Source organism: Parabacteroides leei (genome assembly GCF_023369805.1).
GTDB classification, from domain to species: domain Bacteria; phylum Bacteroidota; class Bacteroidia; order Bacteroidales; family Tannerellaceae; genus Parabacteroides; species Parabacteroides leei.
This window is the reverse complement of sequence record NZ_JAMBQG010000015.1, coordinates 1-115343: the sequence shown is the minus strand read 5'-3', so window position 1 is coordinate 115343 and position 115343 is coordinate 1. Positions and strand designations below refer to the sequence as shown.

The window sequence follows — 115343 nt, the reverse complement described above, 5'->3', positions numbered from 1 at the left end:
TCGAAAATTTCGAGACTGTAATGACCGGGAGCACTGTTGGCCACATAGAGTGTATTTTGATACAAGTGAACGGCTTTAGGTTGAAATGTTTCGACTGTCGCTCCCGGAACATCCAGTACGGAAATGGTGAAAGAAAGTGGAGAGCCTTCATTGCCTGCTTTATCTGTTTCTGTAAAAGGAATACTAAGTCCGCCATCTATGGCATCCAGCTCCGGATCTTCAATGATATAAGCAGAAGCGGTATAGATATTTTTATTTTCTATCAAGTTCTTGTTTCGCCTTGTATGCAAGAAACGGCGTGAATAAACCGGTAATTTCTTTTCCCTGGATAGTTGCGAATACACTTTCATACAAACAGTCGGGAATCCCCCTTCCGCCGGATAATAAGTCATATTGCCACTGTGTCCGTAGCCGAAACAATGTGCCATTTCGTGATAGGGGGTATCACTCCCGTTAGCATCGTCGGCATAATGGGTCAGATAAACATATTCACCTAATCCGTAGGTATTTCCTCCTCCCAGTCCTACCACATTCACGACACGTCCGAAACAAAACCCTGAATGATTAGTGATTTGTTTTTTCAAAATGTTGATGTCAACAATATTTCCATTATTAATCAGTTTTCCCTTCCATTTATCTAACTCTTGTTCAAACAAAGAAGTGGAGAACATTGCTGCCATATTCAGGGACAGGGCTACCGCTTCACGGGCAAGATGTGGGCCAAAACTCCCCCAGTTGGAACCGGAATATTTGCCAAACCAGATGTTCCATTTAGGTTTGACATTGATCATGCCTTGATAAACCGGATCGACAGACTCGATCCTGAATTTAAAATCTTCAGCACTGATATCGGGAGTTGCCGATACAATCACTTCTTCACCCTCTCGGGTAGAATAGATTTTATCGTTATTGATAAAAGGTATCTTTATCCGGAATTCCTGAAAAGGATGTATATGTGTAAATTCCGCGAATCGCAATTCCTTTTCATATCCTTCTACGGTCGCCCATATGATTACATTTTTGATTCCTCTCGGGCAATAAAAGCGGAAAAGAAATTCTTGGTTTTCGGTTACAGAAATTTGTAAAGGTGTGTTTACACGAAAACTGCGTTGATTGCGGTTGAAAAGTAAACTGTCTGGTTCGCCATCCTGCAAAATATAAGCTGTATTGTCAGAATTATAATCACTTTCTGACATTTGGATAAGGCCGTATTTACTTTCTGTCGGCTCATCATTGTCATTATTATTTGTACATCCGGAAATGAGAATAAAACCAATAATCACCCCTAATACCCTGGTGATATCATCCCTTAATTTGATACTCATAACTATAAAACCCTATTTGTATTTTCGACCCGCAAAATTACAAATTTATTACAGGTAATTAGCGTGTTCTATAATACAGCGAGGGCAAACGCTGCAAAATTCACTACTACTCAACTAATTACAGGAGTCCCTTCTAAATAAAATTACAGGGAGATTACGGGATGAATATCTTTGTCCGTGCAATTCCTCCCCACAACCCAATAATTTGTTATCTTTGCCTCACATTTAAAATAATTAGTATTTATGTCACAATTATTTCCAACTAATCTGCCTTATAAAGTGGCAGATATGAGTTTGGCAGACTTCGGTCGTAAAGAAATCGAAATCGCCGAACACGAAATGCCGGGACTGATGGCTCTTCGTCAGAAATACGCCGATCAGAAACCTCTGAAAGGTGCCCGTATTACCGGCTCACTGCATATGACTATCCAGACTGCAGTGTTGATCGAAACATTAGTTGCGTTGGGAGCAGATGTACGCTGGGCAAGCTGTAATATCTTCTCTACACAGGATCATGCCGCCGCAGCTATTGCTGCAACAGGTGTTCCCGTTTTTGCCTGGAAAGGTGAAACACTGGAAGAATACTGGTGGTGTACCGACATGGCACTCCGTTTCCCCGACGGAAAAGGTCCGCAGATGATTGTAGACGACGGAGGCGATGCTTCTTTATTGGTTCACATGGGTTATCGTGCTGAAAACGATGCAGAAACGATCAACCGTAAAGGGGGTAACCACGAAGAGCAGGTTATCCTGGATACTTTACACCGTATCCTGGAAGAAGATAACCAGCGTTGGCATCGTACAATAGCCGAAATGAAAGGTGTTTCGGAAGAAACAACGACCGGTGTTCACCGTCTGTACCAGATGATGGAAAAAGGCGAATTGCTGGTTCCGGCTATCAATGTGAACGACTCTGTAACAAAATCCAAGTTCGATAACCTGTACGGTTGCCGCGAATCATTGGCAGACGGCATCAAACGTGCGACCGATGTAATGATTGCCGGTAAAGTAGTAGTTGTTGCCGGATATGGTGACGTGGGTAAAGGTTGCGCTCACTCTATGCGTTCGTATGGAGCTCGCGTACTGGTTACTGAAATCGACCCGATCTGTGCATTACAGGCTGCAATGGAAGGCTTCGAAGTAACTACTATGGAAGATGCCGTTAAAGAAGGAAATATATTTGTAACTACTACCGGAAACTGTGATATCATCACTATCGGACACATGTCCCAGATGAAGGATCAGGCGATCGTTTGTAACATCGGTCACTTCGACAATGAAATACAGGTAGACAACCTGGTCAACTACCCGAACATCAAACATACCAACATCAAACCTCAGGTAGATAAATATACATTCCCTACCGGAAACTCTATCTTCCTATTGGCTGAAGGCCGTTTGGTGAACCTGGGTTGTGCAACAGGCCACCCGTCATTCGTGATGAGTAATTCGTTCACCAACCAGGTACTGGCACAGATGGATTTGTGGCAGATGGCTTACGAAGTAGGTGTTTACCGCCTGCCGAAACGTCTGGACGAAGAAGTTGCCCGCCTGCACCTCGAACGCATCGGCGTGAAACTGTCTAAGTTAAGCCCTAAACAGGCCGACTATATCGGAGTTCCGGTAGAAGGTCCGTACAAGGCTGATCATTACAGATATTGATCAGACTCTTTCATAAACGTTGTTTTTGCAGTTCTTCAAAGATCCTTATAATAAGACTGCAAAAACAACGTTTTCAGTATTACATGGTATTTCCATGCAATAAATAAGATTCAATTACCTATATGTTATACCGAAGTAAAGCACCTTTCAGACTGGGAATTGCCGGAGGAGGAACAGACGTATCTCCTTACTCAGACCTCTATGGCGGTGCCATCCTCAACGTTACCGTCAACTTGTACGCCCATGCGACCATTCGTCCGCTCAATAATGGGAAGATACGGCTCGTCCACATCAACGAAAACATTACGGAAGAGTTTGACGCAGTAAGCCAGTTGCCTCTGGAAGGCCGGTTGTTATTACAACGGGGTATCTACAACTCGATCGTTGCGCGATACAACAACGGGGAACCGCTTTCCTTCGAACTGATTACCCAGATGGATGTACCTTCCGGTTCCGGGCTAGGCACCTCCTCCACCCTTGTTGTCGCTATCCTCGGAGCTTTTACCGAATGGCTGCGACTACCACTGGGTAAATATGACATCGCTCATTACGCCTACGAAATCGAACGAATCGACCTGAATATGGCCGGAGGTAAACAGGATCAATATGCAGCGACCTTCGGAGGTGTTAATTTTATGGAGTTCCTGGAAGATGACAAAGTCATTGTCAATCCGCTCCGCATCAGTGACGATATCCTGCAGGAATGGGCTATGAACACGGTTCTTTTCTATACCGAACAGCAACGTTGTTCCGGTAAGATCATCGAAGAACAGGCCGAGAACGTCAAAAACAACAAAAACGATTCGCTGGAAGCGATGCATAATGTAAAACATGAAGCCTTCCGCATGAAGAACTGTCTATTAAGGGATGAACTGATCGAACTGGGAAAAGCCCTCAACACGAGCTGGACCAACAAAAAGAAAATGGCCCGCAACATCTCGAATGAATTTATAGATCATATATATGAAACCGCCCTATCTAACGGTGCGTTAGGTGGGAAAATCTCAGGTGCCGGAGGAGGAGGATTTATGTTCTTCTATTGTCCCGGAAATAGCTGCTACAAAGTATCCGAAGCATTAAACAAGATGAATATCGGACACATACAACAATTTGAATTTTGTAAGAAAGGACTCAACACATGGACAGTAAAGGAATAATCAGAAAGCGTTTGGAGCAACATTACGACGTTATCGGCCAAATCCTGGCGGATGAGAAGTTGCAGGATATGATTGCGCAAATTACGGAGACCATTGTTACCTGCTTCAAATACGGAGGTAGGGTTTACTTTTGTGGAAACGGAGGAAGCGCCGCCGATGCACAGCACCTGGCCGCCGAGTTCTCCGGTAAGTTCTATCTCGAGCGGGATATTTTGCCGTCCGAAGCTTTACACTGTAACTCTTCATATATAACAGCTGTTTCCAACGATCTCAGTTTCGACATCATCTACGCACGGCTGATTTCGGGCATAGGCAAAGCCGGCGATGTATTGATCGGCCTGTCTACATCGGGCAATTCCACCAATATAGTGAATGCATTCAAGGTCTGCCACGAGAAAGCGATCACCACCGTAGCCTTTACAGGAGCTGACGGAGGCCATATGCGTGAACTGTCTAAGCTTCTGGTCAATGTTCCTTCCACCGATACACCACGTATCCAGGAAGCTCATATCACAATCGGACATATCATTTGTGAACTGGTAGAAGAAGAGATATTCGGTAAAAAGTAAAATATGGAGTGTATCATACTGGCAGGTGGAATGGGAACCCGGCTACAAAGTGTAGTATCGGACGTTCCTAAATGTATGGCACCGGTTGCCGGACATCCTTTCCTGTATTATCTATTTACTTCATTGACTGGGGCTGGCTTCAGGCATATTATCCTTGCCTTAGGATACAAACATGAAATCATCGAGGAATGGATCAGGACAAATCCCTTTCCAGTCAAGATATCTACGGTAATCGAAGATACTCCGCTGGGTACAGGAGGAGCCGTGAAACTGGCCTTATCAAAAGCGACAACAGACGAGGTGTTTATTTTAAACGGAGATACTTTCTTCGACGTCAACTATCCGGAAATGCAAGACCTGCATAAACAAACGCACGCCAGCGCAACAGTCGCCCTAAAAAAAATGGAGAAGTTTGACAGATATGGCGTTGTCGATATAGAACGGCAGGCCAACCGTATCCTGTGTTTCAACGAAAAACAATATTGTGAATCCGGACTTATCAACGGAGGAATCTATTTGATCAACCGCCATGAGTTAAAGAATTTCCCTGATAAATTCTCATTGGAGAAGGATTTCTTTGAAACGGCAGTCCATACCTCTACCCTTTCCGGATATATATCGGAAGGTTACTTTATTGACATCGGTATTCCCGAAGATTACGAACGTGCTCAAACAGACTTCAAAGATGAAAAGAACAAAGCCATATAGCACGCTATTCCTGGATCGCGACGGGGTTATAAACAAACAACGCCCGCATGATTATGTCAAATCACCGGACGAGTTTATATTTATCGAAGGAACATTGGAAGCCCTCAGGCTCCTCTCGCCGCTGTTCGATCATATTGTGATCGTCACCAACCAGCGTGGTGTCGGTAAAGGCGTTATGAATATGGAAACATTAGAAGAGATACATGCATCTATGCTGGCTACGATAGCCCTTCACGGAGGAAGAATTGATAATATATATGTTTGTACGGCCACCAGCGATTCCCACAAAAGCCGGAAACCGAATATAGGTATGGCCCTTCAGGCGAAGCAGGATTTTCCAGATATCGATTTCTCGCGTAGCATAATGGTTGGCGATAGTTTCAGCGATATGGAATTTGCCAGGAGAGCCTGCATTCCAAGATTTCTTATCGGAGAAAAATATGACCAGTCGAAAGATACGTTCAAAACTCAGTACAACTGGTTCCCGGATTTACTTACCTTTGCAAAACAACTTATTAAGGATATACAAGCATGAATACAGCAACTTTATCACTCATTATACCAGTATATAACCGTCCGAACGAAGTTGAAGAGTTACTGGATAGCCTAACCAAACAAACTAGAACGGACTTCGAAGTAATCATCGTTGAAGACGGTTCGAAAGAGACATGTAAACATATCGTAGACAGATATGTAGACAAGTTAGCTGTATATTATTATTTTATCCCGAATGGTGGTCCGGGAAATGCCCGCAATCACGGTGCAACCAAAGCCAACAGCGATTACCTGATCGTTCTGGATTCCGATTGCATTCTGCCACCGGGTTATATCGAGGCTGTACATAAAGAACTTCAGGGAACCGGGGCCGATGCGTTCGGCGGTCCGGATAAAGCATCGGACAGCTTTACCGATGTGCAGAAAGCCATCAATTATTCGATGACCTCTTTCTTTACCACCGGAGGTATTCGCGGCGGAAAAAAGAAAATGGACAAGTTTTATCCCCGCAGTTTTAACATGGGGATCCGGAGAAGTGCTTATGAAGCATTACAAGGCTTTTCTGCAATGCGCTTCGGAGAGGATATAGATTTTAGTATACGTCTTTACAAAAACGGTTATAAAGTATGCCTGTTCCCGTCTGCCTGGGTATTCCACAAGCGTCGGACAGACTGGAAGAAATTCTTCCGTCAGGTATATAATTCAGGTATTGCACGTATCTCTTTATTCAAGAAGTATCCGGATTCGTTGAAAATCGTGCATTTGCTACCTGCTATTTTCACATTGGGTACATTATTCTTTTTGATAGGAACTCTTTTCTGCAGATGGAGTTTGCTTCCTCTAAGTATCTACAGTTTGTTGATTTTCATAGACTCCTCTTATCAGAATAAGAGCATAAAGATCGGATTCTTATCCATCATAGCATCCTTTGTCCAGCTACTCGGTTACGGTAGTGGCTTTCTTGCTGCCGTATGGAACTTACTAATACTAAAGAAAGAGAAATATTCAGCCTTCCAAAAGAACTTTTATAAATAAAAAAAGACCGGGATTCAATAACAAACTGAATTCCGGTCTTCTTTACCTTATCTATTTATCTTATCCTGTCATTCTTCATTCTTACTATCTTTCCAATACTTCCAACCTGACCAACCTATAGCAGCAATCAGCAATAACAAAATCAGAAAAGAACTATAAGAAGAGATATTTGCTGCAAGCACATAAGTATCGGGATAGAATTCAAAAACGACCGTATGCTCTCCAGCTGGAATGATCATACCACGAAGAATCCAATCTGTACGGAAATGAGATGCTTCTTTTTCATCAATTGTAGCCTTCCAGCCCGGCTGATAATAGATTTCAGAAAAGACCGCCAATTGGTCAGAACCAGCCTTTGTCTTATATGTTAAACGGTTCGGACGATACTTCTCCAATACGATCGACGCTGTGGAATCCTTATGAGGCATAAAGCCCTCCAAATCTTTGACAAAACGTTTATCCACCACAGCAGTCTCCAATGGATTGATCGTATTCAGCGCTTCTATCTCTGCATCGGCATTTTCTACAATCTCTACCTTATCTACAAACCAGGCATTCCCAAAAGCATACGGGTTACGTATCGGGGCCTGATCCGGATTATAGATGATATAGCGGGTATTCAGCATATTCAGGGATGGTGAAGCAGCTAATACATTCATAATATCATCCACAGATTGTGCTTTCTGCAATGCTCCAACAATATTACGGTATTCAGAATCCAAGCGATGATCGATTAATTCCTGATACCTGCGCAATTTAACAGCATGATAACCACCAATAGAATGATGGAAGTAAGATACATTAGTATCCTGCCACGGATTATTCAAACCAAACACGCGGAAAGATTGATCCGTATCCTTAAAGATTTCTTTATCTGCAACAGTTTCTTTATAAGCATCCTTTGCCGTTTGCTTTACATAATGACCTTCATTCAGATAACGACGGTCTACTGTCCACAAATCAACTAATATAAGGATTGCCATACCCACACTGACAATAGTGGCTGCCGTCTCTTTATTTTTAGCCTTCCAATACCAAAGCAACAACGCTGCACCCAATAATATAAATATCAATGACCTCAGAGCATCCGCAGAAGCTAGTGAAGCACGGTCCATCAGCAAAGCAGTATAATACCATTCCGGGACCTGACTCTGGAACTGAGCATCATAAACCGAATGGAAATTCAGCAATAAAGAAGGCATTAAAGCGATGATCAGACAAAGACCACCGGTTATCCCAAGCGACCATAAAAAACTTTTCTTTAACTGTTTATCATCAAGCTGTCCGGAGAAGATCGTTTTTAACCCCCAGATAGCGACAACAGGAAAAACCAATCCCGGTATTACCAAGGCCATTTCAACCGTTCTGAACTTATTATACAGTGGTAAATAATGGAACATGACATCATTTAATATATCAAAATTCCTTCCCAAAGCTAGAAGTGTCAAAAATATAGAACCAGCAAACAACCACCATTTCATTTGATTGCGAATAACAAACATTCCCAGAACGAAGAGGTAACAAACAAGTGCTCCAAAATATACAGGTCCTGATGTAAATGGCTTATCACCCCAATAGGTATAAGTCTGAATATCGTTTCCTACCTGCGCACCGTTTTTCTTTAATTCCTTATATAATTCAGATGACGAACCTAATTTACCTCCGGAACTACCTCCATACGCATCAGGAATCATCACTGTCAGCAACTCTTTCCAACCATAACTCCATTGAAAAGCATAGTCTTTATCTAAACCGGTAGAAGCCTTTTCCACCTTTCCGGTTTCATCCGATTTCGGGGTTAATTCAGAAGCACCACGAATAGAGTGTTCCCCCAGATCCCAGTTTGAATACATATGCTTAGCATTTGGCAAAACCGCCAAAATGACACAAGCCAACATTATAAAAGAGGTTTTGAGCCAATCGGCAGTCAACTTCTCCCGTATCATTTTTATTGAGTAACCCAGATAAATAAACAAGCAAAGCAATACCAAATAATATGTAATCTGTATATGTCCGTTATAGAGAGAATAAGCGACGCCCAGAAGGAACAGAACTCCCCCCCACAGCCATTTTCGCTTGAACAGCAACACCATTCCGGCCAATGTCAAAGGCATATATCCAATCACATAAGCTTTTACTATATGCCCTGCCACAATAATAATAATATTATACGAAGCAAAAGCAAAAGCAATAGCCCCGGCAATAGCCAACCACCAATTGACTCCCATAATGCACATCAATATATAAAAACAGACGAGTCCGACAAAGACCATCGCGGCATCCCCATATCCTGGTAACTTCAGCCAACTGTCTATGATACTGTAAGATGGCAGAACAGGAGCTGGATCACCATAGGTAGCCACATATGGCATACCTCCGAACATGGCATCAGACCAAAGACTAAACTCGCCCGGTTCGGCGGTCTTTGCATATTCTTCAGCCTGACTGTTTCCCATTCCGGTCGCTTTTATATTATCCCCCTGATAAATTTCTTTGCCATCAAAGACTGCTGGCGAAAAATAAGCCACCACTAATCCTAAAAACAAAACGAGGGCAAGGATGTGTTTACCCACTTTCTTTATAAAACTTTGCATTTTATGTAAATCTAAATGTTATTCTTTTAAACAGTACGTTTCAGATATCTAGCACTATAAAATCGGATAGCAAACCAAATATGCAACAAAGATGTCGATATTTTTCCATAATACCGACACATTATTTCATATCGTTCTTTTAATGATGCTTTTCGTTGACTCGAACTTACTCCCCCATCCATGAAATTGGAAAGGATCATTCGTGTATTACAAATTTTTTTAGAATTCTTCATACAACGGATAGACCAATCAAAATCAGAAGAATAATGATACGTTAAATCAAACGGCGGAGCGACGGTACGCCTGACAACAAAAGATTGATGGCAAACCAACATACCCATACGAAAACTTTTCCAGGTCAGCTTTTTAGGAGCTTTCAGCCTACGCATTCCCAGGAAATGCCCACTCTCGTCAATGATATTTGTTTCGCCATAAATAATATCCGGTAAAACCTTTTTTTTAGTAATCAGTGAAGCGACGTGCTGCACAGTGTCGGATGTGTCTAATGTATCACCTGCATTTATAAACCAGACATAATCGCCCGTAGCCTTTTGAAGGCCTTTGTTCATGGCATCATATATTCCTTTATCCGATTCACTTGACCAGTAAGTAACTCCAGACGCATATTGTTTGATTATATCGACAGTTCCATCAAGCGATGCTCCATCGATAATAATATATTCAATATGTGGATATGATTGACTCAATATACTCAAGATTGTAGTTTCCAACCATCTCGAGGCATTATATGTAATTGTTATAATTGAAAATATAGGTGATTGCATCATTTACTCTCCTATCATTAACCGGTTATTTTTGCAATAACTCACGGTATAGTTCAACATATTGTTTAGCCACCACTTGCTCCGTATAATTCTCATGAACCTTTTTAATGCAAGCTTCCTTTAGCGATACTTGATCTTTATTATTCAGAACCCACGAAATACCGGCTGCAAGATCAGTGGGATTTTTATATTCTGCAAGATAGCCGTTTACCAGATGATCAATAATATCTGTTTGTCCGCTATAGTTAAAACTAACAGCAGGACATCCGCAAGCCATTGCTTCAATAAGTGTCTGGCCAAAAGTTTCATACAAAGAGGGTACAACAGTCACATCTGCCGCAGAGTATAAACCGGATATCTGATTATTATCAGTCAACAGCCCCAAAGAAATATAAGGGACTACTAAATCATTAAAGAAAGTTTCCATATTCTTTATCGCCCCAAATAAAACCAGAAGTATATCGGTCCTGTTCTGGAATATAGTATTCAAAGCTACTTTTAGATACTGGAAACCCTTTATGGGATCATCCAAACGCGCAGCCCCCATTAATATAATTTTTTTCTCTGTCGGCAAAGAAAAGGACTTTCGCGCATCCAATCGATTCTTTCGAGAAAAAACGGATATGTCTATTACATTAGGTATTACTTTTATATCTGAATTTTTCAGTAAAGAACTCTTTTGAGCTTGCTTCGCCAGCCAAGTACTAACCGCAACAAACTGAATATTAGAATACTCAAGAAACTGTTTCTTCTTCCATACATGATGAGATAAGTCGTTAATCTTTTTTGAATTCAGAAAAGGACACATTCCACATTCATGATGGAATCGCTCACAATCCCAAGAATAATGACAAATTGCTGTACAAGGCCACATGTCGTGCATTGTCCAAACAACAGGTTTCCCTAATTTTATAAGTCTTCCAACTTGTCCTAATGAGAGAAAGCCCTGATTAATCCAATGAAGATGAATAATATCTGCTTCTTTTACAAAAGATAACTTTCTAATATTAATTCCACAATTAGCAATTGATACCTTGAAAAGATTTTTACGATCAAACCCATTACAAATGAAAATAACAAGACGTTCCCAAAGAAAATAAAGTTTATTAACAACCAAGTTAACTACATCTGTTTTAGTCGGAATAACATCTTTTTCCTCTGTTTGCTTATTTTCAACAAGCATCAACACATGCTCTCCAGCCTTTTGTAAAGCTGATTTTAAACGCTTTGCTGCAACCGCTGCCCCACCAATACATTCAGATGTATTTATAATTAATATCTTCATCTTATTTGAAAATCATCAATACTCAATAAACAGTACTATATCAATTATGAGCATTCGCCAAAAGAAGCAGTGTTTTGGCAATATCCTCCGTCAACTTATTTAAGTTATAAAAATTCTGGGCCAAATTCTTTGCTTTTTCTCCCATTGCAACAACAACATCCGGATTGTTCTCTAAATAATTTATAGCCTGAATCCAACCATTGACATCTCCATAAGGAATTTTAATCCCAACTCCTTCTTTTTCAACATCTATTGGAAATGTAGGATTATCCGTTACGATCACAGCCTTTCCCAAAGCCCATGCTTCTACAAGAGTTGTTAATCCTATTGTATATGGATAATTCAAACAACAAATGACAACAACATCAGCTTCATTGACAAAATGCGCACATTCATTGGAAGACCAATCTCCAAAATGGATCTCAATATTAGATGAAAGTTCAACTTCTTTAAGATACTTGTTTATAGATTCCTTTTGCGATTTTCTTATATAAAACTCACAAGAGGCATTTACTTCAGGATTATTAAAAGCATTTATCAAAGTTAAGAAGTCTCTATGTTCTGCCCCCGTAGAAATAAATCGGATATTCTTTAGAACTGAATTGTGCAACATTGTATAGTACTCCAGATCTGGTCCCCAATGAACCACATCTGCATTTTCTCTCTTCACCTTTCCTGTTTTTATAGATCTCTCCATCAATTCCTCACTAAAAAAGAACATTTTATCAATTCCTTTATAAAAAAAAGAAGATAGAACTCTTTTTAATTTATTAGGAGGGATAACGATCGCAGTATGATGCCATACTGCGATCGGCTTTTTAAAAAGCCGCAAAGCACGTAAAAAAATCAGTAGTTCCAATCCTCTGAAAGTAACAGCATAGATTATATCATACTCTTTTGAGGAGAATAGCAACTTTCTCAACATATACAGCATCAACCGAAAGCGAAATTTGAAAGGATTAAAAGAAATATCATCATAGACAACCTCCAAACCACATTTATCCAAATGTGTTAATCCATACAGAAGATGTCCAGGATATTCCCCTTTTTTCCATAGACTATAAGAGTCAGAAACAGGAACCAAATGATAATAATAAACTCTATTCATAACTTTGACAAATACTCATCAGATAACGATTTTCTATGCCTCTATGATATTAATATTAGATAAAGAACAGAACATTAGCTTAGCTATTATCTAGAAATAGCTTCCAAATATTTAATCCGAAACAAGACTTTCTTCAATTTACTGGGCAATACCACAAACAGCAGAGCCTTCATCTGTTTCTTCATTGTTCCGAAATTACCAGTATTCAATAACGTGTAATACAGGAGTATGAAATAACGCGAAATAGATTTTCCTGAAATATACATGTTTTTCGATTTCAGATACTCGATATACAACCGATCTCTTTTATTAAAATAGCTTCCATACTTTTGTAACAAGATATGGATTGCTTTAAGCAAAGATTTTGAAGCATCAATTTCTTTCGTTCTGCTCACAATACCTACTCCCTGCCGATATACCGGATAATAACCATCGATAAATAATATCTTATCAGTCTTTATGAAACGATCAAAGCACCATACAAAATCGCCATGTAAACCAATGTTCTCAATAAAATCATCCGTGTTATCCAAAGATCTTCTGCTGACAAAGCCATACCGGTCGTCTATCAGCCCACGCAATCGATAACTCAACAGATTTCTATGTTCATAAGGAATATTTGTATGTTTCGTTTCTAACCCGTTACTATGCAGGCTTATAACATTCGGCACGATTATAAAACTATCTTTATCTGGATTTAACCCATTTGCTTTTACACACTTCACCACATGCTCAAAATATCCGGGTTTAATGAAATCATCCCCAGCAACGCAAGTGACCAAATTACCTGTAGTTTTTCTTGTTGTCTCATTAAAATTGCGAAAAATACCTACATTCGGATCATTTCTATAAGCCTTTATTATTTCAGGATATTCTGCTTGATAACTTTGTATAATATTCCAAGTGCCATCCTGGGAGCAATCGTCCGATATCACAATTTCATCTGGTTTAACGCTTTGTTGTAGAATGGACTCAATCGTCTGGGCTACATACATTTCCTGATTATAAGTAACAATAAAAACAGATATCCTAATCATCCTACTTCACCGTAAATTTATTAATCATTTCAATTACATAATTCTGCTCGCCCTCAGTCAACATCGGACTCATCGGCAAGCTTAGTTCCTGAGCATGAATCATTTCTGTTACAGGTAAAGATAAAAAGTTCCAACCCGCATAACATTGTTGTTTATGGGGAGGTATCGGATAATGTACCAATGTTTGTATGTCTTTACTCTTCAGATATTCCTGCAATTCATTCCTATAAACAGACATAATCGGGAAAATATGGAATACATGAGATTCCCAATTTGAAATCTGTGGCAAAATGATATCTTCATGACCGATATTCTCTATATATTTACGCGCAACCTTTTTCCGCAATTGCAGATCTTCTTCCAAATGCTTTAGCTTTACATCCAATATAGCAGCTTGAACCTCATCAAGACGGCTATTTAAACCCTGGTACTTAAATACATATTTCTTTTCAGAACCATAATTTGCCAGTGCTCGGACAGTATTGTCCAATTCCTTATCATTAGTCGTTACGGCGCCAGCATCTCCCAAAGCCCCTAAGTTTTTTCCGGGATAAAAACTGTGACCGGCAGCATCACCTATTGAACCGGTTCTTCTTCCCTGATAAAGACAGCCGTGTGCCTGAGCATTATCCTCTATCAACTTAAGGTTATATTGTTTACATATTTTTCCAATCTTATCTGTATAAGCGCATTGCCCATACAGATGAACGATCATTATTCCCTTCGTTTTAGCTGTTATGGCAGCTTCTATATAATTATCGTCTATTTGCAAAGTATTAATGGAAGGTTCCACCAAAACAGGCACCAAGTCATTATCCGTAATTGCCAGAATAGAGGCAATATAAGTATTAGCCGGAACAATAATCTCATCCCCTTTGTGCATAAATCCCAATTCTATATAAGCACGTAGAATCAAACGCAATGCATCCAAACCATTAGCAACACCGAGACAATATTGAGTTCCGATATATCGTGCATAATTCTTTTCAAAACAGGAATTAGCCTCCCCTTGAAGATACCAACCGGAATTAATTACACGGTCAACAGCCTCATGTATCTCATTAGCATACTTATCCGTTATCTTCTTTAAATCCAAGAACTTTACCATTTACACCTTTATATATTATATAATTTACCGCTTTTATCTTTCTTATTTATATCCAATAATACACCATCTTGTGTAATATATCCTTTTAGTCGTGCAGGATTACCATACCAAACCGTATAAGGAGGTATATCTTTAGTGACTACACTTCCCGCACCTACCAGAGCATAATTGCCTATAGTGATCCCCCCCACAATCGTAGAATTGGCTCCAATCGAAGCTCCCATACAGATTTTAGTATGAACCAAGATCCAGTCCTTCGAACGTGACCTCGGGAGTAAATCATTTGTAAATGTAACATTCGGCCCAATAAAAACATTATCCTCAATAACCACTCCATCCCACACTTGGACACCCGATTTAATCGTTACTCGATCACCAATACAAACGTCATTTTCAATAAAAACCTGTGTACAGATATTACAATCTTCTCCTATTCTGGCTTTCGGTAAAATTACACAAAACTGCCATATAGTTGTATTTTTCCCTATTTTTGTGGATTGGACATCAGCCAACGGATGAATCTTAGGCATATTATTTTTTTTTCAGTTTTAAAAATTTAGAATAATCCCTTATATAGTCTGATTCATCATATGTATGGGAAGCAAGAACCAGACAAACTGAACCTGACGAAAAATCATCAAGTTCACGCCAAATACCCGGAACGACCAATAATGCCTGATAAGGACGATTCAACATAAACGTACGTTTTACATTTCCATCATCCAACGTTACGTTAAAACTACCACTAGCTGCCACAATCAGTTGATATAATTCTTTATGTGCATGTCCGCCTCTCGATTCCCCCCCGGGTATATCATATAAGTAATATGTCCGCTTCACTTCGAAAGGTACTGTTATTCCATTTTCAACGACAGTGATATTCCCTTTCTCGTGATGATGTTTATCCAACTCGATAACAGTACAATCATAAACAGTGTTATTCTTCATCGGACATACTTTTTAAATTCCTCGTAATCATATATATAATCTGTTTTATCAAAGAATGTAGAAGCAACAACCAGAGCCAGTGAGTTAGTCGAAAAATTCATCATTTGCCGCCAGATACCTTCCGGCACATATAAACCATAATACGAACGATTTAAAGAAAAAGTCCGCTTATTCTCCCCATCATCCAGCAAAACATCAAAACTCCCAGATAAAGCAATAATAAACTCCCTATTCCTCTTATAGGCATGCCCCCCACGTATTTCTCCTCCCGGTACATCATAAATCCAGTAATTCCGTTTGATTTCAAACGGTATATGAGTAACTTCTTCTGCGAATGACAAATTTCCCCGACGATCTGTAATCTTAGGTAATTCAATTAATTTCACTTCCGATAGATCCATTTTCCAATTATTTAAATGTATCTTTTATAGCTTTCTGTAATGCAATTAAATAACCATGACCAAACTTAAGATCCGGTTCCATATAATTACCTTCTGCCCATTCATTCCATGATTTAAGGAAAACGACACGTTCCTCTTCAGGTTTATCTTTTACTTCTTCAAACACTGATTTCGAATGCATATAAAATAGTTCTGGTGTAGAATGATTTAATACATTTCCTACTGCCCCTGTACGTGGAGTATGATCCCAATTTGGTATAATAGTTGGGAAATAAACTGAAGGTTCTACTTTTCTACTATAAAAATACTTCATTGCTTTTTTATATTCATATACATTCCCCACTTTAAAAATAGTTCTCATAATTTTAAAGCGAACCTTATCGAAAAACGAAAAATCGTATTTCTTAAAATCAAATAAAGTATCAATATTTACATAGGAGCAAAAAGAAATAACTCTTTTTATATCCTCTGCATTGTTAGCCGAGTTTCCGACGAAACAAACACCCTCAAGACCGTTCTTTTTTGCAAGTTTTTGCCAAGTATCCACAAAAACAGGAATCTCAAGAGAAGCAAGTGGCGAATGGATATAAAACAAAGGTTTATTATTTATCCGAATATAACGTTTATCCTGAAATGCAGGTAATACATCATAAAAATGAGATGTATAATCTTCTACTCCCCCATAACGTTGTTCTATTAGAGCTTCTTTACTTTTCACTCCGCAATAAATACCCTGCCAACTATGATTTGCCCAGCCTAAACAAAAAGGGAAGTCTGGTTTTCCTGAAGCCAAAACTTCATTAAAAGGTCTTTCCAACAATCTACGACCATAACCAAACCAATAATGCCAATAAAGAAAACCTTCAACACCATATTCGCGAGCCATTTCAGCTTGTGCTTCTCTGGTCTCCGGAACTCTTAAATCATAATACCCTAAGTCCGCCGGGACTTTGGGTTGATAATGACCTTTGAACAAAGATTTCGCTTTTCCCACATTAGTCCACTCCGTAAAACCCTTTCCCCACCATTTATCATTTTCTGGTATTGGGTGATATTGAGGTAAATAAAATGCTATAACTCGTATTTTATCCATATTATTTAGAAGCTCTTATAACTGCTTTCCTTAAAGAATTATTCCAAAACAGATATCCTTCAGTAAAATATGTTGAATATCCCAAATTTCTAAGTAGACATTCTATATCTTCTTCATCTGCTTGCCGATGATATGTACAAATAGCCATGGCTATTTGTACATTTTTTGACAAAGAATGTACTCCCCTTAAAGCACTTAGTTCCGCCCCTTCAATATCCATTTTTAGAAAATAAGATGCTTCCATTTTATCTTTTAAAAAAGAATCTAGGGTAATACAAAAATCAGAATTTTTATCACTTACGTATTTATTTACAACCTGTACTTTATCCTTCCAGGGTGCAAATGTAGCACGTAAAGCATCTATCCAAAAATCCTCACATTCAAAAAGATAAACTTTTTCAGTAAAATCAATGGTATCCAATGCAAAAATACCTTCTGCAGCCCCTACATCCAGTAAGATTTTCCCTCTCAACTGACCATATGAATTAACATATCGATGAGGTGAATTTACATCTTGCTCTATTACTAAATCTCTATAAAGTGAACATATATTATCATTTGAAAAAAAGGAAGGGAAATACAAATCTTTTCCATTATGTTTTATATACTTCAATTTATTTTCTTCATTAATAAAAACTTCTGGCGAAAGCGACTTATACAATAATGAAGATGAGAACGGATAATTAGTAATACCATATTTCCCCATAAAAATATAAGCAGCCCTACGATTTTTGTCTCTACATACAAAAGGGAATAAATAAATCATTTTACTTTTTAACCAAGGTTGAAATGATCTGAAAAAGTTTAACACTTTACCCAAAAAAAGATTATAAATTTTATCTCTTAAACTTTCAGAGACAAATTTCCTATATAATAATACTAAAAAATTCATTTCTTTACTATTTCAAATTCATTATTTGATAAATAATTAGCAAGTTCTGAAAAGGAACTTTTTGAAGATGCATAAATTTTATCTGTACGCGAAAGTACATTAAGTTCAACAAAGGCATCAATTATTCCTTTTTTATTATTTCTCGAAGTAGGCTCCATTGAAGTAATAATCAAATTTCCGAACCGATTAACTAGTTCTTTCTTTACATCCAACGAATCAGAAGCAAGATAAAAACGAACATTGCCTTTATTTATCTCAACTTCCTTCTCCATCTTATAAATAAAAAGCTCCGTTGGACTTTCCTCTATGGAATATGTATTATCTGTACGACGTATATGCACACCTACCACACGATTGCTATGACTTTTACATTTTTCAATTAACTCATCAACTCGAGCATCAATCTTTGGATTTATAGTTATTACCTTCCACATGTCTGGTGTTTTATAAAAGTACCAATATGAAACCATAAAAATATGGTTAAACTTTTCTAAATTACCAAAATCATTTTTCTTATGAATCGATACAACGTCATATACCTCCGGTACATATATTCTCCTGTCAAATAAAAAACGTTGAAAGAATTTAGGAATCCAAAAATTTCTTCTACGAGGATTATCCCGTAAAATTAAATCCATTAAACTGGCATCCACCAAATTAATAGACTCTAATTCTGCATTTATCGAAAACAGATCAGAAACAGGGCAATTTAAGTTATGATCCTTAAACCATAGAATCTTCAATGATTTTTTATTTTCTTGGCAATAAGCAATAGCAGAACATATAGCATATATTCTATTCCCCAACCCTCCAAAAGGGACTAAAGTAAAATCAGCTTCCATATTCAAATAAAAACGATCTCCATACAGCACCTGCTTTATTAAGAATGCTCATATGACATAATTAAAAATTCAATTTTTCTTTCCAAAAAGTCTCATATTCCCACTTTTCCCAGGCATGACAACCAAACGGTATATTCGTCAATTTATAAAGCATAGAGGGAGCTTCTTCAAATGCAAAAAACATTGCTTCTCTGGAAAGAGGAATACGAAAATTTTTCTTTTTCTTGTATTTCAGAGTTGCAAATAATAAATCTTCATTCTCGTCTCCTTTTTCTATAAAATCTTCCAAACGGTTTTTCCATCCAAATAATCCTCTAACAATAGAAATAAGTTTTCTTAAAGGTCCACGATATCTATACCTACAAGCAAGTCCCTGATATCCCCATAACCGTCCGGTATGATTGAACAAATCAATAAATATGGGTATATGCCTTAATGAAAAGCCACCATTTCCACAATTCACTTCGTCCAACTTTCCATCCAATTTCATCCAGGGAGCACCGATATAATCGTATCCTTTCGCACACCAAGCATCCAACTCATCCCGAAAGACCCAAGCATCAAGCTGAAAAATAAGCATATACTCCCAATTTGCAAAACGAGAATAAAAACATTTACTCAGCATCAATTTATTATATCCGCTAACACTAGTAAAATAAGATGTTTCAAACATTTCAACCACCAAAGGACGTTGAAATGTTTGAAAGGTATATTGATATACCTGCAAATCAAGTTCTTCAGGAGCAATCAAACAAATATCATGTGCACCTAATATACGAAGACATTGGCGCAACGACTGCAATTCATTTTCTGTCGGCTGCTCTTTATATACAGGTATAATTACTACATTCTTCATCTTATGCGTAAAACTTTTTTTATCAGACCATTAACCTCTTCCGATATTTTAAAGAGATACAACATAATAATAGCTAATCCTCCAAGTATTACCGACCTGTAAATACAATCAAACCAAGGATTATTAATCGTTGGTAACAAATAGTTAATACCATAAAGGACAATTAAAATACCTATTTGTTTAAGTAATGCAAATGTATATGGATTACCCTTTATTTTCCAGAATATCAATAACTGCTGCACACCATACGTAAAAAATGTTGTCAACATAGTTGCAATTGCAGCTCCAACCATTCCCCAAATAGGGATCAACAAATTATTTGAGATAATTGTAATTGCTGTAATAAAAAAAGTAAAATATAATCCCCAGTAATAATAACGGGAATAACTGATCAATGTACCTCCAAAAATCAATGTCACTTCTATCAATTTGGCTATCGACATAAAGAATACAACCCACTTTCCTGCCTTATATATCTCTCCATTAGGAATTATTGAAAATATATTATCAATATTGATCCATATAAATAAGAATATCAGACTTCCCGCAACAAATTGATGCAAAGCCACCTTTTTATATAAAACATTTGCACCTGAAAAGTTCTCATTTGATAATAACTCAGATGCAACTGGCCCAGCAATAGCAGAAATCGATTGCGTAGGAATAGCAATTATAGCAACAATATAAAATGCAATACGATAAACTCCTGCATAATCAAGCCCTAACTGGGCACTTACCATAAATAAATCCAGTCGCCCAACAATGGTTCCGCCAATAGCCCCTATTATCAGATAAGCTGTATATTTAGCAACTTGCCACCGCAAAGGCTTATCTACAGCCGAGAAATCATGTTTTAATGAAACAGTTCCTATTTTTGAGATATACCAAAAGCACCATAAAGCACATATACCATAAACACTTATATAACCGATTATCAAACTGTTCAATGACAATATTTTAAAGCCATATAAGAGATACAACACTAGAAAAAAAACTCTTAATCCAATTTCTCTGATAAACTTGGGAATAGCAATCCGTAAGTGTAATTGAGCATAAGTCTCAAAAATAAACCAATAAGAAAGAAACAGAACAAGAGGAACAACCCAATTATAATAATCGACAAAAAGGGCCGAGTTCTTACTAAAATATTCACTGACCGGTGTATGAAGTATTATATATAGAGGAATAAATACCAGGCAACCAATAAAAGGGAATAGCAATAAATAGAAAAAGAAGCCATTATTCTTTTTCCCTTTTCCTTTAAAATAAGGGAAAAAACGTACTGCCGAAGAATTGGTTCCAAGCAGTGCTAAAGCTGCAACAAACATTCCTGCTTCATAAATTACACTAAGCAAACCAATCTCTTCTGCACTCAAAAAACGAGTTTGTACAAAAAAGGTAGTGAGGAATCCCAGAAATGCCCCTACATAATTGATAAATGTACCTTTAATACTTTGTCTTATAACTATTCCCATATATTCCTGTCTAATTGACAGATTACCTGTTATTCTTTTTAATAGTACCTTTTAAAATAACTCTTATACTCTCAAACACCGCTTTCTATAAAATGATAATTAATACTCACAATATATGACAATGACAGATACTAATTCCTCATTTTACTATCACGAAAAAGAAACCTCCTAATTCGATCAAATGCTCTTCAACATCCCTGAATTTAACGATATCCTCTTTCATTGCTAATCTATTTTAGTTTATAATATATTATTCTACCTCCCTATGCAATGATAAACAAACCCATTTCCCTCCATCTCCTTAATATCATAAATATTACGGCCATCAAGGACTAACGGGGTAGCCATCAACTTCTTTACAGCAGACCAGGAAGGCATACGGAATTCTTTCCATTCCGTTACAAGCATCAGGGCGTCGGCATCCACCACCGCATCATAGATATCCTTTGCATAATGGATCGAGTCGCCGATACGACGTTTTGTCTCTTCTACTGCCACCGGATCATAAGCATACACCTCACAACCTGCGCCTAGTAGTTTTTCTATTAGAACTAATGACGGAGCTTCACGCATATCATCGGTTTCCGGCTTAAATGCCAATCCCCAGAGAGCAACACGCTTACCCTTCAGATTACCATTGAAATGTTTTTCCAATTTACGGAATAAGAGTGATTTTTGCTCATCATTGACTTCTTCCACTGCCTGAAGAATACGCATTGGGTAGTTATTCAATTTTGCGGTATTGATCAATGCTTTCACATCTTTCGGGAAACAAGAACCACCATAACCGATACCTGCATATAAGAAACGATTGCCAATACGATTATCTGAACCAATACCTTTACGCACCATATTTATATCAGCACCAACAATTTCACACAGGTTGGCCACATCGTTCATAAAGCTGATACGGGTAGCCAGCATTGCGTTTGCAGCATATTTGGTCATCTCCGCAGATGGCACATCCATAAAAATCACACGGAAATTATTCAAAAGAAAAGGACGATACAAACGAGTCATCAACTCTTCTGCACGTTCCGACTCGACACCGACAACTACACGGTCCGGACTCATAAAGTCACTGATCGCAGCTCCTTCTTTCAAGAATTCCGGATTAGAAGCAACATCAAATTCAATCTGTACACCCCTCTTATCCAACTCATCCTGAATAGCCTGGCGTACCTTTTTGGCAGTACCGACAGGCACTGTACTCTTTGTCACCACCAAAATATGTTTCTTTATATTGCGACCGACAGTACGGGCAACTTCAAGCACATACTTCAAGTCAGCACTACCATCTTCATCAGGAGGTGTACCTACGGCACTGAACAAGACTTCTACCTCGTTCAGACACTCTGTCAAATCGGTTGTAAAATGTAATCTCCCGGCCAGCTGATTACGATGAACCATTTCTTCGAGGCCAGGTTCGTAGATAGGAATTATGCCTTTTTTGAGGTTCTCAATTTTTTCAGTATTTACGTCTACACAAAAAACTTCGGTACCCATCTCGGCAAAGCAGGTTCCGGTTACCAGGCCTACATAGCCTGTACCAACTATCGCTATTTTCATAATTTATAATCAAATACAAAATTAAAGACTCTTGAAATATTTAATAGTCTCTACCAAACCCTCCTCCAAACGGATATTCGGCTCCCAACCATTCAGTTTTTCTTTGGCTAAAGAAATATTCGGTTTACGCTGTTTGGGATCGTCAGCAGGAAGAGGGGTAAATATTATTTTCGATTTTGAGTTTGTCATTTTAAGTACCAACTCTGCCAGTTCTATCATGGTAAACTCTCTAGGGTTACCTAAATTAACAGGGCCGGTGAAGTCTTCCGAGGCCATCATACGGACCATACCTTCAATCAGGTCATCTACATACTGAAAACTACGGGTCTGCTTTCCATCCCCATAGATAGTAATATCTTCTCCTTTTAAAGCCTGTACGATAAAGTTGGAAACAACTCTTCCGTCATCCGGACGCATACGGGGACCATAAGTATTGAAGATACGGATAATCCTGATGTCTACTTTATTTTGTCTGTGGTAATCCATAAACAACGTTTCCGCACATCGTTTTCCTTCGTCATAACAACTCCGGACACCTATCGGATTTACATTTCCCCAGTAGCTTTCTTCCTGCGGATGAACGAACGGATCACCATATACCTCACTTGTTGAAGCCTGAAGGATACGGGCTTTTGTACGTTTAGCCAACCCTAGCATATTAATAGCACCAATAACAGATGTTTTAGTCGTACTTACCGGATCGAACTGATAATGTATAGGCGATGCCGGGCAAGCCAGATTATAGATCTCGTCAACTTCCACATAATAAGGAAACGTCACATCGTGGCGAACCAGTTCAAAATAGGGATTGTCCAATAAATGAACAACATTTTGTTTGCAACCTGTAAAATAATTATCCATACAAATCACATTGTTCCCGTCTTTCAGCAGGCGTTCACAAAGATGAGAGCCAATAAAGCCTGCTCCTCCGGTAACTAAAATCTGTTTCATGCCAGTTGTTTAATTTGAGTTTTCCTATATATCTCAACAATCTTCGAAAAATGAAGACACATCAAAGTTCGTCAGTCCCATGCAGAGAATAACAAAACTGTCACAAAGATAGGAAATTGAAAGGATTTTAGCCCCATAAAAAAGTTTATTTACAAAATGCCCATGCCCACATAATCATCGGCCTCACCTACACAATCAACGTTGTTGCTCTTTTAGTGCGTAAATGCGCTGTATCATATCCACCACCTTCATACCTTCCAGTACATTAGTGGTAATACTTTCTGAGCCGGAACCCGAAAGTACACGGACAACATTGCGAATTACGAAGTTATGGTTCTGAGCCGAACCTTTATAAGGGCCATAGTCATTACCGGGATTAGTCGGTGCCAGTTCAGGCATTTCGTAATCCTTCACATGACAATATTCCACTTCGTTCATATATTGTCCACCGATCTTCACGCTACCATTCTCGGCTACGATCAGCATACTGCTTTCCATATTCCTATTCCATACGGAGGTAGAATAGTTCAAACTCCCCATGCCACCGTTCACGAAATTAAAGTTCACAAAGCCGGAGTCTTCGAAATCCGTCAGCTTTTCGTGATTGAAATCAGCAAAACGAGCCTGTATATTACAAATATCACCAAACAGCCAATACATGATGTCGATAAAATGGGAGAACTGGGTGAAAAGCGTTCCACCATCCAACACAGCATCTCCATGCCATCCTCCCGGTTTATAATAGCGGTCGTCACGATTCCAGTAACAATTCAGCTGAACCATATAGATCTTACCCAACTTGCCCGATTCGATCATATCTTTAATCCAGACCGACGGAGGAGAATAGCGGTTCTGCATCACACAGAACACTTGCTTATGATATTTCAGGGAGGCATAGACCACCTTCTCCGCATCTGCCAATGTCAGAGCCATCGGTTTTTCTATTACCACATTGCAACCGGCCTCGACAGCCTGTACTGCCATAGAGGCATGCAACCCATTCGGCGTGCAGACATTAACTACATCTACCAAAATATCACTCTGCAGCAAATCTTGCAAACCAGAAAAGAAAGGAACATCGTAAGCATCGATTCCCAACTCTTCACGCGGCCGAATATCACACAAGGCAACCAGTTCGGCATCCGGATCACGTGTAACCATTTCGGCATGACGTTTTCCGATATGCCCACAGCCTACTACGGCAAATTTAATCTTATTCATTATACTTAAAATTGACTATAGCATCAATTATATACTCTTGTTCTTCTTTCGTCATTTCAGTATGGATAGGCAACGACAGAACACATTGGCTCAAACGGTCCGATTCATCAATGCTTCCCGGTGTACGTGCCATCCATTTATAAGCATCCTGCGCCTGTAAAGGTAACGGATAATAAACCATTGAAGGAACGCCTTTCCCTTTCAGATAATCCTGTAAAAGCTTCCGTTGCTCCGCAATAGAGGAGAAACCCGCCACAGGCTTCAACTTAACTGTATACTGATGATATACATGAGTGGAAAATGTCGATTTCTTCGGAAGAATCAACAAGTCACACGAAGACAGTGCCTCATCGTATCTTGCAGCCACTATCCTGCGGGCTTCCGTAAATTCATCGATATATTTCAGTTTCACATCCAAAACAGCAGCCTGCAAAGTATCCAACCTTGAATTACATCCGATCAGTTTATGATGATATTTAATCTCCTGCCCATGATTGGCAATCATACGTATACGTTTAGCCAGAACTTCGTCGGAGGTCATCAAGGCCCCTCCATCCCCATAACAGGCCAACGGCTTGGAAGGAAAGAAAGAAGTCGTCCCGATATGACCCATTGTGCCGGTTTTCTTTACATGGCCGTCTGCAAAAGTATATTCAGCACCAACAGACTGGGCGTTATCCTCTATCACATACAAATGATACCTATTTGCAATCTTCATGAGCGGCTCCATATCGCAGGATTGCCCGAATAAATGTACCGCTATGACAGCTTTCGTATTACGGGAAATCGCCCCCTCTATCTTCTGCGGATCGATATTGAATGTTTGCGGATCGACATCGACCAATACAGGCGTTAACCCTAGTAATGCAATCACTTCCGCAGCAGCCACATAGGTAAATGAAGGGACAATCACCTCATCACCCGGTTGCAACTCCAGAGCCATCAGTGCAATCTGCAAAGCATCCGTACCATTTCCGCATGGAATTACATAAGGAATATCCAGATACCCGGCCAAATGATCTCCAAAAGTTTTCACCTGAGGTCCGTTGATAAAGGCACTGCTTTCAATTACTGCCTGCATTGCAATATCTATCTCCTCTTTCAGGCGATGATATTGTCCATGCAAATCGACCATTTGTATCTGTTTTTCAAACATCTTTATTTTCTTGCACCCGTTTTGTTTTTCCTTGCTTTAAATAACGCAGCAACTGCTATATTATTATAAAAAAAGTGTGTCATTCATGCATAAACAAGATGACACACCTCTGAAACCTTCTACGCAAGGCTTATTTCTCTTATTTTACTTCGCTACCAGATTTCACCTCTTTCTCAGGAGTGATCACAGCCAACTTACCATCAAAGTTTTCCGCAGACAAGATCATACCTTCCGATACAATTCCTTTCAGTTTGCGGGGAGCCAGGTTAGCGATAAAGCAAACTTGTTTTCCGATCAACTCTTCCGGAGCATAATGTTGGGCGATACCGGAAACGATCGTACGTTTCTCCAACCCGTCGTCAATACGGAACTGCAATAACTTATCCGCCTTAGGCACTTTAGTACATTCCAATATCGTACCTACACGGATATCCAGTTTAGCAAAATCGTCGAATTCGATATTTTCACGAACCGGCTTTGCTTTATAACTTGCTTCCTCATTCGCTTTCTTCGTATCCAGCAACTTCTGAACCTGTGCTTCGATCACGCTATCTTCAATTTTTTCGAACAGAAGCTCTGATTTACCCAGCTGATGACCGGCATCCAGCAAGTCTGTTGAACCCAGACGGTTCCACCCCAACGGTTCTACGTTCAACATCTTGTTCAGTTTCTCCATGCTGAACGGCAGAAACGGTTCAAAAGCGATCGCCAAGTTAGCGGTGATCTGCAATGATATATTCATGATCGTTGCCACGCGCTCCATATCCGTCTTCGCCAGCTTCCAGGGTTCAGTATCCGCCAGGTATTTGTTACCGATACGGGCCAGGTTCATCGCCTCTTTCTGTGCATCACGGAAATGATATGTATCCAATAAACGTTCTACATTAGCTTTTACATCTGCGAAATCCTTCAGCGTCTGAAGGTCATAATCGGTCAGCTCACCGGCAGCAGGCACCTTACCTTCGAAATATTTCTCTGTCAGCACCAAGGCACGGTTTACAAAGTTACCCAGGATAGCGACCAGTTCATTATTATTACGAGCCTGGAAGTCTTTCCAGGTAAAGTCATTATCTTTTGTTTCCGGAGCGTTGGCCGTCAACACATAACGCAACACATCCTGTTTACCCGGCATATCCACCAGATATTCATTCAACCAAACCGCCCAGTTACGGGAAGTAGATATCTTGTCACCTTCCAGATTTAGAAACTCATTGGCTGGTACGTTCTCCGGCAAGTTAAAAGAACCTTCCGCCTTCAACATAGACGGGAATACAATGCAGTGGAACACAATATTATCCTTCCCGATAAAATGCAACATCTTTGTTTCAGGATCTTTCCACCATGTCTCCCAGCTATCCGGTAACAACTCTTTTGTATTGGAGATATAACCGATCGGCGCGTCAAACCATACATAAAGCACTTTACCTTCCGCTCCTTCTACAGGGACAGGAATACCCCAGTCCAGGTCACGACTTACCGCACGTGGTTGCAATCCCATATCCAACCAGCTCTTGCACTGTCCGTACACATTTGATTTCCATTCTTTATGGTCTTCGAGAATCCACTGACGCAGGAACGGTTCATGTTTATCCAACGGAAGATACCAGTGTTTGGTTTCCTTCATCACCGGCTCGCTACCACTGATGGCAGATTTCGGATTGATCAGATCTATCGGACTCAATGAGGTACCGCAGGCTTCACACTGGTCGCCATACGCCTTTTCATTGCCACAATGCGGGCATGTACCGGTTATATAACGGTCGGCAAGGAATTGTTTGGCTTCCTCGTCATAATATTGTTCGCTTGTCTTTTCAATAAACTCCCCTTTTTCATACAGGGTACGGAAGAAATCCGAGGCTACCTGACGATGTGTAGGCGAGGTTGTACGGGAATAAATATCGAATGTGATACCGAAGTCCTCGAAAGATTTCTTGATGATACCATGAAAACGGTCCACCACATCCTGCGGTGTAACTCCTTCTTTCTTAGCCCGGAGCGTAATAGGCACCCCATGCTCATCCGATCCCCCGATCATCAAAACATCCTCCCCCTTCAGGCGAAGGTAGCGGGCATATATATCGGCAGGCACATACACACCAGCCAGGTGACCAATATGTACCGGCCCGTTCGCATACGGCAACGCCGTAGTAATCAGCGTTCTCTTAAACTGTTTTTCCATACCTTGTGTTCTCTTTTTGAGGGGCAAAGGTACGGAAATTATTTTAGATATTATCGTATTATAATCTTCCTTGTTCCCATATCTCCCACCTTAACAAGATAGACACCGGAGGGTAATGACATTTCATATTCTCCCACTGGTATTGCTTGGTTACGGAACAAAGAGCCTTTGTAATCCCAGATGTATAGCTCTGACTTTTCAGCGACTGTGACAGATAATACCCGTCCGGTTACTGAAACCGAAACCTCATCGTCTTTGCGGATGAATTCATTATCGACAGTCGATTCTGTTCCGACGAAACAGGCTTTTACTTCCGTATCGGAGGTTACCGTATACGGATAAGGATTCAGGGTGTTGCCATCCCACCATTTGACAAACAACATGCCGGAAGCTGCCTCCGCCTTCAACTGGACTTTATCCCCATGAGTAACCTTTCCTGCCGGAACAGCAGATACCATACCACCGTTAGTCTGGCTCACTGTAACCTCGTAATTATTTAGTTTCAATCCCGATACTTTCACCGTTATACCGTCTTTTTCCACCGGCAAATTATATACATATGTCTTTGTCTCAGATGCTGCACGTAAAGAAGTTTCAGGAGTCAGCACCTTGTCATCAGCTGTCAAAACGACCTCGCTCTGGCTATAAGCAGGAAGCAAAACGACTTTCAGCTGCACAACGTCACCGCGCTTCACTGCATCCATATTTGAATTGGCTCCCGTAATACCGGCTCCGGGTGACTGCAGCAAAATCACCTTTGCATAAGCTGCATCTTCCTTGTCCGTAAACAGAGGTATGAGCTGGGCTGCATCCACAGCCGTTGCCATTCGGGGATTATCTGTCTTACCGTCCGTCCATTTACTAAAGATTTTGCCTTCGGGCGCTTTCGCCTGAAGCAGAAGCATCGTTTCTTCAAATAACCCCTGACCGGCTACGTCGGACATCGTTTCAACGACTTTCGCCGTCACATGATCCGGCAATGTCAGCTTTATGGAATCCCGGACAATACCATCGACCGAGATGCTGATGTTCTTATTTATATGGTAGATCGCATATCCTCCTTTATTCTTTGTCAACTCTTCACCATTGGCACGAACAACCAGATTTCCTTCACGGTATCCTTTAGCGAGAACCAAGTAGAACTTAAACGTTCCGTCTTTCTTCACTTCGGTAGAATAACCGGAGAACGGTTTCACGGTCACTCCTTCCATCTGCGGCAAAGTCATCATATACGATTTATAATCAGATATGAAACGGGCAGAAATAGTCGTATCCCTGCTAACCGTCAGGTTCAGCGGATTGCTTTGGCTGCCGGTATTCCATTGCAGGAACTTAAAGTCCTCATCAGCAACTGCCGTGATCGATACCGATGATCCGTATTCAACTTCCGAAGTCGTTTCGTCCGCACCATCGGTAAACTTGATCTGTCCGTTCTCTGTCTGCTGCAATGTAACCGTACAAGTTTTAGCTTTCAGACCGGAGACAGTCACCGTAATATCGGAAGAGCAGTTCGTTAACGTATAAAGCCCGGAAGCATTCCCCGTAATCGTCGAATCATTTGCCGAGACAACCATTGAGTCGAGATTCGTATAATAGTTTTTATCCACTGTCAGCTTAAACTCAAAAGAACCTCCGGTCGTGGTAGCCGTCACCACATCGCCACCGGTTGGGTTGGTTGCTTTCACACCTAAAGGGAGATCGAAGGTCAGGGAAATCTTTCCATTATCGAAGATGATATAACGTGTTGCCACCCCATCCCGATAACCATCTTTCTTCGCAATAGCCTCCAAAAGAACCGTATCTTTAGCACTCTCAACCAGGAACTCTCCCGAATAAGCCTTCTCCGGCGAACCGTCCAAACGGTAATATAACGTAGTCGCCTCATCCGTTTTCTCCAACTGCACTTTCACATTTTCTCCCTTCGGAAATTTATCCATGCCGGCAGGGGAAAGGATTATTTTAGGGGCAGAGGCAGAAGCCACTGCTGAATTTTCAGTAAATGTAGCACTAATCACCAGTCCTCCTGCAGAAGGCATAGATATTGTCTGTGGAGAAGAAGTATAAGAAGTACCTCCTATAAGCAAATTTTGTAACCTATATCCTGCAACCGTAGTAGTAGCAGTAACTGTTAAAGAGATACTTGCACCTATCCGATCTCCTGTCTTCAACTCCTTATCCCCCTGCATTACAACAATTTTACCATTTTGGGGTTGAGTAAAAGAAACGGCATTTGCCCTTGTCCAGGTTGCATAAAATTTCTTATTACCCGATGACCCTTTGGTTATCTTCGTCTGTACTTCACCTTTTAGATAGTCATTATCATACCATCCGGCAAAAGTAAAGTTTTCACGAGTAGGAGTAGGCAATACGACTTCATCATTTATAGTATAGGAAGCTGTTACATTTGATGGATTCGTACCATAATAACAATCATATTCAATAGTATAAACAGCAGGAACCCATTTAGCATATAATGTAAAACTGCCGCTCGATGTTGCAGAGATATTGTCTCCAAAGAAATCAGTCAATGCTACATCTTTATACCAACCGGCAAACGTATAATTTGTCTTTCTGGTTTTACGGGCAAACGCTGTTTCTTCACCATACGTATATGTTTGATCCGCTATTTCAGAACCGCCATTTGCATTAAAAGAGATTGTATACTTCTCAGGTTCCCAACGAGCATAAAAGATTTTAGGACCCGTAGTATGATTTGCTATCTCTGTAACAGGATTACCGGTAAAATTCGAGTTTTCATACCAATTACTAAACTTATAATTATTTCGGGTAGGTCGAGGCAGCACAACTGTCTCTTCATAAGTATAAGAGAAAACCACATCAGTCGGATTCGTTCCTCCATTCAGGTTATAAGTAATTGAATATGGTATCAACTCCCATTTAGCTGTCAACTCTAATTCTTCATGACCAGGATCAATCTTATCTATTTTTGTATCATCTTTATACCAACCCAGGAATTTATATCCGTCTTTTGATGTCGGGGGCATTTTATCAGCAGGAATACCATCAGTTACATTATAAGATGCATTATCCACCGGAGTACCACCATCTGTTTTAAAAACAATTGTATAATTGATCTTTTCCCATTTGGCATAAGCAGTAAAAGCAACATTGCGTCCCCCATTGCTACTAGTTCCACCGGTTATTGGAGCTTCAGAAAGTTCTGATCCTGAACAATCCGCTAGAAGGAACCATCCTTTAAAGGCATGTCCTACATAAGAAACATCCTTATCCGTAGGCAATTTGACCTTTTCGGAGAATGTATAAGTAACCTGCTTGTTTCCTGAATAAGTTCCACCTTTTAAATCATACGTTAATGAGTACCGGATAGGTGTTATGTAAGCATGCAATTTCGTATCCCGTGCTGTGCCTATAGGTATCGAAGTGACGGGAGTAGAATGGCTATTATCACCTTCTTTAAACCAGCCTTCAAATATATATCCCTCTTTTGAATAGGGCGGAAATTGAGCAGAAGGTAATCCCTCTTTTGCGATATACGACTTCGTCAAATCAGATAAGGGAGAACCATTTTCATCATAAAAATAAGCGTAGTAAGATTTATCTTTCCAGATAGGAGATAAAGTCAAAGAAGTAGGATTGGAGACAGGAAGAGAAGTTATTTTCTGCCCTTGTTCATCCTGCCAACCATCAAATTCCTGACCGGCAGAGACAACTAATGGTTCAGGCAAAGAAGCGTCTATCGTTTCAACATTGTAAGTTAAACTCTTTCCTTTCGTTGTTTCAACAGTAAAATTCACTGTATAATCAATAGGTTTCCAACGAGCCGTAATTGTATAAGTTTGATTAACGGCATTTTTTACCTGTTCATAGGTGATAGATGTTATTTTGTTATTCCCTTCATCATACCAACCCAAAAAATCATAACCAACTCGACTTTCCGGATTTACTAAATTAAAAGTACCTTTAGTTATATCATAAGATGTAATGTTACTAGAACTATTCGTTCCACCAGCCATATCATATTTAATTGTATATAAGATAGGAGACCAATTAGCTGTTAACGTAATAGTATGAGAATCTTTATCCACATTTGGAAGGGGTAGAGTTAATTTGTTAATCACATTATTTTCATACTCCCATCCTCCAAAAGTGTAACCCACACGAGATACTGAAGCTAAATCAACAACACTTCCATTAATAATATCCAAAGCTGTATAACTCTTAAGATAATCCCCAGATGTGATCGTTCCATTTTGGGAGTCATAATTTATCGAGTAATTAATAGGACTTATTGTAACTACAGGTGCGACTGTCTCTCCTGAAGAGATAATAGAACCATTTCGTCTTATTACTGAACCATAGCGGAAATTAGCTGCATTTCCATTCTTTGTCCAAAGCGCATATGCAGAACCTCTTTTTGAAGATGCATCAAAAGAGCCTTTAACTAAGCGCAAAGTTCCGTTATAATATTGTATAGCGGTGCCTGCCCCTCCCCAATCACCTGCCCCAGATCCAAATACACTACAATTTACAATCATTACATCTGCTCCCGATATATCTATTGCAGTACCATAAGCACTTGCCCAAGAGGATTTTGTCTGTTTCCCCTCTATCTGACCATTTTTCAAAATAATTGTTCCACCTTTACATTGCACAGCGATTAGATCCGTATTTTCTGCTCGAACAAATGATAATGTTTTTCCATTCAAATCTAAGACTACATCCGTATCTATTACCAATGTATTTTTCAAATTAACATCATCTGTTAAAGTGACAATATTACCATTTATAGAAACGGCATTTCCTAAGGCAGAACTAAAACCAGTTGTTGAAGAAACAGTACCTCCTGCCCCATCAACAGCCGCTCCTGCTTCAAATGCGAATAAGTTAACAAAAACTATTATTAAAACAGTTATCCATCTATTCTTTCTTTCCTTCTTCATATCCTTTTCAATATTTCCTCTCGAAAGCCTTTTCCTTTTCTTCCGAAAGGAAAACTTATTTCTTCCGAATGTATTTTCTATTTGTTCCTAATCTGTTTTTATTTTATATCGAATGGAAGAAGTGTCAAGCTCAAGGTTTAGTATAAGAGGCGGATCAAGTCCATCCTAACAGAACCTCTGTTTTTGACACAATCCCATTATTTTATTCTTAATCAACCGTTCTATGAAGTATTGAAGCAAGTAAAAACTTACTTAGTAAGTAAGCCTTCGGTTATTCGGTAAGTAAACCGCCAGCTACTTATTAAGTAAGTTTCTATCTACTTCTCGAGTAAGTTTGATCTTACTTAATAAGCAGGTTTTCTTCTGAATTTGGAATCAGAAAGGAAGGAAATATTTTTTATCGAGAAGGTATTTACCAAAGAGCGACCTTACCCAATGAACCTAAATCAAGGTTTGCCGATTTTACACCCATAGCTCTGAAAGCTCGGACAATCGTTGAAAAATTGACGCTTTTTCCACTTTCTATTTTGGATATTTGCGCCCTCTTGACACCCATCAATTCACCCAATTGCTCTTGAGTGAGATTCTTGGCTTCACGAGTTCGCTTGATGGCCTCCCCGATTAGAAAATTATTTATGTTATCCTCATACTTTTCTCGTTCCGGAGTACCTCGAACACCGATTACCCGATCTAACATTTCCTCATGAGTATACAATTTCATTTTATCCATATTTCTAATTATTTAGAATCGAAATATTGTTTCCTAATTTCTTTTGCCTTAACAATCTCCTTTAGTGGAGTTTTTTGAGTTTTCTTAATAAAACCATGAATAGCAAAGATAGCAAAACGTTCCCTTTTAGGAAACATTCTTGACTGTTTTTATTCCAGAATCTTCCTGCATTCCAAATCCCATTACTTCAAAGAACAATTCGATGGATAATTCTCCATCTACTCAAACACCAACTCCAACTCATCCAGTAACAACACGCTACTCGTACTGCCCGTAAAGTAATCACCATACTTACTGGCGGAAGCGACGATCAATATATATGTTGGCTTTGTTGTCTGGTCACGATATTCCATGTCGATGCGGAACTGGGTATAATCTTTGACAGTTTCACCCTGAACCAGCTGACCGAAGGCTAGCAGATTATCATTGTTCCAGGTCAGGTCGACAAATGTTCCGGTATTCGTATTGACAGGGAACGGAGATGTCCAGCCGGAAAACAAAGCCATATAGATATGGCAAGAATCCTTACGCCCTTCCAGCTCCTTATACGGATCTTTCGCTTTATCGATGGTACCGGAATTGTATTTATAATAGCCACGCAAAGCAGACGGACGACCCGTATACGGACGACCGAAATTCAACGAAGCACCACTCAGCCCTTCAACCTTACCAAAAGTCCCGGTATACAAACTACCGGCAGCAAACACACCGGCTACCGTTTTACTTTCCAGACGAGCGGCTTTCCCCTTTACGACATCACTGGTTTCCGGAGAAGTCGGATTCGCTTCACCTACGGCATTCGAGCCTTTATTCCCTGAATCCCAGAAATAATTCTCCGGAGTCAGATCGAGGTCGGCATACCAGCTTTTGCCGTCTTTAAACCAATCGTCCAACGAGAGGTTCGGCACCAACTCCACCGCCTCCGTCGTAAATGTTTTGATATCCTCGGATGCACCATCCACCGTTAACTGATATTCATACTCCATGCCCGGTTTAAGATGCGTAAAGACCAATGTAAAGTTTCCTTCTTCATCTATCTCTATTTCGCTGGAAAGCACTTCCTCCCAGCCTTCTTCCGAATCAGCCTTTGTCTCCGCCTGCGGTTTACCGCGATAGCGAGCCGAAACCTGCCCGGTCAATGTCTTACCCGTCACAACCGCTCGCTTTGCCCATGCCGACAAAGAGGTAAACGACATTCCGGCAGGCGGATACGCCACACTCACGGTCCATTCTTCTGTTTCACCAAAAGCGGATACCTGGAAGATGCGAGGACGGGTAAAATCGGTTACTTCCGATGGTTCGGGTGTCGTTTTTGCGATGCTGCTACCTAACTGGAAGGTCTCTATTTTCACATTACGCAAAGAAGGCTGGGCTGTTGAATCCACATATACAATTACATTATGCGTATCAGCATCGATCAGGGAAGCCCCCAGCTGGTTTGCAACAGTTACTTTACGCAGTATATCATGTATCACCGTCACTTTCCAGGGATAATCCTGATACAAACGAAGCAGAAAAGAAACCGGTTTCTTAAAGTTCATTCGCGTATTGACCGTATCGGGCAAACTGTCAACCGACACAAATCCGGTATCCGGGAAATGGCGGAAGTCTTTGCAGGCTATAGAATCCGGTATAACGGTCATACCCGAAGTAACGACCAGCTTTTCTACCCGCAGGTCCCTCAGGTCCAATGTATCCGCCACCTTTACAGAGACGGAAGCCGAAGTCTTATCGATCTTTACCGAAGTCTGTCCTTCAACGGCAAACTCTTCGATAATCCCTTCGATGGTAGGATAAGGCAGATCGTTTTCCACACAGCCTGTCAGCAGCAGACCTACTAAAAAGCACCAGATACTATTTCTTCCCTTCATGCCCTGTTTTTACAAATAAAAGACAATACCTAAATCGATCGACAACAGATTGATCTTGAAATTAGCGGAACTTGCCGTGCGTTTCCCTTTATATACCTGATCTTTTGTCTGATCATACCAGTTGAAGTTCAAACCTGCCACACTAACCGAAGCCTCAGCTGCCACATAATCGTTAATAAAGACAGTCAGACCGGGAGCCACACCGATATTCAGGTTATGCTTTAACTGATACATACCGGAAAGATCGATTCCTGTACCTGAGCTACTGTTACTTTCTGAATAGCCATACGACACACGCGCCTCATTAAACAATCCGAAACGCTTGCTGTCTCCCAAATTCAAATAGGTACGGAGAAAGATCGCCGCCGTATATGTATTGGATACAGACTTAAAATTATCGACATCAAAGCTCAGATCGTCACCCAGTTCCAGAGATATATTACCTATATCCGTATTGGTACGTGAATAGGAGAAACGACCGCCGATACTAATATTGTCGCGAATAAAATAACTCACCAACGGAGTCACCTTAAAGGTATACCCTTCGCTATTAATATCCTTCAACACAGATAAAAACTCAAAGTTTTCGTCCACATGTTCGCTATAGGAAAACGTAGTACCAACCATCCATTGCCCTTTCGGGATAAAAGTTTTCATCAGAATACCCCGGTCATACTTGTTCTCCTTTGCCTTCACCGGCAATACAGAACAACATATCAACAATATGGTAAGGGATAAGAGTTGTTTCATATTTGTTATTTAATTGTTGTTTATAATTACCGGCTCCATGCCTTCAAATTCAGTACCGACAAACGATGCCGCATCATAGTCGTAGTTGAGACTAAATTCATCAATGTATAACTCGCTGCTGGTTGAACCGGTAAATTGATCACCATCTTTACTACATGTAGCTACAATTGTTATATATATTTTAGGAACGCCATTAGCATCAACAAGATCCAAGAAAGAAGGCATTTTCCCATTTCTATATGTCAGTTTAATATCAAAAGATGTATATTTTTCGACCTTTTTTGCCTCTACGAGTTCGCCATACGCAAAAATACTCTTATCATCACTTTTAAAGCGAACTGCTCCAGAAGGGTTACCTCGTAATGATTCCAATGCGAATTGCTTTGTACTTAAAGCTATATAAATAATAGCCTGATCTGTTTGCCCATTCCCTTTATTATCATTTAAAACATAATCTATATTACCCGGCGTATATTTATAATATCCAGATAAATGTGTTGGAAACCCAATATAAGGACGACCATATAATAATTTAGCACCATCACTACTAACAGAAGTTGGTTTACCGATAAATACACTTCCGGCAGAAAAAGCTCCAATAGAACCCAATCCAGCAAATTGCGAAGTCAGTTTTGCCGCTTTTTGTGAGCCCAAATCCGGTTCAGAAACAACATCCGAAATACCTTGTGCCAACACCTTACTTCCTCCAGTCGCTCCATAATTACCTGATTCCCAATAAACCTGATTAAAATCATTTGTACTATTAGGAGAAATATAGTTTTTACCAAAAGTAAAAGCTAATTTATTCTCCGTTATCGTACCCCATTCTTCAAACCCTAAATTAGGCACCGTATAACTACCGCTCGTCGGATCAGAAATAGTGAATGCTGCATCTTTAGTTTGTATAGTAGGATCATTCACCGAAAGCATCTTATAACTATACGATCCCGCCTTTAAACCGATAACCAACACGGATATATTCCCGTCAGCATCCCGCTTGATCTTTTCTTTAATCTCCTTCTCTCCATCAGGTGTTGTTAATACGAAGTAACTACTTCCATCAGAACCTCCATTCCCTCTCAGCACAGCAAACGTACTCCAACAATATGGCTCCATAATATATGCCGCCACATCCGGCATCATTTTAATAACAAAAGTCATCGAAGTTTCCTGATACTTATCATCCAAGATATCCACCTTAAAGGTATATTCTGTCGGCTGTTCATTCAGACACTTCAGATACTGCACAATTCCAGACAGATCTATACGATAAGTATTATAACGCGGATCACTGGCATCTACCGATTCATTAGGCAAAATCGGGAAACCAATCTGACTGCCTTCACCTTTTGTTATATCGAAACGTGATACTCCCGTAGGTGAATCCATCGTCACCACAAACGACTGCAAAGTATTCTTACTACCTAATATATAATCCAACGAGATAGTATTCGAAGCAGGATTCTGATTTTGTTCAGTTCTCTTAAAGGTATAAACACCATCCGTGAATGCACCACCTAACTTAGCAGACGGTTCGCCTATATTAGTCAGTTCCTCTTCCTTAATAAATATATCATAAGTGATCTCCTGATGTTCTTTATCCACATCTACATCCACATCGGCACCTGCCTCATCATCCGTATTGTCATTTGAAACGGTAAACTTAAACGTATAATGATACTGCGGTTCGATATCCGGATACACTTTCTTTATAACAAACTCATTCCCATCGTTATTCACCAGTTTCAACAGGACAGTCAATTTCTCCGGTGTAAAGAAACCAGCCCGATACTCATCACGAGTATAGAGCAATGCACCGGACGGGGTACTGACAGTAGTCTGATAATCCGTAAAATACTCATTCAAATCATCTGCATAAACAACGGAAACTTTCGTATTCGCAATCGTACAAGTCACTTTCGTATTGGTAATCTCTCCTTGTTTTACTTCCACCTCTTCCGATCCCTGATACAACGGCGTTTCCCAGGCAACACCATCCGCTCCATTGGAACGGACAGCCACCGTATACTTACCTACTGGAAGTACTAAACGTTGTCCTTTCACTTCCGTCAGATAATCGTTATAGACTTTCAACGTATCCTCTTCACCCTGCAGGATGGCGACCTGTAAAGATTCATAAGTCACTTCCGACGTGGCACGTGTTTGTAAAGTCTGATCTTCCTCCACATTCAGATACAAAGTTCCGGTAGGAACCAGATTGCCATCTTCATTGCAGGAAGCCAGCAAACCGATTAACAGGCATAAACTATACCAAACTTTTATATAGTATTTCATACGATTTCCTTATTTCTTTGACAACTTTATAACAGCACTCGTACTTTCCCCATTCTTATCTTTCAGCTTGATGTTAAATGAATTATTTTTATCCATCAAGCCCATAAACGGAGATATGTCAAACTTCAAATTACCTTTTTCACCTTTGGAGGGCACAGTCAGAGTCTTATTCATTCCAGACAAAATACCGTTGACTTCAGCAATAGAAGCAGCATCCAGCAAATCCAATGACAGATTAATATCAGAACCTATCGATACATCCACATCCAAACCTGCCAAACCGGTAGGAAGATACAAGTTAATAACAACTTTAGAGCTACTTGTCACCGTCTGCGTTTTACCTAAATCAAATGACTTGCCATTCAACGTTCCAGTAATCGCGATCTTCTTTTGAACATCGTCATCCCCTTTATTATCATCGCCACCATTATTATCATCACCTCCATTATCAGGCTTATCCGATTCTTCAAAATGAGACGGTACTTCAATGATATAATCCTTCTCGATCAAAGACACATCGACTTTGAGAACAGGTCCATTCACAGGGACATCCGGTACATTGGAATCATCACCGTCATCGGGATCGTCCGGATCATCAGGTTCTTCCGGTTCTTCCGAATCGTCACCACCTCCTCCATGATCAGGATCACCATCCGGCACAGTCGGAACTGTACCCAATTCGATCAGTACGTTGTTATGATTCAATATCTGATCATCTTTCGAAAAGTCATGCGAATACGTATGTACGGTATTATCGTGCGTAGTAGCATACATAGTAAAACGTAATGTTCCTGTATTCTTCAAGTAAGCAATGCGGGCTTCATCTTTCTTGAGTGTCAGCACACCGACACCATTATCGATAACGATGGAATAATCGTCTTTAAACTGTGAATAAAACTCGTCCGAGCAGGCAAACTGCACTTTTTTATTCTGAAGGCGACATTGAGCAACCACCTTTGCCACCTCTTTTTCAGTAACCTTACAAACCGTATCACCTGCATAATAAGGAGAGTTGAAACCGGCATTCAGGTCCGATCCCATAACTGCCCGAACGGAATATGTACCGACAGGCAACAACAAACCGCCTTCATCTCTCATAGCGGCATACGATTCATAATATTTTACCGTTTCACCCAAGCTATCGGCAATGGTAATAGAGAAGTTATCCGGATTCAACAAATCCTCTTCCCCATCATCATCCCCTTTTGTATTAGGAGCTTTCGCTTCTTTCTCTGCCTTTACTTCCACATCCAGCATACCCACATTTTCATATGAGGGCGTTTCTTTATCCGAATCTTTTCCTCCCAACAGGTCTTTCTTCATTTCACATGAAAAAAGAAAAGGAAGAAGAAACAAAACAATTGTAAGTATACGTATGTATTTCATTTTATTCCTGATCAATAAGCGTTACTGTTCGTAAGGATAGTTTTTCAGGGGTTTCACCTGCATCCAGATTAATGATATAATATTCGCCTAACTTCGGAGAAGTAGCCGGATTATTATCATCATTCTTTACACGATAAGTACGTTCGGGATACCATTTATCATCACCCAAACGGACTTTTACCTTTACCACTAATTCATCGCAAGCGTCTATGAAATAACCTACATCCGTCTTTTCTTTCGAGAACGTCCAGTCGGCTACTCCGTTAGAGACTTTCACTTCGTAATTATAGTTATTCGGCTGTCCTTCCAGCTTCTTTTTAAATTGTTCGGAGAGAACCAGTTCAACACCGATACTCTGAAACGTACATTTCAAAGCCACATTAGTCGTTGTCTTTTCTTCAATAACAAACTCCTGCTGCTCTACAAAATAAGGCTTGTCGGAAACTTTCGTTTCTCCCAATTTATAGGAACTGGCAATCGCTGAATAATCTCCACAAGGAAGAATCAACGGAAGACCGGCAGCCTTCATATCAGCGAAAGTATCGAACTCTTTCACTGCCGCACCATTCTCATCCAGGATTCCAACATAAAAATTATCTGCCTCTATATCGGTAAAGTCCGCACTCTTCGTAATCACTGGAATAGTGATCTGCGTAGGAGTGTTATTCTTTAAACTCAATCCACCTGTACCATCGACATAAGACGATTGATTCATTTCCGCACCCTCACCGCAGGATGTAAAAGCGGTGAAGAGAGGGAATAGTAAGGTGTATAATAATATCTTTTTCATATTTTGATTATTCGTATATTAGTTCGACGTTGTCAATATATAAATTACTGCCTGTGTACTCGCCGTTGCTGACATTTTGGGCATTAGGTTTCACTGGAAAATCTGAGACTCCATAATCACCAGCTTGACCTGAGACAAAACGTATAAACATAGTTCCTGCTTTCGCTGCACCTTGCTTATAATCCAAATAGACAACTTGTCTCTTCCAATCGCTAGTAACTTCCGAAGAAGTAAACGTTTTTACAACAATATCATTCTCCTTTTCATCTTTAACTACGATCTCTGCAGTAAATGTATCACTGGACTTCATTAGATTTTCATATTTGTAATAAAATGCAAAACCTGTAGGACGAGAAGTAAAAGGTATACCATATTGTGCACCTCCATTGTAAGAACCCAGAAATAATTCACCAGGCGTACTTTTTGCAACAGATGCTGCAACTTCCCATACATTAAATAAATCAAAAGCAGCTCCAGAGCCTACTCCCCAACCTACCGTACGAATAAGAGCTGCCTTACCAGAAAAACCTGCATCTGACTTTATTGTTCCTGAATTTGCCACATAACGTGTCCACGTTTTATCACCAGTAGCATCTTTGAGTTTTATTTGACTATTCTTAAAACCTCCTTCAACTGTTGTTGTTTTGTTGAGAGTATTCCAATCTGAAGATACATCAGTTGTCCCCAATTGCCAAATTTCCCAACAACGATAAGGTAAATCTGGAGGACTTACGCCATTAGCTATATCTCTAATTGTAAACACTATTTCCTTATTATATCCTGGTAATATTGCATCTGCTCCCTCGTTATATCCATCCGAATCAATACTCCAATCCTCCAACGGATCAATTAACTTGCCATTACTGAATCCTTGCATCTTTTCTGTCGTCAAATCTTTACTATCAGTAAAACGCTCATAAGAAGAATTCAAATTATAAACTGCCCTAACTGAATATAACGATGAAGCTTCCAAGCCTTTCAATGTATCTACATACTGAACAAATCCGTCAACAACATCTCCGTCAGGTTTCAATCCAGATGACGTAACTGATAACCAACTCGAACTAACCGATTTATATTGGAAACTCAAATGCTTCACATTTGCTTGTTCTGCCAATTTTGCTCTCAAAATAATACGTTTAGCAAACGCATCATTCTCCGTCGTTTCTAATGCAAACTCTGGTGCATGTACCGTTACTATTTTTGTCAATTTATCTTCTTTACTCTTCTTATCTTTCAAATAGAACGTAAACGTATAATCCTTACTACCTGTTTCCGGAGCTTTTAATAGAGTTGTAAAAGATTTAGGGAAAGTAAGTATAGCATTTGCATTATTTGTAATCTCTGTTTCTACACCCAAAGCTTGCTTTAATGCTTCTCTTCCAGCCTCTGACATAAAGGCATATTCAACATTTGATGTTCCATCATTCACAACTACCTTTGTTTGTTCTTCATCAATCAAGCCGGTAGCAGTAAATGACAAGTTCCAATCAGCCGCCAGTTCATCCCCCTCTACTATTTCATACTGCGTATCAGAAGATTCTGCCATAATCTGCGGAGCCTCAGCCGGCAATACTTTTGCATCAAAAGTTATGACATTCGATTCTTTAGCCTTTCCGGTAGCATCTGTTCCATAAATCTTATAATGGTAAATATATGTGTCTTTATCAGAAGAAGGCAAACTGTTCAGACCTTCTTTCAAATAAAGCACACTCGCTTTCTTCTTGGACATATTGACATCGGTTTCTTCGCCTACTGTCCAGGTATAATGGTTTTCCTTGGCTGCTTTTACTCCTGCATCAGTAGCAAGATTATACATCGTTGCATCCTCTTCATCTTCTCCATCCTTCCAATATTTGATATTCAGAGAACCTATACCACCTGCCATATTTATCCCGATATAAGGATTCTTATCAAACAGACCTGATCGAAACTCAAACACATCACAATCGACAAACTCTGTAGCCGTCAGCGTCGGCTCCTTAAACGGCTTCCACATAAAATCCGGAATCTCCGTCGTCATCGTCACTTCCTCCATCGTATCATCCAATACAATATCCAGTCCGATTCCATCCAGTGCTTCTCCATCCGTCTTGAACACCAGGCGGACATTTTGTCGGCGTTCCAGCTTCAGTGCAGTCGGTACGTAATATGTTTTCTCCGTCTCTTCAGTTATTTTCTTCAGTTTGATACCGATAGCGATATTCGTTCCGTCCTTGTCCACCTGCATATATGCCGGACGCGTTTCGCCTTTGACAATCTCTAAATCGGCAGTTGTATACGAAGAACTCAGCAAAACGGTATAATCGGAATATGCTTCCTTAAAATCATCGGTATATTCAGCCGTGATCCGTGCATTCCCCAATGTCGCCGTCACCTCCAGCGGTGTACTCATCCCCTCTTTTACGGTAAACGCCGTACTCCCCTCAAAATAAGGATTCTCAAATGCAGCGGGAAGGTTATTGCCTTTGGAGGCTACTATTGTGTAGGCACCTTCGGGGAGTTCGATCTCGGAAGGCATTTTGTCGAAGCGGTCGTATGATTTTACTGTGTCTTTGTCGGTGACGATACGGATCTGGTAATCCTCTACGGTCAGGAATTTCTCAAACTCATCCGAAACAACCTTTGTCAGATTCGAGTTCACTCCTTTCTTCAGGGAGGTTGTATCAGCAGTCAAACTTAAACGGAGCTTTCCCGAATGACCGGAAGAACCGTCTTTCTGGTCATCACAAGCAAACGAACCTATTATTAATACAGATATACATGCAAATAATGCCATAGTTCTTGCAGAACCATGTCTTTTCTTTATTTCCATCCCTCTCATCTACCTATTTTATGGTTATTTGTTCAACCTTATTTAATACTAGCTATTTATACGCACTTTTAACCGGATGCAAAGTAACATTGAAATCCAAGATCCCGCAAGGTCTATTTATGCGATTATGTGTCCTTTTTTTTAGATATGAGCCAAATCGCATTCACCTATTTAGTTATTTATATGTTAAATCAGTGGAGAAAGAGGCATGCCAAGGTGTTCTATTTATAAGAATACAGTTCAGCCTTTGAAAAATAATACATACATTTGCAAAGAGAAAAACAGAGAGAGATGAACACAAATATACCCAAGGAGCTACCCAAGTTAGACATTCCGGAAGACTGGATTGTGGGGACGGATATCAGCAAGGAAATACTAAGTCTGTATACGAATTTCCCTTGCCGGTTAAAGGCCGGTATCTTTGTGCTTTGTATGCAGGGAGAAATTGAGGCTTCGATCGATACGACCGGCTACCAAGTCAAAGCAAACGACTTAGTGATTATCCTCCCCGGCAGTATCCTCCAGATACACAAGGCGGAAGGCGACTTGAAGATCTATTTTATCGGCTATTCATCACAATTTATCACCTATGCCAATATCGTTAAACCGACTCTCGATATCTTTTACACAATAAAGACTAACCCGGTGATTTCACTGAAAGAAGAGATCGCCCAACTCTTCAGCGAACATTTTGCACTCCTAGCAAAGACCTATCTGACCTACTATGGAAAGATCAACAAGGAAATTATTAAACACATGCTCTTCACACTGGTTCACGGGCTGGGAGAACTATATAAGGATATCAAAATAACAAAAACTATCACAGGGAAAAGCGAAAGAATAGCAAACGACTTCTCAAAACTCGTCATGCAACATTACGCAACAGAGCGCAATGTCGCTTTCTATGCCAACGAGTTAGGTATCACACAAGCCCACCTGAGCACGACTGTCCGCCAGGTCACCGGAAAGACTTGCCTGGAGATCATCGCCTCGATGGTTATCATGGATGCCAAAGCACAATTGAAGTCGACAAACACCAGCATTCAAAATATTGCCTACTCGCTGAATTTTACGAATATGTCTTTCTTCGGAAAATACTTCAAACGACATGTCGGCGTAGGGCCACTGGAGTATAGAAACAGCTGAAGTTCTGCAAGAACTCACTCCTTTTTGTTTTTTTGACGGAATTGCATTCATGCATTCACCATAGAGCATATAACATTCACAGACAATAATTTACAACATGAATGCACCTCGAAAAAATGCATTCATGCATGGGTTCATTATGCCTTCATCCGAAAGTTATTCCGGGCCGATATTCGACTCGATTACCAAAGGGCCCGTTTCAGGTTCATCCTTACTGACCGGACGGGTATAGATCGACATATGACGCGTGCCACCTTCTTCGAGCGTGCCTTCTGCCACAAAACCGGCCAGCTCTTTCCGGGCCGTATAATCCGAGCAACCGTTCAGGCTGCGGTATTTGAGAACGGTGATGTAAGGATGCCGATCCATGTACCATTGCAGGCGACGGTATTTTTCTTCGTCGCTGAAAGTACGGCATTTCTCCTCCCTGATACGGGAGAGAGGCATCGTTTTCAATCTGTCTTTCAAGGATTGGCAACAACGGAAATTCACATTCTTGAAGTGCACCGACTCGCTACGCAGCTCCTTCTTATCCATCACCGGACGCGACTTGAGCGAAACGCTGAAAAAGCCCAACCCCTCGATCTCCACATTATTTCCTCCCCGCAGGTTTTCCGCTACCAGATCGGTTATCAATTTCAAAGCACCCGAAATATCCGCTTCCGAAAAGGTGGAACGATCTTTCCCATACCGCATCAATTCTCTGATACTATACGTTTTATACGGGATGAGACGCGGATGGAGCAGCTTCTTCCCACTACTTCCATTCGGATCCGGATTTTCTTCCATTCTGTATCTGGCTTCCATACTACTACTATTTACAGGTTAACCCACTAGATATTATTGTTTATGTCGGCACTTCTTATTCTTTCGACAGTTGACAAAAGATTATTCGACTATTGTCAAAAGATTATTTGCCAGCTGTCGAAAGATCTTTTGCCTGTTGGCGAACGAATAAGAAGTCGGCATCTAAGATATAAAAAGTAAGCATATAAACCATAAAATACAACGACTTATTTCTTAGACACGGACAGAGCAAATAGTGGGTAAGTATCGGCCGAAATGCTTTTAAAACAAGCACATAGGTATGTATATTTGCCTCAGAACATCTAAAAAAACATGTTATATGGAAGCTACTATCTACAAAACAACCGGCAAGAAAATGAAAAAGATCGCGTTAACCGCCTTGTTGGAGGGGATGCGTACGGAGCAAAAACAGATTCCGGTAACTGCTTTCCGCAGCAGTCTGGATTATTGCATGCCGGATAGTCAGCCGACCTATGCGGAGAAACTTCCGGTGGCCATTTTCAGCGGCGTTTACCGGGAGGCATCCGACAGTGCAGCCATCCGGAAGTACAACGGTATCATCCTGGTAGAAATAAATGGGCTGGCAAGTCGCCCGGAAGCGGCCGGATTACGGAAGCAAGCGACGGAAATGTTGCAAACAATGGCAGCGATTATCGGTTCAAGCGGCAAAAGCGTAAAAATACTGACTCGTTTCACGCTGCCCGACGGTTCATTACCGCAAGAAGAAGAGTTAATCCGCTTATTTCATGCCCATGCGTATCGCCGGGCTGCCATTTTCTATGGGGAACAATTACAGAGGAGCATTACCCCGACCTCGCCGTTGCCATCGAAAGGGATGCGCTACACGCTCGATCCCGACCTTTATTACAATCCTGACGCGCTCGCTATCCGTATGCCGCAGCCACAGCAGGAACCGGACGAATCTGCAATGAAGGAAAAGCCGGAAAACAAGCCCGATCCGCTCCACCGCCTGATGCCGGGATACGAACGTTATCAGGTTATCGCCCGCCTGTATAATGTGGCACTCAAAAACACGTTGCACACAACACCTGTTCCCGATGCAAAGGCCGACAAGCAACCGTTTCTGGTGAATCTGGGCGAACATTGCTTCCGGTGCGGGATACCGGAAGAGGATGCCGTACGTTGGACGTTGCTGCATACGGGGTTGCGGGGGTTCGAACCGGAGTTGAGGGATACCTTGCGCACTTGTTATCTGCTGGGGAAGAATTTCGGCAATAGGCCGGGATTGTCGAACGGACAGATCCTGATGGCACAACTGGACGACTTCATGCACCGCCGCTATGAATTCCGCCGCAACAAACTGAAAGGGGGGATGGAATACAGAGAGCAGTGTTCGTTCTGTTTCCATTTCCACCCGGTCACCGACGAAGTGGTCAACACGATCAGCATACAGGCTCAGAAAGAAGGGATAGAATTATGGGACAGGGATGTGAAACGGTTTATCTACTCTACACGAACACCGCATTTCAATCCGTTGGAGGCTTATCTCGGCAATCTGCCGGAATGGGATCGAACAGACAGGATACGCGCGCTTGCCGGTACGCTGCCTACCCGAAACGAGAACTGGTGGGACCGGTTTTATGTCTGGTTTCTGGGAATGGTGGCCCAATGGAGACAGATGAACCGGATGCACGGAAACAGTGTGGTACCGCTACTGGTAGGCCCGCAGGGATGCGGCAAATCAACCTGGGCACGGGCTATTCTTCCACCGGAGCTACGCGAATATTATGCCGAAAGCCTCGACTTCAGCAGTAAGAGAGAGGCGGAACTGGCGTTGGGACGCTTTGCATTGATTAACCTGGATGAGTTTGACTCGATCAATAGCAACCAGCAGGCTTTCCTGAAACATTTGTTGCAAAAGCCGGAAGTGAAAATACGTCGTCCTTACGGGCAAAGTATCTGTACGCAACAACGTTACGGCACTTTCATCGCTACCTGCAACAACACCGATCTGCTGACCGACCCGACCGGCAGCCGCCGTTTTATCTGTATAGAAATGGACGGACAGATCGACAACCGGCAATCCATCTGCTACGAGCAGTTATATGCACAGGCGATGGCGGCATTGAATAATGGCGAACGCTATTGGTTTACGCATGAGGAAGAGATCCGTATCATGCAGGACAACCGGAGTTTCCAGCAGTCGACACCGGAGGAGCAGTTTTTCTTCCAGTACTATCGCCAGCCGGAGGAAGACGAAGAAGGTCTATGGCTTTCGGCCACTGAAATCCTGCTCGATATACAAAAGCAGAGCGGCATGCATATCAGCAAAACAAACATGGCCATCTTCGGACGTATTCTGCAAAAGAACGGGATTGCTAAAAAACATACCGCAAAAGGGAATATATGGTACGTAATGAAGGCATAAATAAATGATATTTAGCTGATTAAATTTACCGGCTAAAACAGTCATAATTTCTACAGCCCCCAGCTCTCCCTGTCCAGGTTCCGGTAATTGATAGCCTCCGCCAGATGGCAAGCTTCGATCTTTTCGGAAGCATCCAGGTCGGCGATGGTACGGGAGACTTTAAGGATACGGTCGTAGGCACGGGCGGAAAGGCTCAGGCGCTGCATGGCTGCTTTAAGAAGAGCCAGACCGGCAGCATCGGGAACGGCATAGGTATGCAGAAGCTGGGTATTCATCTGGGCATTGCAATAGATGCCTTCATGACCGGCAAAGCGTTTCTCCTGAACGGCACGTGCTTTGATGACCCGCTCACGGACATCGACGCTCGGTTCGGAAGGGCGTTGCTCGGAAATCTTTTCAAAAGGGACAGGCACGATCTCTACCTGTATATCTATCCGGTCCAGCAGCGGGCCCGAGACGCGGTTCATATACTTCTGCACTGCTCCCGGAGGGCAAAGACAAGGACGATCGGGGTGGTTGTAATATCCGCAAGGACACGGGTTCATGGAAGCCACCAGCATAAAGCTGGCCGGATAATCGACCGAGAAACGGGCACGTGAAACAGTGATCTTCCGATCTTCTAATGGTTGGCGCATGACTTCAAGGACACTTCGGTTGAACTCCGGCAACTCATCCAGGAAAAGCACGCCGTTATGCGCTAGGCTGACTTCTCCCGGCTGCGGGTAAGCACCACCACCCACCATTGCCACATTCGAAATGGTATGATGCGGGGAACGGAACGGGCGTTGCACCATCAGGGAGGTCTCCACCCCTATCTTACCGGCAACGGAATGGATCTTCGTCGTCTCAAGCGATTCATGTAAAGTGAACGGGGGAAGAATCGTCGACAGCCGTTTCGCCAGCATCGACTTACCGCTACCCGGAGGGCCGATCATGATCAGGTTATGACCGCCTGCCGCAGCTACTTCCAACGCACGCTTTACATTCTCCTGTCCCCGCACATCGGAGAAGTCGAATTCAAACTGTTGCTGACGGGCGTAAAACTCTTCCCGCGTATTAACGACAGTAGGCTGCAAATCACGTTTACCCGCAATAAATTCGATCACCTCTTTGATATTCTCGGCTCCATACACATCCAGGTCGTTGACCACAGCCGCCTCACGGGCATTCTGCTTCGGCAGGATAAATCCTTTAAAGCCCTCTTCCCTCGCCTTGATCGCTATGGGGAGAACCCCTTTCACCGGTTGAAGGCTACCGTCCAACGACAGTTCCCCCATCAATAGAAAGCGCTCCAGTCGTGAAGCATCCAACTCCTCGGCCGCCGCCAATATGGCAATAGCCAACGGCAGGTCGTACGACGAACCTTCCTTACGGATATCGGCCGGCGCCATATTAACAACGATACGGTTACGGGGAAATTTATATCCGCTTACCTGGAGAGCAGAGATAATGCGTTCGTGACTCTCGCGTACAGCGACATCGGGAAGGCCTACCAGAAAGAACTGGATACCTTTTGTACAATTCACCTCAATGGTTACGATGGTTGCAGAAATGCCCTGCACGGCAGCAGCATAAGATTTTACTAACATAATTAAAAGGTTTTGATTGGAAATTTAAATTCGTTTATCTTATCATTCTACCAGTTTTTCCAGTGTTTGTTCTATTTCCAGACCATTGTCCGTCTTCAGGATGATCTTACCTTCTTCATCGATCAGGAAACAACGGGGAAGTGCATTTACATTATACAGATCGACCAGCATAGTGGCTTGGCCTGCAGAGTCGGTCACCAGGTTCCAGTCAATACTGTCTTTTGCCAATAGCTTACGGACCTCCTGGGGATCATCATCCAGGCTGACCAACAGCATTTCGACTTTCTCTTTCGGATATTTCACCGCTACCTTATCCAAAAACAGATCTTCTGTCTGGCACATATCGCACCACGGAGCTGTAAAAGCCAATAACAGATAACGTTTCGGGAAAGAGTCCAGACTTACGGTATGACCATAAATATTCTTTACATTAAATCCCGGAGCCTCTGCACCCAGCGAGGTACGCTGCGCTTTGGCACTGTATTCCTGTAGTTTACGGATCAAATAAAAATCGTTCAACTTAGGACTCAACACCGCCAGCAGTTCATCCATCTTACGGGTATCGTCCGGGTTCATAAAGAAATACTGCAACAGAACCACGGAGGCTTCTTCATCGGGATGTTCCTGAATATAGGCCTGTGCACGTTCGCTCAGCGAATGACTTACATTCGTCAGGCGGGAAGGAAGATCCGTCTCTTCAATCGTATTCGTATGACTGCTCTTATTATTCAGGATATTGACCAGGTCGGCCTGTTCTTTCAATAAAGGAGCAACCCCTTTACGGAAATTTGTCAACCGGTCGTTGATACGTCCACCTTTCACCTGTAACAATGAAGGATAAAGAGCGTCACCGGTAATGGTCACTTTCTCACCGGGTATCAGGTAAGCAGTGGTCCAGCGTTTCTTATGATCGAAGAAGATAGTAACAGTATTGAAGTCGCCTTCACTCCGTTTTAAGGAGAACTGTCCGGGTTTTTCGCAGGTAATGGTATCGACTACTTTATAACTGTCATTCTCGAAAACGGCATATAGCGTCTCATCTTCCAGATTAGACAACTTGCCTTCAATCCGGTAAGGAACGTCCCCGCCACATGATGACAAGAACAATGCGACTCCGAAAAACAGTAATAAACGTTTAATCATTATACCTTAATAACCCCACATTAACAGATAATTTGCGGTAAAGATAGCAATAGAATTTAAATTACGCTAACATTTATGATAAAATTAATTCAGATATACAAAAAAAACTGCAGGATCAATATTTTACAAGTACAAGATCCTGCAGTTATAATTAAATCGGGTTAGAAAAGTTACAACTATGACTTCCAACTATCAATAGCCCGGATTTTGTTTAATCGCAGGCGTCGCATCTATCACACTCTGAGGTATCGCCCATAAATAATTCTTAGCCGGATCGAACAAACGAACTTCTACTTTAATCCGCTCATCACCCAGGCTTAAAGCTCCGGTTGCAGGATCCACAGTTCCCAGCAAAGCACCATATACTTGGCCCGGCATCACTTCTTCACCTATCTTCCAACGGCAGATATCAAACCAACGAAGCCCTTCCAACGCCAATTCGACACGACGTTCGCGACGTACCAGTTCGCGCATCTTAACCTGGTTATTGTAAATTGATCTATCCACCTCTGGCATTCCCGCACGTGTTCTAATCGCATTCAAAGCTTCATACACAGAAGCATCGATCTGGTTCAGCTCTATTTTCGATTCGGCATACATCAACAACACTTCGGCATAACGCATAACAATCGCATTCATACCGGTATTCCACATATCTGCATAGTCAGACAGGTTATCGATATATTTACGAGTATGATAACCTGTTTTGGAACGGCCGTAAGGAGCATAATAATCACCGGTAGGATCTTTTATATCAATCGGATTGAAATAACTTCCTTCATACAAACATCCCGGGTAGATCAGAGATGCAGCCAGACGAGGATCACGGTCTTTATAGGGATCCTTGGGATTATAGCCAGGCGACTCATTAATCGTTTTTCCGTCTATACACTCGTAAGCATCAGCCAAAGCCTGTGTCGGGTTAATAGAAGACCATCCTCCAAGTGATGCAGGAGGCATAACCCCTAAGATAGCATTCTTTGCCAGATTCTCTACATACTGAACATCCATGATCACCTCTTCGTTATTTACATTTGCAATCTTGAATAAGCCTTTATAATCAGGAAACAGGGAATATCCGAGTTTCATGATCTGGTCACAGGTACTTGCACAAGCAGCATAATCACCGGAGAATATTTCCATACGGGCTTTCAATGTCAGAGCAGCTCCTTTTGTGACCCGACCGATATCACCGCCTGTATATTTTTCCGGTAATAGGGAGGCAATAGCCGTTAGTTCATCCAGGATAAACTTTTCGACTTCAGCTTTTGGGGTACGCGGCAAATTCGAATTCGAAATATCCAATACCTCTGTTACCAAAGGTACATCGCCATAGAGAGTCACTTTCAGAAAATAATGCCAGGCTCTCAGGAAACGCACTTCGGCAGTCAAACGGGAACGCGTCTCTTCCGACATGGTCGGACGATCAATATTGGCCAGGAAATTGTTACAACGGACAATCTTATCATACTTCATGTAGTTCTGTCCAAAATCATTCGCAGTAGCATAACCAGTAGCCTGAACCTGCCAGTTTTCCCAAGGGAAAGGGTTGTACGAATTATCTGAAGCACAATCAAAGTAAATCACTTCATCCATACTATACCATCCCTCGTAGCAACCGGTCGCTGCGGCCAATGCATCTTTTTCTGTATTCCAAAATGTTTCATTAGAAGGCTGATCCAACGGATTTCTATCTAAAAAATCACTACTACAAGAAGTTATAAAAAGTAGTAGGACGGCATATAAACTATATTTTTTCATGACATTTCTATTTAAAAGGTTATATTTAATCCGAATGTGTTTACTTTAACCTGAGGATAATAGCCACGGGCACCGACAGGGGCTTCCGGGTCAAATCCATCGCTAAAGCCGGTAAAGGTCAGCAAATTCTGTCCGCTATAGTAAACACGCACTCTTGGAACACGGATAAAGTCACAAATGCTTTTAGGTAATGTATAGCCAATCTGAATATTCTTCATTCGCAAATAAGAGGAATTAATAATCCAGAAGTCAGAAGGGTTAGTCTCCGAATCATTCTGTCTCCAGGTTGTTAATGGGCGTGGGAATTTTCCATTCGGATTGGTTTCCGCATCCCAACTGTCGAGGAACAGGGCTGTCGGTTTCGCCGTAGTACCCTGCAAACGACCAACCGTTTCATTCTGAAGGAAACCCTTTACATCTGCCGCTCCCTGAAAGAAAACAGAAGCATCGAATCCTTTCCACGTTGCGCCAAGATTCAAACCAAATGTCCAGGAAGGATCCCAGCTACCGAGGTAAACACGGTCTTCGCCATCAATTTTACCATCTTTATTCTGATCCTTATATTTCAAATCGCCCAAACCGGCCTGTTCGCGGTTGATTACAGCGCTATTAGCCAGATCGGTTTCGTCGGTAAAGATGCCGAGTACTTCGTAACCGCCAAAAGCATTAATAGGAAGACCTTCCTGTTTAAATTTATAGCCATCCCATATTTTAGCTCCGTCGTTATGCAGGTTCGTTACTTCGTTCTTATTGTAGGCCACATTAGCGGTTGCATTGAAGGTGAAGTCTTTAGCAGATATTTTATATCCCAGTTGCATTTCAATACCTTTATTTGTCACTTCGCCCGCATTCTGATAAGGAGCTTCCAAGCCATAGAGTGTACTAACCGGCAGTTTCATCAGGATATCGTATGTTTTCTTCCAGTAAGCATCGACATTTAAAGTAAACATATTCTGAAAGAATCCCATATCCAAACCGATATTGGTAGTCTTGGAGGTTTCCCATCTCAAACCATTGTTCGCTCCATCAACCGGTGCCACGCCCTGGTTTACTTTTCCGCCAAACGCATAGTTCTTCTGAGACAATACTGATTGATATGGATAGAATTCGATAGATTTCCGGTTATCAGTCCCCAATTGCTGGTTACCTAATTTACCCCATCCGCCTCTGATCTTCAGGTCAGATAATATATCGCGCGTACCTTCCATGAAAGGCTCGTTAATAATACGCCATGCTACGGAGAAAGAAGGAAACGTACCCCAACGAGCATCCTGATTGATACGTGATGTCCCATCCCGGCGGATATTGGCTTCAAATAAGTATTTGTTGTCATAATCATACGTCACACGCCCGAAAAAAGAACGAAGAGCATATTCATTGGCCGACCCTTCGGCTGTTTGCCCATCCGGTGAACCAGCATTCAGCTCCCACAGGTCGTTGTTCAGGAAGTTGATACGCTTACCGATTGTCCAATCTCTGCGGCTGTATTCCTGTGAAAAACCCGCTAAAGCACCAACGGTATGCTTGCCGAATGTATTATTATAGGTCAGTAAAGTTTGCAGGTTGAGCATCATATAATCTTCCCGTTCGTCAGTTTGGCTGTTCGGCCCCTGGTATTGGGAAGGTTCTCCGGTTTTCCAGTTGTAATATTGAATATCCTTCAAGAACTTTTCATCAGACTTTCCGGTGTGTTCATAACCAATAATTTCCTGTACCTTTAATCCTTTTATGATCTCATACCCAATATTTCCCACAGCACGTGTAGTATGATACTTCTCATTACGAATCGAACCGGCATCCATCCACGCGAGCGGGCTTCCATCCGGAATATAGCCATAGTAACCATTTGAATACTTATAGGGGACAAACGGTGCAATACGGTTTATCTGGCGGAATATCTGATACATATCTCCGGTCCAAGGATTTACGGGCTCGTTCGTATCTCCAAAAGTGTAAGAGAAGTTTACACCGGCAGAGAATTTATTGATCTGCGTATTGATATTCCCTCTTAAGTTATAACGTTTGAAATCGGCATTATCGATAATACCGTCTTGTCCCAGATAACCTAAAGAAAACATGTAGGTCGTAGTTTCACTTCCCCCGCTTACTTCTGCCCTATGGCTATGCTGGAAACCTTTATCTTTGTAAAAAAGCCCCAACCAATCGGTATTCGGATAATTGTCAGGATCGCTTCCATCCCGGAATTTCCCGATCTCCTCTGCCGTATAAGCCGGATTTTTACCTTCATTAATCAGAGCTTGATTATATAGACTGGCATATTCATGAGAAGGTAAGTACTCAGGTAAAGACGTTGGTGATTGCCAACCCACATAGCCATCGTATTTCAGGGTCGCAGCCTTTTTACTACCCTTCTTGGTCGTAATCAGAACAACACCATTAGCAGCACGCGAGCCGTAGATAGCGGCAGATGCCGCATCTTTCAAAACAGAAAGACTTTCGATATCGTTCGGATCGATATCATTAATCGTCGATACGACCAGTCCGTCTACAACATACATCGGATTTGAATTATTCAAGGTCCCGACACCACGAATACGGATAGAAGAATTATCCTTACCGGGCTGTCCGCTGTTTTGTACTACGGTAACCCCCGGAAGCATGCCTTGTAATGCTGTAGATGCATTTGTTACCGGCCTGTTCGCCAATGACTCCGAATTAATGGCAGCTACAGCTCCCGTCATATTGACTTTTTTCTGAACGCCATAACCTACAACAATTACTTCATCCAAATTCTGAGTATCTTCTACTAAAACTATCTGAAAAGAGTTTTTACTTCCTACCGCTATTTCCTGGCTGATATATCCAATATAAGATATAGAGAGTTTAGCATTTGCAGGAACTTCCAATTCAAATTTTCCGTCCATATCAGTAATAGTTCCATTCGTTGTTCCTTTTACTGAAACATTAGCCCCGATAATAGGGATTCCCTCTTTATCTACAACGGACCCTGTTACCTTAGAGTCATTGATAATGGACATTTTCATTATATCAGATTCCCCCTCTGATATCGTTTCTCCTAAGACAGATGTACTTCCTACACACAAGATACCTGTTCCTACAAGCAGGCATCTAAAATAATTTATACCATTTGCTTTATTCATAATAATGGAATTTAATAATTAACAATAATTAATACAACAACACTGAATAAGATCAGCTCTTTAATTTCAATGATTTCAAAGCTTTCTCCATTTTCTTAAAGCTCCTTTTGCACATAAACATTTTAGCTTAAAACAGATTTATCAATACATTAAAATACAGGAATTTACAGCAAAAAACAGGGCTTTAGGAGTGACTAAAAAAAACGTTCCTTTTTCTTAGTCATTTTGAATTGTTAAATTTTAATATTCTATAGAAAGGAAAGTATGGCGTTTAGATTGGAGTATTTTTCTAATAGCAAGCAGTTTAACTTAAGTAAAGGAGGGCTTGAAAAATCTCTATAAAGACAACATGGGTATCAATGAAAATGACTAAGAAAAAGGAACGTTTTTTCTAGTCATTTTCATTGACACCCTTTATCGTTGGCAAAGTAAAAAATAATAAATAATACAGAAAATAGACAATCAATACATATACATGGATAATATTATGATTACTTTCCCCCAAAAAGCATTAATGTTATGCCCTTAAACGATATATAAAAATACGGACATTCCTCCAATCTTTTTATTTCATTTCTTACTCAATAGAAGTCTAGTTGGAATAAAAAAGAAAAAGAATAGTACAAAACGGCACTTATATATACAAAAAGAGGATATGTCATACGACACATCCTCTTTTCGATAGCTTTATTCTTAACCGTTGATAAAAATTTATCTTCGGCAGGGAAATTACAATTTCGGACCAGCAGCAACCAAAGCTTTACCTGCTTCGTTACCAGTGAACTTAGCGAAGTTCTTCTGGAAGCGACCAGCCAAATCTTTAGCTTTTTCGTCCCACTGAGCAGCGTCAGCGTAAGTGTCGCGAGGATCAAGGATCTTCGGATCAACACCCGGAAGAGCTGTAGGAACAACGAAGTCGAAGTAAGGAATAACCTTAGTCGGAGCTTTGTCGATAGAACCATCCAGGATAGCATCGATGATACCTCTTGTATCTTTGATAGAGATACGTTTGCCGCTACCGTTCCAACCTGTGTTAACCAAATAAGCCTTAGCACCAGTCATTTCCATCTTCTTAACCAGTTCCTGACCGTATTTAGTCGGGTGCAATGACAAGAAAGCAGCACCGAAACAAGCTGAGAATGTAGGAGTCGGTTCAGTGATACCACGTTCTGTACCAGCCAACTTAGCTGTGAAACCAGACAGGAAGTAGTACTGAGTCTGTTCCGGATTCAGGATAGATACCGGAGGCAATACACCGAATGCGTCAGCAGACAGGAAGATAACCTGTTTTGCGTGCGGGCCTTTAGAAACCGGTTTAACGATGTTTTCGATATGATAGATAGGATAAGAAACGCGAGTGTTTTCTGTAACAGACTTGTCAGAGAAGTCGATAGCGCCGTTAGCGTCTACTGTACAGTTTTCCAACAGAGCGTCACGTTTGATAGCGTTCCAGATATCCGGTTCGTTTTCCTGGCTCAAGTTGATAGTCTTAGCATAGCAACCACCTTCGAAGTTGAATACACCGTCGTTATCCCATCCGTGTTCGTCATCACCGATCAACAAACGTTTCGGGTCAGTTGACAAAGTAGTCTTACCTGTACCTGACAAGCCGAAGAAGATAGCCGAGCTCTTGCCTTCTTTGTCTGTGTTAGCAGAACAGTGCATAGAAGCCATACCCTGCAGAGGCAACAGATAGTTCATGTAAGAGAACATACCTTTCTTCATTTCACCACCGTACCAAGTATTCAGGATAACCTGGATCTTTTCAGTCAGGTTGAATACAACAGCAGTTTCAGAGTTCAAGCCAAGTTCTTTATAGTTTTCAACTTTAGCTTTAGAAGCATTCATGATAACGAAATCAGGTTCACCGAAGTTAGCCAGTTCTTCAGCAGAAGGACGGATGAACATGTTTGTTACGAAATGAGCCTGCCATGCTACTTCCATGATGAAACGCAGTTTCAGACGGCTGTTTTCGTTTGCGCCACAGAATGCGTCAACAACGAACAATCTTTTGTTAGAAAGTTCTTTTGTAGCTAATTCTTTACAAGCCTTCCAGCATTTTTCGTCTACTGGTTTGTTATCATTTTTATATTCTTCAGATGTCCACCATACAGTGTTTTCGCTGGTAGCATCCTTTACAAAGAATTTGTCTTTAGGAGAACGTCCTGTATAAACGCCAGTCATAACGTTTACAGCACCCATATCAGTTACCTGACCTTTTTCGAAACCTTCCAAACCTGGTTTTGTTTCTTCTGCGAACAGAACTTCATAAGACGGATTGTGTACAATTTCTGTCACACCTGTGATTCCGTACTTGCTTAAATCTAAATTAGCCATTCTTGATAATAATTTAAATGATTGACTTTATATAACTTTTCTCTCTCTCGAATTTAAAATAACAGGGCTCTAATACCTACTTGTAACTTGCTGCTACGCCGCCTTGTTAAGACCGGTACAAAAGTAATATTTTTTTTTATAGCTGATACTCTATTAAGGAAATTTTTCAGTAATAATTGCTCTTTTCCATGCAATTAACAAATACACTAGTCTATTTGCAAAGCAGACCTTACAATTAGGAATAAAAATGTCAGACCCAGTGTTCAACCACAAAAAAAGAGGGACGATTTAACAACCGGCCCCTCTCTATATTACTTTTCCATTTGCATGTTATTTCACTTCCCAAATCTCACCTTGCATCAAGAAATCTTTCAGTTTACGGGTAGGATTTTTGGCTTGCACTTCTTCGATCTGCTGATGAACGGCCTGATCGTATACGGGAGCATCCACATCGCGGATAACACCCAGAGCAATAGGCATATCGTCTTTCATCATGGCCAGCATCATGTGAAGGGTCGTATCTTTTTCATGTGCATCATGAACCAAGATATCGTCCAGTGTATAACCATCTTCACCGATTGTCACAACTTTCAGTTTCAGGCCATCCAGAACAATTCCTTTGTTACCGTCTTTTCCGAAAATCATTTTTTCGCCATGACGCAGGAAGATAGTACGGTCTGCACGGAATTCCTTATCGACAATGCTCTTATGGATACCGTCATTAAAGATAACGCAGTTTACGAGCACTTCCGTTACGGAAGCTCCTTTATGGCGGGCAGAAGCAGCCAAGACTTCTGTTGTATTTTTCAGGTCTACGTCGATCACACGGGCAAAGAAGTTTCCACGTGCACCCAAAGCCAGTTCAGCCGGGATAAACGGATCTTCTACTGTACCGTAGGGAGAACTCTTTGATACGAAACCACGTTCGGATGTCGGAGAATATTGCCCTTTGGTCAGGCCATAGATTTTATTATTGAAAAGTACAATATTCAAATCGATATTACGACGTACGGCATGGATAAAATGGTTACCACCAATAGCCAGACAGTCGCCATCACCTGTAATCAGCCATACACTCAGGTCGGGACGCGCGGTTTTTACACCTGTTGCAATAGCTGCACCACGCCCGTGGATAGTATGGAAACCATAGGTATTCATATAATAAGGTAAACGGGAAGAACACCCGATACCAGAGATAACGGCCATATTGTGAGGAGCCACTCCTACTTCAGCCATTGCTTTGTGTAAGCAGTTCAATACGGCATGGTCTCCACAACCCGGACACCAACGAACATACTGGTCGCTCTTATAATCTTTCGGTTCGAATTTTATATCTGTCATTTTTTAAGCCTCCAATATTTTAGTGAATTCCTCAACTAATCTCGCAACAACGAAAGGCTGTCCCTTTACGCGATTGAATTTATACGGATTAAATCCGGGTACTTTAGCACGCAGGTAGTTTGCAAACTGTCCGTTATTCTGTTCGGCAACCACAGCTTTCTTGAACTTGGAAAGTACTTCAATTGTATTCTTCGGCAGCGGGCTGATAAATTTAAAGTGAGCCATTGCGACTTTCTTTCCTTGTTTCTGCATGGTTTCCATCGCTTCATACAAGTGGCCGTAAGTTCCACCCCAGCCAATCAACAGCAGGTCGGCATCAGGATCACCGATCACTTCCAGTTCAGGGATATAGTCGGCAATCTTGTCGATCTTAGCCTGACGGGTGGAAACCATCTTCTGGTGGTTGATCGGATCAGTCGAGATAGCACTTGTCTCATAGTCTTTTTCCAGACCACCCAGACGGTGTGCAAACCCTTCCATACCCGGGATAGCCCAGTAACGAACCAAGCTTTCCTTATCGCGGCGGTAGGCTTTCCATACCTTTTCTTCTGTATAGTTAGATACGTAATTCGGTTTGATTTCCGGATACTTATCCAGGTCAGGCAACTTCCAGGCAGACGAACCGTTTGCAATGAAAGCATCTGTCAACAGGATAACCGGAGTCATATGCTCAACAGCCAGTTTAGCAGCCCAGAAAGCAGCATCGAAACAGTCTGTCGGAGTTGAAGCGGCAATAACAACCAGCGGGCTTTCACCGTTACGTCCGTGAAGAGCCTGCATCAGGTCGGTCTGCTCACTCTTGGTAGGCATACCGGTTGAAGGACCACCACGTTGCACGTCGATAATAACCAAAGGTATTTCAGCTATTACAGCCAGACCGATCGCTTCACTCTTCAGGGCCAGCCCCGGTCCGGAAGTAGATGTAGCAGCCAAGCTACCGGCAAAACTAGCACCGATAGCCGTACAGATACCGGCAATTTCGTCTTCTGCCTGTACGGTAACAACCCCCAGGTCTTTACGTTTTGACAATTCATGCAAGATGTCCGTTGCCGGAGTAATAGGATAGCTTCCCAGGAATAATTGAAGGCCAGACTTTTCTGCAGCAGCGATCAGCCCGTAAGAAGTAGCCTTGTTTCCATTTACATCGGTATAGAAACCCGGTGCTGCCTTTTCGCTTTCGATACGATAGGTGGAAACTGATGCGTGGATATTGTGTCCGTAATTATAACCATCGGTCAACACTTTGATATTAGCTTTCGCGATAGCCGGTTTTTTGGCAAACTTATTTTGAAGCATATTCATCGCCTCTTCCAGAGGGCGGTCGAACAACCAGCAAACAAGTCCTAATGCGAACATATTCTTACAACGAAGAGCAGACTTATTATCCAGGCCAAATTCAGCCAGACCGTCTTTCACCATTGTCGAGATCGGAGCGGCTACAACCTGCACACCACCCAAACCTAATTCTTTAAAAGGATCGTCTGTAGTAAACAATGCTTTGTCGAGATCCGACTTCTTGAAAGAGTCGGTATCGATGATAACAATCGAGTTCTGTTTGATATTCTTTACATTCACTTTTAGCGCGGCCGGGTTCATTGCCACCAATACATCCGCCTTATCGCCTGGAGTGAAGATTTTACGTGATCCCAGATGAACCTGAAATCCTGATACACCACTAAGTGTTCCTTGTGGAGCACGAATTTCTGCCGGGTAGTCGGGAAACGTAGAGATCTCATTTCCGAGGATAGCCGACAGATTTGAAAAGATTGTTCCGGTCAACTGCATACCGTCTCCGGAGTCCCCGGAGAAACGAACTACAACCTGTTCCAAAGTTGTTACTTTTGTCTGTTCTGCCATAATTACTTATATTAGCTTTAATCGCTTGTTTGTAGTTAGATTTCCGCAAAGTAAAGAATAAACTTGGCTAGTTCAAAACTTTTGAGGCTTAAAAAGCAGAGAGATATAGATCCAGATTATTAGATGATAAATTAAAATGATTGGATACATAACTGCTTACCGGTTTTCCACAATACATGTAAACACCTGAACGAAAGCCGTCATCTGTCTTTATCATATTCTGTACAGACCCGGCATCCCCCAAAGAGAGGAAGAGGGGAACAAATATATTACTGAAAGCCATTGAAGTAGTACGCGCCACCCGGTTACTTATATTGGGTTTGCAGTAATGCAACACACCGTATTGTTCAAATACGGTCGGGTCTGTTTTACCCAAGCAGCAGGTCGTTTCGAAGCAACCTCCCTGGCTGATGCGCAGATCGATCACCAGTGAACCACGTTTCATAGTACGGACCAGCTCTTCTGCGATCACATAACGGTAACGGGTATTGATATAACGCATGGCTCCGATCACCACATCGGCGGAACGGAAAGCATTATGTAATACATTGGGATGGAAGTTGGAAGTGAAAAGACCCTGTCCCAATACCTGCTGGATAGTACGCAGCTTGTTTATATCATCGTCGAAGACTTTAACCGATGCTCCCAGTGCCAGGGCAGCCCGTGCAGCAACCGTACCGGCATTACCGGCTCCTACAATAACTACTTCAGTAGGCGACACACCGGGTATTCCTCCCAGAAGGATACCTTTTCCTCCTTGTGTATTGCTTAACAACTCGGAAGCGATGGAAATGGAAGCCGTCCCCTCTATTTCGGAGATAACATTCAACACCGGACATCTCCGTTGGTCGTCCGACAGCAGTTCGTAAGCAATCGCCGTAATCCGTTTGGCCATCATCAGTTCGAAGGCTTCAGCGGCAAAGAGATTGAGCTGTACCATCGAAAAGAGTGCCGAGCGGGGTTTCATCAATAGGATCTCTTCCGGCAACGGTGGAAGGATTTTCAGGATAATATCGGCTTGAAATACTTCTGCAGGAGTAGAGACAATTTCAGCTCCGGCCTCAGAGTAATGGTTATCGGAATAATTTATTCCCAGCCCGGCCCCGGTTTCAACCAATACATGATGTCCACGGTCGGTCAACATATCAACGGCCTCTGGGGTAAGCACCAAACGTTTTTCCCCTTCTTTCCGTTCCCGGGGAATACCTATCAGCAAACGATTGTTCACCTTACTCAATTCCTTCAACAGTTCCTGAGGGATGTATGCTCCCTGCACCTGCTTGCCTCCTGTTGCTTCCATAATACGACTTCTGTCGGCAACTCTACAATTGCCTTTACCTTAATTATATTATAATATTTTCTCTAGCGCTTCTGTAATTTTATGCACATCTGTTTCTGTCAGCATCACTTCTGCATCAAATACGATTGAAGCTTTCGTATAAAAAGGAGTTCTTTTTTCCAGACTTTCGGCGATAAACGCGGCCAGTTCATCCCCGGAACGGCCTTTCAAAACCGGGCGGTTTGTCTTACAGGTTTCCAGACGTTTTGCCAGTTCTTTCACCGATACTTTCAGATAGACAGTCGTCCCGTTTTCATTCATAAACTTCATGTTATCAAAGAAGCATGGAGCACCACCTCCGGTGGATATCAACACATCCTCGAACATCGAGACTTCATGAAGCATCCGGCGTTCGATATCCCGGAAGGCTTCTTCCCCTTTTTCAGCAAATATCTGCCCGACAGCTTTATGATAGCGGGCTTCAATGTAACAGTCCAGGTCAATAAAAGAGAGTTTCATCCGTTCCGCCAGGTCTTTTCCAACCGTCGTTTTTCCGGCACCCATATAACCTATCAAAAAAATACGCTTCATTTCGTATATGATTGTTTACCGCAAATGTAAAGTTTTTTTTCCTCATAACTATGATTTCCTTAAATTATAGTTAGTATCCGAAAAAGTCGTTCCGATGTATTACCTTTGTATTCATATCCGAATAATAGCAGACAATGGCGAAAAGTAAATATTATGTAGTATGGAAAGGACTGAACCCGGGTGTTTACGACAACTGGGCGGAGTGTAAGATGCAGGTGGAAGGACAGGACGGAGCAAAATACAAATCTTTCGAAACCCGTGAAGAGGCTGCCGATGCCTTCGAAAAAGGGTATTCCCATTACCTGAAAGCGGCATCGTCTGCCAAAGCAGCTTCTAACCTGGCACCGCAGGCTCCTATCGGAAAACCTATCAACGAAAGTCTGGCTGTCGATGCTGCATGTAGCGGCAATCCGGGTGATATGGAATACCGAGGTGTCTATACAGCGACCGGACAGGAGATTTTTCATATTGGCCCTCTGAAGAAAGGGACTAATAATATCGGAGAATTTCTCGCCCTCGTACACGGCCTGGCTCTACTGAAGCAGAAAGACAGCAACCTGCCTATTTATTCGGATAGCCGTAATGCCATCATCTGGGTCAAAAAGAAGAAATGTAAAACGTTGCTGGAACGCGAGCCTGCCAACGAACCGATCTTCGACCTGATAGAACGAGCCGAGAAATGGTTGAATACAAATACGTATACCACCACAATCCTGAAATGGGAGACAGCCGTATGGGGAGAGATCCCGGCTGACTTCGGACGAAAATAAAGTACTAACAAATGATATCTGATTGTATGAAGAACAAGATCACTTACATTTTCTCCAGCGGAAAAAATCCGAAATTCGTTTATTACGGCATCAATCTGCTACGTCAGTTAATTCCTTCAGCTTTCTTCAGGATGAGAAGAAAAAGAAAGATTGCCAACCTGATCGCTTCACGCTCCGACATGGATTACATTGAAAGCAGGGTCAACTATTACAACAAGCTGAATGCTCCGGTACAGTTGCCGGCCGATGCCCCAGTGCTGGCCGACCATAAAATGCCTAAAAAGAAAAAAGTATATTTCTTCGACTCATTCGAATATACCCGCTGGTTTCCCAAAGAACTGCATTGGGGATATATGCCGGGCGATATTATAATCGTACCTGATTATCCTTCTATTGTAAAAAGCAGACCTTTGGTCACCGGTGACCAAAGGTTGTCTATAGACAACACCAATTCCGTAGTAATGAAATTGGAAAAAGATCGTCACTTTGTATTTGTCAACGACACCAAACCTTTTCACGAAAAAATGAACCGGGTTATCTTCCGCGGAAAAGTAAAAGGCAAACCCAGCCGCCGTGTACTCATGCAAATGTATTTCAACCATCCGATGTGTGATCTGGGCGACGTAACCAAACATACCGATGATCCGCAGGAATGGCAAACAGCCAAAATGACACTTAAGGAACATCTGGATTTTAAATTTATCCTTTCTATGGAAGGAAACGATGTTGCCAGCAACCTGAAATGGGTTATGTCATCCAATTCGATAGCCGTGATGCCCCGTCCTACCTGCGAAACATGGTTTATGGAAGGAACATTGATCCCCAATTACCATTATATCGAGATCAAAGACGACTTGTCCGACCTGGAAGAACGGCTGAATTATTATATCGAGCATGAAGATGAAGCCTTGGAAATCATTAAACACGCCCACGAATATGTCGCCTTTTTTAAAGACAAACAACGGGAAGACCTGATTAACCTGTTGGTTCTTCAGAAATATTTTGAAAAGACCGGCCAATTACCGGGTTAAAAACAACGGATATAAGCCAATGAGAAAGTGTCGTACAGAATATCCTGCAGGCCGTGTTTATATCTGAATGAGACGATATTTTTCTTTATCTCATAATTCAGTTTCGAACGAAAGATCATTGGCTTATCTCCATCTCCCCTATAACCGCGGAAACCGGAATAATCGACATCCAATGTAAAATTCCGACAGGTTCCCTGCAAGCCGAGTCCGTAACAGAACGCATCATTCTGCCGGTTTTGCAGGCTATTTGTCATCCAGCAATAAAAACCGACCATACCCTGAGCTCGAACAGAAAGAGTCTCTTCCGGATTCTTCCATAAAGTACGCCCTACGTTACAGTCGAACCAATAAGAAGCCGCATCCGTATAACGGGCATCGCACAGGCGTCCGCCGCTGGCTGTTTTCAAGTTAGCACTGACAATGACATCCATCCATTTCTCATTGGTAAGCACCTGATAATGGAAACCGAAGATGGCATCACCGTGGCAAGGAATAGGCTGTTTCACTTCAACGGCATGACGCTCGTCGCGCACTTCCGGTGAAGTCTCATACCACTCTTGAATTACTCCTTGAACCGTTACACCGGCACGCCCCTTAGCAATAGGGATATATAAACGGGCATAAATATCTTTTGTCTTATCTCCCGGCATCGTATGATACTCGCCTCTGAGTTCGACCTCCCAGCGGGATGAGAGTTTCCCACCCAATAATTCCGGTATCGGAAAAGCGTTGGCTCCAAAATAACGGGGAGTATATACCAGTAAGGGAACTTTATCCCACCAGTTTTCCGCCTGTACGGAAGATAATGATAATAAACAACAAATAAAAAGTGAGAAGAGCGTTTTTGTTTTCATCCTATACGTTCTGTTTGTTATACCGTTAGAGACGGTCGTCCACCCATTCCGGGGTCAGACAGCCTTTTACATCATATACTACATGGTTTTCTTTCACAAGCGATGGTATATCGAGTTCCAGAAACTCATCGTGCGCTACAGCCAGTACGACTGCATCATATTTCTTTTCTCCGGATAAAGAGGCTATCAAATCAAATCCGTATTCATTCCGAACCTCCTCTATGCGCGCCCAGGGATCATACACGGAAACTTTCACTCCATAGTCCTTCAACACACGGACTACGTCACCGACTCTCGTATTTCTTACGTCCGGGCAATTCTCTTTAAAGGTAAACCCAAGTATCAGGATTTCCGCATGCTTCACAGGTACGTCCTTTTTGATCATACATTTCACCACACGTCCTGCAATATATTCCCCCATTGTATCATTGATACGACGGCCATACAGAATCAGCCCGGGATGATATCCGTAATCCTGGGCTTTCCGGATCAGATAATAAGGATCGACACCTATACAATGGCCACCGACCAGCCCCGGCTTAAACGGCAGGAAGTTCCATTTTGTCCCGGCTGCTGCCAATACTTCATTCGTATCTATATCCAGCAGATGAAATATTTTAGCCAATTCATTTACAAAAGCGATATTTATATCCCGCTGTGTATTTTCGATTACTTTGGATGCTTCAGCCACACGGATACTGGACACCGGGAATGTTCCCGCCGTGATAACCGACCGATACAAGGCATCGACCTTCCCGGCTGTTTCCGGCGTTGACCCTGATGTTACCTTTATAATTTTCTCTACCGTGTGTTTCTTATCCCCCGGATTGATACGTTCCGGTGAATAACCGGCAAAGAAATCCTTATTAAAAACCAGACCGGATGTGTTTGCCAGAATAGGGACACATTCTTCTTCCGTTATCCCGGGACAAACCGTAGATTCATAAATCACGATATCGCCTTTCGACAAAGCACGCCCCACTGTCTCGCTCGCTTTATACAAAGGAGTCAGATCGGGACTATGATGCGTGTCTACCGGAGTAGGAACTGCCACAATATAATAATTACATGATTGAAGATCGGAAGGTTCAGATGTAAAATAGAGCCCTGTCTCATCAAATTCCGGTAAATGAGACAACAAAACGGAATTCAGTTTTTCGGCAGACATCTCTCTCGTAATGTCCTCCCCTTTCCTTAAGGCATCCACCCGGCTCTGCTTGACATCGAAACCGACAACCGGATATTTGGTTGCGAACAAATGTGCCAATGGCAACCCGACATACCCCAAGCCTATAATTGCAACCTTTATTTTTTCCATTTACTCCATTCTTCTTTTCCATTCTATAATGACTGGCAAAGATACAACTTATTCTTCATATTTATTTACAATCCAGCACTGTAAACATCTGTCAATATGCGTACAAATTAGTTTAAAGCGAGATACAAAGAATTAATTATCATATCTTTGCTTCAAATATTTACAGGCAACAACTGTTTACCTAGTTATGTTGACAAAGAAATAGAAGATGAATCGTAGAACTGACTTAGACCTTATTTTGCCTTGTTACAACCCGCCTCCAGGCTGGGAATTAAAGGTTATCGGAAAATTCAAAGAGGTACAATCTTTGTTTACTTCCATCAATTTCCACTTACTGATCGTGAGCGATGGCTCGACACGCGGGTACGAACCGGAAACCGTAGCCACACTGAAACAGGAGATTACCGGAATACAGATAGTAGATTATCGTCCCAACAGAGGAAAAGGATATGCTTTACGCGAAGCGGTACGACATTGCCAGTCAGAATACATCATCTATACCGATTATGACTTTCCCTATACCGACGACTCTTTCGATAGGGTTATCAACACATTACTGGGTGGAGCAGATCTCGTTGTAGCCATACGGGACAGAAATTATCAAAAAAATCTCCCCCCTTTCCGGCGATTCCTTTCCGAATCATCCCATTTATGTAATGCTATTTTTCTGCGCTTAAAAATACGTGATACACAAGGGGGATTAAAAGGTTTCAACCAGACAGGGAAAACGGTTTTTTTATCAACAAAAGTTAATAGTTTTCTGTTCGATACAGAATTTATCTATAAAGCACAAAGAAAAAAACTGAACATACAAGCCGTGCAGTCACGTATCAGAGACGGCTTAACCGTCTCTGACATGGGTTTCAAAGTTTTGAAACGTGAGATGGCAAACTTTTTTTCAATCTTATTCAACAAATGATCTTACTAAGTTTTGATATTGAAGAATTCGATGTTCCGTTGGAGCATGGGATAGATTTACCTTTTGAGCAACAAATGGCTATATCTATCGAAGGAACCCGAAAGATATTGGCCTGCCTGCAAAAGTACCAGGTACACGCCACCTTTTTCTGTACAGCCAATTTCGCGGCTCATGCACCTGAGGTGATTAAAAGTATCCGTCAGAATGGTCACGAGATCGCCTCACACGGGTATTATCATTCTTCTTTTGAAATAGCAGACCTGAAGAGTTCCCGTGAGTTTCTTGAACAGCAGACCGGACAACCCATAGAAGGATTTCGTATGGCACGAATGATGCCTGTCGATGAAAAAGAGATAAAAAACGCCGGCTATACTTATAATTCGTCTCTAAACCCGACTTGCATTCCGGGAAGATATAACCATCTGGACAAACCACGTACATGGTTTTACAAAGAGGATGTCCTGCAACTTCCGGCATCCGTAACTCCGGTATTCCGCTTTCCTTTGTTCTGGCTGGCTTATCACAACCTGCCGGCCAAAGTCTACCGCTGGCTGTTTCACCGGACATTGAAACATGACGGATATGTTGTTACTTATTTTCATCCCTGGGAGTTTACAAACCTAAAGGCACATAAAGAGGAATGGAAGTTACCATTCATTATGACCAATCACTCCGGAGAAGGAATGATCAAGCGGCTCGACGACCTGATTGCTTTCTTAAAGGAGAAGCATTATACTTTTGCTACTTATACGGAATTCAAACATTGTATTGAAGCCCAAAAACAAAAGAAGGTATGAAAATAACAGAAAGTTTCAGAGCTTTTATCGCAAAACCGTTCTTCCATAAATACAGTACGGTATGTGGGTTATGGGTACTCCTGGCTATTATAGCCTGGTTAACCAAATACTTTCCGGGGAAATATAATAACTTCCTTATTTTCCGGGAATCATTCTGGCATGCCATCCAGCAAGTTTCATTATACGGAGAATATCCGGCACAATATAACGACGTATTTCTCTACGGACCGTTTTTCAGTCTGTTCGTTGCCCCATTTGCCGTGACTCCGTTATGGATGGGGTTACTAACCTGGTCGGTTAGCTTATCTGTTTTCCTCTATATAGCAACACGCAGCCTGCCATTGGAGCGGCGTCAGCATATCTTCATCTATTGGTTCTGTGCACACGAATTACTGACAGGGCTCTTTATGTCGCAATTCAATATAGCAATTGCTGCCATTATCATTCTTTCATTTGTGTGTATTGAAAAAGAAAAAGATTTTTGGGCTGCCTTTTTCATCTTGTTCGGGACATTTGTCAAATTATACGGTATCGTAGGACTGGCCTTCTTCTTTTTCTCACGTCACAAGATCAAGTTCAGTTTATCTTGTCTATTTTGGGCAGTCGTCATATTCGGAGCTCCCATGTTATTCTTTGGCGTAGACTACACGATCAACCAATATGTAGAATGGTTCACGGAACTAAGCGGCAAGAATGATAAGAATATGTTTTCATTAAAACAGAATATTTCTTTTCTAGGAATGGTTCGCAAAATAACCGGTTCCGCTTCTTATTCCGACATCTATCTTATATTAAGCGGACTTTTAGTATTTGCCCTTCCTTACCTTAGAATCAACCAATACAAATATGTAGCATTCCGGCAAACATTATTGGCCTCAGTTTTACTATTTGTAGTACTATTCAGCACCGGCAGTGAATCCAGTACTTACATTATTGCTTTTATGGGAGTTGCAATCTGGTATGTATGTGCACCCTGGAATCGCTCGAAAACAGATATTGCCTTAATTATATTTGCTTTTATATTGACCAGCATGTCCCCTTCCGACTTGTTCCCGAAATACATCCGTATACATTACATATATCCTTATGCACTCAAGGCCTTGCCTTGTATACTGATTTGGCTGAAATTGTCATATGAAATGTGCTTCAGAGACTATTCTAATAGAAAAAAAACATATTGAAACGATGCCTATTGTCAGCCTTATTATTCCTGTTTATAACGTAGAAGTTTATTTGCCCAAATGCATTGACTCACTACTTCATCAGACATTTAGTGATATTGAAATAATACTGATTAATGATGGCAGTACTGATCGCTCCGGTAATATTTGTGATCAATACCAAAGCCTGGACCCGCGTATTCAAGTTGTTCACCAAAAGAACCAAGGGGTTAGTCGTGCCCGCAATACAGGCCTCGATCAGGCAACAGGACAATATATCAGTTTTATAGACAGTGACGATTGGGTCAGCAACGATTATATTGAAATTTTACTCAACGGAATTAACAGTCAGGAAGATATAGATATATCTTTTTGTGAATACTATACTGTTCTAAATAACAGGCTCATATTACATAACAGTAGTTCTTCAGACACGATTTACGATAATGAAACCGGAATCTATTTATTATGTATGGATAAGAAAATAAAAAATTATGTATGGGGTAAATTATTTAAAAAAGAGTTATTCTCAAACATACGTTTTCCCGAAGATCGCAACATGTGCGAAGATATGGCAATCTTGTACAAAGTATTTTATCAGGCACGAAGAATACTTCACTTAAAAGCACCTTCCTACCATTATCTGGTAAGGAAGGAAAGCAGTATCAACAGTAAATGGTCTCCTATTAAAGCCTACCATCATTTTTTAGGAGGATATGAGCAATCCTTATTTTTACGAGACAAAGATATACTGCATGATAAACGAAAAAAACATGAATGCATGATATTGCGCAGAGGTATCCATTTAATCCATCATTTAATAAAAAGGAAAGACTATCCTCAATATAAGTATATGATAAATGATATCATTGAGAAAATAAAAATATATGACGATCTTCATATCTATAATACCGGGATACCATGCTATTGCAAAAAAAAGATGATTCATTCTGCATTCGACACTTATTCCCGGTTTTATAGATGGGTAAGCAGAATCTGAATTTCTGCTCCTTCAAAATATAACCAATCAGTCAATTATATTTATTTAAACCATTTTCACACCAGGAAGAATTATTCTTTTTGACATCTTCTATCACTAGAAGATGCATATCTTCTCCATGACGGGAGTTCCCATCATGATGCAAATGAAACAAAACACCTCCCATTTTCAGAATCTTTTTTTCTTTACCTGCAAAGAAAAGGCGGTATGACAATTCTGTATCCTCATGTCCCCAGGAAGTTAAATCTTCATTATAGCCATTCACTTGAATCAGATCCTTTTTCCAAAAAGCCATATTACAACCACGTAATCGCTCAAGTCTGTCTTTGGCATAATTCCTAGCCAGAAAACGCCGTAAAAACCCAAGACGAATACTATTCAACATGGAGTGAGTACTTTGTCGAAAAAAACGGAAATCGTAAGTTCCTCCCTCCATAATTCGTTTCGTACCTTTCTGAAATATCTTCACACGACTTCCGCATACAAAACAGTCTTCTTCAGCCAGCTCGATATGATCCTCAATAAAATATTCATTCAATATGGTATCCCCATCAACCTGAACGATATAATCACCTTTAGCCCGAGCGATCGCTTTATTGCGAATCGTTGTCAGCCTGAAACCTTCATCTTCATGCCAAACATGCACTAACGGAACAGGAGATTCTTTTCTTAAAGAATCTATTAACTCCTTTGTATCCGGACCAGACCCGTCATCAGCTATCAATACTTCCTGTGGCAACACAGTTTGGGTAAACACACTTAAGAGGGTTAATCGTAACGCCTCCTTCCAATTGTACGTTGTAATAATCAACGAAACAGACAAATCCATAAATTATATTTGATAATCCAAACAAAATGGCTGCAAAGATATACATATTTCCGACTATTTTCTCGTCTTCCTTTTTATTATATTAATAAAGACATTATCTTTGTACAATTACATTCATAAAAACATGAAAATAGCATTCGATGCTAAAAGGATAACCCATAACGCGACAGGACTTGGTAACTATAGTCGCTTTGTCGTCAACGGGCTTTTGGCTTTTCATCCCGAAAATCAATATAATTTATATACTCCCGGAAAAGGGAAAGACTTTTTACGTAACCAAATTACATCGCATAATGCAGTGTCATTTCATTATCCAACCGGACTATTCGAAAAATCATTCCCTGATTACTGGCGTTTTACAGGGCTGAAGTCACAATTGATCAAAGATAAAATAGATATTTATCATGGGCTAAGCAATGAGCTTCCTTATCATATAAGAAAAAGCAACATAGCATCGGTTGTCACTATTCATGATTTGATATTTATACGTTATCCTCAATTCTATAAATATATTGACAGGGCTATTTATACATACAAATTCAGACAAGCCTGCCTGAATGCAGACCGTATTGTAGCTGTCAGCAAAATGACACAATCAGATATAGTCTCTTTCTTTAATATTTCCCCGGATAAAATAGATGTAGTATATCAGGGGTGTGATGCTTCTTTCAAGAGAACAATCACAGAAGCAGAGGCTATTGCCATTAAAACAAAATATGATATCCGATCGCCTTATATATTAAACGTAGGAAGTATAGAGGAACGTAAAAATTTACTGCTTCTTATCAAAGCCATAAAAGAGATTAAAGAGGATGTACAGGTTGTTGTAATCGGAAAAAGGACTCCTTATACAAACCTTGTTGAAAAATATATACAAGAGAATAATCTGACATCGAGAATAAAACTTTTAAGTAATATTCCTTTTAACGAATTACCTGCTTTTTATCAGATGGCATCCCTTTTTGTTTATCCATCGTTCTTTGAAGGTTTCGGGATTCCCATACTAGAAGCTTTACACTCGAATGTTCCTGTAATTGCAGCAACAGGCTCGTGCCTGGAAGAAGCAGGAGGACCGGGTTCCTTATATACAGATCCTTATAATGAATATGAACTTAGCTCACTAATCAAATCTGTATTGTCAAACAATCAACTTGCCGACTCAATGAGAAGAAAAGGCAAAGAATATCTTAAACAGTTTGAAGATAAAAAGCTCTCGGATGATATGGCCAATATCTATAAACAGTTATACTAAAGAATTAATATATTATGATATCAGTAGTTATAAATACATTCAATGCAGAAAAGCATCTGGAAGAAGTCTTGGAATCTGTAAAAGAATTTGATGAAATTATTCTTTGCGATATGTATAGTACAGACAGGACTATTGATATCGCACAAAAATACAATTGTACTATTATTTATCATGAATATACAGGATATGTAGAGCCCGCCCGACAATATGCCGTTCAGGCAGCTAAAGGGGAATGGATATTCATAGTCGACGCAGATGAAGTAGTACCTAAAGATCTTCGTAAATATTTATACGAACAAATAAAACAAAAAGACTGTCCAGATGGCATAAAAATTCCTCGAAAAAATTATTTCATGGGACGTTTTATGCGTTGTACTTATCCCGATTATATCCTAAGGTTTTTTCGCAAGGAGAAGACAACTTGTCCTCCGGAAATTCATAGACAACCTAAAGTTTCTGGAAAAATAGGCAAAGTACCTGCGTCAAACAAGAGCCTGGCATTTATTCATTTGGCTAATGACTCGGTAAAAACAATACTTAATAAAGCCAATAATTATACTGAATATGAATTGGATAAAAGAGAAAAAGGCAAATATGGTTTATTTTCTTTACTAAACGGAACCATATTTCGTTTTTTTAAACTTTATATATTAAAGGGGGCTATCCTTGATGGTAAAGCGGGCTTAGCTTATGCAGGTTTATTCGCTTTTTATAAATACATAACAATAGCCAAAATATGGGAAAAAAGAATTCAATATCAGGATTTAAAAGAAGATAAACGTAATACAATACAGCATTTATAACCAATTTTATTTCCTATTTATAAAATGTATAAGTTCTGTTAATAAAAAAGTCAGCTATTAACCTGACTAAAAATTTTATTTATGCTTCTCCATAAATAAATTTTTATAGAATAAAACCCTTTTTACTGCCCTGATTTCATCAAAACCTCTCCCTCTAGCATAAGCTTTTGCTATCTCCATATAAGCATCATCTGTTAACCATAAAGGTGCAAAATTTTTATATCCAGCTTCCTCTGATACTGGATTAAAACTCATTCGATTAATATCTACGAGATCAAAAGAAATTTTACCATCAACCAAACCAAAAAGAACATTTCCGGCAGAATAATCACGGTGTAAAACATTCAATTCATGCATCCGGGCTGTAAACAAACCAAATTCTTTCAATATCAAACGACGATCACCTATTTCCGGAACAAACCAAAATTCTCTCAAATTACGGGTAAACGGAGATTCCAAAGAAATATAATACGAATGAACCAATCCCATATTATATTGTTCTATATAAGCAACCGGTTCAGGCGTATTTATACCCTGATCTCTTAACAAAAGGGCATAATGAAATGAGCGAAAAGCCTTCGATTTACGTATATTCCCATATACAAAACGATTTATAAGATGTGGAGGTTTAAAAGATTTGACAACTAACTGCAAATTATTAACAACATATTTGCGGAGAACATTACGACCTTCATAAACAATAGAACCTGACTGGTCAAACTGTTCAGGTATCGTTTGTATAAATGAAGTAAGGGTATTATACTTTGGATTAATCTCTATTTTCATACATAATATGCTCTATTTTTGCAACAATCATCTCCGGTTTGATCTGTGTCATGCAAGCCCAATCGCCTCGGAAACATGGTTTCTGTCCGAACACGGAACAAGGGCGGCATGGCAAATCGAGCTGAATCGCATTCTTTGGGTCCTGATGATAACCGTAGAATCCGGCATAAGGATGGGTTGCCCCCCAGATGGAAACAACTCTTGTTCCGACAAGGGAAGCAAAATGCATATTGGCCGAGTCCATACAAAGCAAAACATCCAACTGGCTGATCAAGGCCAGTTCGTTATCCAGCGAATAACGTCCGACGACACTCTTCACACGCGGATACTGGAAAGCCCATTGTTCGAGCACTGCTTCTTCATAGCCCCGTCCTCCCAACAGAAATATGGTATAGTCCTCCTTTTCGGATAAACGGGCCACAACTTGTTCCATCTCATCGATCGGATAGATCTTTCCACGATGTTTAGCAAAAGGAGCTATTCCGATCCATTTTCCGTTTTTCGTTCCGGCCACAGTTTCCATAGCTGATAAATCGGCCGGATGCGATTCATAAAGGGAAGTAAATGTGTCTGTATAGTTAAGACCGGCAACCCGGAATACATCGGCATAACGTTCGATGACAGGACGTAGAGGTTTCAGGTATTTGTGGTTGCGGGCCGTCAGACGTTTCCGTTCCTTACGCGCCTTATCCACCACATAGATCTTTTTCCCCTTCAACCGGAATGAATTACGAATGATCATGGTACGTATCACATCATGCAGATCGAGTACGATATCATAATCAAATCTCACCAAAGCAGAGGCAAACCGAAGTAATCCGCCCAATGTCTTTTCCGCCGCTTTCGTATTGATACCGATCACGTCCACATTGGAGGGACGATTCATAAATACGGGTATCAGGAAAGCTTGCGTAAGAACAGTAAACGTATCCTGCGGATTTGCTTTGGCGGCGGAATAAATTACCGGAACCGTCATAGCAACATCGCCGATGGCTGAAAGTCGTATAACTAATATTTTTGCCATTATTTTTTACCGTATAATACAGGGTTTAATGCCGGATCATTGTACATCTTCATCTGTTTGTATACTTTCATATATTTACGACCGGCTTTGATATCTGCCAACAACTGATCCAAGGCAGTCGACAGGTCCGTCTTCTGTTCCAACAACACATTCAGCTTCTCTTCACACTTAGCCTTATGTTCCGAAGTCGCATCAGGACGGGCAGCTTCTTCAGCCATATGATAGATTTTAAGTGTCAGGATAGACAAACGATCTACCGCCCATGCCGGACTTTCCGTATTGATCGTTGCATCAGGCAGGATTTTTACCTCTTTGTATTTATCCAGAAAGAAACTATCGATCAGTTCGACCAAATCGGTACGATCCTGATTCGATTTGTCAATACGCCGTTTGATAGCCAATGCCTCCACCGGATCGATAGCCGGGTTACGGATTATATCTTCCAGATGCCATTGCACTGCATCGATCCAGTTTTTTAAATAGAGATAAAACTCTATACTTTTTACCTCATACGGGTTGTGCATGGTTGCATCCACATCATCAGAAACATGATACGCTTTCGTAGCCTGTTCAAATATCCGGTAACACTGTTCACTGAAATTCATATTACTACTGTTTTTTCTTTCTGTAAATACTGTTCACAAAGGTAGAAAATCTTTTCAGTTAGGCAAAGTGAAACTTTCAACGCATCTGCTGTAAAGTAGTAGTAGGTCCTTCAACATATAAGTTGCCCTCCTGGTCTACTCCCATCTTATCAATAAAAACAACACGTTCTTCACCGGTTGCCTCCGTACGTCCATGATAGACACAATACATCTGCTTTCCATCTTTCGAATAAGTCACACTGTTATGACCGGTTCCGGTTACAATTCCTCCTTTTTCCACATTCTTCTGCAATACCGGGTTGTTCGCAGACTTCACAAACGGACCGAGCGGGGATTTAGAGGTAGCATAACCGACAGCATAGTTCTTGCCTCCAAAATAATTGGCAGAATACATCATATAAAATACATCCCCTTTTTTGAAGATATAAGAACCCTCCGTCCATCGGCGGTTTACTTCACCGGAGGTAACAGAACGGCTCTCCCACTCCGCTTGCGGATCTTCATTTGTCACAGGGGGACGAAGTACCAGGACCGGCTCACCGATAATGCCACTCAAATCCGGTTTCAGTTCGACACCATAGATCCAACTTTCTTCTATTTCTTTAAACATTCCTTTCCCGCGTGCCCAATCGGCAACTTCACTTTCTACCGGATGCTTATAACAACACCGTGAATAATACAGATAAAGGCGTCCATCGGAATCTTCCAGCAGATTTCCATCGATAGCCGGATAACCGGGGTCAAAAAGGGGACGGTCACTCATCTCTTTAAAAGGGCCGGTCGGTTTATCGGATACCGCAATACCTATCCGGAAATTCTCCAACTCATTCGTCGGATTTTCTTTCCAGTCTGCACTGAAAAACATATAATACTTCCCATTCCGTTCATATACTTCCGGAGCCCAGAAGTTAGCAACAGCCCAGGAACCAGGAACATTACCACGATACACCTGGCCTTCCGCTTTCCAGTCTATCAAATTATCCGAAGAATAGACACAAAAGCCATCTACCGCACCTGCCCCCGTGCCATACATATAATAACGGCCATCGGAAGCCAACAGCACATAGGGATCACCAAATTTCACAGGTAGGGGATTCGTATATTTACCTTCGCCATGGGCAGACAGACCAAAGGTTAACATTAAAAGTAACAGACTCCAAAATACATGCTTCATAATCCAATTTCTTATATTAATAATATTCTTCTCCTTCACACCAAACCGGAAGATACCGTTTATTATACACTCCAGGTATTATATGATACAAATATAAATCATTTTTAGCTATATAGCTATAACAAACAACAGGCCCGGACAAATATTGATTGCCCGGACCTGTCGAAAAAGCTATTCGTTAAAAAAGTGTGTTATGGCTCATAAACTCCACTATAGGGATTTTGGTCACCGGCAGGCCAGGTTTCATCAACTAAAGCTTTATTGTTTTTTATTTCTGTTCCTGGTATCTGATAAATAAAACGCCATGAACGGGCCGGTAACGGCGTTGCGCCACCATAAACGACATGGTTACCTGTACGTAACAACGGCTTCTGATTACGAATCAAATCGAACACAGCGAAACCTTCTCCATATAGTTCTTTCCGTCTCTCTTTTAATATATCTTCAATTAGCTGATCACCTGTTGATTCTGAACGTTTTGCATTTCTCAAATCCTGAAGTTGCCACAACAATTCTTTAGCATCTGCATCCTTTCCTTGGCGTGCCATCGCTTCTGCAGCATTCAGTAACATTTCATCCGAACGCATGACAACCATAGAACCTCGGCAATCTTCATTATCACGGAATTTAAATGAAACCCAAAATTCTTTCTTATTATCACCTTCTCCTTCCGACCAACGTTCCAACTGCTTAAAACGAATATCATCTTTGTCAAATAAACTTACAAAATCATCAGCTAAAATAAAGCCTCCGAAAGTCCAGCATTTACGGGTACCGTTATACCACATAGCAAATGGAGAATAGTCACCCATATTCTGCTCTTCTGTTTGTTTGATCGACCAAATCCATGATGCCGTTGAATGATTATTAAAACCATTTGTATAGTCATCGACTGTTGATAATGGATACCGGGCCAATACTTTTTTCGCATATTCCTCCGATTTTGACCAATTATTCATCACCTGATAAACTTCTGACAAAATTCCCTGTACGATAGCCTGATTAAAAACATTTGGGTAATTGGCACTACGAACAAATCCTTCCAACATCGGTTCAGCTGCAGTCAGGTCAGAAACAATCTGCGTATAAGTTTGCTCCAATGTTCCACGAGGTTGCCCTTCTGTCTTTTCAGTTGTCGGTTCGGTATATAAAGGAAGTCCCGGCATATCTTTGGCTATTGCATAGGTTTGTTGAAATAGACGTGTTAAACTAAAATAAGCCCACCCACGCATTGCTAAGGCCTGTCCTTTAATATATTGTTTATCCTGATCGTCACCTTCGGTGTCATCGACATAAGCAATAACAGAATTCAGATTGTTGATCAGGCGATAATGGAATGTCCAAAGTTGTGGTGCACGAAATATATTGGCCTGTGTTTCTCCCCAATAATTATAATTCCATACATACCAGGCCCTTCCGTTATTCATCATATCTTCTCCACACATATCAGCAATCATTTGTATAGAAGGAATCCCATAATCATCATCACGGTCAGCTCCTCCACTGTTACGGGCACGCATTTGATAATAACAACCATTCAAAGCTGATTGAGCACCGGCTGTGGTAGTAAAAACATCGTCATCTGCAACAGCTGTAGATGGTTTTGTTTCCAGGAAATCACTACAAGACATTAATCCTCCGGAAAAAAGCCCTGCAACAAATACGGATAAAATATATTTAATTGTTCTCATAACTTATCATTAATTAATTTGACTGTACTTATAAATTCAACTGCAATCCGAAAGAAAAAGATTTAGTCGTAGGGAACCGGTTATCTGTTGTTCCGGAAATACTTTGCTCAGGATCCGTTCCACGACGAGCCGCACTACCAATAGTTATTAAATTGTCACCCTGAACAAATAAACGCAATGTATTTATATTGAATTTAGATGTGAATTCTTTTGGGACAGTATAACCTAGTGTCACATTTCTCAAACGGGCAAATGAGTTATTAAATAAAAACTTAGAAGTATAAGTTCCTAAATAATTAGCATAGGCATTTGATAACCGGGGAAATTTAGCATCGGGAGTTTCCGGAGTCCATGATTCCAACATATCCGGATGCATACTATAACCAGTACGATAAGACATCATCTGAGCATAATCACTGTCATATAATTTACCTCCTATACTGTAATAGATCATGAATGACAAATCTATTCCTTTATAAGAAAAATTATTCGTCACACCACCGAACAAAGCAGGAATAGCATCACCCAGATATTTTTTCTGACTATCACTTGTCACCTCATTATAATCTTCAGTTAAAACACGCTCTTTCAATACTTTTTCACCCTTATCATTTGTTTCATAAACGTTTTTCCAATATTGATCATTTCCGGTTTCTCTATTTACACCTGCATATTCAACTCCCCAGAAATTATATCGGGATTCACCCTCACGCCACTTAAATACTCCTGAGTTTATTTCATCTTGTGGCAATTTAGTAATACGATTTTTATATGTTGTTCCGTTCAAATCAATTGTCCACTTAAAATTCTTATTTGAAATAGCTGCGTAATTCAATGAGAATTCAATACCTTGATTTTTTACATCACCAATATTACGATCTATACCGCTAAATCCTGTGGAAGGAGCCATCGGTAATGTAAACAACAAATCTTTAGATTTACGACTAAACCATTCAACACTACCACTTAACTTATTAAATAAAGCAAATTCCAGTCCGATATTAAACTGCATATTACTTTCCCATTTTAAATCCTTATTAGCTAGACGGCTAACCATAACACCCGGATCTGTATAATTATTCATCCCTGTCTGATACAATCCTTGATAAGCATAATATGTCCCCAGGTTATCATTACCTACAGCACCATAACTAGCCTTAAGTTTCAGATTATCCAACCATCCGCTATACGGTTTCAGAAATTCTTCATTCGACAGTCTCCAGGATGCACCCAACGACCAAAAACTTCCCCAACGGTTATCCGGATGGAAACGGGAAGACCCATCGGTACGGAAACTTCCAGAAATATAATACCGGTCTTTATAGTCATATTCCACACGGCTTAGCCAACTTAACAAACGATATTTATCCTGATAAGAATTCATACTATTCATTACAGCAGCCGAACCGATTTCTTCAACTCCGGGAAACGGAAAACCACGCTTTGAAGCTGACAATAGTTTATATTGTAAAGAATAAGCCTCCTGGCCCAACAAAACAGATAATGAATGATCGCCAAATGTTTTTTCGTAAGTCAACAAGTTATTAACAGTATATGCAAAATTACGATCGCTCTCTTTAAAAGCTTCTCCTTTATAACCGGCAGCATAGCCATGTTCGCTACTTGTATATCCGTCATAATTATATTGATAAAAGTCCACACTAAAATTTGTGCGCCATTTCAGGCCCGGCATAAATGTAATTTCAAAATAACTTCTGTTGGATACATCATCATGTGTCCATGGAGCGTTATTATAAACATCATCAGCCAAAGGATTCCATCCTTGCCATGCTTTACGATAATCCCCATAATCGTAAATACGTCCGCCATTTTTATCTAGGATATAATCACCTGAAGTCTGATCTCTCTCGTAAATCGGATAAACTGAAGGCATTGTACGAAGGAACCAGACTGTACCTGTACTTGCAGAGCCTTCGCGTACACTATGAGATAAACTTATATTAGTACCAACCTGCAACCAATTATTTACCATATAATTAAAACTGGCCCGAGTCGAATAACGTTCAAATCGTTGAATTGAAAATACTCCCTTATCATTTAGGTAGCCTGCAGACAAATAGTAATCCGCTTTCTTCGATTTTCCACTAAAATCGATTGTATATTCCTGACGTAAACCAGATTTAAACAGTTCGTCTCTCCAATTACCTGAATATAATAGCTTTGCATTAGGATCCATTTTTCCATCTATACCTACAGGTGATGCTACATTATAGGGGTTACATCCAAATTCACTTGTCAAATATGCAGAAGCCCATGATCTTGAATCATCTTCTGTATATCCCCAGTCTTTATACCCGTTATACAATGAGCGCCAAGTCAAAACAGAGAATTCATCGGCTGTCAATTCCCGTGGTAAATCAACAGCCAGACTGGCGAATCCCCAGGTAGAACGAAAGTTTATCTGTCCTTTTTCAGATACACCTTTACGAGTTGTAATCATGACAACACCATTTGCTGCACGAGATCCGTACAATGCTGTTGCAGAAGCATCTTTCAAAACTGTCATCGATTCAATATCTGCAGGGTTAATCGCATTCAAATAGCCATTATAAGCTGTTCCGTCTACCACATACAACGGATCACTTGATGCATTCATCGAACCAATACCACGGATCATAATCTTTGCATCCGCACCCGGTTCACCACTACTGTTGAGGACCTGCACGCCAGAACTTTGTCCCTGCAAAGCCTGAGTCACATTAGATGCACGTATTTTTTCAAGGGATTCTTTTTTAATTACCGTAGCCGATCCCGTAAAAGTTGATTTTTTCCCGGTACCATACGCTACCACCATTACCTCATCGATAGCTACGACATCCGGTTCCATTTTAATATTCAGATTATTTCCAACGATAGGAGCTTCTACCGTTTTATAACCTAGATAAGAGACATGGAGAACCTTTGTCCGGGCAGTAACTTCAATGGAAAACTCTCCGTTTTCGTTCGTTGTCACTCCGTTCATGGTTTGTTTATCCACGATCGCTACTCCAATCATCGGCAAGCCGTCTTCAACAGATGTAACCACACCTGTCACCAGCTTATTCTGCGCTACCACCAGTTGAGTACACAACAAAATGGCAAAAAGAACTGAAAAAATTTTTTTCATAACCATATTTATTAAAATCAACGCTTCTCATTACTCTCACAAACACATGGCAGTGCCTAATTTCAAATCAATCCGCAACTGACAGTCAAAAAACAATCGATATAAATAGCATTAGTTCTGGTAGGACTATGTCATCATACATTCTTTAACGGCAAATATATTAATTTTATATTTATATGCTATAATTTATATCAAAAAATCACATCTGTATACAATTTTATTTGAAACCATAATTTATGAGGCCTGCAAATTAATCAATCGAAAGCTACCGTAATTCTACAATAAGGAAAACGAAAAGACCGAAAAGACTGACACTAATTATATTTCATAATATATGAAAGAGTCCTACCAGAACTCTTACTTTATTCGTATTTCATTAATTTAATACAATATCCCCACAAATAAGAACATTTATTCACACAGCCCACAAAACAGTAAGAAAACAGCAATAATGAAACGGAAAGCACTACCTTTGCAAACACGTAGAATACAGGAGGAAATACCTTCTTTCGACTTAAATTGAAAGGCAAAATGAAAATTGTAACAGACAATACCGTCCCCTATCTGAAGGGAATAGCGGAATCGATCGCAGAGGTGAAATACCTCAACTCAAAAGAATTCACTCCTACAGCTATTCAAGATGCAGATGCCCTGATTGTCCGCAGTATAGATAAATGTACACGCGAACTATTGGAAGGTAGCCGTGTCCGGCTTATCACCACCGCAACCATCGGTTTCGACCATATCGATACAAAATATTGCGACGAAGCCGGTATTACCTGGAAAAATGCTCCGGGCTGTAATGCAATCTCGGTCGCCCAATATGTATTGGCGTCACTGATCACCATTGCGCTTCGCAGAAAAGAAACACTTCAGGGTAAAACAATCGGAATAGTCGGTGTAGGCCATGTCGGAAAAGAATTGGAGAAACTTTGTACAGCTTACGGATTACATGTTCTACGCAATGACCCTCCCCGTGCTGAAGCAGAAGGGAACGAAGGATTCGTCTCTTTAGACACGATTGCAGAAGAGTCAGACATCATCACTTTCCATACTCCTCTTACAAAAGAAGGACGCTTTATGACACGCCATCTGGCCAATGATGATTTCTTTAATAAAACCCGAAAAAAGCCCTGGTTCGTCAATGCATCCAGAGGAGCTGTGCACGATACACCGGCACTTCTTAACGCGTTGAGATCGGGAAAGATCGGCGAGGCTGTCATAGACTGTTGGGAGAACGAACCGGCACTCGACCACGAACTATTAAGCCTGGCAGCCTTAGCCACTCCTCATATTGCGGGATTCTCTGCCGACGGTAAAGCGAACGGAACCCGTACCTGCCTGGAAAATATAGAACGTTTCTTCGATCTGAAGATAGAAAAATTGAATGAGGTGGTGCCTCCCGTACCCGCCGATCCCGTAATCGATCTGGCCGGTGTAACAGAATATCGTATCGAACACGTGATCCTCAGAAGTTTCGATCCGTTTATCATAGATAAAGCATTACGGGAAAGACCGGATAAATTCGAATGGTTCCGGGCGAATTATAATCACCCGAGGGAGTTTGCCGCCTATTCGGTCATAAATACGACAAAAGAAGAAAGAATGCTTTTGGATAAACTGGGCTTCCAATAAAAAGAGAAAAGGGCTATGATCTCATCCTGTCTTGTATACGAACTGAATGGAGTCGGCTCTCAATGTAGTTGCCTATCGACAGTTGTCAACAAGCAAAAACATCGGCTTGGAACAGACAAGAGATAACGATGAAAAAATCTGAAAATAAGCATCTTATTTACATAAAAAGCAATCACAAAGACAACAACTCACAGTAATGGCAAAAGACAAGTTATTATCTCCCGGTTTCTATTACATATTAACAGCAAACTTTTTGCTGTTCTTTGCATTTTACCTGATATTACCTATCCTACCTTTTTACCTGCAGGAACGGTTTATGACGGATAAATCAATGATCGGATTCATCCTGTCCTGCTATACAATCGCTTGCCTTTGCATCCGACCGTTTTCGGGATATCTACTGGATACTTTTGCCCGGCGGCCGTTATACCTGCTGGCTTATGGTATCTTTATGGTTATATTTGCAGGATATATGGTAGCCAGCCTGTTGAGTATATTTATCGTATTGCGCATCTTGCATGGGTTTGCTTTCGGGATGGTGACAGTTTCCGGTAATACGATCGTGATCGATATCCTGCCTTCTTCCCGACGTGGTGAAGGACTCGGATATTACGGGATGGCGAACAACCTGGCAATGAGCTTCGGACCGATGATCGGGTTGTTTATGCATGAAAGTTTCAATTACGAGGTCATCTTTTCCTGTTCGCTGATTTCCTGCTTCCTCGGATTTATAATGGCTTACCTGGTAAAAACACCTTACAAGCAACCGGTTAAGAAAGAGCCGATTTCCCTCGACCGCTTTTTTCTTGTGAAAGGTCTTTGGGCCGGATTATCCTTATTACTTCTTTCCATTCCTTATGGAATGACGACAACCTATGTTGCCATGTATGCCGACGAGATCGGTATTTCGGTACATTCCGGACTTTACTTTACCTTTATGGCAGCCGGACTGGCCGTTTCGCGCCTGTTCTCCGGGCGACAGGTAGACAAAGGACGTATCACACTGGTTATCATACTAGGAATGTTTCTGGCATGTGCCAGTTTCTTCGCTCTCGCATCACTCGAGACTCTGATGAAATGGAATCCGGTCTTCACTTCCTATCTGTTTATTGGGATCGCCTTGTCGCAGGGAGTCGCTTTCGGCACGATGTTTCCGGCTTTCAACACACTGTTTGTCAATCTTGCTCCCAATAGCCAGCGGGGAACGGCCACATCGACTTACCTCACCAGCTGGGATGTCGGTATCGGTATCGGATTGATGATAGGGGGAGGTATCGCGCAGGCCTTCGGCGGATTCAATCACGCTTATCTTTTCGGAGCTTGCCTCACGGTGTTGTCTACGATCTTCTTTATGGCAAAAGGAGGACCGCATTTCAACAGGAACAAGTTGAGATAAAGATAGTTCAAAATTTATCAGTTTTGAATGTTTCATTATTTGACAGTTTTGAGCAATCATTGAAGCTATCCCCTTATCAAAGAGACTTCGCCATTACAGGTTCATTTGCCGTCTGCTTTAGCTGACGGATTACAAGTTGTTTCTCCTTTTTTGGCTTTAGCCACATTTCTCTTAACAGAGAGTGTGTATTTAAAATGGGACTAAAGTCCAATGAGAGAGAGCATTTACTAATCCGTCAGTTAAAACTGACGGCAAATGAACCTGTAACTAAGCCTGCCTTATTAAGGACAGTTAGCCGGTGGGCACATAAGCTCATATCTTGCTATAATAGCTCAATTATTTCTAACATCCGAGCGCGAAGCCCAATTATTCATTATTAATTATTAATTGAAAAGGTTTCACCTTTTTCTAACTTTGAACCCCAACTCATTTACCCAAGGTCTCTATATAATCACAGAGACTTTTTATCCCTTTCTCGCTTTTTATCTTTTCAGCAATTGCCGCTGCATTCTTTTTATAATCAGGGTTATTTACAAGATCAGCCATCTTTTCTTCCAGTTCATCTTCCGAGACTTTAGCTATTTTCACTCTTGCCGGTCCCAATCCCAGGACTTGCACCCGATACGCCCAATAAGGCTGGTCGAGAAGCAAAGGAGTGATCAGTTGAGGGACTCCTGCACGCGCTACACTATGCGTCGTCCCGCTTCCTCCGTGATGGATAACAGCATCGCAATGCGGGAAGATCAGATGATGAGGGATCGGTTTATGCATCAGGAACAACTGCTCGTTTCCCTGTAAAGAAGCGCCGGTCTTTGCCCAACCGGAACCGACAACCAGCCGGTATTGCTTTCGTTCGCAGATCCGGGCCAACATTCCGCAAAAACGTTCGCGATCTTTTGTCGTACAGCTCCCCAAGGTGAAAAAGAGAACCGGAGTCTGGTCTTTATTGATAAATGCCATCAGTTCACGATAGGCCTCTTCGTCATATTCGAAAGTATCATTAAAACAATACCCACCGATATTCCAACGGAAACGTTCATCCCAAACCGGATCGGTATGTCCCAGGTACTGACTGTACAACATAAAATTATCACTGTTCTTTCCGGCATCCTGCCCGAAATTCCGGATCGGAGCCAGACCGTATTTTGCGCGGTTTTTATTGATCGTATCTTTCACCATATAGTTAGAGACACGGTTCATCATCAACCAAAGCAGTTTCGGGGTAAATATCGGATTAGGCTTCGGATACGGGAAAGCTGGAGGCGGCATTTTCTCACCGGGGAGGAAAGGAGCGAAAGCAGTCCGGACAAACGGTTTCTTACAATATTCCGCTATTCCTGTCGCGGCAAATTCGGTATTGGCAGCGACAAGGACATCGTTCTGTTCCAACAGCGGTATCACCTGTACAAACTGTTTGTCGATCGCATCGCGTGTCCATTCCACGATCCTTTTGAAACTTTGTTTATTCTCGGCTGCATCCGCCATCATCCCGCCGATATTATCGAAATCCTGTAAAACGACTTTTACAGGATATTTTTTAGCCATCTCCTCAAAAACATGGGGTAAATTCATTGTCACTTCATGCCCCCGTTCAACCAGTTCGCGGGCAATAGCCAGGTAGGGTAATACATCACCCTGTGATCCTCTTGTTACAAGCAGTATTTTCATCGATTCAATATTTTATCACGTAGTTTTTCCACAGCAGTTCAGATCTCCCTGTCTTCACTGTCATTCAGGACACACTGTTCTTCGACTTCATATCCTTCTTCCGCCTTTTTACTTTCTGCTTTCCGTTTAAAAAGCATCCGCACCAAAAAGGCTAAAAAACCTAATAATAGACTCATTAACATAATGAGAACAAAGAACGTACATATAAACATATCCGTCAATGTCTATTTTTCACATTCGATATTCCATTATTAATAATATCACATTGCCGCACATTAATTCACAGTAAGTTATACATCCTAAAACATTCAATTCTTAAGAATAGAATATTGATTCTGAAATATAGCTATTGTTTGGTATAAAGTTATATCGGTACTTTGTAACATCATAATTAAACAATAAAAAGAAAAGTAAATGAACAAGTATTTATTGCGCAACTTTCTTTATGCCATCTGCATGGTCGCTTTACTGACCGCCTGCGATGATAATGATGATGATGCCGGTTTCGAAATGAACGGAACCTATTCCAACAAGTTGAGCGCACCCGAGGGTGGCGACGCACTGATCCTGACTTACAGTGGACGAGAGTTTATCGGTAAGGATGTCGCTTTCAAGATGATTAACGACAATACAGCAAACATTACCCTACAAGGCGTTCTTCCCGGAGAAACCGCCACTCCACTGGATAATGTAATCCTGACCACTGAAACCAACGGTTATTCTTTTGCCGGAAACGGAACCGGAACCAACGGAACCACCTTCACTTATACCGGAAAAGTTGAAAAAGGGAAAATGACTCTGGCCCTGACCGATGTGAAGATCCCATCTAACCAGCTGACATCGAATAAAACATGGTATCCGGTACAAACCGGAACCACTGAAGAAAAAGATCCGGTACAAGGCAATTACACATTAAGACATTATTCCTTCCACCTGGTAACAGACAACCTGATACTGGCACAGGCCGCCCCCATGCTCGAAGGTATGGTTGGAAATCTGATCACCTGGTTCATACACAATGTAACATTCAATCCGGACGGCAATATTACAGCCAGCTACGGAACCATGCCCGAAGGCAAAGCACTTGCCGACCTGCTGAATGCTGTTCCCGACAGAAAAGAAAGCGACTGGATCTCTTCCCCTATCAACCTGGCATCCTATTATGTAAAAGACGATTCTGAACTTTACATCGTGCCTAACGTTGACATGATCCTTTACCAGATCCAGCAAAATAAAACCAAAGCAGACAATAGCCTGGACCCGGCAGTTCTTGCAGCCGTTTATCAACAACTCAACAAATGGAGCACCACAGGAATTAAAATGACTATCCGTAAAAACTCGGAAGTTCCTTATAATAATATGGGCAGCCTGATCGCTTACAAAGGTGATATTTTTATGTTCCTCGACAAGGAAGAAATAGCTGCATTCATTCCCCTCCTTTCTTTAGTAAAAGGACTTCTTCCCGAAGATATCCTGAACGGACCGATGGGTCCGATGATCGGAACCATACTCGACATGTTGAGCGGAAGCCTGCAACAGACACAAACACTCGAACTGGGTATGATGCTGACCAAAGAAAAACAGACACTATAACAAATAAAAATGATAGAAATGAAAAAGTTATATGTAATAGCATTCCTACTAACCTTTTTGACGGGGCCTGCGTTCGGGCAAATAATGAAAGGGTACATTTACGATCAGGAAACGAACGAACCGCTGGCCGGTGTCAATATTACTTATAAAAGACTGAGCGGAGAAACAGACGGAACAGTCTCAAATGCCGACGGTTTTTATCAGATCAGCCTGCCGGAAGGTGGTGTAGATTTACTATTCAGCTATATAGGATACGAAAACGAAATGGTCCCGGTAGTAATCAACCGGAACGAGACTAAGACCCGCGACATACGGATGCGTATCAAAGCAAACTTGCTGGGTGACGTAGTTGTCAGTGCCGGACGTTTCGAACAGAAACTGAGTAACGTAACAGTCTCGATGGATCTGCTGAAAGCAGACGATATAGCCAAACAGGCCCCTACCGACCTGAGCTCTACGCTAAACACAATGCCCGGAGTCGATATCAACGACAAACAGCCTTCGATTCGTGGAGGTAACGGCTGGACCTATGGAGTAGGTTCCCGAAGCCTCGTACTGATAGACGGAATGAGTGCCCTGACTTCCGGGACAGGTATTATCAACTGGAACATCGTTCCTCTTGAAAACATCGAACAGGTGGAAGTGATGAAAGGTGCTTCGTCAGTACTTTACGGTTCGTCGGCTTTAAACGGGGTAATCAATATCCGTACCAAACGTCCCAGCATCACTCCGGTAAGTACCTTGCGTACATATATAGGTATATATGGCAATCCGGCCAATGAAGACTATCAATGGAGTGACAAATCATTCTGGAAAGAAGGTAAATATGAAGTAGAGCCTTTCCTTCGTAAAAATGTATTTTCAGGGATCAGAAACCCGATGTATGAAGGGATAGACTTTTCACATGCCCGTCGTATCGGCAACTTCGATGTGTCGGCCGGATTAAACATGTTCACCGATGAAGGTTATAAAGAACAAGGTTACAACAAACGTTTCCGGGCCGGCGGTAATCTGACTTACCATCAGCCGATGACAGACGGCAATCTGGTAAATTACGGTTTCAACGTAAACTATATGAGCGACAAATACGCCGACTTCTTCCTGTGGCGCTCTCCGAAGGAGGCTTACCAGCCCTCTCCTATCGCAAACATGGGACGCGAAGCCAATACATTCTATATCGACCCGTTCTTTAACTTCACAAACCCGTCCAACAACACATCGCATAAGATAAAAGGACGTTTTTATTATCGTGGAGATAATATTGCAGACGGATCGAACAACGGCAAGTCGATCACCGATATCCTGGGTAATATGGGAACAGACGCCAATGCCATCGCCGGGATCGTCCAGAATGTACAGAACGGTGATTACAGCATGTTCTACCCCTTGATACAGCCGGCTCTTCAAGGTGATATCAACGGACTGGTGAACGGTACGACCAATCTATTGAACGGAATCTTCCCGACAGCAACCACCGCCGATTACTGCGACCTGCTTTCATGGGTGATGAAACGCGGTATCCCCAATAGCACATCCGACCTGGTGCCCTGGTTATCGAACGCAATCGATCCGAAGTCAGATCCGGTCAGCATCGACAAAAACTATACTTATTATCTGGATTACCAATTCAATAAGAAATGGGATAACGGTACGCAAATCACGGCCGGTGCTACTTACGAACATATGCGCAGTACGTCAGTTACCACCGGTAACCATGACAGCGACAATGCCGCTCTGTTCTTCCAGTACGACCAACGCTTTTTCGATCGTCTGAGCGTATCGGCCGGCATGCGTGCGGAATACTATCGCGTCGATGACTTTCTGCGTGAAGCCGACACAAAGATATTCGGAGCCAAAGTACCTGTAAAACCGATCTTCCGTGCCGGACTGAATTATCAGCTGGCAGACTACAGTTTCATCCGCGCCAGCTTCGGACAAGGCTACCGTTATCCGTCCCTGACAGAGAAATATGCCCGTAAAGACATCGGTGGTGTCGGCGTATTCCCGAATAATGAAGTAAAAGCGGAAAAGGGAGTAAACGCCGAACTGGGTATCAAACAAGGATATAAATTCGGCAACCTGATGGGATTCTTCGACGTAGCCGGCTTCTATACGCAATATACGGACATGATTGAATTCCGTTTCGGATTCTTTGACCCTAATTCATTTGCATACGCCAACAGTACAAAGGATATACTCGGAATCCTTGCACAGGGACAGATACCGGGTATCGGAGCACAGTTCTATAACGTATCGAAAGCCCGTATCTACGGAGCCGAGATCAGCACCAACGGTTTCTATGACTTCAACCCGGATACCCGCCTTTCTTATAACCTCGGTTACGTATACATCGAACCGGAAGATGCAGACTATAAGGAGAAGAACGAACTCGAAGCACAGTATAACGATCCGCTCCGGGCCAAGGAAAAATCTAACGACTCCAAATATCTGAAATACCGCCAGAAACATACTGTTAAAGGAGTGCTTGATTTCCAGTGGAAACGCCTGAATCTCGGTATGAATGTAACCTGGAAGAGTAAAATGCTGGCCGTGGATTACCTGATGGTCGACGAACGCGAAAAGGATCAACCGGATGTAATGGAATATATCCGCCAGCTTCTTTACGGTAACGTAGACGGCCAGACGCTTAATTCTTACTGGAAAGAAAAGAATACCGACTATTGCGTAGTCGACCTGCGTGCTGGTGTGAAGATCACGAAAGATGTTTCTTTCCAGTTCATGATCAACAACCTGTTCAATAAAGAATACTGCACACGCCCGATGCTGGTATCTGCACCGCGCACGTATGTAATGCAACTAAATATGAATTTTTGACCAAACCACAATGAATCGAAAAGCCCTACTGACACAGTGTTCAGTAGGGCTTAATTTTTTAAATTCTTTTCCTGCTATTTTAATATATCCTCTATCACATGCGGATAATGTGCATATTCCAACGCATGCACTTTCGTAGCCACTTCTTCGGGAGTATCGGTAGGCAACACTTCACATTTAGCCTGGAAAATAATATCCCCCTCATCATAATTCTCATTAATATAATGTATGGTGATACCCGACTCTTTGTCACCTTCTGCCACTACAGCTTCATGCACATGCATACCGTACATACCTTTTCCCCCATGTTTCGGCAACAGGGCAGGATGTATATTGATGATCTTTCCCGGATAGACTTTCAATAAGGCATCCGATATCTTGTTCATAAAACCGGCTAAAACGATCAGGTCGATCTGATATTCTGCCAGTTTCGCCAGAATCGAAGAACCTTCCACAAACTCCTCACGGGAGAATACGAAAGAGGGTATTCCGAGATTATTTACACGGGTATGAACACCCACATTTTTGTTATTCGACAAAACAACCGCCACTTTAACGGTTTCACTTTTAGAGAAATATCGGGCGATATTCTCGGCATTTGTACCCGAGCCGGAGGCAAAAATTGCTACGTTTTTCATATTTTCCTATGTTTTAGTGCACACGAAAAGAAAAAATGTGCAGTTTTCCGCATTTTTAGTGCATTAAATTTGTTTTGTAACATAAAAAATTCTTTTCTTTGCACTGCAAATTTAAAAAGTATATTCGTATTTATTAATCTAAATTGAAAAAGTTATGTCTGAAGTTGCATCTAGAGTAAAGGCTATCATCGTTGATAAATTAAGTGTTGAAGAAACAGAAGTTACAAACGAAGCAAGCTTTACTAATGATTTAGGAGCAGACTCTCTTGACACTGTAGAGTTGATTATGGAATTCGAAAAGGAATTCGGTATTTCAATTCCTGATGATCAGGCAGAAAAGATTACAACAGTAGGCGACGCAGTTGCTTATATCGAAGCTAACGCGAAGTAATCAATCCTTTTAATTAAAGGTATGGAATTAAAAAGAGTTGTAGTAACAGGCCTTGGTGCCATTACTCCTCTTGGTAATACCCTCGCAGAAACATGGGAGGGTATTATCAATGGGAAGAGTGGAGCCGGTCCTATTACGCAGTTTGATGCATCCAAATTCAAGACACAATTTGCATGCGAAGTTAAAGGCTTCGATCCGTTATCTGTAATGGATCGTAAGGAAGCCCGTAAATGTGACCGTTATAGTTTATTTGCAATAAGTGCCGCAAAACAAGCAATCGAAGATGCTGCTATGGACCTGGACAAAGAGGACAAGGACCGTATCGGCGTTATTTTTGCTTCCGGTATCGGCGGTATCAAGACATTTGACGAAGAAGTATTAGGATATGCGAAGACAAAAGATACAATCGGACCGAAATTCAATCCGTTCTTCATCCCAAAGATGATTTCGGATATCGCAGCCGGACATATCTCCATGCTTTATGGATTCCGTGGTCCTAACTTTGCAACAGTGTCGGCTTGTGCCTCTTCTACCAATGCAATCAGCGATGCATACAACTATATCCGTTTAGGTAAAGCAAATGTAATCGTGACAGGTGGTGCGGAAGCAGCTATTGCTGATTCTGGTGTCGGCGGGTTCAACTCTATGAATGCGCTGTCAACCCGTAACGATTCACCCGAAACAGCTTCTCGTCCATTCAGCGCAAGTCGCGACGGTTTCGTCATGGGAGAAGGTGGAGCATGTTTGATCTTGGAAGAGATGGAACACGCTTTGGCACGTGGAGCTAAAATATATGCTGAAATCGCCGGAACAGGAATGTCTGCCGATGCATATCATCTGACAGCCTCTCATCCTGATGGATTAGGAGCAAAGTTAGTGATGCGCAATGCACTGGAAGATGCAGAAATGACTCCGGAAGATATCGATTATATCAATGTTCACGGAACATCTACTCCGGTAGGAGATATATCAGAAGTAAAAGCGATCAAAGACGTGTTCGGAGATCATGCTTACAATCTGAATATCAGTTCAACGAAGTCAATGACCGGCCATCTATTAGGTGCTGCAGGAGCTATCGAAGCGATGTTATGCATCATGGCAATAAAAGACGGTATCATTCCTCCGACGATCAACCACGCTGATGGCGACGATGATCCTGAAATAGACTATAAACTGAATTTCACATTCAATAAAGCTCAAAAAAGAGAAATACGGGCTGCATTATCCAATACATTTGGGTTCGGTGGCCACAATGCTTGTGCTATTGTTAAAAAATTTGTGAAGTAACGTGTTTACACAATTATACAAAAAGATAAGGCTCCTAAAACATAAGAATAAGGAGCCTTATTCTTCTTTATATAAGATACTGGGATTTTACCCCGACAACATCCACGTCTATGAGCAAGCCTTCCTGCATAAATCTTCCTCTATCGAAGACAGCGACGGCAAATGGCTGAATAACGAACGTCTGGAGTTCTTGGGTGATGCCATATTGGATGCCATCGTAGCAGACATTGTATATAAACATTTTCAAAACAAACGGGAAGGTTTCCTTACCAATACCCGTTCAAAGATCGTACAACGCGAGACACTCAACCGCGTGGCTGTCGAGCTGGGTCTCGACAAAATGGTCGTCTATTCGGCTAAACTAAGTTCACACAACAATCACATGTATGGTAACGCATTGGAAGCACTGATCGGAGCCATTTACCTGGATCAGGGATATCGCGCCTGCTACCGGTTTATCGACCATGTGATCATCAAACGATACATCGATCTGGATAATATCGCCCGCAAAGAGGTGAACTTCAAATCGAGCCTGATAGAATGGAGCCAGAAGAATAAACTGGAGGTAACATTCGACCTGATAGAATCGTTTTCCGACAATGACGGTAACCCCGTATTCCAGACAGGCGTAACCTTATCCGACATGCAGATCGGCGTCGGTATCGGTTATTCCAAAAAAGAGTCGCAGCAGAATGCCGCCAAGATGGCCATCAAGAAACTGCGTACCGATAAAGCCTTTCAACAGTTCATCTCCGAACTGAAAAAGAAACAGACAGGGGAAAATACCGCTGAACATGAGTTTGAGGATCTACCGGAAGAAGAGCCTTCATCCGAGCAAAATTCCATAGAACTGACGACAAACAAAAGGACGGAATGCATTGATGCCACCATCAATGAAGAAGCCCGGTAATTACTTACCGAACGAAATCCCCATTCTTTCTCCCTGAACAATCAGGTCATTTTCCGGAGTGACCAGTTTTAGCTTGCCTGCCACTTCCGACAAGGTAATCGACTCCACTTTGTCCCCCTTCATACATACCATACGTCCGAACTGGCGGTTTGCGATCAGTTCTGTAGCATGTCCACCCAGACGGGTAGCCAGGTTACGGTCGAACGGAGAGGGGTTGCCACCGCGCTGGATATAGCCTAAAACCGTATCGCGGCATTCGATACCGGTTGCCGCTTCGATCGTACGGGTGATATAATCGGACGGGCGTTTCTTATCGGGTGTTTCTACCCCTTCGGCGACAACAACGATAGAATAAGGTTTACCCCGATGGGCGCGGTCGAGGATCGTCTCGTTTACCTTGTCCATATCATATCCGAGTTCAGGAAGCAGGATCACATCCGCTCCCCCCGCCATCCCGGCATAGAGGGCGATCCATCCGGCATGATGTCCCATTACCTCTACCACCATTACACGCTTATGCGAACTGGCAGTCGAATGCAGGCGGTCGATCGCTTCCGTTGCAATATTAACAGCCGTATCGAAACCGAAAGTTATATCTGTTCCCCATACGTCATTATCGATCGTCTTGGGAACACCTATTATATTCAGTCCCAGGGCAGACAACATTCCTGCTGTTTTCTGCGTACCGTTTCCACCGATACAGACAAGACAGTCTAATCCTAATTCTTCATAATTCTGTAGAATGATCTGAGGCTTTTCACTTTCTCCCGAAGCAAGCAGTTTACGGAATGGTTTCTCGCGGGAAGTACCCAAGATCGTCCCACCCAGATTCAGGATACCGGAAAGACTACGTTCGTCGAACGATTGAATATCCTTGTTCAGCAACCCGACAAAACCACTATGGATACCTATTACTTCCATGCCGTAATGCATGATGGCAGTTTTACCTACACCGCGAATCGTAGCGTTTATACCGGGACAATCACCCCCGGAAGAAAGGATACCTATTTTCATTGTTTTGTTAATTATGTATACGACAAAGATATAAATAAAAAGAGAATGCCTACATTTGCAACCTATACAAATAAAAGGGGCATGGATATTTTAACAAATACGATATCACTACTCTTCCGGCACCGGCAGAAAGAAATAGAGAAATACGGGCAAGACACCGACTTGCTCCAACGCAAGCAATTGCGTTCTCTGTTGTCGACCGCACGCAATACCGAATGGGGTCTGACATACGATTACAAAAGTATCCGCAATTACAGCGATTTCTGCGAGCGTGTCCCGCTTCAGACCTACGATGATATCAAGCCTTATGTGACACGGATGATCAATGGAGAAAGGAATATTCTCTGGCCTTCGGTCGTCAAGTGGTACGCGAAAAGCAGCGGTACCACGAACGATAAAAGTAAATTCCTACCCGTCACCCGCGAAGTGCTTCACAGTTGTCATTACCAAGGAGGTTTCGACACTGTTTCCCTCTATCTCCGGAATAATCCCGAAAGCCACTTCTTCTCTAAAAAAGGACTGATACTAGGAGGAAGCCACAGCCCCTCCCCTCTCAATCAAAATTCTCATTGCGGCGACCTGTCGGCTGTTCTGTTACAGAACCTGAACCCGCTGGTCAACCTGATGCGTGTTCCGGCCAAGCGGATCATCCTCATGGACGAATGGGAAAGCAAAATAAAAGCAATCGTCGACAGTACATGGAATAAAGATGTGAACAGTCTTTCCGGCGTTCCTTCCTGGATGCTGGTCCTGATTAAATCGGTCCTGCAAAAGACCGGACGGGAATACCTGAGTGATGTATGGCCCAACCTGGAAGTATTCTTTCATGGCGGCATCAGTTTCGAACCTTACCGGGAACAATATAAATCGTTGATCCCTTCGGATAAGATGCATTATATGGAGACTTACAATGCATCGGAAGGTTTCTTCGGCATACAGGATGACCCGGCAGACCAAAGTCTGTTGCTGATGCAGGACTACGGCGTTTTCTACGAATTCATACCGATGTCGGAAGTTGGGACTTCCAATCCGACCATCCTGCCGTTGGAAGCTGTAGAAACGGGGAAGAATTACGCAATGGTGATAACTACTTCCGGCGGATTATGGCGTTACCAGATCGGCGATACGGTTCGTTTTACCTCCCTTTCCCCGCATAAATTCGTTATTTCAGGAAGAACCAAGCATTATATCAATGCCTTCGGAGAAGAACTGATGGTGGATAATGCCGACAAAGCGATCAGCCGGGTAAGTATCCGGACCGGAGCCAAAGTAAAAGAATATACCGCTGCTCCGCTCTTTATGCTGGACAAAGCTAAAGGCCGTCACCAGTGGTTTATCGAGTTTGAAACCATGCCGCCTTCGCTGGAAGAATTCGCATCACTGTTGGACAAAACCTTGCAAGAGCTGAATTCCGATTATGAAGCCAAGCGCTATAAAGAAATATCTCTTCAACCCCTCGAAATAACGGTAGCCCACGAAGGAGCCTTCTACGAATGGCTTAAACAGAAAGGTAAGTTGGGCGGTCAACACAAAATACCGCGCCTAAGCAACGACCGGACACACATAGAGGAGTTATTGGCTATTAACGAGCAGCTATCTTAAAACGAATAAGAGAAATAAAGTCCCCCGCCCCGTTCATTGAATGTTGGAGCAATAACCATGTTCTTAGCCGCTTTACGGTTTACTTTGCGGGCAATAGCATTACGGATGGGGAAATAAGTAAGATAAGCCAATTCAACAGAAAGGATACCAAAACCGGCTCCTGCAACTACATCGGCCACCCAATGCCGGTTGTTATACAGCCGTGAGCCAGCTACGAACAACGCTATTGCATATCCTGAATAAGCCAGTACGGGACTACTGTCCTTAAACTCTTTATAAGCCATGTGAGCCCCCAGGAATGCATTGGCCGTATGGCCGGAAGGAAACGAATAGGGTCCTCCGTCAGGACGGGTTTCATTTACCGAATACTTCAGGGCACGGGTCATCACTGCATTCATTCCTTCAGCCATTGTCACCAGGAAGAGCTGATCTACCCAATTATGTTTCTCCTTTCCCATCAGGTCGCAAACGAAAACCCATCCCAGCATTCCCCACTCCAGATAATCGTCCACCCGTATTTTCTTCACATCGTTTTTCCGGGAGAAAAGGTGAAAATCATTCATTCCGTCGATGGCTGTCCCCACCACTCCGACAGTAATCAGAGACGCTGGAAGGATCAGATGCTTAGGGTTGAATTTGTACTCGATAACCGACATCTTCTGTGGCAGGCTATCGGATACCGCCTCGTTTTGTGCTTTCACAGGCGACAAACGGACGATCGTCAGAAGGGCAACGATAAGTATGGATATTCTCATTCCTTACAAGCTTAATCTTTTTTATTCAAACCACAAAGAAACAAAAAATAACTTACCTTTGTTTCATTATAGATTGTATTGATCTCCGTTTATAAACAAATTAAAGACATTCATTCTGATGAAAAGAGCAAACAACAGGCCCATGCTGGCTGCCTTTATTTTATGTGCAGGACTACTTTCCGCCTGCGGACAAAAGAAAACTCAACAAGAACCCCAGGAAGAACAGGTAACTGCCGAATTGGTAGGCAACGATAAAGATGAACACGGATGCATTGGCTCAGCAGGTTATACATGGTCGGAAGTACAACAAAACTGCATCCGTCTTTTCGAGTCGGGTAAACGTTTGGAAGCAATCGACGGTAAATCGTCCGCTTACCTCGTATTCAGCCCGGACTCATTAAAAGCCGAACTGTTCTTTTCAACCGGAGAACCGAGCGAAGTGCTCGACCGCCGTTCACTGCCTGCCGGAGGCTACGCCTGGAATGTAGAAGATGACGATACAAAGAATGTACGTTCCATCGATGGCGTATGGACTATCAGCCAACGCGGAACAGAAATCTACCGCCAGAATAAAACGGAAGCAGACAGCTCGTTAGGAGCCGTGCAAACTCTTACTTACGAAGGTTTACTTCCCTGTGCCGATTGTCCGGGTATCCGTTACGACCTGACTATCCGTAGCAGAGAACATAGTGGCGACGGCACTTTCACCCTTTCGCAAACGTACCTGGAAGCGGAAGACGGTAAAGATGCCACATTTGTTACTAACGGCAAACGTCTTACTCTAAAAGGGATACCCGGTGACGATAATGCAACCGTATGGCAACTGGTCTCTGACAATGGGGATGAAGTGATGAACTTCCTTTGCGAAAACGATTCTACGCTAACGCTGCTGGGAGATGACTTTACGAAAGCCGAATCAGACCTGAATTACAGTCTCAAATTGGCCAAAAAGCAGTAAGAAAGCAGGCTAAATTACAGATGCAGCCTCTACCAGATAAGCTTATAGTATTGGCCAACGAGAAAATGCACTCATATTATGGATAAGAATTGAGTCGGTTTTATAGCCTTTCCATCTACATAGTAAAATAGCATTCAAACCATTCACCGTTCACCCTAAAGCTTATAACACACTGTAAAACAAATCATAATCATTTATTATTAAAGTGAATGGTTGCTCAAAAAGGTGAATGGTGAAGGGTTTTTCTCTAAAAACCACAGGTAGAGATATGGCAAAATATCAATTTTCAGTTTTCACATCCCGTTTCTCATCAAATCCACCATCAAACTGGTTATCTTTGATTTCGGAGTTGATCACGCGCTGGAAGAAGAAACGATGTTTGTTCCAGTGGAAAGCCGGATACTGATTGTTCTGCCTGATCGTATTATTCCGGAAAATCAGTCCGTCTACCGACTTGGCATACAGGATCGGAGCATCGAATGTTTCAAATTCATTATTCTCGATCACGATGTCGCTATGGAAATATTTCTTCTGGTCTTTCAGGTCAGGTATTTCGGGATAGATCGAGATAACGGCATTCGTAAACTGGAACATATTCGTCAATGAATTGATAAACTTGTTGTTACGGATCAATACATCGTGGCAGGCACCTGTTTCAAACCAACCGTTGCAATCGCCACACAGTAGGATTGCCGTTCCGGAAGTATGATCGAATACATTGTTCTCAACAACTGTCTTTTTCGGAGTACTGAACAGGGAACCACGGGCACGGTTATTACGGATCACGTTGTCGGCAAAGTACACTTCAGGTGTCCATTCCAGGTTCTCGATACCAAATGTTCCTGCTTCGCTGATTGCCGGATCGATACTTTCTTCAAAAACGATTTCAAACTGTTTTGCTCCATGCGCACTCGGTTTATCGATTGCTTTAATAGAGGCCACTTTATTCCGGTTACCGATAATTTCCATTGTCTTGGAATCGATAAACTGTACGGCATCACCCGGGAAGCCCCATTCAAAGCCATAACTTTGCGAATGCATATATTCGCCAACTAACGTTTTGTCGTCCACACGCTTCTGGACTTTCAGATAGGTGCCGTGTACGTTGATCGCATCATCCATCATCCCTTCATACAGACCTCCTACAGAAGTGATCTTTCCTTTACAACCGGAGAAGTGGGTAGCATCTGCCTGAGTGGTGAAGTAACGCGGATCACTGTCACCACGAAGACATACGGAGAATTTATTCAGCGTAATATTTTCGCTCATCTGAGCCAACAGTCCCATTCCTTCTGCATAGTGTACCTGGATATTATCCAGCGTCGTATTCGTATCGTAAGAAACAAAAAGACCCGGCGTAGGACGACCGTAACCACGCATGGCAACAACAGTCCCGGGGATCAATTTCTTATTTTTCCATTTAGTAGACTTGATTACACGGGGAGACAATTCTGTTACACCCTGAGCTCCTACACCGATATCACTGGTGGTATAAACCAGACGTTTGGTATCACCTTCAAAAGCAATTCCCCAACGGGGTGAGTGTTCCCAACCTTCACCCTTAGCGACGAATGCACTGTCGCGTATTTCATACTCCACCCAGGGAGCCACTTCGTAAGTAATCGCTCCGGCTACCGTGTCGTTTTCCAGTACTTTCACCTGGCTGATATGCGGGTTCTCGAAGTCGATACTGAAGTTCTTCAATGTACAGTTTTCCGAACTTACCAGCGAAACAGGCAACATACGGCCATGGAATATCAATTCCGAACCTTGTCCGTCGAAGACAATATTCTTCATGTTCTCGAAAGGAAGTCCTACCAGTTTCGGATTATCCTGATCGTGGTTGGAGATAAAATATTCCTTTTGTGCAGCACCTTCCGGATAGAAATCATAACGTCCTTTGGGCAAAACGATCCGGATAGTGTCATCCGATGTGTGGGAAGCGGCGATCTGTTCCAATGCTTTTGCCATAAGCGGGGAAGCATTCTCCTTAGTATCAGGAACAAGACCGAAATTGGATAAATCGTACGGATTCTTTGTCTGTGCACAAGAACACAACAACACAATACAAAGTAAAGTACTAAAAATAGCAATTGAGTTTTTCATATTATTTATTATCGAGTTATTAACCGGACAAATATACAAATTCTTTGCAACCTGGTTGCACTCCTTTCTGTCTACCTTTGCATCAGTAAACGTATAAAACAGGTAAAGATATGGGACATTCTTGTAGTTGTAATTGTCAGGGGCATTCCGAGAAGCAACACCACTTTCCGCCTTACATACTTCCAGCCGTTTCTTTCGTCATGCTACTGGCCGGACTTTATATGCAACAGACCGATGTAGAATTATTCAATAATGAGACTGCACGGTTCGCTTGGTATTTGTTGGCTTATCTGCCTGTCGGGCTTCCGGTGATCAGGGAAGCGATAGAAAGCATACGGAAGAAAGATATTTTCAGTGAATTCACACTTATGTGTATTGCCACACTCGGTGCTTTCTATATCGGTGAATATCCGGAAGGGGTTGCCGTGATGTTGTTCTATTCCATCGGTGAGATCTTCCAGGAGAATGCGGTAGCTAAAGCTCGCAAGAATATCAGTGCCCTGCTCGATGTAAGGCCTGAAACGGCAACGGTCATCCGCAATAACAAACAGATTACCCTCGCTCCTACAGATGTTCTTCCCGGAGAAATCATTGAAGTGAAAGCGGGAGAAAGAGTTCCCCTTGACGGGAAGTTATTAAGTGAGGTTGCCGCATTCAATACAGCCGCCCTTACCGGAGAAAGTATGCCACGTACTATTCACCGGGATGAAGAGGTTCTGGCTGGTATGATCGTAACCGACAAAGTGATTCGGATAGAAGTGACAAAACCGTATAACCAAAGTGCGTTGGCACGTATTCTCGAACTGGTACAGAATGCATCGGAACGAAAAGCTCCGGCGGAACTGTTCATCCGAAAATTTGCACGTATTTATACGCCGATCGTAACCGGCCTGGCTTTCCTGATCGTCCTACTTCCTTATTTATATTCACAGATACAACCGGATTTCCTTTTCATTTTCAACGACTGGTTGTACCGGGCACTTGTATTTTTGGTTATTTCCTGCCCTTGTGCGCTGGTTATCAGTATCCCTTTAGGCTACTTCGGAGGGATCGGGGCTGCTTCGCGGCAAGGAATCTTATTTAAAGGGGGCAACTATCTGGATGCCATCACCAAAATCAATACAGTCGTATTCGATAAGACCGGGACACTGACCAAAGGGATATTCGAGGTACAATCCTTATCTGCCGCCGATCATATTTCCGAAAAGGAACTGCTTCGCATCATTGCCTCTGTCGAAAGCCGGAGCAACCATCCTATTGCCAAGGCAATCGTGGCATACGCTCGGGAACAGCAGGTGGAAATCGACACAACCATCGATACGACCGAACTGGCAGGCTACGGATTAAAAGCAGTAGTCGATGGGAAAGAGGTATTGGTTGGCAACTCCCGCCTGTTGGACTCGGAAGGAATATTGTTTCACCCTATTGAAACAACTGTTTCACCTAGGAGAAACAACTGTTTCAACGGCATGAAACAAAATTCAGATACCGTGGTTGTCTGTGCCATCGACCGTCAGTATGCCGGTCATATCCTGCTTGCCGATACGCCCAAAGAGGATGCGGTAGAAGCTATTAAACAATTAAAAGAATTAAATATTAATAACCTGGAGATATTATCCGGAGATAAACAAATAATTGTTTCTAAATTAGCTAGCCGTTTAGGGATACCGCATGCATACGGCGATCTTCTGCCGGAAGGCAAAGTCGCTCGCCTGGAAGAACTGAAACGGAATCCGGAGAACCGGATAGCCTTTGTAGGCGACGGCATCAACGACGCTCCGGTGCTCGCCCTGAGCGACATAGGCATTGCGATGGGTGGATTGGGAAGCGATGCGGCAATTGAGACGGCAGACGTAGTGATACAAACCGACCAGCCCGGCAAAGTGGCTACGGCGATCCGAATCGGTAAGTTTACACGTAAGATCGTATGGCAGAACATTGCGTTGGCATTCGGCGTCAAACTGATTGTATTGATCCTGGGAGCCGGAGGCATAGCAACCATGTGGGAGGCTGTTTTTGCAGATGTCGGTGTCGCTCTATTGGCCATCCTTAATGCCGTAAGAATTTTAAAGACTAATAAACAGGATTGATATGGATGCTTATTTAGACATATTGAACAAGAGAGAGATCAAACCGACGGCTATCCGCCTGCTTGTATTAAAAGCAATGATGGAGTTTGAACGGGCCTTTAGCCTGCTCGATCTGGAAAATTATCTGGACACGGTAGATAAATCTACCGTGTCCAGGACTATCAATCTTTTTCTCGATCACCACCTGATCCATTGCATCGACGACGGATCGGGTTCGTTGAAATACTCGGTATGTGGCGAAGATTGTAATTGTTCGATAGAAGAGCTGCATGCGCACTTTTATTGCCAGAAATGTCACAGGACCTTCTGTCTGCGGAATATTCCCGTCCCGACCGTACAGCTACCACGTAATTTCACCCTGGAAAGTATCAACTACGTGTTAAAAGGTTGCTGCGAAGATTGCTCAAAATAGACAAAGACATTATCTTTGCGGTCTGTCTTCCCGGATATTCAGGAAAATACAGGTGAAGGCAAAGCAACCATTAAAGTATAAAACAGATATGGAACATCCATTAAGTATTTACAACACGCTCACAAGAAAGAAGGAACAGTTTATTCCGTTGCATGAACCCCACGTAGGCATGTATGTCTGTGGACCGACGGTTTACGGAGATGCGCATCTGGGACATGCCCGTCCGGCCATCACATTCGACCTGTTGTTCCGTTATCTTACTCATATAGGATATAAAGTACGCTATGTACGCAACATAACCGACGTCGGCCACCTGGAACATGACTCCGATGATGGCGAAGACAAAGTGGCGAAAAAGGCCCGTCTGGAACAGTTGGAACCGATGGAGGTGGTACAGTTTTACGTAAACCGTTACCACAAGGCGATGGAAGCCCTCAACGTGCTTCCTCCCAGTATCGAACCGCATGCTTCCGGTCATATCATCGAACAGATCGAACTGGTAAAGAAGATTCTCGACAACGGATATGCTTACGAAAGTGAAGGCTCGGTTTATTTCGATGTCGAGAAATATAATAAAGATCATAACTACGGTGTTCTTTCCGGCCGTAATATCGAGGATATGCTGAACACGACCCGTACATTGGACGGACAGGAAGAAAAGCGTAATCCGATCGATTTCGCCCTTTGGAAATGTGCACAACCGGAGCATATCATGCGCTGGCCTTCTCCGTGGAGTAATGGTTTCCCGGGATGGCATTGCGAATGTACAGCCATGGGTAAGAAATACCTCGGAGAGCATTTCGATATTCATGGAGGCGGTATGGACCTGATCTTCCCGCATCACGAATGCGAAATCGCGCAGGCGGTCGCTTCACAGGGTGACGATATGGTTCATTACTGGATGCATAACAATATGATCACGATCAACGGCCAGAAGATGGGTAAATCGTTGGGAAACTTCATCACACTGGATGAATTCTTCTCAGGCAATCACAAGACGCTCAGCCAGGCTTATTCGGCCATGACGATCCGTTTCTTTATCCTGCAGGCCCACTACCGCAGCACGGTAGACTTCAGCAACGAAGCATTGCAAGCTGCAGAAAAAGGGTTGAGCCGTTTGATGGACGCTTATAATCATTTACAAAAACTGACCGCTTCGGAGACTTCGACAGTAGATGTAAAAGACCTTCGTAAGAAATGCTACGATGCATTGAATGACGACCTGAACTCTCCGATCGTTATATCCCATCTGTTTGATGCCGCCCGTGCTATCAACTCGGTAAAAGATGGTAAGGAGACTATTTCTGCCGAAGACTTGAAAGAACTTCAGGAAGTATTCCATACGTTCCTTTTCGATATCTTAGGAATGAAGGATGAAGCAGCATCTGCCGGAGGCGATAGTTATGAAACATTCGGTAAAGCGGTAGACTTATTACTTACGATCCGCCAACAGGCTAAAGCGAACAAAGACTGGGCGACTTCCGATAAGATCCGTAATGAATTAACAGCTATGGGATTCGAGATAAAGGATACCAAGGACGGAGCAGAATGGAAGTTAAGTAAATGATATGAGTCCTATATTCAGAAGAGAAAATGGATATATCTTCAAGATATACTCCAATGAAGAGGAGAGGAAGCATATTCATGTTATAAAAGCTGAAAACGAAGCCAAGTTTTGGCTGGAACCTGTTATTGAATTAGTAGAGAACTACGGATTTAATAGTAAAGAGATTAAAAATATAACTCAAATAGTAGAGCAATATGGAGACGAGTTTAAATGCAAATTCACGGAACACATCGGCAAGCGTCTTGATGATTAATTCCCAGGGGATAATGCTATCCGTATTAGGAAATGATTATTTCCTCTCTTACAACCGGATACCCTGGCTGAGAGATGCACGCATCAGTGATGTCTTGAATGTAGAGATATCAGGCCGTTCAGCAATTGCATGGCCGGCATTGGATGTGGATTTAGAAATAGAGAGCTTAAAGCATCCCGAACGCTATCCGCTTCTGATAAAACGCTCACCACTTGATAATTTGTAAGCAGGATATGACGATCAACGAATTTCTTCAGGGCGACAAATTTGCATTATTTGCCGGAGTTGAATTATTAGAAACGGGCAATGGCTATGCCAAAGCCCGTATGGAAATAAAGCCGATGCATCTGAACGGAGGCGGCGTCTGCCAGGGAGGAGCCATCTTTACACTGGCCGACTTGGCTTTTGCTGCGGCTACTAACAGCCATGCACGCCTTACGTTATCCATCACCTCCAATATCAACTTCTTCAAAGCGGAAAGCAAAGGATTCCTCTATGCCGAAGCAAAAGAAGTGTTCAGCCACAAAAGGCTGGCCAATTGTGAGGTCAATATTAGGAATGAAGCAGGCGACCTGATCGCTACATTCAGCGGCTCCGGATACCGGAAGGACACGGAGCTGCCGTTTGAGCCGATAGAATAAATTATATAATGAAAAGGCTTATACATGTTGCGTGTATAAGCCTTTCCTTATTTCAGTCTATCCGATAATCGTAAAGGGTTCTGACGACAGTCCCATAACAATGCAATCTTCACTTTATTATCACGTATATAATAATATACCTTATAATCTCCACAAACAAGAAATCTATATTGTTGAGATCTCCCGACGAGCTTTTGCTCTTCTTTTCCTAAATAAGGATTATTCGACAACAATGACACGCTATCCACTATCTTCTTTATACGGTTATGCATAACTCTCTTTCCAGCATTATCCATATAATAAGTACGTATAGCCCGTAAGTCTTCCTGTGCTGTTGCCAACCATTGAATTATCAGTCTATCCATGACTCTACTTCTTTCAACATATCCTCATGGCTTATGAAACGGCCTTCCTTATCAGCCTTCTCTGCCTCATCCAGGCGTTTATTCACCTCTTCCAAGGTATAAACACAAGGTCTTTGCTTTTCAGTCGAAGCAAGTTTCTTTATCTTTTTATAAGCGACTTCCAGACGGGAAAGCAACTCGTCATTATCGACCGTGTTGATAATATCCTGTATGAGATTCAGTTTACGAGCCTGTAATTCTAGTTGTGTCATAATCTATACCCTTCCTTTAGTATTTGAAACAGAAGCAAATGTACATCTTTGCTCCATAAAAAGCAAGAGATGTACATTTTTTATAGGACAGTTCGTGAACCGTCTCTATTCATACCGCAACGACCGTGCAGGTTTACTAAAAATTGTTTTAGCAGTCTGCCAGCTTATGGTCAACAAGGAAATCACACACAACAAAATTACCGGGACCAGGAAGAACCAGGCTTTCCAGTCGGTACGGAAAGTGAAATGACTTAGCCAGCCATCCATCACCCACCACGACAAAGGAAGGGCGATGACTATCGCAATGCCGATCAGGATAAAGAACTCACGCCCCAGCTCGTAGAACAACTGTAATTTTGATGCACCCAACACTTTACGGATACCCATTTCACGGACACGGGTCGAGCAGGAGAACATCACCAATACCCAAAGGCCCATGCAAGAGATAAAGATGGCCAGTATGGCAAAGAGGGCAACGATCAAACCGAACACTTCATCCTGACGATATTGCTGGTCGAAGAATTGGTCAAGGAAGAAGTAATCGTAACTGGAGTCGGGGAAATAACGGTTCCAGACAGACTCCGCCTGTTTCACCAATTCACGGGGATTACCGTTTTCCATTACCACAGAAATGTAGCGCTGCTTCATCCAGCTCAACTTATCATGCAAGGCAAACAAGATAGGAGTGTAATCCTTATTCAGGGATTGCTGATGATAATCTTTCACCACACCGATGATCTGCATCGGCTGGTCGACAGTCTCTACAGAGAGACGTTCCCCGATGGCAGCATCGGCAGAAGCAAAGCCCAACGTACGGACGGCTGCTTCATTCAAAACTATATTATAAACATCCCCTCCGAAGTCTTCTGCAAAACCACGGCCGGACACAAACTCCAGGTCGTATGCATCCAGATAATAGACATCACAACTAAGCATCTCCAGCAGACGGGTCTGTTTGGTTGCATCGCTCAGGCGAACGATAGACAGGAAGTCGGCCACCTCTGTTCCGGGAACGGCTCCGGAAACAGTGACATTCTTTACAGACGGCAGAGACTTCAGTTCTCTTTTCATTGCCTCCAACTTTGTAGATAACTCCTCACAATGGGCCGGAAACTTCAACACCAGTGTCTGATCCACCCGAACCCCAAGTGATGCATCCCGCATAAATTGCAGTTGTGCATACACGATCAGCGTTCCGCAAAGCAAGGTCAGTGAGGCTGTATATTGCAACACAACCAACACCTTACGTGTAATCGTTGCATTCTTCGTATGAGTAAACTTCCCTTTTAGCATGCGTATCGGCTTGATACCGGAAAGGATTGTGGCCGGATAGAAACCGGACAAAAATACGCCCAAAGCAAAAATAAGCAGCAGCATCCATCCCAACGAAGTCGTCACCCAGACGGAGAAGCCCAGATCGCGACCGGTCAGGTTGTTGAAGGCAGGCATCAAAGCCTCCATCAGCCCGATAGCCAGGATAAAGGCAATACTGTTCGTCACCAACGATTCGAAAAGGAATTGTGCCACAATCTGCCGTCGTCCGGCTCCCGAAGCGCGGCGTATACCGATCTCCTTGGCACGTTCCATCGAACGGGCAACCGTCATATTGATATAATTGATCCAGGCAATGCACAGGATAGCCAGTGCCGTACAGATCAGCACCAGCATAGATGAAGTATTACCTTTCGTCTCCGGTTCATAAGCCTTCTGAGGAGTCAAGTGGATATCGCGCAGGTTGGTCAATTCGATTGCCCACGTTTTATTTTTCAACGCATCTTCTGTCTTATACTTCTCTGCCAAGGCGGGGAAAGCATCTTCCACTTGTTTCTTCAGATTAGCGGATTTCAACAAGACATACGAATATACTTCATGACGATACCAGTATTCATCCATCCACTTCGGGAGGGTTTCATACGAGATCATCATGCTATAACGCACGTGCGAGTTGATTGGCATATCTTTCATAACACCGGTCACTTCGCAGGCTTCTTCACCGATATTACTGCGGAAGATCAGTATCTTACCGATCGGATCGGCCTCTTTGAAATATTTGCGGGCGATGCGTTCGGTGATCACAACCTTATTCGGGCCGGCCAGACAGGTGTTTTTATCTCCCTTCAGCAATTCAAAATCAAAGAAGTCGAAGTAGTTTTTTTCAGCATAGCCAATGCCTGTTTCGCGATACAGGAGTTCATTGTATTTAACGATCTGTTCCGGATAATACTGGCTACCGACACGGGTATAATCCTCCACAGCGGCCAGGTTACGCTTCATGGCTGTGGCATAACCGGCGGAACTGGATGCCCAGTTATCTGTCAGTTCACCGTTCTCGTAGAAGCGGGCTTCCACCCGGAAGATACGGTCGGCACGGCTATGCATATCATCATAGCTATATTCGAAAGCCACATAAGTCAGGATCAACAGGGCGGCAGCCATACCGATTGCCAGGCCGATGATATTGAGCGCGCTGAAGCCTTTCTTCTTCGTTAGGCTTCGGAGCGCGCTATTCCAGTAATTAGATATAATCATAATGTTTGTTTTATTGTTTGTTACTTGGATACGATCCGTCCGTCCAGCAAATGAATTACACGATGTGCATAAGTAGCATCACGCTGGGAATGAGTAACAATCACGATGGTCGTGCCCTGATTATTCAGTTCACGCAGCAATTCCATGACTTCGACACCGTTGGTCGAATCCAGGTTACCGGTCGGCTCATCGGCCAGGATCAACGGACAGTCGGTTACCACAGCACGGGCAATAGCCACACGCTGCTGCTGACCACCCGACAACTGCTGCGGGAAATGACCGGCACGATGGGCGATATTCATGCGTTCCAACACTTCCATCACTTTCTTTTTACGCTCGCTCTTCTTTCCGTTCAGATAAACTAGCGGTAGCTCCACATTCTCGAAAACACTCAGTTCATCTATCAGATTAAAATTCTGGAAGACAAAGCCGATATTCCCTTTGCGGAAAGAAGTAAGCTGGCTTTCGCCCATCTTATCGATCTCCTTATCATTGAAGTAATATTTACCGGAGGTGGGCGAGTCTAATGTTCCCAGGATATTCAGCAAGGTGGATTTACCACACCCCGAAGGTCCCATGATAGCTACAAATTCGCCTTGCTTTATCTCGAGGCTGACTTCATTCAATGCTTTGGTCTGTACATCTTCAGTTGTGAAGAGCATAGACAGGTTCTCTGTTCTAATCATATAGTTTTCTGTTTTATAAATTATTCACTCCTTAATATATACATCGGTTTCAGGCGAATGATACGCCACACCTGGCGAACCACCGTCAGGAAAGCAATAAACATCAGTAAAGCGAAAGCAACGGCATACACCCACCAGGGCTGCAAGATATGAAACGCATAACCTTCCAGCCAACTGTTCATTAAAAACGCGGAAACAGGGATACCAATCACGGAGGCCAGTACCGTAAGGAGTAATAATTCACGCGTCAAAACTACAAAAAGATTTGCTTTCCCGGCTCCCAATACTTTCCGGATACCGATTTCTTTCACCCTCGCCATTGTGGAGAAGAACGTCACTACCCATAATCCCAAACAAGCTACAAAAACAGCCAGCAGGGCGGAACAGGCAAACATCCAACCAAAGTTCCTGTCATCTTTATACTGGTAATTGTTAAAATCATCGAGGAAGAAATAAGAGAACAACGAAGTCGGGAAAAAATCACGATATGTTTGTTCGATCTCCGCCAATCGTGTGGCATCGATCTTCCCATCCATCTGAAGAGAGATATAAGGTGTCCCGATAAACGGTACCCGTTCTTTAATAAAGAAGATGATCGGTTTATAAGGAACTGCCAGTGATTGCTGGTGATAATTTTTTGCCACCCCAATTATCTGAAGCGGATCTTCCACCACTTCCATAGTGAGTTGTTTCCCCAAAGCAGCTTCGCCGGAAGGGAATCCAAGCAGACGGACAGCTTCTTCATTCAGGACGACTTTATTAAGTTCATCCCCGTATTCTTCAGAGAAACCTCTTCCACAAACCATTTCAGGCGAATAGGTCGACAGATAATCGTAATCGACGGCAAACATCTGAATAAGCTTCACATCGGTCGGATCGCTCCCATACGGGCGGTTTGTGAAGTAATTGGCCACCTCCACACCCGGTACAGCACCCGAAACGGTCACCTGTCGCATATAAGGTTTCTGTTTCAGTTGCTTCTTAAAACTCTCCATCTTGGCCAACATTTCATCGGTAAAAGAAGGATATTTCAATACCAATATCTGTTTAAAAGAAGCAGATGCTGTTTCATTTTCCATATAACGTACCTGGCTGACAACTACAAACGTTCCCGTTATCAAAATAAACGAAGCTACGAACTGTACAACGATCAGTGCTTTCCGTATCGTATTTCCTTTCCGGCTATGCAGCAATTTACCACGCATAATATCCGAAGGGCGAATACCCATCAACAGACAAGACGGATATATCCCGATAAATAATGTTCCTGCCGCAACCACCGTCCCCACAATGCCCCAGAAACTCGGTTGCGACAAGGTATTCGCTCCAAAGTCCTGTCCGGCCCATGTATAAACGAAAGGAAGCAGCACCTCCAACCATCCCAGGGCGATCAGAGCTGCCAGCAAATTCACAATTCCGGCTTCTATCAATCCCTGGAAAAGCATCTGTTTGCGGGAAGCACCGAACGCTTTTCGGACACCGAACTCTTTTCCACGTTCAAGAAAACGGGCAACCATCAGATTCAGCGCATTCACCCAACCGATCAAAAGCAAGGCCACAGCCATTACAGAAAGGATATATACAGCTGTACGACTGCCTTTCGCCTCTTTCTCATACGACTTCTGCGGAGTCAGGTGGATATCTTTCAACGGGATCAACTCGACCCGCCAGTTCTTATGTTTCAATGCAGCAGTCTTATACTTCTCGGAGATCGCACGGAAAGCGGTTTCAATTTCTTCCGGACTTTTTCCCGGTTCCAGGCGGACATACGTATAAACGCCATGAATATACCAGATATCCTGTCGTTCCTTAGGAATGGTAGCGTACGAAAGCAGAAAATCATAATGCAGATGCGAATTGGCGGGCATATCTTCAATTATGCCTGTAACCTCAAAGTTCTGCTCTGCCGTAGCTGTACGGAAAGTCAGAATCTTACCCAATGGTTCCGCCCCTCCGAAATAACGATGGGCGGCACTCGTTGTCAAGACAACCGTGTTGGGACGTTCCAGTTGGCCTTCCTTCTCCCCTTCTATCACCGGGAAATTGAATAGTTCAAAGAAAGAAGGTTCGGCATAACAATACCGGTCCTCAGCAAACTGTTTATCCTGATAAGTGACTACTTGTTCCCGGTCTTGTGCCGTCAACCGTACAAACTTCTCAATGCCTGGAATTTCCCGGCTCATAGCCGGAGCATGCCCGAAGGAGGTCGTCGCCCAGTTGTCGGTCAGTGTTTCCCCATCGTACAGGCGACTTTCCACCCGGTAGATACGATCCCCGTCATGGAAGGTATCATAGCTCAGTTCGAAACGGACATAGAGCAGAATCAACAGGGCAGCGGAGATACAAACGGATAAGCCCAATATGTTAACCACAGAAAGAGATTTCCGGGCCCGCTGGCTTTTTATGACTTGTGACAGGTAATCCATACTTTTATCTCTTTATTATCTGATTATCAAACGTTCATTCTCACCGAACAATTCATAGCCGGAAATAATCACCTTCTCACCAGGCCTCAGCCCTTCGGTTACTTCATAATACTGCGGGTTCTGACGGCCGATCTTCACCGGACGGCGACGGGCAGTCGTTTCATCTTCATCCACCACATACACATACTGGCCACCGCTTGCCTGGTAAAAACTACCACGGGGAACCAAGATAGCCTGTACCGGATCACCCAGTTGCAGATTGAGGTGATAGGTCTGTCCGGCACGTATGTTTTCAGGACGGTCTGCAGTAAAATGCAGGTCTGTACGGAACTGGCCCTCGCGCACTTCCGGGTATACTTTAGTCACTTCCATATTGAACAGTTTCCCTTCGCGTTCAAAGCTGGCAGGCAGGCCCGGCATGACACGTTCCACATAATGTTCATCTATCTTGGCTTCCACTTTCAGTTCCGGAGTAATGACCTGACCGATCCGTTCGCCCTGGGCGATAGACTGTCCGATCTGGGCTTCCAGGTTTCCTAACTGACCGCTCACCGGAGCTTTCACTTTCAGGTTTTCCAAACGTTCACGAACCAATGCCAGGCTACGTTTCATATTACGGATATTCTCATCCAGACTTTCCAGCTGGCTACTACGGAACAGGTCGTCCTGTTTGATGCGTTGGTCTACTACATCCAGCTGGTCACGGGCTGCATCATAATCCTCTTTCGCCTGCAGATAATCTTCACGGGCTAACAGTTGTTTGTTGTAAAGACGCTCGTACTGCTTATAGCGGCGTTCCTTCTGAACCAATTCCTTACTAAGATCGATTCGGTCCTGTTTCAGACGAAGATGTTCCTGTTCCATACTCAGGCGGGTATTGCGAAGTTCGTTTTCCTGATAGGCCAGGTCGGCTTCACTTTGCAGGATACCGATATTCAATAATGGATTACTCAGTCGGAGAATTACATCTCCGGCTTTCACCTGTGCACCCTCTTCAATCAGGCGCTCTTCTACGCGTCCTCCCTCGATAGCATCCAGATAAATGATACGATCAGGAATCACCTGGCCGATTACGCGAATATAGTCATTAAATTCTCCTAAAGTGACAGAAGAAATGGTCAACCGCTCTTTATCCACCTTCATGGAAGAAGAGGTATCGCGAAAGATAAAATAAAGAATACAGATAACCAGGAATATTCCTCCTGTCATTGCGTAAATATCTTTCTTCTTCAAACGGGATTTCCGTTCGACCGGGGTATCCATGTTGTTGTTCATAGTATATTATTGTGTTTATTTTATTCCTAAAAATGATCCGGACTGATAGAACCGCACCATCCGGTCTTTCAGGTCATATTGCAATTGTGTCCGCATCAGCTCTGCTTTTGCCAAAATATAAAGATTTCGCTTTTCCATCAGTTCGAATACGGAGATCAGGCCTTCCTCCCATCGTTCCTCATTCTCCTTCAAGGTAGTGGTGGCGGTACGAAGTTGCAATTCTGCCTGCCAGTGTTCCTGTGCAGCAGCCTGTAAGGACAGACAGGCATCTTCTATTTCCTTATATAAGGAGATACGTTGCCGGTCGTTATCGTTCCTTATTTTACGAAGACGGAAACGTTCTTTCCGTACTGAAGTGAGACGCGACAGTCCGCTGAATATCGGAATAGAAACACGGACTCCAATATATTTATTCAGATTATTCTTCATCTGATCGCCGAAAGAGGTGATATGCCCTTGCGCATCCCTCTCAGTATCATAATAGCCGGAATAAAGGCTGAACTCGGCCCGGATAGAAGGAGAAAAAGCTCCCGAAGCAATTGCCAACGACTTACGGGATGCCTTTTCCCGTAAATCCATAATCCGGAACTGGGGCAAAGCCTCCTCCGATTGCAAATAAACATCTTCTGCCGAAAAATCCTGTATAAGGGGGATTTCCCGGGCAATAATTTCATCCCCACCGATCGCCAGCGTGTCCGTCCCTCTCATCTGCAACAACTCTTTAAGGGCCAGTAACGATAAACGACAGCTATTCTCTTTCACCGTTTCCTGATAGATATCAGACTGCAACCGGGCTTTCACCTCTTGCAAATCGGATGGGGCACGTAGACCCAATTCTACAAACTCCTGCATCTGCTCATGATATCGCTCACTCAGTTTACGCTGTTCGGAGGCCAGTTCATACATCTTCTTTTCAAAAAGAAGGAGATAATAGGCATCCATCACTTCAAACGCGATCCGGTTTTCTTCGACTTTCTCCGTCAGGCCGCTGATCTGTTGGTTCAGGCGGGTAAACTGTGCACGGTTCACACGGGTGAAACCATCGAATACCGGCAAAGAGATATCCAGTCCCATCGTACTTTCAAGAAAAGAGGAAGAGGTATACATATTTGTCTTAGGATCGACTGAACGTCCCAAACGTTTTCCTAAAGCGCCCGTCGTACTCACTGAAGGCAGAAAGTCGCCAATGGCAGCAGCAAAATCTTCACGGGCAATACGGGTGTCGAGCCTGCTGTTTTTCAGGCTGACATTCCTCTCCACGGCATACTGCATACAGGAATCGACCGACCAGGCAGTCTGTGCATGTATTTCCGATAGACAACCTGCAAGCAGCAAGCAGGCAAGCCTTAATCCATATTTTGTTGTTATTTGTGTTTTCATCATGTAAATGAAGGGGGCAAAAGGCGTGCCACATTTACAACAGACAGATTATCAATGGATATAAAAAGAAAAGGATTATCAAGTGTAAAAATATTTGACGCCTGATTGTCAAATATTTTTACGGTCTGCTAGAAAGACATAAGAAAAGACTTAGTTCGTTCAGAACTC

General features: G+C 42.1%; 90 protein-coding genes and 1 pseudogene (1 of these 91 running past the window's edge). 31 read left to right on the top strand and 60 right to left on the bottom strand.

What is annotated here, in order from left to right; genetic code table 11:
* Nucleotides 1–1325, bottom strand: partial view of an NHL repeat-containing protein gene (locus tag M1P97_RS19180; RefSeq protein WP_249389921.1) — the 5' portion only. It extends 739 nt beyond the left edge of the window; only the first 1325 of its 2064 coding nucleotides appear in the window; its start codon is at nt 1323–1325; its stop codon lies beyond the left edge, outside the window.
* 243 nt (nt 1326–1568) lie between these two features.
* Here M1P97_RS19180 and ahcY point away from each other — a divergent pair, with 243 nt between their 5' ends.
* The 6 genes from ahcY (at nt 1569) to M1P97_RS19150 (ending at nt 6951) form a co-directional block, all read left to right on the top strand.
* A complete protein-coding gene (ahcY, locus tag M1P97_RS19175) occupies nt 1569–2987 on the top strand; it encodes an adenosylhomocysteinase (protein WP_195374772.1) in 1419 nt (472 codons plus the stop codon).
* A 122-nt stretch (nt 2988–3109) separates the two neighbouring features.
* On the top strand, nt 3110–4144 hold the full coding sequence (locus M1P97_RS19170) for a GHMP family kinase ATP-binding protein (protein WP_249389920.1): 1035 nt from the start codon (nt 3110–3112) through the stop codon (nt 4142–4144).
* Nucleotides 4126–4713, top strand: coding sequence for a D-sedoheptulose-7-phosphate isomerase (locus tag M1P97_RS19165; protein WP_195374774.1), 588 nt, complete (start codon nt 4126–4128; stop codon nt 4711–4713). The genes M1P97_RS19170 and M1P97_RS19165 overlap by 19 nt, the downstream gene beginning before the upstream one ends.
* A gap of 3 nt (nt 4714–4716) precedes the next feature.
* Nucleotides 4717–5421, top strand: a complete 705-nt coding sequence (locus M1P97_RS19160) for a nucleotidyltransferase family protein (protein ID WP_249389919.1) — start codon at nt 4717–4719, stop codon at nt 5419–5421.
* Nucleotides 5399–5956 (top strand): D-glycero-alpha-D-manno-heptose-1,7-bisphosphate 7-phosphatase, encoded by a 558-nt coding sequence (locus M1P97_RS19155; RefSeq protein ID WP_249389918.1) that lies wholly within the window; start codon nt 5399–5401, stop codon nt 5954–5956. The genes M1P97_RS19160 and M1P97_RS19155 overlap by 23 nt, the downstream gene beginning before the upstream one ends.
* Nucleotides 5953–6951, top strand: a complete 999-nt coding sequence (locus tag M1P97_RS19150) for a glycosyltransferase (RefSeq protein ID WP_249389917.1) — start codon at nt 5953–5955, stop codon at nt 6949–6951. Before M1P97_RS19155 ends, M1P97_RS19150 begins: the two co-directional genes overlap by 4 nt.
* Before the next feature lie 68 nt (nt 6952–7019).
* On the opposite strand, the gene M1P97_RS19145 is transcribed toward M1P97_RS19150, so the two are convergent.
* The 28 genes and pseudogenes from M1P97_RS19145 to M1P97_RS19010 all read right to left on the bottom strand — a co-directional run bounded on the left by M1P97_RS19145 (nt 7020) and on the right by M1P97_RS19010 (nt 44019).
* Nucleotides 7020–9545 (bottom strand): YfhO family protein, encoded by a 2526-nt coding sequence (locus M1P97_RS19145; protein WP_249389916.1) that lies wholly within the window; start codon nt 9543–9545, stop codon nt 7020–7022.
* Nucleotides 9546–9571: 26 nt separating this feature from the next.
* Complete coding sequence (locus M1P97_RS19140; protein ID WP_249389915.1) at nt 9572–10333, bottom strand: glycosyltransferase family 2 protein; 762 nt, start codon at nt 10331–10333, stop codon at nt 9572–9574.
* Between the two features lie 22 nt (nt 10334–10355).
* Nucleotides 10356–11615, bottom strand: coding sequence for a glycosyltransferase family 4 protein (locus tag M1P97_RS19135; protein ID WP_249389914.1), 1260 nt, complete (start codon nt 11613–11615; stop codon nt 10356–10358).
* A 40-nt stretch (nt 11616–11655) separates the two neighbouring features.
* Nucleotides 11656–12723: a glycosyltransferase family 4 protein gene (locus M1P97_RS19130; protein WP_249389913.1), complete on the bottom strand. Its 1068-nt coding sequence runs from the start codon at nt 12721–12723 to the stop codon at nt 11656–11658.
* Between the two features lie 86 nt (nt 12724–12809).
* Nucleotides 12810–13760 (bottom strand): glycosyltransferase family 2 protein, encoded by a 951-nt coding sequence (locus tag M1P97_RS19125; protein ID WP_249389912.1) that lies wholly within the window; start codon nt 13758–13760, stop codon nt 12810–12812.
* Nucleotide 13761: 1 nt separating this feature from the next.
* The gene (locus tag M1P97_RS19120) at nt 13762–14868 is read right to left on the bottom strand and encodes a DegT/DnrJ/EryC1/StrS family aminotransferase (protein WP_249389911.1); all 1107 of its coding nucleotides are present in this window, start codon (nt 14866–14868) and stop codon (nt 13762–13764) included.
* An 8-nt stretch (nt 14869–14876) separates the two neighbouring features.
* On the bottom strand, nt 14877–15398 hold the full coding sequence (locus M1P97_RS19115) for an acyltransferase (RefSeq protein ID WP_249389910.1): 522 nt from the start codon (nt 15396–15398) through the stop codon (nt 14877–14879).
* Between the two features lies 1 nt (nt 15399).
* Nucleotides 15400–15816: a sugar 3,4-ketoisomerase gene (locus tag M1P97_RS19110; RefSeq protein WP_249389909.1), complete on the bottom strand. Its 417-nt coding sequence runs from the start codon at nt 15814–15816 to the stop codon at nt 15400–15402.
* Entirely contained in the window at nt 15813–16217 is a 405-nt protein-coding gene (locus M1P97_RS19105; RefSeq protein WP_249389908.1) for a sugar 3,4-ketoisomerase, read from the bottom strand. The genes M1P97_RS19110 and M1P97_RS19105 overlap by 4 nt, the downstream gene beginning before the upstream one ends.
* 7 nt (nt 16218–16224) lie before the next feature.
* Entirely contained in the window at nt 16225–17310 is a 1086-nt protein-coding gene (locus M1P97_RS19100) for a glycosyltransferase WbsX family protein (protein WP_249389907.1), read from the bottom strand.
* Nucleotide 17311: 1 nt separating this feature from the next.
* Nucleotides 17312–18202 (bottom strand): FkbM family methyltransferase, encoded by an 891-nt coding sequence (locus tag M1P97_RS19095; protein WP_249389906.1) that lies wholly within the window; start codon nt 18200–18202, stop codon nt 17312–17314.
* Nucleotides 18199–19044 carry an O-fucosyltransferase family protein gene (locus M1P97_RS19090; protein WP_249389905.1) on the bottom strand — a complete coding sequence of 282 codons (846 nt, stop codon included), beginning with the start codon at nt 19042–19044 and terminating at the stop codon, nt 18199–18201. Before M1P97_RS19090 ends, M1P97_RS19095 begins: the two co-directional genes overlap by 4 nt.
* Nucleotides 19045–19105: 61 nt before the next feature.
* Nucleotides 19106–19900, bottom strand: coding sequence for a DUF5672 family protein (locus tag M1P97_RS19085; protein ID WP_249389904.1), 795 nt, complete (start codon nt 19898–19900; stop codon nt 19106–19108).
* The gene (locus M1P97_RS19080) at nt 19897–21375 is read right to left on the bottom strand and encodes a lipopolysaccharide biosynthesis protein (RefSeq protein ID WP_249389903.1); all 1479 of its coding nucleotides are present in this window, start codon (nt 21373–21375) and stop codon (nt 19897–19899) included. The genes M1P97_RS19085 and M1P97_RS19080 overlap by 4 nt, the downstream gene beginning before the upstream one ends.
* 255 nt (nt 21376–21630) lie before the next feature.
* Nucleotides 21631–22944, bottom strand: a complete 1314-nt coding sequence (locus tag M1P97_RS19075) for a UDP-glucose dehydrogenase family protein (RefSeq protein ID WP_249389902.1) — start codon at nt 22942–22944, stop codon at nt 21631–21633.
* A 21-nt stretch (nt 22945–22965) separates the two neighbouring features.
* Nucleotides 22966–23895, bottom strand: a complete 930-nt coding sequence (locus M1P97_RS19070; RefSeq protein WP_195374793.1) for a UDP-glucuronic acid decarboxylase family protein — start codon at nt 23893–23895, stop codon at nt 22966–22968.
* Between the two features lie 195 nt (nt 23896–24090).
* Nucleotides 24091–25116 (bottom strand): Gfo/Idh/MocA family protein, encoded by a 1026-nt coding sequence (locus M1P97_RS19065; protein ID WP_249389901.1) that lies wholly within the window; start codon nt 25114–25116, stop codon nt 24091–24093.
* Nucleotides 25109–26272 carry a DegT/DnrJ/EryC1/StrS family aminotransferase gene (locus M1P97_RS19060; protein WP_249389900.1) on the bottom strand — a complete coding sequence of 388 codons (1164 nt, stop codon included), beginning with the start codon at nt 26270–26272 and terminating at the stop codon, nt 25109–25111. The genes M1P97_RS19065 and M1P97_RS19060 overlap by 8 nt, the downstream gene beginning before the upstream one ends.
* A 139-nt stretch (nt 26273–26411) precedes the next feature.
* Nucleotides 26412–28451, bottom strand: a complete 2040-nt coding sequence (gene metG / locus M1P97_RS19055; protein WP_249389899.1) for a methionine--tRNA ligase — start codon at nt 28449–28451, stop codon at nt 26412–26414.
* Between the two features lie 50 nt (nt 28452–28501).
* Entirely contained in the window at nt 28502–33373 is a 4872-nt protein-coding gene (locus M1P97_RS19050; RefSeq protein WP_249389898.1) for an InlB B-repeat-containing protein, read from the bottom strand.
* 412 nt (nt 33374–33785) lie between these two features.
* Nucleotides 33786–34103, bottom strand: a complete 318-nt coding sequence (locus M1P97_RS19045) for a helix-turn-helix domain-containing protein (protein ID WP_249389897.1) — start codon at nt 34101–34103, stop codon at nt 33786–33788.
* A gap of 8 nt (nt 34104–34111) precedes the next feature.
* Nucleotides 34112–34213 (bottom strand): annotated as a pseudogene (locus M1P97_RS19040) (type II toxin-antitoxin system RelE/ParE family toxin); the annotation flags it as partial.
* Nucleotides 34214–34321: 108 nt separating this feature from the next.
* On the bottom strand, nt 34322–35974 hold the full coding sequence (locus M1P97_RS19035; protein ID WP_249389896.1) for a PCMD domain-containing protein: 1653 nt from the start codon (nt 35972–35974) through the stop codon (nt 34322–34324).
* Nucleotides 35975–35983: 9 nt separating this feature from the next.
* Nucleotides 35984–36724, bottom strand: coding sequence for a hypothetical protein (locus M1P97_RS19030; RefSeq protein ID WP_249389895.1), 741 nt, complete (start codon nt 36722–36724; stop codon nt 35984–35986).
* A 9-nt stretch (nt 36725–36733) separates the two neighbouring features.
* On the bottom strand, nt 36734–39019 hold the full coding sequence (locus tag M1P97_RS19025) for a DUF4493 domain-containing protein (RefSeq protein ID WP_249389894.1): 2286 nt from the start codon (nt 39017–39019) through the stop codon (nt 36734–36736).
* 9 nt (nt 39020–39028) lie between these two features.
* Nucleotides 39029–40342 carry a DUF4493 domain-containing protein gene (locus M1P97_RS19020; protein WP_249389893.1) on the bottom strand — a complete coding sequence of 438 codons (1314 nt, stop codon included), beginning with the start codon at nt 40340–40342 and terminating at the stop codon, nt 39029–39031.
* 64 nt (nt 40343–40406) lie between these two features.
* Nucleotides 40407–41195: a DUF4493 domain-containing protein gene (locus M1P97_RS19015; protein ID WP_249389892.1), complete on the bottom strand. Its 789-nt coding sequence runs from the start codon at nt 41193–41195 to the stop codon at nt 40407–40409.
* Nucleotides 41196–41202: 7 nt separating this feature from the next.
* The gene (locus tag M1P97_RS19010) at nt 41203–44019 is read right to left on the bottom strand and encodes a DUF4493 domain-containing protein (RefSeq protein WP_249389891.1); all 2817 of its coding nucleotides are present in this window, start codon (nt 44017–44019) and stop codon (nt 41203–41205) included.
* Between the two features lie 294 nt (nt 44020–44313).
* Between M1P97_RS19010 and M1P97_RS19005 the strand changes: the two genes are divergently transcribed.
* Nucleotides 44314–45156: a helix-turn-helix domain-containing protein gene (locus M1P97_RS19005; RefSeq protein WP_249389938.1), complete on the top strand. Its 843-nt coding sequence runs from the start codon at nt 44314–44316 to the stop codon at nt 45154–45156.
* Nucleotides 45157–45312: 156 nt separating this feature from the next.
* Here M1P97_RS19005 and M1P97_RS19000 read toward each other — a convergent pair whose 3' ends face one another.
* Entirely contained in the window at nt 45313–45963 is a 651-nt protein-coding gene (locus M1P97_RS19000) for an HU family DNA-binding protein (protein ID WP_249389890.1), read from the bottom strand.
* 319 nt (nt 45964–46282) lie between these two features.
* On the opposite strand from M1P97_RS19000, the gene M1P97_RS18995 reads away from it, so the two are divergent.
* A complete protein-coding gene (locus tag M1P97_RS18995) occupies nt 46283–48352 on the top strand; it encodes a VapE domain-containing protein (RefSeq protein ID WP_249389889.1) in 2070 nt (689 codons plus the stop codon).
* 50 nt (nt 48353–48402) lie between these two features.
* On the opposite strand, the gene M1P97_RS18990 is transcribed toward M1P97_RS18995, so the two are convergent.
* From M1P97_RS18990 to M1P97_RS18950, 9 genes are all read right to left on the bottom strand, one after another.
* Nucleotides 48403–49941 (bottom strand): YifB family Mg chelatase-like AAA ATPase, encoded by a 1539-nt coding sequence (locus tag M1P97_RS18990; protein ID WP_249389888.1) that lies wholly within the window; start codon nt 49939–49941, stop codon nt 48403–48405.
* A 42-nt stretch (nt 49942–49983) separates the two neighbouring features.
* Nucleotides 49984–51084 (bottom strand): TlpA disulfide reductase family protein, encoded by a 1101-nt coding sequence (locus tag M1P97_RS18985; RefSeq protein ID WP_249389887.1) that lies wholly within the window; start codon nt 51082–51084, stop codon nt 49984–49986.
* A gap of 192 nt (nt 51085–51276) precedes the next feature.
* Nucleotides 51277–52845: a RagB/SusD family nutrient uptake outer membrane protein gene (locus M1P97_RS18980; RefSeq protein ID WP_195374819.1), complete on the bottom strand. Its 1569-nt coding sequence runs from the start codon at nt 52843–52845 to the stop codon at nt 51277–51279.
* An 11-nt stretch (nt 52846–52856) separates the two neighbouring features.
* A complete protein-coding gene (locus M1P97_RS18975) occupies nt 52857–55967 on the bottom strand; it encodes a SusC/RagA family TonB-linked outer membrane protein (RefSeq protein WP_249389886.1) in 3111 nt (1036 codons plus the stop codon).
* Between the two features lie 729 nt (nt 55968–56696).
* Entirely contained in the window at nt 56697–58304 is a 1608-nt protein-coding gene (gene pckA, locus M1P97_RS18970) for a phosphoenolpyruvate carboxykinase (ATP) (protein ID WP_195374817.1), read from the bottom strand.
* Between the two features lie 330 nt (nt 58305–58634).
* On the bottom strand, nt 58635–59645 hold the full coding sequence (locus M1P97_RS18965; protein ID WP_129730520.1) for a 2-oxoacid:ferredoxin oxidoreductase subunit beta: 1011 nt from the start codon (nt 59643–59645) through the stop codon (nt 58635–58637).
* 3 nt (nt 59646–59648) lie between these two features.
* A complete protein-coding gene (locus M1P97_RS18960; protein ID WP_195374816.1) occupies nt 59649–61502 on the bottom strand; it encodes a 2-oxoacid:acceptor oxidoreductase subunit alpha in 1854 nt (617 codons plus the stop codon).
* Nucleotides 61503–61590: 88 nt separating this feature from the next.
* Entirely contained in the window at nt 61591–62802 is a 1212-nt protein-coding gene (locus tag M1P97_RS18955; protein ID WP_195374815.1) for an alanine dehydrogenase, read from the bottom strand.
* A 48-nt stretch (nt 62803–62850) separates the two neighbouring features.
* Nucleotides 62851–63372, bottom strand: a complete 522-nt coding sequence (locus M1P97_RS18950) for a shikimate kinase (RefSeq protein WP_195374814.1) — start codon at nt 63370–63372, stop codon at nt 62851–62853.
* 134 nt (nt 63373–63506) lie between these two features.
* Here M1P97_RS18950 and M1P97_RS18945 point away from each other — a divergent pair, with 134 nt between their 5' ends.
* Together M1P97_RS18945 and M1P97_RS18940 are read left to right on the top strand one after the other, a co-directional pair.
* Entirely contained in the window at nt 63507–64142 is a 636-nt protein-coding gene (locus M1P97_RS18945) for a ribonuclease H1 domain-containing protein (protein WP_195374813.1), read from the top strand.
* Between the two features lie 26 nt (nt 64143–64168).
* Nucleotides 64169–65173: a glycosyl transferase family 90 gene (locus tag M1P97_RS18940; RefSeq protein ID WP_195374812.1), complete on the top strand. Its 1005-nt coding sequence runs from the start codon at nt 64169–64171 to the stop codon at nt 65171–65173.
* Here the strand turns inward: M1P97_RS18940 and M1P97_RS18935 are convergent.
* Both M1P97_RS18935 and M1P97_RS18930 read right to left on the bottom strand, forming a co-directional pair.
* On the bottom strand, nt 65170–66027 hold the full coding sequence (locus M1P97_RS18935) for a hypothetical protein (RefSeq protein WP_249389885.1): 858 nt from the start codon (nt 66025–66027) through the stop codon (nt 65170–65172). The two genes, M1P97_RS18940 and M1P97_RS18935, sit on opposite strands and share 4 nt — an antisense overlap.
* Nucleotides 66028–66052: 25 nt before the next feature.
* Nucleotides 66053–67345, bottom strand: coding sequence for a nucleotide sugar dehydrogenase (locus M1P97_RS18930; RefSeq protein WP_195374810.1), 1293 nt, complete (start codon nt 67343–67345; stop codon nt 66053–66055).
* A 208-nt stretch (nt 67346–67553) separates the two neighbouring features.
* Here M1P97_RS18930 and M1P97_RS18925 point away from each other — a divergent pair, with 208 nt between their 5' ends.
* The 4 genes from M1P97_RS18925 to M1P97_RS18910 are packed head-to-tail and all read left to right on the top strand — an operon-like array spanning nt 67554 to nt 71221.
* On the top strand, nt 67554–68264 hold the full coding sequence (locus M1P97_RS18925; RefSeq protein WP_195374809.1) for a glycosyltransferase: 711 nt from the start codon (nt 67554–67556) through the stop codon (nt 68262–68264).
* Nucleotides 68261–69061 carry a polysaccharide deacetylase family protein gene (locus M1P97_RS18920; protein ID WP_195374808.1) on the top strand — a complete coding sequence of 267 codons (801 nt, stop codon included), beginning with the start codon at nt 68261–68263 and terminating at the stop codon, nt 69059–69061. Before M1P97_RS18925 ends, M1P97_RS18920 begins: the two co-directional genes overlap by 4 nt.
* Nucleotides 69058–70242, top strand: a complete 1185-nt coding sequence (locus M1P97_RS18915; RefSeq protein WP_249389884.1) for a glycosyltransferase family 87 protein — start codon at nt 69058–69060, stop codon at nt 70240–70242. Before M1P97_RS18920 ends, M1P97_RS18915 begins: the two co-directional genes overlap by 4 nt.
* A gap of 4 nt (nt 70243–70246) precedes the next feature.
* Nucleotides 70247–71221, top strand: a complete 975-nt coding sequence (locus M1P97_RS18910) for a glycosyltransferase family 2 protein (protein ID WP_249389883.1) — start codon at nt 70247–70249, stop codon at nt 71219–71221.
* Nucleotides 71222–71252: 31 nt separating this feature from the next.
* On the opposite strand, the gene M1P97_RS18905 is transcribed toward M1P97_RS18910, so the two are convergent.
* Nucleotides 71253–72050, bottom strand: a complete 798-nt coding sequence (locus M1P97_RS18905; protein WP_249389882.1) for a glycosyltransferase family 2 protein — start codon at nt 72048–72050, stop codon at nt 71253–71255.
* 124 nt (nt 72051–72174) lie between these two features.
* On the opposite strand from M1P97_RS18905, the gene M1P97_RS18900 reads away from it, so the two are divergent.
* Both M1P97_RS18900 and M1P97_RS18895 read left to right on the top strand, forming a co-directional pair.
* A complete protein-coding gene (locus M1P97_RS18900) occupies nt 72175–73302 on the top strand; it encodes a glycosyltransferase family 4 protein (RefSeq protein WP_249389881.1) in 1128 nt (375 codons plus the stop codon).
* A gap of 14 nt (nt 73303–73316) precedes the next feature.
* Nucleotides 73317–74105, top strand: a complete 789-nt coding sequence (locus tag M1P97_RS18895) for a glycosyltransferase family 2 protein (RefSeq protein WP_262923245.1) — start codon at nt 73317–73319, stop codon at nt 74103–74105.
* A 75-nt stretch (nt 74106–74180) separates the two neighbouring features.
* Here M1P97_RS18895 and M1P97_RS18890 read toward each other — a convergent pair whose 3' ends face one another.
* From M1P97_RS18890 to M1P97_RS18865, 6 genes are all read right to left on the bottom strand, one after another.
* On the bottom strand, nt 74181–74891 hold the full coding sequence (locus tag M1P97_RS18890; RefSeq protein WP_249389880.1) for a lipopolysaccharide kinase InaA family protein: 711 nt from the start codon (nt 74889–74891) through the stop codon (nt 74181–74183).
* Nucleotides 74875–75915 (bottom strand): glycosyltransferase family 9 protein, encoded by a 1041-nt coding sequence (locus M1P97_RS18885; protein ID WP_249389879.1) that lies wholly within the window; start codon nt 75913–75915, stop codon nt 74875–74877. Before M1P97_RS18885 ends, M1P97_RS18890 begins: the two co-directional genes overlap by 17 nt.
* A complete protein-coding gene (locus M1P97_RS18880; RefSeq protein WP_195374799.1) occupies nt 75915–76520 on the bottom strand; it encodes a DUF4254 domain-containing protein in 606 nt (201 codons plus the stop codon). The genes M1P97_RS18885 and M1P97_RS18880 overlap by 1 nt, the downstream gene beginning before the upstream one ends.
* Nucleotides 76521–76596: 76 nt before the next feature.
* On the bottom strand, nt 76597–77661 hold the full coding sequence (locus tag M1P97_RS18875; protein WP_394803932.1) for a glycoside hydrolase family 43 protein: 1065 nt from the start codon (nt 77659–77661) through the stop codon (nt 76597–76599).
* A gap of 224 nt (nt 77662–77885) precedes the next feature.
* The gene (locus tag M1P97_RS18870; RefSeq protein ID WP_195374797.1) at nt 77886–79385 is read right to left on the bottom strand and encodes a RagB/SusD family nutrient uptake outer membrane protein; all 1500 of its coding nucleotides are present in this window, start codon (nt 79383–79385) and stop codon (nt 77886–77888) included.
* Between the two features lie 28 nt (nt 79386–79413).
* Complete coding sequence (locus M1P97_RS18865; protein WP_195374796.1) at nt 79414–82512, bottom strand: SusC/RagA family TonB-linked outer membrane protein; 3099 nt, start codon at nt 82510–82512, stop codon at nt 79414–79416.
* A 531-nt stretch (nt 82513–83043) separates the two neighbouring features.
* Here M1P97_RS18865 and pdxB point away from each other — a divergent pair.
* Nucleotides 83044–84147 (top strand): 4-phosphoerythronate dehydrogenase PdxB, encoded by a 1104-nt coding sequence (gene pdxB, locus M1P97_RS18860; RefSeq protein ID WP_249389878.1) that lies wholly within the window; start codon nt 83044–83046, stop codon nt 84145–84147.
* A gap of 196 nt (nt 84148–84343) precedes the next feature.
* The gene (locus M1P97_RS18855; protein WP_195374794.1) at nt 84344–85543 is read left to right on the top strand and encodes an MFS transporter; all 1200 of its coding nucleotides are present in this window, start codon (nt 84344–84346) and stop codon (nt 85541–85543) included.
* 426 nt (nt 85544–85969) lie between these two features.
* Here the strand turns inward: M1P97_RS18855 and M1P97_RS18850 are convergent, their stop codons facing one another.
* Complete coding sequence (locus M1P97_RS18850) at nt 85970–87211, bottom strand: glycosyltransferase (RefSeq protein WP_249389877.1); 1242 nt, start codon at nt 87209–87211, stop codon at nt 85970–85972.
* 414 nt (nt 87212–87625) lie between these two features.
* On the opposite strand from M1P97_RS18850, the gene M1P97_RS18845 reads away from it, so the two are divergent.
* Together M1P97_RS18845 and M1P97_RS18840 are read left to right on the top strand one after the other, a co-directional pair.
* The gene (locus M1P97_RS18845) at nt 87626–88804 is read left to right on the top strand and encodes a DUF4925 domain-containing protein (protein ID WP_249389876.1); all 1179 of its coding nucleotides are present in this window, start codon (nt 87626–87628) and stop codon (nt 88802–88804) included.
* Between the two features lie 18 nt (nt 88805–88822).
* On the top strand, nt 88823–91639 hold the full coding sequence (locus M1P97_RS18840; protein WP_249389875.1) for a TonB-dependent receptor: 2817 nt from the start codon (nt 88823–88825) through the stop codon (nt 91637–91639).
* A gap of 74 nt (nt 91640–91713) precedes the next feature.
* Here the strand turns inward: M1P97_RS18840 and purN are convergent, their stop codons facing one another.
* On the bottom strand, nt 91714–92277 hold the full coding sequence (gene purN, locus M1P97_RS18835; RefSeq protein WP_249389874.1) for a phosphoribosylglycinamide formyltransferase: 564 nt from the start codon (nt 92275–92277) through the stop codon (nt 91714–91716).
* 154 nt (nt 92278–92431) lie between these two features.
* Between purN and M1P97_RS18830 the strand changes: the two genes are divergently transcribed.
* The 3 genes from M1P97_RS18830 to rnc are packed head-to-tail and all read left to right on the top strand — an operon-like array spanning nt 92432 to nt 94865.
* Nucleotides 92432–92668, top strand: a complete 237-nt coding sequence (locus M1P97_RS18830) for an acyl carrier protein (protein ID WP_009860668.1) — start codon at nt 92432–92434, stop codon at nt 92666–92668.
* 21 nt (nt 92669–92689) lie between these two features.
* A complete protein-coding gene (gene fabF / locus M1P97_RS18825) occupies nt 92690–93955 on the top strand; it encodes a beta-ketoacyl-ACP synthase II (protein WP_195374454.1) in 1266 nt (421 codons plus the stop codon).
* A 1-nt stretch (nt 93956) separates the two neighbouring features.
* Nucleotides 93957–94865 carry a ribonuclease III gene (rnc, locus tag M1P97_RS18820; protein WP_195374455.1) on the top strand — a complete coding sequence of 303 codons (909 nt, stop codon included), beginning with the start codon at nt 93957–93959 and terminating at the stop codon, nt 94863–94865.
* Here rnc and M1P97_RS18815 read toward each other — a convergent pair whose 3' ends face one another.
* Nucleotides 94866–95879 carry an ATP-dependent 6-phosphofructokinase gene (locus tag M1P97_RS18815; RefSeq protein WP_249389873.1) on the bottom strand — a complete coding sequence of 338 codons (1014 nt, stop codon included), beginning with the start codon at nt 95877–95879 and terminating at the stop codon, nt 94866–94868. It lies immediately after the preceding gene.
* Between the two features lie 81 nt (nt 95880–95960).
* Here M1P97_RS18815 and M1P97_RS18810 point away from each other — a divergent pair, with 81 nt between their 5' ends.
* Nucleotides 95961–97481, top strand: coding sequence for a GH3 auxin-responsive promoter family protein (locus M1P97_RS18810; RefSeq protein ID WP_249389872.1), 1521 nt, complete (start codon nt 95961–95963; stop codon nt 97479–97481).
* Here the strand turns inward: M1P97_RS18810 and M1P97_RS18805 are convergent.
* Nucleotides 97478–98236 carry a phosphatase PAP2 family protein gene (locus tag M1P97_RS18805; protein ID WP_195374458.1) on the bottom strand — a complete coding sequence of 253 codons (759 nt, stop codon included), beginning with the start codon at nt 98234–98236 and terminating at the stop codon, nt 97478–97480. The genes M1P97_RS18810 and M1P97_RS18805 overlap by 4 nt on opposite strands.
* A 118-nt stretch (nt 98237–98354) precedes the next feature.
* Between M1P97_RS18805 and M1P97_RS18800 the strand changes: the two genes are divergently transcribed.
* Nucleotides 98355–99194, top strand: coding sequence for a copper resistance protein NlpE (locus tag M1P97_RS18800; RefSeq protein ID WP_195374459.1), 840 nt, complete (start codon nt 98355–98357; stop codon nt 99192–99194).
* A gap of 279 nt (nt 99195–99473) precedes the next feature.
* Here the strand turns inward: M1P97_RS18800 and M1P97_RS18795 are convergent, their stop codons facing one another.
* Nucleotides 99474–101300: a right-handed parallel beta-helix repeat-containing protein gene (locus M1P97_RS18795; RefSeq protein ID WP_249389871.1), complete on the bottom strand. Its 1827-nt coding sequence runs from the start codon at nt 101298–101300 to the stop codon at nt 99474–99476.
* Between the two features lie 110 nt (nt 101301–101410).
* Between M1P97_RS18795 and M1P97_RS18790 the strand changes: the two genes are divergently transcribed.
* From M1P97_RS18790 to M1P97_RS18765, 6 genes are all read left to right on the top strand, one after another.
* The gene (locus tag M1P97_RS18790; protein ID WP_249389870.1) at nt 101411–103390 is read left to right on the top strand and encodes a heavy metal translocating P-type ATPase; all 1980 of its coding nucleotides are present in this window, start codon (nt 101411–101413) and stop codon (nt 103388–103390) included.
* A gap of 1 nt (nt 103391) precedes the next feature.
* Nucleotides 103392–103802: a Fur family transcriptional regulator gene (locus M1P97_RS18785; RefSeq protein WP_082212172.1), complete on the top strand. Its 411-nt coding sequence runs from the start codon at nt 103392–103394 to the stop codon at nt 103800–103802.
* An 88-nt stretch (nt 103803–103890) separates the two neighbouring features.
* A complete protein-coding gene (gene cysS / locus M1P97_RS18780; RefSeq protein ID WP_195374462.1) occupies nt 103891–105369 on the top strand; it encodes a cysteine--tRNA ligase in 1479 nt (492 codons plus the stop codon).
* 1 nt (nt 105370) lies between these two features.
* A complete protein-coding gene (locus M1P97_RS18775) occupies nt 105371–105622 on the top strand; it encodes a DUF4160 domain-containing protein (protein ID WP_195374463.1) in 252 nt (83 codons plus the stop codon).
* Nucleotides 105615–105848 carry a DUF2442 domain-containing protein gene (locus M1P97_RS18770; RefSeq protein WP_195374517.1) on the top strand — a complete coding sequence of 78 codons (234 nt, stop codon included), beginning with the start codon at nt 105615–105617 and terminating at the stop codon, nt 105846–105848. Before M1P97_RS18775 ends, M1P97_RS18770 begins: the two co-directional genes overlap by 8 nt.
* A 7-nt stretch (nt 105849–105855) precedes the next feature.
* Nucleotides 105856–106263: a PaaI family thioesterase gene (locus M1P97_RS18765; protein WP_249389936.1), complete on the top strand. Its 408-nt coding sequence runs from the start codon at nt 105856–105858 to the stop codon at nt 106261–106263.
* Between the two features lie 47 nt (nt 106264–106310).
* Here the strand turns inward: M1P97_RS18765 and M1P97_RS18760 are convergent, their stop codons facing one another.
* The 7 genes from M1P97_RS18760 to M1P97_RS18730 all read right to left on the bottom strand — a co-directional run bounded on the left by M1P97_RS18760 (nt 106311) and on the right by M1P97_RS18730 (nt 115178).
* Nucleotides 106311–106628, bottom strand: coding sequence for a type II toxin-antitoxin system RelE/ParE family toxin (locus tag M1P97_RS18760; RefSeq protein ID WP_249389869.1), 318 nt, complete (start codon nt 106626–106628; stop codon nt 106311–106313).
* Nucleotides 106616–106879 (bottom strand): hypothetical protein, encoded by a 264-nt coding sequence (locus M1P97_RS18755; protein ID WP_249389868.1) that lies wholly within the window; start codon nt 106877–106879, stop codon nt 106616–106618. The genes M1P97_RS18760 and M1P97_RS18755 overlap by 13 nt, the downstream gene beginning before the upstream one ends.
* A gap of 105 nt (nt 106880–106984) precedes the next feature.
* The gene (locus tag M1P97_RS18750) at nt 106985–109408 is read right to left on the bottom strand and encodes an ABC transporter permease (protein ID WP_249389867.1); all 2424 of its coding nucleotides are present in this window, start codon (nt 109406–109408) and stop codon (nt 106985–106987) included.
* 20 nt (nt 109409–109428) lie between these two features.
* Nucleotides 109429–110094 (bottom strand): ABC transporter ATP-binding protein, encoded by a 666-nt coding sequence (locus tag M1P97_RS18745; protein ID WP_195374467.1) that lies wholly within the window; start codon nt 110092–110094, stop codon nt 109429–109431.
* A gap of 20 nt (nt 110095–110114) precedes the next feature.
* Entirely contained in the window at nt 110115–112520 is a 2406-nt protein-coding gene (locus tag M1P97_RS18740; protein ID WP_249389866.1) for an ABC transporter permease, read from the bottom strand.
* 15 nt (nt 112521–112535) lie between these two features.
* On the bottom strand, nt 112536–113783 hold the full coding sequence (locus M1P97_RS18735) for an efflux RND transporter periplasmic adaptor subunit (protein WP_249389935.1): 1248 nt from the start codon (nt 113781–113783) through the stop codon (nt 112536–112538).
* Nucleotides 113784–113810: 27 nt separating this feature from the next.
* Nucleotides 113811–115178 carry a TolC family protein gene (locus tag M1P97_RS18730; RefSeq protein WP_249389865.1) on the bottom strand — a complete coding sequence of 456 codons (1368 nt, stop codon included), beginning with the start codon at nt 115176–115178 and terminating at the stop codon, nt 113811–113813.
* Between the last annotated feature and the right edge of the window lie 165 nt (nt 115179–115343).

What these genes read in the sequence shown, in the direction of transcription:
- ahcY (WP_195374772.1), top strand. Translation starts at nt 1,569, where the DNA reads ATGTCACAATTATTTCCAACTAATCTGCCTTATAAAGTGGCAGATATG.
- M1P97_RS19170 (WP_249389920.1), top strand. Translation starts at nt 3,110, where the DNA reads ATGTTATACCGAAGTAAAGCACCTTTCAGACTGGGAATTGCCGGAGGA.
- M1P97_RS19165 (WP_195374774.1), top strand. Translation starts at nt 4,126, where the DNA reads ATGGACAGTAAAGGAATAATCAGAAAGCGTTTGGAGCAACATTACGAC.
- M1P97_RS19160 (WP_249389919.1), top strand. Translation starts at nt 4,717, where the DNA reads ATGGAGTGTATCATACTGGCAGGTGGAATGGGAACCCGGCTACAAAGT.
- M1P97_RS19155 (WP_249389918.1), top strand. Translation starts at nt 5,399, where the DNA reads ATGAAAAGAACAAAGCCATATAGCACGCTATTCCTGGATCGCGACGGG.
- M1P97_RS19150 (WP_249389917.1), top strand. Translation starts at nt 5,953, where the DNA reads ATGAATACAGCAACTTTATCACTCATTATACCAGTATATAACCGTCCG.
- M1P97_RS19145 (WP_249389916.1), bottom strand. Translation starts at nt 9,545, where the DNA reads ATGCAAAGTTTTATAAAGAAAGTGGGTAAACACATCCTTGCCCTCGTT.
- M1P97_RS19140 (WP_249389915.1), bottom strand. Translation starts at nt 10,333, where the DNA reads ATGATGCAATCACCTATATTTTCAATTATAACAATTACATATAATGCC.
- M1P97_RS19135 (WP_249389914.1), bottom strand. Translation starts at nt 11,615, where the DNA reads ATGAAGATATTAATTATAAATACATCTGAATGTATTGGTGGGGCAGCG.
- M1P97_RS19130 (WP_249389913.1), bottom strand. Translation starts at nt 12,723, where the DNA reads ATGAATAGAGTTTATTATTATCATTTGGTTCCTGTTTCTGACTCTTAT.
- M1P97_RS19125 (WP_249389912.1), bottom strand. Translation starts at nt 13,760, where the DNA reads ATGATTAGGATATCTGTTTTTATTGTTACTTATAATCAGGAAATGTAT.
- M1P97_RS19120 (WP_249389911.1), bottom strand. Translation starts at nt 14,868, where the DNA reads ATGGTAAAGTTCTTGGATTTAAAGAAGATAACGGATAAGTATGCTAAT.
- M1P97_RS19115 (WP_249389910.1), bottom strand. Translation starts at nt 15,398, where the DNA reads ATGCCTAAGATTCATCCGTTGGCTGATGTCCAATCCACAAAAATAGGG.
- M1P97_RS19110 (WP_249389909.1), bottom strand. Translation starts at nt 15,816, where the DNA reads ATGAAGAATAACACTGTTTATGATTGTACTGTTATCGAGTTGGATAAA.
- M1P97_RS19105 (WP_249389908.1), bottom strand. Translation starts at nt 16,217, where the DNA reads ATGGATCTATCGGAAGTGAAATTAATTGAATTACCTAAGATTACAGAT.
- M1P97_RS19100 (WP_249389907.1), bottom strand. Translation starts at nt 17,310, where the DNA reads ATGGATAAAATACGAGTTATAGCATTTTATTTACCTCAATATCACCCA.
- M1P97_RS19095 (WP_249389906.1), bottom strand. Translation starts at nt 18,202, where the DNA reads ATGAATTTTTTAGTATTATTATATAGGAAATTTGTCTCTGAAAGTTTA.
- M1P97_RS19090 (WP_249389905.1), bottom strand. Translation starts at nt 19,044, where the DNA reads ATGGAAGCTGATTTTACTTTAGTCCCTTTTGGAGGGTTGGGGAATAGA.
- M1P97_RS19085 (WP_249389904.1), bottom strand. Translation starts at nt 19,900, where the DNA reads ATGAAGAATGTAGTAATTATACCTGTATATAAAGAGCAGCCGACAGAA.
- M1P97_RS19080 (WP_249389903.1), bottom strand. Translation starts at nt 21,375, where the DNA reads ATGGGAATAGTTATAAGACAAAGTATTAAAGGTACATTTATCAATTAT.
- M1P97_RS19075 (WP_249389902.1), bottom strand. Translation starts at nt 22,944, where the DNA reads ATGAAAATAGCGATAGTTGGTACAGGCTATGTAGGCCTGGTAACCGGA.
- M1P97_RS19070 (WP_195374793.1), bottom strand. Translation starts at nt 23,895, where the DNA reads ATGAAACAGATTTTAGTTACCGGAGGAGCAGGCTTTATTGGCTCTCAT.
- M1P97_RS19065 (WP_249389901.1), bottom strand. Translation starts at nt 25,116, where the DNA reads ATGAATAAGATTAAATTTGCCGTAGTAGGCTGTGGGCATATCGGAAAA.
- M1P97_RS19060 (WP_249389900.1), bottom strand. Translation starts at nt 26,272, where the DNA reads ATGTTTGAAAAACAGATACAAATGGTCGATTTGCATGGACAATATCAT.
- metG (WP_249389899.1), bottom strand. Translation starts at nt 28,451, where the DNA reads ATGGAAAAACAGTTTAAGAGAACGCTGATTACTACGGCGTTGCCGTAT.
- M1P97_RS19050 (WP_249389898.1), bottom strand. Translation starts at nt 33,373, where the DNA reads ATGAAGAAGGAAAGAAAGAATAGATGGATAACTGTTTTAATAATAGTT.
- M1P97_RS19045 (WP_249389897.1), bottom strand. Translation starts at nt 34,103, where the DNA reads ATGGATAAAATGAAATTGTATACTCATGAGGAAATGTTAGATCGGGTA.
- M1P97_RS19035 (WP_249389896.1), bottom strand. Translation starts at nt 35,974, where the DNA reads ATGAAGGGAAGAAATAGTATCTGGTGCTTTTTAGTAGGTCTGCTGCTG.
- M1P97_RS19030 (WP_249389895.1), bottom strand. Translation starts at nt 36,724, where the DNA reads ATGAAACAACTCTTATCCCTTACCATATTGTTGATATGTTGTTCTGTA.
- M1P97_RS19025 (WP_249389894.1), bottom strand. Translation starts at nt 39,019, where the DNA reads ATGAAATACTATATAAAAGTTTGGTATAGTTTATGCCTGTTAATCGGT.
- M1P97_RS19020 (WP_249389893.1), bottom strand. Translation starts at nt 40,342, where the DNA reads ATGAAGAAAGACCTGTTGGGAGGAAAAGATTCGGATAAAGAAACGCCC.
- M1P97_RS19015 (WP_249389892.1), bottom strand. Translation starts at nt 41,195, where the DNA reads ATGAAAAAGATATTATTATACACCTTACTATTCCCTCTCTTCACCGCT.
- M1P97_RS19010 (WP_249389891.1), bottom strand. Translation starts at nt 44,019, where the DNA reads ATGAGAGGGATGGAAATAAAGAAAAGACATGGTTCTGCAAGAACTATG.
- M1P97_RS19000 (WP_249389890.1), bottom strand. Translation starts at nt 45,963, where the DNA reads ATGGAAGCCAGATACAGAATGGAAGAAAATCCGGATCCGAATGGAAGT.
- M1P97_RS18995 (WP_249389889.1), top strand. Translation starts at nt 46,283, where the DNA reads ATGGAAGCTACTATCTACAAAACAACCGGCAAGAAAATGAAAAAGATC.
- M1P97_RS18990 (WP_249389888.1), bottom strand. Translation starts at nt 49,941, where the DNA reads ATGTTAGTAAAATCTTATGCTGCTGCCGTGCAGGGCATTTCTGCAACC.
- M1P97_RS18985 (WP_249389887.1), bottom strand. Translation starts at nt 51,084, where the DNA reads ATGATTAAACGTTTATTACTGTTTTTCGGAGTCGCATTGTTCTTGTCA.
- M1P97_RS18980 (WP_195374819.1), bottom strand. Translation starts at nt 52,845, where the DNA reads ATGAAAAAATATAGTTTATATGCCGTCCTACTACTTTTTATAACTTCT.
- M1P97_RS18975 (WP_249389886.1), bottom strand. Translation starts at nt 55,967, where the DNA reads ATGAATAAAGCAAATGGTATAAATTATTTTAGATGCCTGCTTGTAGGA.
- pckA (WP_195374817.1), bottom strand. Translation starts at nt 58,304, where the DNA reads ATGGCTAATTTAGATTTAAGCAAGTACGGAATCACAGGTGTGACAGAA.
- M1P97_RS18965 (WP_129730520.1), bottom strand. Translation starts at nt 59,645, where the DNA reads ATGACAGATATAAAATTCGAACCGAAAGATTATAAGAGCGACCAGTAT.
- M1P97_RS18960 (WP_195374816.1), bottom strand. Translation starts at nt 61,502, where the DNA reads ATGGCAGAACAGACAAAAGTAACAACTTTGGAACAGGTTGTAGTTCGT.
- M1P97_RS18955 (WP_195374815.1), bottom strand. Translation starts at nt 62,802, where the DNA reads ATGGAAGCAACAGGAGGCAAGCAGGTGCAGGGAGCATACATCCCTCAG.
- M1P97_RS18950 (WP_195374814.1), bottom strand. Translation starts at nt 63,372, where the DNA reads ATGAAGCGTATTTTTTTGATAGGTTATATGGGTGCCGGAAAAACGACG.
- M1P97_RS18945 (WP_195374813.1), top strand. Translation starts at nt 63,507, where the DNA reads ATGGCGAAAAGTAAATATTATGTAGTATGGAAAGGACTGAACCCGGGT.
- M1P97_RS18940 (WP_195374812.1), top strand. Translation starts at nt 64,169, where the DNA reads ATGAAGAACAAGATCACTTACATTTTCTCCAGCGGAAAAAATCCGAAA.
- M1P97_RS18935 (WP_249389885.1), bottom strand. Translation starts at nt 66,027, where the DNA reads ATGAAAACAAAAACGCTCTTCTCACTTTTTATTTGTTGTTTATTATCA.
- M1P97_RS18930 (WP_195374810.1), bottom strand. Translation starts at nt 67,345, where the DNA reads ATGGAAAAAATAAAGGTTGCAATTATAGGCTTGGGGTATGTCGGGTTG.
- M1P97_RS18925 (WP_195374809.1), top strand. Translation starts at nt 67,554, where the DNA reads ATGAATCGTAGAACTGACTTAGACCTTATTTTGCCTTGTTACAACCCG.
- M1P97_RS18920 (WP_195374808.1), top strand. Translation starts at nt 68,261, where the DNA reads ATGATCTTACTAAGTTTTGATATTGAAGAATTCGATGTTCCGTTGGAG.
- M1P97_RS18915 (WP_249389884.1), top strand. Translation starts at nt 69,058, where the DNA reads ATGAAAATAACAGAAAGTTTCAGAGCTTTTATCGCAAAACCGTTCTTC.
- M1P97_RS18910 (WP_249389883.1), top strand. Translation starts at nt 70,247, where the DNA reads ATGCCTATTGTCAGCCTTATTATTCCTGTTTATAACGTAGAAGTTTAT.
- M1P97_RS18905 (WP_249389882.1), bottom strand. Translation starts at nt 72,050, where the DNA reads ATGGATTTGTCTGTTTCGTTGATTATTACAACGTACAATTGGAAGGAG.
- M1P97_RS18900 (WP_249389881.1), top strand. Translation starts at nt 72,175, where the DNA reads ATGAAAATAGCATTCGATGCTAAAAGGATAACCCATAACGCGACAGGA.
- M1P97_RS18895 (WP_262923245.1), top strand. Translation starts at nt 73,317, where the DNA reads ATGATATCAGTAGTTATAAATACATTCAATGCAGAAAAGCATCTGGAA.
- M1P97_RS18890 (WP_249389880.1), bottom strand. Translation starts at nt 74,891, where the DNA reads ATGAAAATAGAGATTAATCCAAAGTATAATACCCTTACTTCATTTATA.
- M1P97_RS18885 (WP_249389879.1), bottom strand. Translation starts at nt 75,915, where the DNA reads ATGGCAAAAATATTAGTTATACGACTTTCAGCCATCGGCGATGTTGCT.
- M1P97_RS18880 (WP_195374799.1), bottom strand. Translation starts at nt 76,520, where the DNA reads ATGAATTTCAGTGAACAGTGTTACCGGATATTTGAACAGGCTACGAAA.
- M1P97_RS18875 (WP_394803932.1), bottom strand. Translation starts at nt 77,661, where the DNA reads ATGTTAACCTTTGGTCTGTCTGCCCATGGCGAAGGTAAATATACGAAT.
- M1P97_RS18870 (WP_195374797.1), bottom strand. Translation starts at nt 79,385, where the DNA reads ATGAGAACAATTAAATATATTTTATCCGTATTTGTTGCAGGGCTTTTT.
- M1P97_RS18865 (WP_195374796.1), bottom strand. Translation starts at nt 82,512, where the DNA reads ATGAAAAAAATTTTTTCAGTTCTTTTTGCCATTTTGTTGTGTACTCAA.
- pdxB (WP_249389878.1), top strand. Translation starts at nt 83,044, where the DNA reads ATGAAAATTGTAACAGACAATACCGTCCCCTATCTGAAGGGAATAGCG.
- M1P97_RS18855 (WP_195374794.1), top strand. Translation starts at nt 84,344, where the DNA reads ATGGCAAAAGACAAGTTATTATCTCCCGGTTTCTATTACATATTAACA.
- M1P97_RS18850 (WP_249389877.1), bottom strand. Translation starts at nt 87,211, where the DNA reads ATGAAAATACTGCTTGTAACAAGAGGATCACAGGGTGATGTATTACCC.
- M1P97_RS18845 (WP_249389876.1), top strand. Translation starts at nt 87,626, where the DNA reads ATGAACAAGTATTTATTGCGCAACTTTCTTTATGCCATCTGCATGGTC.
- M1P97_RS18840 (WP_249389875.1), top strand. Translation starts at nt 88,823, where the DNA reads ATGAAAAAGTTATATGTAATAGCATTCCTACTAACCTTTTTGACGGGG.
- purN (WP_249389874.1), bottom strand. Translation starts at nt 92,277, where the DNA reads ATGAAAAACGTAGCAATTTTTGCCTCCGGCTCGGGTACAAATGCCGAG.
- M1P97_RS18830 (WP_009860668.1), top strand. Translation starts at nt 92,432, where the DNA reads ATGTCTGAAGTTGCATCTAGAGTAAAGGCTATCATCGTTGATAAATTA.
- fabF (WP_195374454.1), top strand. Translation starts at nt 92,690, where the DNA reads ATGGAATTAAAAAGAGTTGTAGTAACAGGCCTTGGTGCCATTACTCCT.
- M1P97_RS18815 (WP_249389873.1), bottom strand. Translation starts at nt 95,879, where the DNA reads ATGAAAATAGGTATCCTTTCTTCCGGGGGTGATTGTCCCGGTATAAAC.
- M1P97_RS18810 (WP_249389872.1), top strand. Translation starts at nt 95,961, where the DNA reads ATGGATATTTTAACAAATACGATATCACTACTCTTCCGGCACCGGCAG.
- M1P97_RS18805 (WP_195374458.1), bottom strand. Translation starts at nt 98,236, where the DNA reads ATGAGAATATCCATACTTATCGTTGCCCTTCTGACGATCGTCCGTTTG.
- M1P97_RS18800 (WP_195374459.1), top strand. Translation starts at nt 98,355, where the DNA reads ATGAAAAGAGCAAACAACAGGCCCATGCTGGCTGCCTTTATTTTATGT.
- M1P97_RS18795 (WP_249389871.1), bottom strand. Translation starts at nt 101,300, where the DNA reads ATGAAAAACTCAATTGCTATTTTTAGTACTTTACTTTGTATTGTGTTG.
- M1P97_RS18790 (WP_249389870.1), top strand. Translation starts at nt 101,411, where the DNA reads ATGGGACATTCTTGTAGTTGTAATTGTCAGGGGCATTCCGAGAAGCAA.
- M1P97_RS18785 (WP_082212172.1), top strand. Translation starts at nt 103,392, where the DNA reads ATGGATGCTTATTTAGACATATTGAACAAGAGAGAGATCAAACCGACG.
- cysS (WP_195374462.1), top strand. Translation starts at nt 103,891, where the DNA reads ATGGAACATCCATTAAGTATTTACAACACGCTCACAAGAAAGAAGGAA.
- M1P97_RS18775 (WP_195374463.1), top strand. Translation starts at nt 105,371, where the DNA reads ATGAGTCCTATATTCAGAAGAGAAAATGGATATATCTTCAAGATATAC.
- M1P97_RS18770 (WP_195374517.1), top strand. Translation starts at nt 105,615, where the DNA reads ATGATTAATTCCCAGGGGATAATGCTATCCGTATTAGGAAATGATTAT.
- M1P97_RS18765 (WP_249389936.1), top strand. Translation starts at nt 105,856, where the DNA reads ATGACGATCAACGAATTTCTTCAGGGCGACAAATTTGCATTATTTGCC.
- M1P97_RS18760 (WP_249389869.1), bottom strand. Translation starts at nt 106,628, where the DNA reads ATGGATAGACTGATAATTCAATGGTTGGCAACAGCACAGGAAGACTTA.
- M1P97_RS18755 (WP_249389868.1), bottom strand. Translation starts at nt 106,879, where the DNA reads ATGACACAACTAGAATTACAGGCTCGTAAACTGAATCTCATACAGGAT.
- M1P97_RS18750 (WP_249389867.1), bottom strand. Translation starts at nt 109,408, where the DNA reads ATGATTATATCTAATTACTGGAATAGCGCGCTCCGAAGCCTAACGAAG.
- M1P97_RS18745 (WP_195374467.1), bottom strand. Translation starts at nt 110,094, where the DNA reads ATGATTAGAACAGAGAACCTGTCTATGCTCTTCACAACTGAAGATGTA.
- M1P97_RS18740 (WP_249389866.1), bottom strand. Translation starts at nt 112,520, where the DNA reads ATGGATTACCTGTCACAAGTCATAAAAAGCCAGCGGGCCCGGAAATCT.
- M1P97_RS18735 (WP_249389935.1), bottom strand. Translation starts at nt 113,783, where the DNA reads ATGGATACCCCGGTCGAACGGAAATCCCGTTTGAAGAAGAAAGATATT.
- M1P97_RS18730 (WP_249389865.1), bottom strand. Translation starts at nt 115,178, where the DNA reads ATGATGAAAACACAAATAACAACAAAATATGGATTAAGGCTTGCCTGC.